Origin of the sequence: Xanthomonas sp. NCPPB 1754, from assembly GCF_041475725.2 — a bacterium.
GTDB classification, from domain to species: domain Bacteria; phylum Pseudomonadota; class Gammaproteobacteria; order Xanthomonadales; family Xanthomonadaceae; genus Xanthomonas; species Xanthomonas euvesicatoria.
The window spans coordinates 4,956,373-5,059,270 of the sequence record NZ_CM192982.1 but is presented as its reverse complement, the minus strand read 5'-3'; the positions used below and the strand labels follow the sequence as shown (position 1 = coordinate 5,059,270).

Below are 102,898 nucleotides of genomic sequence, written 5' to 3'. Positions count from 1 at the left end.
CAACGTGTGATCATCTGTTGCCGGCCGCGGGGCGCAGAAAAGCGCCGTGCTCGCAGCCCGGTAGTGAAAAGAGGATGGACCAGACTAGCACCGAGGGCAGGGTTTTCCCAGAGTTATTCACAGGGCCATCCACAGGCCGCCGCCGTCCTCCTCCGCGGTAAGGCAAGCAGGGTGTTGACCTGCGGCGCGGCAGGCCTATAGAATTGCCGGTTCTATTCGTCTCCATTCATGCAGAGGGCCCCATGGCCACCAAGCGTACTTTCCAACCCAGCAATCTCAAGCGAGCACGCGACCATGGTTTCCGCGCACGTATGGCAACCGCCGACGGCCGCAAGATCCTGGCTCGCCGCCGCGCCAAGGGCCGCAAGCGCCTGAGCGCTTGATTGCCGCGCCGCTCCCTGCGGCCGAGGCAGTCCCTACCGTGAACGCATCGAACCCGTGCAGGCGATTTCCTCGCTCTGCGCGGGTTCGTACGCGTGCGCAATATACGATCGTTTTCGATACTGCACGTCGCACCTCGGACCCACTTCTAAGCCTGCACTGGCGCACCGGCGATACACCGCCGCGCCTGGGCATGGCCGTGTCGCGCAAGGTCGATACGCGCGCGGTTGGACGTAACCGCATCAAACGTGTGCTGCGCGATGCCATGCGGCATCTATTGCCCGAGCTGGCCGGTGGTGACTACGTCATCGTGGCGCGCTCGGCGGCGGCAAAAGCGACCAATCCACAGATCCGCGATGCCTTCGTGCGTCTGCTGCGCCGTGCCGGCGCATTGCCCCTGCCTGCTGCGCCCGGCACAATGCCGCCCGCCAGGACGGTGCGCCCATCCTCCCCTTCCCCGACAGAGCCGGAACTGTAGTTCCGACTGAGCGAGTTGCTGCCCGATGAACCAGACCCGTGTTTTCCTGATTTTTGCCTGGCTGATGGTCGCGGCGTTGCTGTGGATGGAGTGGGGCAAGGACAAGGCGGCTGCCAATGCGCCGGTGGCCGCGGCGACCCAGGCGGTGCCGGCGGCGCGCGATCCGGATGCGGCAGCGCCGAGCGCGGCCAATGTGCCTTCGGCCCAGCCCATTCCGCAGGCCGGCGCGCCGGGCACGGTGCCGGCGACCAGCAGCACTGCGGCAACACCGGCTGCAGCCGGCGCTGCGCCGGTGGTGACCCTGACCTCGGATGTGCTGCGCCTGAAGCTGGACGGCCGCAGCGTGCTCGATGCCGAGCTGCTGCAATTCCCGCAGACCAAGGACGGCACCGCGCCGGTCAGCCTGCTGACCGAAGATCCGGCGCACCCGTATAACGCCACCAGCGGCTGGGCCAGCGAGCATTCGCCGGTGCCGGGTGTAGGCGGCTTCCGCGCCGAGCAGCCGGGCACGACGTTCGAAATGGCCAAGGGCCAGAACACGCTGGTGGTGCCGTTCGTCTGGAATGGCCCCGACGGCGTCTCGATCCGTCGCACCTTTACCCTGGAGCGCGGCCGCTATGCCATCTCGATCAAGGACGAGGTGATCAACAAGAGTGGCGCGCCGTGGAACGGCTACGTGTTCCGGAAGCTGAGCCGGGTGCCGACCATCCTCAGCCGCGGCATGACCAATCCGGATTCCTTCAGCTTCAATGGCGCGACCTGGTACAGCCCGCAGGAAGGCTACGAGCGGCGCGCGTTCAAGGACTACATGGACGACGGCGGCCTGAATCGCCAGATCACCGGCGGCTGGGTAGCGCTGCTGCAGCACCACTTCTTCACCGCGTGGATTCCGCAGAAGGACCAAGCCTCGCTGTACGTGCTGGCCCAGGACGGCCCGCGCGACGTGGCCGAGCTGCGCGGCCCGGCCTTCACCGTGGCACCTGGCCAGACCGCCAGCACCGAAGCGCGGCTGTGGGTAGGCCCGAAGCTGGTCAGCCTGATCGCCAAGGAAGACGTCAAGGGCCTGGACCGCGTGGTCGATTACAGCCGCTTCTCGATCATGGCCATCATCGGCCAGGGCCTGTTCTGGGTGCTGAGCCATCTGCACAGCTTCCTGCACAACTGGGGCTGGGCCATCATCGGCCTGGTGGTCCTGCTGCGCCTGGCGCTGTATCCGCTGTCGGCTGCCCAGTACAAGTCCGGTGCCAAGATGCGCCGCTTCCAGCCGCGCCTGGCGCAGCTCAAGGAGCGCTACGGCGACGATCGCGTCAAGTACCAGCAGGCGACGATGGAGCTGTTCAAGAAGGAAAAGATCAACCCGATGGGCGGCTGCCTGCCGCTGCTGATCCAGATGCCGATCTTCTTCGCGCTGTACTGGGTGCTGGTGGAGTCGGTGGAACTGCGCCAGGCGCCGTGGCTGGGCTGGATCCAGGATCTGACTGCGCGCGACCCGTACTTCATCCTGCCGCTGCTCAACATCTCGATCATGTGGGCGACGCAGAAGCTGACCCCGACCCCGGGCATGGACCCGATGCAGGCCAAGATGATGCAGTTCATGCCGCTGGTGTTCGGCGTCATGATGGCCTTCATGCCGGCCGGCCTGGTGCTGTACTGGGTGGTCAACGGCGGGCTGGGCCTGTTGATCCAGTGGTGGATGATCCGCCAGCACGGCGAGAAGCCGAGCAAGATCATCCAGGCCAACGCCAAGTAAGTACACGAAGGCCCGCCGCAAGGCGGGCTTTCTGCATATCAGCCCGCATTGAGTGCCTGTTGTCTCTTTCGCCAAGGACGCCGTCGTGACCACATCGCCGTTGCATCGCCTGTTGCTGTGCGCAAGTTGCGTCGGAGTGCTGGCACTGGCCGGCTGCGGCACGCAGGACGCCAGCGATGCTGCCGGCGCTGCGAAGCCCGCGGCTGCAACGAGCGCTGGCACGCAGGCGGACAAGACCGGGAACGCCACCGGTGCATTGATCGCGCAACTGCGCGAACAGCTGGACCGGCACCGCCGCATCATCGTGCTGCTGGCCGATGAGGACAAACAAACGCCACGCGATCGCGCCACCTCCAGCAGCGTGGGCCAGCAGTTGTTTCATGAAAACCTGGAGCAGCGCGAACGCATTGCCGCATCGTTGGACACGATTCTGGCTTCCAAGGATGCACGCCGGTTCGCGACGATTGCCGCAGTGCTGGACGAGGTGGAATCTGCGTCGGATCTGTTCGATGCCGACCGCCTGGCATTTGCCGAGGTGCTGCGCGATCTGCATGCGCGCATCGGCCGCGACTCTGCATTGCCGGCGGTGAAACTGCATCAGCGCATCGGCGAGGATCTGGAGGCGCTGGACGAGATCGAGCGCAGCTACAACAAGGAGTTGACGCAGATCTTCAGCCGTCGATCGCAGCCGCGCCATCGTGCCCAAGCGCGAGAAATGGGGCGACTACGTGGCGCAGTTGCGCACGCTCTATACGCGCGAGAACATCCTGCGCGACCATGGCGTGGTCGAGCCGTACCCGTTCGCCGCGCGCGACAGCGACAGCGAAGTGTTCGGCCGCGACCTGCCGCCCAAGACAGTGGTGCTCACCTTCGACGATGGCCCGCACAAGGCCTACACCGAAGAGATCGTGGCGATTCTCAAGCGCTACGATGTGCCCGGCGTGTTCTTCGAAGTGGGGCGCAACCTCGGCAGCCTGGATGCCAACGGCAAACCGCAACTTGCGCCGCTGTCGAAGATCAGTCATTCGCTGATGGAAGAAGGCTATGCGGTGGGGAACCACAGCCTCACCCACGCACAGTTGTCCAAGACCACCGGCGATGCACTGCGTCGCCAGGTTCTGGATACCGACACCTTGCTGCGTGCAGTGGACGACAAGCGCGCGCCGCTGTTCCGGTTTCCGTATGGCGCACGCAATGCGGAAGGCTTGCAGCTGCTGGGCGAAGCCGGCCTGAAATCGATCATGTGGAACATCGACTCGCTGGACTGGGCCGATCCGGTGCCGGAATCCATCGTGCAACGCGTGCTCGATCAAGTGAACAAGGAGCAGCGTGGCATCGTGCTGTTTCATGACATCCACGACCGCGCAGTGAAGGCGCTGCCGCAGATTCTGGATCGTCTGATCGCCGACGGTTACCAGTTCGCCGGCTGGAATGGCCGTGAGTTCTCGGTCGCGCGCGCACCCGGCGCGGCGGCCGATGCCACGGTGACCATCGGCTATGCGAAATCGTGGGCGATCGTGATCGGCATCGACGACTACGCGCATTGGCCCAAGCTGGAATATGCGGCCAACGATGCGCAAGCGATTGCCAGTACCCTGACCGGGCCGTTGGGATTTCCGTCCTCGCAAGTGATCGTGCTCAAGGACGGGCAGGCCACGCGCAACAATATCCTGGCCGCATTCCACGACCGCCTCGGCGAAGGCCGTGCACAAACCAACGACCGCGTGTTCGTGTTCTTTGCCGGGCATGGCGCCACACGACGGCTCGCTTCCGGTCGCGATCTGGGTTACATCATTCCGGTCGACTCGGACCCGCAGCATCTGCCCAGCGATGCGATCGCAATGAGCGATTTGCAGAACATCGCCGAAAGCCTGCAGGCCAAGCACGTCTTGTTCGTGATGGATGCGTGCTACAGCGGGCTGGGATTGACGCGTGGCGGGCCGACGTCCAGCGCGTATCTGCGCGAGAACGCGCGGCGCATCGCGCGCCAGATGCTCACCGCCGGCGGTGCCGATCAACAGGTGGCCGATAGCGGGCCCAATGGGCATTCGGTGTTCACCTGGGTGCTGTTGCAGGCATTGGCTGGCAAGGGCGACCTCAATGGCGATGGCTTGATCACCGGAACCGAACTGGCCGCGTACGTGGCGCCCGCGGTGTCGGCAGTCTCGGCGCAGACGCCGGCATTCGGCAGCCTGCCCGGTTCGCAAGGCGGCGAATTCGTGTTCCAGGTTCCCAGCGGCGAAGAATTTCTCACTGCGCAGACCGCGCAGCTGTCGGCTGATGCGATTGCGCTCAACTCACGCGTGGACGCAGCACGTCCTGTGCCCGCCGCAGCCGGTGTGGCAGTGGCTGCAGTGCCGGTGACGGTGAAGACACTGCAAGGTGGCCAGGCCACGCTGGTGTTGCCCACCGCAGCGAAGAGCAGCGATCGCCAACGTGCACAACTGGCCAACGAACGCGGCCTGCAGTTGTACAAGGAAAAACGCTATGCCGATGCGGCCGAGCAATTTGCCGAGGCACTGAAGCTGCGCCCGGATTTCGCGCTGGCGGCCAACAACCTGGGCTTTGTGTATTACCGTCAGGGGCGCTTTGCCGAATCGGCGCGCTGGCTGGAAAATACCTTGAAGATCGATCCCTCGCGCGCGGTGGCCTATCTCAATCTCGGCGATGCATATGCAAAGGCAGGCGATCGCGACAAGGCGCGCAAGGCCTATGCCACGTACCTGGAATTGCAGCCGCAAGGCAGTGGTGCCGAGCAGGCGCGCGCACAGCTGCAATCGTTGTGACCGGACGCGCGACACGACATGGCGTGCAGACGCCAGACAGCGCGGATGTCGTCATGGGAGGTGATTCAAAAGTGCCCGCAAATATGTGGGTCGGCGTTGTTGGCTGCGCCGTTTAAACTCCAGGTGTCCTTTTTCAATCCACGTAGAGCAGTGCCCATGTCGTCTTCCGCTTCGACCATCGTTGCCATCGCCAGTGCTGCCGGAATCGGCGGCGTGGGCATCGTGCGCCTGTCCGGGGCGCAGTCGGTGCAGATTGCAGCGCAACTGGGAATTGCGCGGATGCAGCCGCGGCATGCGCACTACGCGCGTTTTCGCGACGGGCAGGGCGCCATCATCGACGATGGCATTGCGCTGTGGTTCAACGCGCCGCACAGCTTTACCGGCGAAGACGTCGTCGAGCTGCAAGGCCATGGCAGCCCGGTGCTGTTGCGGCAACTGGTTGCCCGCTGCATCGAACTGGGCGCCCGCCAGGCACGCGCCGGTGAATTCAGTGAGCGTGCGTTCCTCAACGGCAAGCTCGATCTTGCGCAGGCCGAAGCGATTGCCGACCTGATCGCAGCCGGCGACCTGCGGGCGGCCCGCGCCGCGCGGCGCGCACTGGACGGGGTGTTTTCGCGACGGGTCGATGCGGTAGCCGACACCCTGACCCGCCTGCGTATCCACGTGGAAGCGGCCATCGACTTTGCCGACGAGCCGCTCGACACCTTGGGCGGCAACCAACTACGCGATGGTCTGGGTCAGGCGCGCAACGTGCTCGCCCAGCTGCTGCGCGATGCCGAACGCGGACGCAAGTTGCGCGACGGCCTGCATGCGGTGTTGATCGGTCCGCCCAACGCCGGCAAGAGTTCCTTGCTCAATGCGCTGGCCGGAAGCGACCGGGCGATCGTCACCGATGTCGCCGGCACCACCCGCGACACCTTGCACGAAGCCATCCAGCTCGACGGCTTCGAGTTGACCCTGGTCGATACCGCCGGCCTGCGCGATGGCGGCGATGCGATCGAACGCGAAGGCATGCGCCGTGCACGCGCCGAGCTGGAGCGCGCGGACCTGGCACTGGTGGTGCTGGATGCACGCGACCCGCAGGCCGCCCGCGATGCCATTGGCGATGCCGTCGATGCCGTGCCGCGTCAGCTGTGGATCCACAATAAATGCGATCTGCTCGGCAATGCCGCATCGCTCGATGCCAATGCGATCGCTGTCTCTGCCGTGACCGGACAAGGACTGGAGCAATTGCACATCCGCCTGCGCGCGCTTGCGCTCGGCGATGGCGTGGACAGCGTCGAGGGCGAATTCTCTGCCCGTACGCGGCATGTGCAGGCGCTGCGTCGCGCCGAACAACACGTGGACGCTGCCGATCTGGAACTGGGTTTCGAGCAGCTGGAACTGGCTGCCGAAGAACTGCGCCTGGCACATGAAGCGCTCGGCGAGATCACCGGAAAGCTCAGTGCCGATGACCTGCTCGGCAAGATCTTCTCGAGTTTTTGCATCGGCAAGTGATGCGGCGATGCCCAGCGCGATGAGGCGCGCGGGAACCGTCGGAACCGGGCCGCACCCAGACGCAGCTGCCGCCGCACATCATCTGCGTGGACGGCGATGCGGGCGCAACCTCTCGCACGTCGTCCGAGCACTGCAGGCGCATCGGCCATGCGCGTGCGGTGGACTACATCACCCCAGGCAATGCGGTCCCTAGCGCTTGGTTTTCCGCGTTGCACGCAGCCACCGAGGACACAGCCGGCTGCTTGGCCTGCGCCTGTTCGATCTCGCGGCGTGCGGCGGCCAGGTCTTTTTCGAACGCAGGATTGGCGTGCAATGCGGCGACCGTGGCAGCGCCCACCACGCGGCCCTGGGTGACATCGCTCTGCCAGTGCACGTTGCAGACCAGGCGGCTGTCGCCGAAGGCGCGGCCGCGCGCGAGCAGGGCGTCGCGGTGGGCGGGGGCGATTTCGGACAGGATCAGGCCCCAGGTCCAGCCGATGGCGGTGTGGCCGGAGGGGTAGGAACCGTTCTTGCGCAGGGCCGCGTCATCGGCCGGGGTGCACATCGGTTGCGCGTTGCGCATGAAAGGACGCGGGCGTTGATAGCGTGCCTTGGCGGCGCTGGTCGCGGTGCTGGCATCGCGCATGCTGCGTTCGAGCAGACGGATCAGATGCGGGGTGCTGGCCTGGTCGATCTGTATGCCCAGCGCGCAGCTGAAGTGCGTGGCCGCAGCCGGAAAGCTCAGCACCGCGTCCTGCGCGGCCAGCTCCCAGCGCGGTGTCCCGCGCAGGGCGAGCATGGCCTTGGCGACTGCCTCGTCGTTGGCGAGCGCAGCGCTGCCCTCCTGCGGTGGCGGTGGCACCAGCTGCACGCTGTCGGGCAGTTGTTGTTTCTCCAGGTACCCATGCGCATCGGTGGCGAGCACCGAATCTTTCGCGGCTGCCTTGTCCCGTGCACTTGCGATGCCGCTGCCGATCAACAATGCGGCGATGGCAACGCTGACCAGCGTCCGGTGAGAGTGGCAAGCAATGCGCTGCGACATGGCAACCTCAGACAACACGAATGGAAGAGCCCGCAGATTACGACGGCTCGATGACAGCTGCATGCCAACGCGACGCAGCAACGGCCAGGGATGCGAAACGGTTGTCGTTGCACTGTCATGTTTCGGTCGCATCGACGCAAGACAACTGTCGCACGCTTGCCGCCAACTTTTGACTCGTCCCCAACGCCGCTCATGCCCAAGACCCATCAGTTAAGTGCCGCCGTTCTCGCCGCGCTCGTGCTCGCGCCTGCCGCTTACGCCGCCGACCCTGAGGTGTCTGCCGATACTGGTGCGACCGTGCAGCAACTCGATGCGGTGTCGGTGATCGGCCAGGGCGAAACCCGCCAGGTGCAGCGCATCACCCCGCAGGACATTGCGGTGTTGCCGCCGGGCACCAGCATCCAGAAGCTGCTCAACCGCATGCCGGGCGTGAACGTGCAATCCAACGATGCGTTCGGTGCCAACGAAGAATCGCAGACGATCAGCCTGCGCGGCTTCAACGGCACGCGCCTGGGCTATACGCTCGACGGCCTGCCGCTGGGCGACAACGCCTATGGCAACTACAACGGCCTCAACATCAGCCGCGCATTGATTGCGGAAAACTTCGGCGGCGTGGAGCTGGCCTCGGGCATCGGTGCGTTGGGCACGGCGTCGACCAGCAACCTGGGCGGCACCATCCAGTATTACTCGGCAGATCCGTCCAGCGTATTCGGCGGGCAGGTGTCGCAGACGGTGGGCTCCGATGCCAATCGGCGTACCTTCCTGCGCGTGGATACCGGCGATTACAACGGGTTTTCGGCGTATGTGTCGGGCATCAACGCCGAAGCCGACATGTGGGCGCGCCCGGAATCGCCGACCACCACGCGGCAGTTCAATGCCAAGGGCGTGTACCAGTTCGATGGCGGCAAGCTGACCGCATTCGCCGATACCTCGCGTACTTCGCAGGCCGACTATGCGTACCTGTCCAAGAGCGGCATGGCACGCGGCCTGGGCTGGGACTGGAATCTGTACGCGCCGGACTGGAACCGCGCATTGGCTGCAGCGTATTGCGCACCGGCCACGCGCAATGCCGCGCGTTGCGGTTTCAGCGGCGGTGTCGACAACATCGACGATGCGTATTACCAGAGCCGCGCCTTGCGCGACGACGACCTGTTCTACGTGGCCGGCGATTTCCAGCCCAACGATGCGATCAGCCTGCATACGCAGGTCTATCACCACGAGAACAAGGGCCAGGGCCACTGGTGGTCGCCGGGCCAGGCGTCCAATCCGGGTACGCCGCAGGCATTGCCGATTTCCATCCGCAGCACCAATTACTGGATCAACCGCACCGGCGGCATCGCCTCGCTCGGTTGGGATCTTGGCCCGCATCATCTGGAAGCGGGCCTGTGGTACGAGCGCAATCATCACGATGTGGAGCGCAATTTCTACTGGATCGATGGTCCGGTCAGCGACGACAAGTTCCTTCAGAATCCCAATCGCCGTTTGTTCTCGCAGAACTACATCATCACCACGCGGCAGTTCTACGTGCAGGGCAATTTCAAGTTCCTGGATGAGCGTCTGAGCCTGGACCTGGGCATCAAGAGCCCAAGCACCGAAATGACCGCGCGCGAGACGCCGGGCGTGGCAGTGGAAGCGCCGGTGGCCACCGGTTCGCTCAAGGCCAGCGAATCGGTGTTGCCGCAGATCGGCGTGGGCTATCGCCTGGCCGAAGGCCAGGAAGTGTTCGCCTCGTACGCGGAAAACATCGCCGCGTTCCAGGGCGGCGGCGCCGGCGGCCCGTTGCTGGTGACCCAGGCCTCGTTCGATGCCAGCGTCGGCGCATTGGAGCCGGAGAAATCGCGCACGCTGGAAGCGGGCTATCGCTTCGTGCGCGACCGCTTCGAAGCCTCGCTGGTCGGCTACGACGTCACCTTCGATAACCGCCTGCTTTCGCTCAACCCCTGCGCCAGCATCCAGCAGGGCACCACCCCCGCATGCACCACGCGCTTCTTCAACGTGGGCTCGGTGAGCAGCCGCGGCGGCGAACTGACGGTGATCTGGAAGCCGACCAGCTACCTGCAGTGGTACAACTCGGCCTCGATCAACCGTTCGACCTACGACGACAACTACGTGCAGAACGGCGTGGTGATTCCCACCGCCGGCAAGTACACCGTCGACACGCCCAAGCGCATGTTCGCCAGCGAACTGGCCTTCAATTACGGGCCGTGGAATCTCAACCTGCGCGGCAAATACACCGGCCAGCGCTACTACACCTACACCAACGACCAGGGCTTCGGCGGCTACACCGCCTTCGATGCGGGCGGTGGTTATGACTTCGGCCAGGTTGGCGTGCTGCAGGGGCTCAAGCTTTCGCTCAATGTCACCAACCTCACCGACAAGCGTTACGCCTCCAACCTGACGGCCTTCGCCAATAGCGATCCCAACGGCCGCCAGCTGGCCTTCCATGCCAGTGCGCCGCGGCAGGTGTTCTTGACGCTGGATGCGAAGTTCTGAGGAGGGGAATCGGGATTGGGAATCATAAGAGCCGGTCTTGCGGTTGCTTACCGAATTCCGGTTTCCATCGACGCAGACAGTTTTAGGCTGGCGAACAAGACGTCGCGAGTGATGTTCCGGCGGGTGCGGACGATGCAGCGGAAGCGGGATGTACAGTCGTACCTCCCGCGCCGCCTATCGACCAGACTCGCCCGGCGGTCAGGCGTCGATTCGGTACCTGTTTTTCGTTGGAGAGATGCATGATGCAGTTCGGTCGTATCTGGTTGGTGGGAGCGATGATGGTTGGCATGAACGGCCCGGCAGTTGCCGAAGCGCCGCTGGCCAAGACGGTGCAGATCTTTGCGCACCGCGGCGCCAGTGCGCTGCGTCCGGAACACACCCTGGCCTCCTATGCCAAAGCCATTGTCGATGGCGCCGATTTTGTCGAGCCGGATCTGGTGTCCACCAAGGATGGCGTGCTGATCGCGCGGCACGAGAACGAGATCGGTGGCACCACCGATGTGGCCAGCCATCCGGAATTCGCTGCGCGCAAGACGCGCAAGACCATCGATGGCCAGGCAATGGACGGCTGGTTCACCGAGGACTTCACGCTGGCCGAATTGAAGACCTTGCGCGCACGCGAGCGCTTGCCGCAGCTGCGTGGCACGCGCTGGGATGGCCAGTTCCAGATCGTGACCTTGGACGAGATCATCGATTTCGTCGCGGCCGAATCTGCCGCGACCGGCCGCACCATCGGGCTGATTCCGGAGATCAAGCACCCCAGCTATTTCAAGGCGCTGGGCCTGCCGATGGAAGACAAGGTGCTGGCCACCTTGCAGGCGCATGCCTATACCCGGACTGCGCCGATGATCATCCAGTCGTTCGAGACCGGCAACCTGCGCTATCTGCGCGACAAGATCGGGCGCACCAGCAACATCGGCCTGCTGCAGTTGCTCGGGGGCGCGCAGATGGCGCTGCCCGATGCCGGCACGGGCGATGCGCCGAAGACCTACGGGCAGATGATCACGCCCGACGGCCTGAAGCAGGTCGCACGCTATGCCGATGCGATCGGCCCCGACATCCGCAGCATCATCCCGCTGGATGCGCAGCAACGTTTGGGCGCGCCCACCAGCCTGGTGCACGACGCACATGCGGCCGGGTTGCAGGTGCAGCCGTATACGTTCCGTCCGGAAAATTATTTTCTGGCCGCCAACAACCGCAGCGGCGGCGCGGTGACCGAGCGCAACGACGCCGGCGCGTTGGTCGAGTTGCAGGCGTATCTGGATGCGGGCATCGATGCGTTCTTTGCCGACGACCCGGGCCTGGCGCGGCGCGCATTGAGCGGGCACACCTCGCGCTAATCAGCATCTGTAGGAGCGCGCCAGAGCGCGACGGGCTCTAGCGGTACAGCCCGTCGCGCGCAGGCACGCGCCCACGCAGGGCAGCGCAGCGCGATCGACCGAGTCGTGGTTGCCTGATCCGTCTCAGGTACCCGGCGGCCGTTCGCGCGGCGGGAAATGCAGCACCACGCTCTGCGAGCCATCGTCCTGGCGCTGCCACAGCACCGGCACCTGACGCGGCGGTGGCGGTTCCAGCATCGCGTGTTCGGAGTTGCTCACCTCCCAGGCAGCGTCTTCGTCCTCGTCTTCCCAGCTGTAGCGCGGCTTGGCCTGTTGCGGGTCGCGCAGGCGCAGCAGCAGGGCGGCGATCAGGCCGGCCACCGCACCGCCCAGATGCGATTGCCAGGACACGCCGGCTTCGTGCGGCAGGATGGTCATCAGCATGCCGCCGTAGAACAGGAAGGCGATCATGCTGGTGGCGATCGCGGGGCGGTCGCGGCGCAGCAGGCCCAGCACAAACACCAGGAACATCAGCCCGTGGGTCACGCCGCTGGCGCCCAGATGCCGGCTGCCGGGTTCGCCCAGCAGCCAAGCGCCCAGGCCCGAGCCCAGCCACAACAGCGGCAGCGCCATGACGGTGGCACGCGGATACACGCTGCCGGCCAGCGTGCCCAGGATCAGCAGCGCCGCGGCGTTGGCGCCCAGGTGGGCCAGCGAACCATGCAGCAGCGGTGCGGTGAGGATGCCGCGCAGGCCGTCGGCCTGCAGCGGTGCCACCGCCCAGGCGCGCCAGTCGAACATGCCCTGGGCGGTGAACACCGCCACCAGCAGCAGCACGGCGGCAAGGCTCACATTGAAGGCGCGCAAGACCCGGGAACGATCCAGGCGAGCTTGGGCGGTGGTGTCGGCGGCGGCAACAGGATGCGGTGTCATACCTTCACGGATGGCGTCACGCGGGTTTTTTTACAAGCCTCTCAAACTCGGGATAAGCAGGCCCGGCGGCGGGATAATCCAATCCCGCCGCCGAATCCTGGCGTCGTCTGCCGCGCATGACGCAAGTGGATGAGGCGCGGCACCGCACGTGCCGCGCCATCCGCCATCTGCAAAGTCCACTTCCGGCCGATCTGCAGCTTGGCTGCAGGGCCCTTGCCCGCCCACCATCGCGGGACACGCTGCAAGTACGTCCTTGTAAGCTCTGGCGCGGCATCCATGCCGCTCAAGGTCCCGCGACGGTGGGCGGGCAAGGACCTGGCGAGATGGTCGGTGCGCATGGTTGCCAGCAGTGCAGGCTGCGCCACGATTCCCGATTCCCGATTCCCGAACCACCAATCCCGGCCCCTCAGTGCCCGGCCGGCCTGGGCGGGCGCAGCAGGCTCAGCACGATGGTGGCGACCAGGATCGCCACCACCACGCCCAGCGACACCAGCACCGGGATCTTGTAGAGATCGATGATCATCATCTTGATGCCGATGAACACCAGGATCACCGCCAGGCCGTAGGGCAGCAGGTGGAAGCGGTCGGCCATGCCGGCCAGCAGGAAGAACATCGCGCGCAGGCCCAGCACCGCGAACACGTTGGAGGTGAGCACGATGAACGGGTCGGTGGTGATCGCGAAGATCGCCGGGATGCTGTCCACCGCGAAGATCACATCGATCACCGCGATCAAAATCAGCACCACGAACAGCGGCGTAAACCAGCGCTTGCCGTCCTTGATCACGCTGAGCAGGTTGCCGTGGTACTGCGGGCTCAGGCGCAGGTGCCCGCGCATCCAGCGCAGCACCGGGTTGGCTTCCAGATCCGGCTCCTTGCCGGCGGAGAACCACATCTTGATGCCGGTCAGCAGCAGAAACGCGCCGAACACGTAGAGCAGCCAATGGAACTTGGCCAGCAGCATCGAGCCGGCAAAGATCATGATCGCGCGCAGCACGATGGCACCCAGCACGCCGATGATCAGCACGCGCTGGCGCTGTTCTTCGGGCACGCCGAAGTAGGTCATCACCATCAGGAAGACGAAGATGTTGTCGACCGCCAGGGATTTTTCCACCAGGTAGCCGGTGAGGAACTGCAGCCCGATCTGGTCGGCCTGGGCGTCGCCGACGCTGCCTTGCAGGTACCACCACAGCCCGGCATTGAAGGCCAGCGCCAGCAGCACCCAACCGATGCTCCACCAGGTGGCTTCCTTGAAGGTGACCTTGTGGGCGCCGCCGTGGCGCATCAGCACCAGATCGATCAGCAGCGCGGCGATCACCACCACCGCGAAGCCACCCCATAACCACACGTTGCCCATGGTTTGCATAAGAATCCCGAAAAAAGTGAAAGCGGCCTGGACAGCCGGCGGGCTGAGGCCTTGTGACACGGAAATCGTGGATTCCGGGTGACGGACCTTCGCCTGCGCGGCGAAGGTCTCGCTCGCAACCGGCCGGGCCGGTTGCCGTTGCACCGGAGCGCTGCACATGGCGGGCTCGTAATGACGGCGACAACGCTGGGAGCTACTCCCCTTCTGCGCCCGATTCTGCGTGCACGGCGCAGGCACGTCAATCCAGCCGGATACAATGGGCCGATGAATATTCCAGTCCCCGTCGTCCGTCTCAAGAATGCCTGGCGCTCCAGCCACCCGTGGATCTTCCAGAAGCTGGTGGAAAAGCCCGCCGCCAAGCCCAAGCCCGGCACCATCGTCGATGTGGTCGGCGTGGATGGGGAATGGATTGGCCGCGGCTTCTACAACGGCCATTCGCGCATTGCCGTGCGCATCCTGGAAACCGACCAGTCGGTACCGGTGGATGCGGGCTGGTTCTCGCGCAAGATCGCCGCGGCAGTGAGCCTGCGCCGCGACTGGCTCAAGCTCGATGGCGTGTCCGACGCCTGGCGCGTGGTGCACAGCGAGGGCGACGGCCTGTCCGGCCTGGTGGTGGACCGCTACGGCGACCTGGTGGTGGTGGAGTTCTTCGCCGCCGGCATGTTCCGTCATCGCGAATGGATCTACGAGGCGCTGCGCGAACAGTTCCCCGGCTGCCGCTTCCACAGCTTTGCCGACGAACATGTGCAGAAGCAGGAAAGCTTCGATTTCCACAGCAACACCACCACCGAAGCGGCGGTGATCACCGAGCACGGCATCAAGTTCCGCGCCGACCCGGCCGGTGCGCACAAGACCGGTTTTTTCGCCGACCAGCGCGACAACCGCCAGTGGCTGAGCGAGCAGGTCGAAGGCAAGAGCGTGCTGGACCTGTGCTGTAACACCGGCGGCTTTGCGGTGTATGCCGCCGCGCGCGGTGCGGCCGAAGTGCTGGGCGTGGACATCGACGAAGACGTGATTGCCATTGCCAAGGGCAACGCCAAGCTCAATAACGTGCGGCCCAAGTTCGTGCAGGCCGACATCTTTCCGTGGCTGCGCGATGCGGCCAACCGCGGCGAGCAGTTCGATGTGGTGATCCTTGACCCGGCCAAGATGACCCGCGACCGCGATCAGGTGATTCCGGCGCTGAAGAAGTACCTGGACATGAACAAGCTGGCCTTGGGCGTGGTCAAGCCGGGCGGCCTGTTTGCCACCTTCTCGTGCACCGGCCTGGTCGCCGAGCAGGAGTTCCTGGACATGCTGCGGCGCGCGTCGTATTTCTCCGGGCGCACCATCCAGATCCTGAAGGTGGCCGGTGCCGGTCCCGATCATCCGTTCATGGCGCACGTGCAGGAATCGCGCTATCTGAAAGCGGTGTTCTGCCGGGTGATGTAGCAGCGCGTTGCGGCGAAAGACGCCCGCTGCCGTGTGGCAGGCAGCGGGCGTCTTTCGCGGCGCGATGCCATCGCCGGCCAGCAGTAGGTCAACGCAGACATGCAACCAGGAGCCGGCAGCCGATGACCTCCAGCGACGAAGACGAACGCAAGGCCCTGCGCCGCTTGCTGCGGCAGATCGAGCGGCCCAATGCCAGCCTGCTGGCCAGCAACTGGCCGGTGTTCGGCGTCTGGCTGCTGTTTTCCGGGGCTTTCATGTATCTGTTCCAGACTGGCGACGGTTCGCCGCTGCACCCGTTGCTGCTGGCGCTGGGCTCGACCTGTCTGGGCGTGTTCGGTGCGTGGATCGTGTTCCGTTCGGTGTGGGCGCGGCAATGGCCGCATGTGCGCGAACACATCGATGTGGACAGCGTGCGCGCGCGTCTGGCAGAACTGGACGACTGAGCGATATAGCGCGCGAGGCGGTTTGCGCGCGCTGCCAGGCAGATCAAACCGATCTGCAACGACGAGCGGCCGCCCGCGCCGTGGTTGCCGGCATGGCGGCGTCGCTCGACAGCATCGCGCGTGCGCACGCCATCGGCATCGCCGCAGAACTGCGCTTGCATCGCGCGTATCGCACGCCACGCCGCGCGGATCGACCGCAGCGCTGCAGCGTCCCACGTGTGGCCGCAGTGCGTGTAGCCAGCCGCTATGATCGGCTCACCCCCACTGCCTGTGAGATCGCATGCACCTGCGTTCGCTTTGCCTGTCTGCCACGTTGTTGCTGGCCGCTGCGCTGCCCGCACATGCGCTGGAGTTTTCCAAGGCCGAACTGGCGCGCGCGACTGCCCTGCAGAAACGCCTGGTCACGCTGGATTCGCATCTGGACACGCCTGCCAATCTGGAACGCGCCGACTTCGACGTCTTGCAGGCGCATGCCGGCAACCGCCTGTCCCAGGTGGATTACCCGCGCATGGTCGAAGGCGCGCTGGATGGTGGGTTCTGGGCGGTCTACACCGGGCAGGGCGATCGCAGTGCAGCCGCGCACCTGGACGATCGCGATGCCGGTCTGCAGCGCCTGCTGAAGATCCACACATTGGTGGCCGCGCAACCGCAGCGTTTTGCACTGGCCACCACGCCGGCCGACGCCGCGCGCATCAAGGCCGCCGGCAAGCGCGTGGTGTACATCAGCATGGAAAACGCCAGCCCGCTGGTAGCCGACCCCACCTTGCTGCGCTTCTATTACGCGCAGGGGCTGCGCTTGATGAGCACCGTGCACTTTCTCAACAACGAGTTCGCCGACTCGGCCACCGACCCCAAGGGCGCGGAGTGGAACGGCCTGAGCCCGGCCGGCAAACAGCTGGTGCAACAGGCGCAGGCGTTGGGCATCGTGATCGATCAATCGCATGCCTCCGATGCGGTGTTCGACCAGTTGATCGCGCTGTCGCCGGTGCCGATCGTGCTCTCGCACAGCGGTGCGCGCGCGGTCTACAACCACCCGCGCAATATCGACGATGCGCGCCTGAAGGTGCTGGCCGCGCATGGCGGGGTGATCCAGGTCAATTCCTACGGCGGCTACCTGGTGGACAGCGGCGCCAGCCCCGAGCGCAAGGCCGCCGAGAAGGCTCTCACCGACCAATACGGCGGCTGGGAGCACGTCAAGATCGCCGACGGTACCAAGCTCAGCGCCGCGCTGAAGGAGCTGGATGCGCGCTACCCGATCAAGCGCGCCACCGAAGAAGACTTCTTCGCGCATCTTGAGCACTTATTGGCAGTGGTCGGGCCCGAGCACGTGGGCATCGGCATGGATTGGGACGGCGGTGGCGGGGTGGTGGGCCTGGAAGATGTCTCCGACCTGCCGCGCATCACCGCGTGGCTGTTGCGCAAGGGCTACACCGAGCAGCAGATCGCCGGCATCTGGGGCGGCAACCTGTTGCGGGTGATGGGCCAGGCGCAGGCGTATGCGGCCGGGAAACGGGAATCGGGAGTGGGGAGGTAGTGCTGGGGGACCAGGGATTCGGGATTCGGGAATCGGGATTCGCAAAGCCGAGGCGGTGTGTCGTGTGGGGCTGGGTGCTGGCCGCCGGCTTGGTTGTGGGTGCAGGGCTGGGGTAGAGGCAGCGTTGCTGCCGCGGGCTCTTTCGCCGGATGGGCTGGTTGGGGCGCGCGCGGAGTGCGCCGCTAGGTGTCAGCCAAGCGGTGGGTCACGGGGCGCCGTCGCTGCATCGGGGCGGCCAGCCCTGCACCAACAGCATGGTGGCTGTTGCGTTCCGAACCCGGCACACGCCGGGAGCGGTTGCAGTTGATTTGGGCATTTGCACGAAAATTTGCGCGTGTCAGCCCGCAGACAGGCAACACCCTGACGATGATTCCGGGAAAACGCTCAATCTAGAATGCGTCGACCACCTGCCTGGTGTCGGTGCTGCCGCACTGCCCACCGGCTGGCCTTCCGACTGCTGGAGCGTGCGATGACCCAAGCCACCCGGCCCCTGCCGCCCTCCGATGACATGGGTCCGACCTACCGCAAGATCCTGTGGCGGCTGATCCCGTTCCTGTTCGTCTGCTACCTGTTCAATTACCTGGACCGGGTCAACGTGGGCTTTGCCAAGCTGCAGATGCTGGGCGACCTGGGCATGAGCGAGACCGTGTACGGGCTGGGCGCGGGCATTTTCTTCATCGGTTACCTGGCCTGCGGGGTGCCGAGCAATCTGATCCTGCAGCGCATCGGTGCCCGGCGCTGGGTGGCGATCATGATGGTCAGCTGGGGCCTGCTCTCCACCTGCCTGCTGTTCGTGCGCACCCCGGCCGGGTTCTACACCCTGCGCCTGCTCACCGGTGCGGCCGAGGCGGGCTTCTTTCCCGGCATCGTGCTGTACCTGACCCGCTGGTTCCCGCGTGCCCGGCATGGCCGGGTCATGACCGTGTTCATGTCGGCGATCCCGATCTCCGGGGTGCTGGGCGGGCCGTTGTCCGGCTGGATCCTGGATCACTTCTCGGCCGGGCAGGGCGGCCTGGCCGGCTGGCAATGGATGTTCCTGTTGCAGGGCCTGCCGACCGTGTTGCTGGGCATCGGGGTGTGGTTCCTGCTCAGCGACGGCGTGCAACAGGCCAGCTGGCTCAACCCGCGGGAAAAACAGGCCTTGGCACGCGTGCTGGCCGAGGACGAAGCAGGCAAGCCGGCCGGCGCGTCCACCTCGCTGGGCGCAGTGCTGCGCAATCCGGCGGTGTGGCTGCTGGGCACGGTGTACTTCTGCATCCAGAGCGGGGTGTATGCGATCAACTTCTGGCTGCCGTCGATCATCCAGGGCAGCGGCGTCACCGACCCCACCCGGATCGGCCTGATGAGCGCCATCCCGTACCTGGCCGCGGCGGTGTTCATGGTGCTGATGGGCCGCTCGGCCGATCGCCGCTGCGAGCGCCGCTGGCACCTGGTACTCCCGTTGCTGATGGGAGCGGCCGGGCTGTGCATCGCCGCCAGCGTCACCGACAACCTGGCTCTGGCCCTGTTCGGCATGACCCTGGCCACGATGGGGGCGGTCAGCGGCTTGCCGCTGTTCTGGCCGCTGACCAACGGCTTTCTCACCGCCGCCGCCGCCGCTGGTGGGCTGGCGCTGATCAACTCCACCGGCCAGGTCGCCGGCTTCGTCAGCCCGTACCTGGTGGGCTGGATCAAGGACGCCACCCACAGCACCGAGCTGGCGCTGTATGTGCTGGCCGGGGCCATGCTGCTGGGCGCCGCGCTGGTGCTGCGGGTGCCGGCACGCGCGGTGAACCAGTGATGCGTCCGTCCCAGCGAGTGTGCCCATGAAGATCGTCATCGCCCCCGATTCCTACAAGGAAAGCCTGTCCGCGCTGGAGGTCGCCACCCAGATCGAGGCCGGCTTCCGCGAGGTGTTCCCCGATTGGCAGTACCGCAAGGTGCCGGTCGCCGATGGCGGCGAAGGCACGGTCGATGCGCTGGTGGCGGCCACCGGCGGGCGGGTGATCGACTGCACGGTCAGCGGCCCGCTCGGCACCCCGGTGCAGGCGTTCTTCGGCCTGACCGGCGACGGCCGTACCGCGGTGATCGAAATGGCCGCCGCCAGCGGCCTGGCACTGGTGCCGCCGGCCGAGCGCGCGCCGCTGCGCACCAGTACCGCGGGCGTGGGCGAGTTGATCCTGGCCGCGCTGGATGCCGGCGCGCGGCGCTTCATCATCGGCATCGGCGGCAGCGCCACCAACGACGGCGGCGCCGGCCTGGCGCAGGCGCTGGGCGTGCGGCTGCTGGATGCGCAGGGCGAGTCGATCGGCCCCGGTGGCGGCGCGCTGGCGACGCTGGCGCGGATCGATACCCAGGACCTGGACCGGCGGCTGCAGGACTGCCAGTTCGAAGTGGCCTGCGATGTGGACAACCCGCTGATCGGCCCGACCGGCGCCTCGGCGGTATTCGGCCCGCAGAAGGGTGCCACCCCCAGCATGGTGCGCCAGCTCGACAGCAACCTGCAGCGCTACGCCGATGTGCTGCAACGCGACCTGGGACTGCGCCTGCACGACCTGCCCGGCGGCGGTGCGGCCGGCGGCCTGGGCGCGGCGCTGGTGGCCTACCTGGGTGCGCAGTTGCGGCCCGGGGTGGAGATCGTCGCGCAGGCGCTCGGGCTGGATGCCCTGGTCGCCCAGGCCGATCTGGTCATCACCGGCGAAGGCCGCCTGGACAGCCAGAGCCTGCACGGCAAGACCCCGGTGGGCGTGGCGCGGGTGGCGCAACGACACAGCAAGCCGGTGATCGCCATCGCCGGTTGCCTGGGCAACGGCGCCGCGCTGCTGCATGGGCACGGCATCGACGCGATGTTTGCGGTGGTGCATCGCGCCTGCACGGTGGAGCAGGCGCTGGCCGAAGCCGCCAGCAACGTGCGCATCGCCGCCCGCAATGTGGCTGCGGCGCTGCAGCTGGGCGGGGCATTGGCACAGGTCGGGTCGGGGCGCGAGCGGGGCTGACGGCAGTGCCCGGGTGGCTCGGAGGGGCGGGGCGCCCGCGCTCGCGTTCGGGCCAGCCTCCTGGACAGGGTGCGCGCCCACTGCATGTGCGACCGATCCGCGCGAAGGCGGTCAGCGTTCTTCGCACCGATCCCGGGCATCGGCCGCAACTGCTCCCGTCACACACCTGCCGAACATCCGCGAAGCGAACATGCCACCGTGACCGCTCCTGATCGCGGCAACAGACCCCCGCCCATGCTCACGCTCGACCGCACCCTGGCGCAGTCCATTGTCGACCGCGCGATGACCATCATCGACGGCAACGTCAATGTGATGGACCACTCCGGCGTCATCATCGCCAGCGGCGAGCCGGCGCGGATCAGCCAGCTGCACGAAGGTGCGTTGCTGGTGCTGTCCCGGCAGGGCCGGGTGGAGATCGATGCCGCCCTGGCGCAGCAGCTGGATGCGGTGCGCCCCGGCGTCAACCTGCCGCTGATCGCCGAGGGCCGCATCGTCGGCTGCGTCGGGCTGACCGGCGACCCGCAGCGCATCGGGCAACAGGCCGAGCTGGTGCGCATGGCCGCCGAAGCGATGCTGGAACAGGCCGGGCTGCTGCGCCTGCTGGCACGCGACGCGCGCCTGCGCGAAGAGGTCACGCTGGGCCTGATCCGGCCCGAGGGCCCGACCCCGGCGCTGGCCGGCTGGGCCGAGCGGCTCGGGATCGCGCTGGACCTGCCGCGCGTGGCCGCGGTGATCGAAGTGGAAAGCGATAGCCTGGACCTGGACGCGATGCTGGTGGAACTGCAGCGCCTGCACACCCTGCTGTCCACGCCCGAGCGCGGCAACCTGATCGCCGCCACCGCGCTCAACGAGCTGGTGGTGCTCAAGCCGGCACTGGACCGGCGTGGCCACTGGGACGTGGCGGAGCAACGCCGTCGCGCGCACAGCCTGCTCGAGCGCATGCGCGCCAGCAGCCGGCTGCGGATCCGGCTGGCCCTGGGCCAGTATTTTCCGCAGTCCAACGGCCTGGCGTTGTCGCACCAGATCGCGCGCACCACCATGCGCATCGGCAAGGCGCGCACCCCGCACGCCGACGCCTTCTTCTACGACGATTACCGCCTGCCGGTGCTGGTGGACGACCTGCGCCAGGCCTGGCAGGCCGAGGAATTGCGCAAGCCGCTGCAGGCACTGCTGGCGCAGGACCGTCGCAGTCAGTTGCTGAAGACCTTGTCGGTCTGGTTCGGCGCCGGCATGCGCATGGCCCCCACCGCCAAGACGCTGGGCATTCATCGCAACACCCTGGATTACCGCATGCAGCGCATCCAGGAACTGTGCGCGGTGGACCTGGGCAACACCGACGACTGCATGCGCCTGTACCTGGCGCTGCAGATGCGCCACGACAGCGCCGCAACCACGCCGAACACCGACGCGCACGCCCCCGACTGAGCGGCGCCACAACCGCCGCAACGCTGCCCTGTGCAGTGGCGCACGGAACGCCGCCTTGGCTGGTATGCGCAGTCCGCTAGACTGCGCGGATTGCCCGGCCGCGAGCGCTCCGTTGAACCAGTGCGATACCGTCGTGTCATCTGCGTCTAGCGAGGCCCAGCGCCTGGCACGTCTGGCGTTGTTGCAGGTGGTCGACACTGCCGCCGAGCCGTTCTTCGACGCGCTGGCCGCTGCCGCGCAGGCGATCGCCGGTACCCCCATCGCGCTGGTCTCGCTGGTGGACGAACATCGGCAGTGGTGGAAGGCCAACATCGGCCTGCCGGGGGTTTCGGAAACCCCACGCGAGCTGGCGTTCTGCGCCTACACCATCCAGGGCGATGCGGTGATGGAAGTGCGCGACGCGCCGGCCGACCCACGCTTCCACGACAACGCCCTGGTCACCGATGCGCCCGGTATCCGTTATTACGCCGGCGCCCCCATCGTGCTGCCGGATGGTTTACGCATGGGCACGGTGTGCGTGATCGACCAGCGCCCGCGCGCGCTGGAGCCGGCGCAGTTGCAGGCCTTGCAGCAACTGGCCAGGGTGGCCGCCGAAGGCCTGGAGCAACGCCGCGTGATGCTCGAGCGCGAGGCGGCCAATGCCCAGCTGCAGCAGCGGCTGCGCGAGAGCGAAGCGTTTCTGGAGCGCACCGGCCGGGTGGCCGGGGTCGGCGGGTGGGAGGTGGACGTGGCCAGCGGCACGCTGATCTGGTCGGACCAGACCTGCCGCCTGCACGATGTTCCGCCCGGTTACCGGCCCAGCCTGACCGAGGCGATCGGCTTCTATCCGCTGGAAGCGCGCGCGGTCATCACCGAAGCGGTCGAAGCCTGCGTGCGGGACGGCACGTCCTGGGATCTGGAGCTGCCGCTGACCAGCGCCACCGGGCGACGGCTATGGGTGCACAGCACCGGCTCGGTGGAACACGTGGATGGGCGCATGCGCCTGATCGGTGCGGTCCAGGACGTGACCGACCGGCACCAGGCGGTGGACGCGCTGGCCGCCAGCGAGCGCAAGTTCCGCAAGATGTTCCAGTACAGCCTGGGCCTGATCTGCACCCACGACATGCATGGCCGGCTGGTCAGCATCAACCCGGCCGCCGCACGCTCGCTCGGCCGCAGCGTCGAGCAGATGGAAGGCCGCTCGCTGGTGGAATTCGTGCGCCCCGAGCGCCACGCCGCCTTGCGCGGGTACCTCTCGCGGATGGTGCTCGATGGCCAGGATTCGGGAGTGATCGAACTGGTGGCCGGCGACGGCAGCCTGCGCCATTGGCAGTACCACAACGTGCTGGACGTGGAATCCGACGCCACGGTGGTGCTGGCGCATGCCCAGGACATCACCAACCAGTACCGGCAGGAGAAGCAGCTGCTGGAATGGTCGTTCACCGACCCGCTGACCAACTGCTACAACCGCCGCTTCCTGGACGAACTGGACAAGCGCGACCCCAGCGTGCGCTGGGGCTGCATCGTGGTGGACCTGGACAAGTTCAAACTGGTCAACGACACCCATGGCCATCAACGCGGCGACGAGGTGTTGGTGCAGATGGCATGGTTCCTCAACCAGCCGCTGCGCACCCAGGACCGCCTGGTACGCCTGGGCGGCGACGAATTCCTGGTGTTGCTGCACCAGGCCACCCAGGCACAGCTGGATGCGTTGACGCGCGACTACATGGGGGCCATCGAGGACGCGCCGATCCGCTTCACCCTCGGCACCGCCCTGCGCCAGGACGGCGAAGCGCTGGCGGCGGTGGTCGATCGCGCCGACCACTCGCTGTACTCGCTGCGCCGCGCCCGCCGCGGCACCGGCACCAGCGACCAGCGCTGAGCTTGCGTACACCCGAAAGCTGCACCGGACCCAGGTGACCGGCGGGAACGCGTGCCGATGAATACGCGATCGCCTATCATGTAAACGTTTACAACTACATGGATTGGAATGGATACCTTCGATCGCACCCAGCTCAGCCCCAAGTGGCAATTCCGCTTCGCCTTCTTCGACCGTCACGGCGGTCCCAGGGACCCTGCCTACAAAGAGGCGCTCAAGACCCTGCCGTTCGGGGAGAAGCTCAAGGTGGGCATGAACTTCTACGCGTTGTTCTTCGGCTTCATCTATTTCTTCATCCTGGGCCTGTGGCGCAAGGCGCTGGGCCTGATCGGCGTCGGCCTGGTGGTCGGCATCGTAGCCTCGTTCCTGCCCGCATCGATCGGTAACGCGCTGAGCATTCCACTGGCCCTGCTGGCCGGCATGAGCGCCAACTACGCCTACTACCTAGACAAGGTGAAGGGCAGCACCAGCTTCAACCCGTTCGAAGGCATGCGCTGGTAAGCCACCGTCGGGCCGCGGACCCCCCACCGACGCCCTGCCGCCAAGCCCGGTCCTGTGACCGGGCTTTTTTGTGGGCCAAGCGCGCCGACCTGAGGACAAACGTGTGGGCATCCTTTGCATGCCAGATGGCAGAGGATCGCGGGAGAAGCACATCCAATCCTCGCCGTACGCGACTCATGCCGCGCAGGCACAGACGCGATCGCAGCAACGCCAGGATTTGAGAATAGGCCTCGCTGCACGGCCATGCGTGCTGGGCAGCCTCCCGCGCACGCTGCGAGCGGGGTTGTCGGCGCAGAGCACCCTCCGATCCGGCAGCGCCACGGCTGGCGCAACGGCGTTTGGCCCTGGAAATGGGTGCAGGACCAACTGCCATCCGGGCAGCGTCGGAAGTCACAGCCGGGCTCATCCGTTAGCGAAGCTGGCAAGGCGTTTGGGTCCGATACTCCAAACCATTGATCCAAAAGACGTCTCTACCTCGAAGATGCGCTTGAGCCCGCCAGGATTGTTGCGTCGCGGCGTGGTGTGGGTGCTGCCGCATGCTTAATCTTTGCCAACACATGACACACCGCCCTGCTGGTTTTAGATCGATCCAAGCGCGCCAATCGCCCGCAAGTGTTTGAAAAGACGTTGTCTTTCCGTCGCACCATTACCCTCGACGAGACGCTTGAATGACCGCTTTCCGCCATTGCCGCCACACCCGCCTGTCGCAGGCGCTGCTGTTCGCATCACTGTCGCCCCTGGCTGGCCTGGCCCAGCAGACCCCCGCTCCGCAACAGCTGGACGCGGTCACCGTCACCGGCTCGCGCATCAAGCGCGTGCAGGCCGAAGGCCCGGCGCCGGTGCAGATCATCGGCGCCGACGAGATCCGCGCCCAGGGCTTCACCACCGTCTACGACATGCTCGGCACGCTCAACCAGGCCATCGGCACGGTGGAGGCGGACGTCAGCTGGGGCTCGCATACGCCCAATGCCAGCCCGCTCAACCTGCGCAACCTCGGCCCCAACCGCAGCCTGTTGCTGGTCAACGGCCGCCGTGTGGCCGATTACCCGTTGCCGTACAACGGCCAGAGCAACGTTTCCAACTACAGCAACATCCCGGCCGCGGCGGTGGACCGGGTGGAAGTGCTCACCGGCGGCGCCTCGGCCATCTACGGCTCGGACGCGATCGCCGGCGTGGTCAACGTGATCCTCAAGCAGAACTACAGCGGCGATCAGTTCCGCATGCGCGGCGGCACCTCCACCGAGGGCGGCCGCGACACCGCCGACGTGTCCTGGGCCGGCGGGCGCACCGGCGACCACTGGAGCGTGACCTACGCGCTGCAGTACACCAGCCGCGACCCGCTGTTCGGCCGCGATCGCCCGCAGATGGACGACGCCAGCGATGCGCCCTATAGCGCCTGGACCACCGAACAGCGGCGGGTGGGGTTTCGCCCCAGCAGCGGCATTGCGCTGATCGACAATGCCACCGGCACCCGCCAGGCGCCGCCGCCCGGTGCCTGCGATCAGTTCGGCGGCGAGTACTACCTGGCCGACCGGCTGCTCTACAACCGCAATACCGGCGTCACCACCAATACCGGCCAGCTGTGCGGGCTGAGCGCCGACTACGGCCAATGGCTGCTGCGCAGCGGCGGCAAGGACCTGTCCGGGTATCTGTACGGCACCTGGGAGTTCGGCAACGGCGTACAGGCCTGGACCAACCTGGCGGTGTTCGACTCCGAAGCGCAATGGGGCACCTCGCCGCCCTATGTGCAACTGCCGGCCGAGCTGGACTATCCGGCCTTTTACGATACCGCCAGCGGCCAGCAGCTGATCGGCGTGCGCCAGTTCACCGCCAGCGAGGTCGGCAGCCAGGCCGGCCTGCGCAACCGCAATCGCGAGCGCTCCTGGGACATCAGCGCCGGGCTGCGCGGCACCCTGGCCGACGGCCGCTTCGACTGGGAAGCCTCGCTGGGGCGCTCGTACTACCGGGTACAGGAGCGCATTTCCACGGTCGATTGGCAGCGCGCCAACGACTACTTCCTGGGCCCGCAGCAGGGCACGGTGGACGGGCTGCCGGCCTACACGCTGGACCGCGCGCGCTGGTGGACCCCGCTGACGCCAGGCCAGTACGCGCAGATCGGCGCGCATTCGGTCAACCGCGCCGCGTCCTGGGTCAACCAGGGAGCGCTCAGCCTGAGCGGTCGGCTGTTCGAGGGCTGGGCCGGACCGGTCGAATTCGCCGCGGTGCTGGAAGCGGCCCAGCAAGGGTATCGGCTCAATCCGGACCCGCGTGCCAATGTCGATTACGAAGTGCAGAACGTCGACCGCGGCGGCGGCGAGCGCACCCGCTACTCGGGCGGCCTGGAGTTCGGCGTGCCGTTGACCGCCACGCTCACCGCCACCCTGGCCGGCCGCTTTGATCGCTATGGCGACTACACCGCATTCAACGACGCCGCCGATCAGTTGGACATCGGCACCCAGAAGGAATCCACCTGGAGCGCCGGCCTGCAGTGGCGGCCGATCGACAGCCTGCTGCTGCGCGGCAGCTACGCCACCAGCTTCCGCGCCCCGGACATGCATTACCTGCTAGGACAACCCAGCTCGGCGCAGGTGCGCACGCTCGACCAGTACCGCTGCATCGCCAGCGGTGCCTACCAGATCAACAACTGCACCGGCGACAACACCGCGGTGACCTATCCCTTCGCGATCAATCGCCGCGGCACCCCGGATCTGGAGTCGGAACTGGGCAATTCCTGGACGGTGGGGTTTGTCTGGGATGCGTTCGAGAACCTGTCGTTGACCGCCGACTTCTGGCGCATCCATCTGGAAGAAGAGATCCGCGACATCGATGAAACCACCATCCTGCGCGACGAGGCCGGCTGCCGCACCGGGCTGACCATCACGCCTGGGCAGGCCTGGTCCAACCCGGGCGGCGCCGATTACTGCGCCTCGATCCTGGCGCGCGTGCAGCGCAATGCGGCCGGCGCCATCACCGCCATCGAGCGCGGGCCGATCAACCTGGCCCAGCGCGATGTCAGCGGCATCGACCTGTCGGCGCGCTACCAGCTCAAGACCGGTGTCGGCGATTTCCAGATGGGGCTCGACTACACCAACCTGCGCTCGATGCGCGAGCAGACCTACCGCACCGACCCCAATCCCGAGCGTCGCGACCGCGATATCCGCAGCAAGCTGCGCGGCAGCGTGAGCTGGCTGTACGGCAACTGGAATGCCACCGTCTATGGCGATCGCGTCGGCGCGGTGCCGGGCGTGCGTTCGCACTGGGGCCTGGACCGGCTGGACAACCCCGGCGGCTGCGTGCCGTTCGCCGATGGCGACGTGCCCGACGACCGCGCCAACTGCACCGACACCGATCCGGCCAGCCCCACCTTCGGCCAGAGCACCCGCAAGTACTACGGCCGCATCGGCCCGGCGATCACCTGGAATATCAATGTCGGCTACCGCATCACGCCGGCGATGAAGCTCAACCTGTACGTCAACAACGTTTTCAACAGCACCGGCTACAACCACAAGGATCCGTACAAACTCGATTACGAGTTCTATAACAGCCGCCTGTTCAGCCCGGTCGGGCGCGAGATCGCGGCAGAATACGTGTTCGATTTTTGAAGCGCGCAATCGGCGACGCGTGCGTCGGATATGGACAGGTGGTGTTTGCGGCATCGTCCGGGCACGCAAGATGCCTGCCGATTCCGGGCACGGCCAAAACGCACGACGATGCCGGCGCCTTGGTGTCTCGTGTTGCGCGCACGTGTCGTGCGTCGGTCGCTGCGCATCGCAGCGGCGGGCACGCGCCTTCTACCTGCGGCTTTGGCCGCCCTCTCCCCCAAGGGGTTCTGCATGCTGTCAGTCGTACCGCCCAACCGTTCCACCGCGCGTGCTGCGCGCACGCCGTTCTGGCGCCGCGCCGCGGTCGGTCTGTGCCTGCTTGGCGTGGCCATGTCTGGCCCGCTGGCCGCGCAAGACCCGGCGCAGGTCAACACCTTCATCGGCAGCAAGGACGACGGCAATACCTATCCGGGCGTCTCGGCGCCATTCGGCCTGATCCAGGTCAGCCCGATCGGCGCGCACTACGCCGGCTGGCGCTATGACGACCCCAGCATTCGGGGCTTCGGCCATTCGTTCCTGTCCGGCGCCGGCTGCTGGGAGCAGGGCGGCCAGGTCTCGGTGCTGCCGGTCACCGGCCGCATCGGCCCTGGCGGCGACTTCGACACCAACGATGCCAAGGCCTTCGACCAGAAACGCTATGCCGCGCGCTACACGCACGATGGCGAAGTCGGCCAGGCCGGCTATTACAAGGTGCGGCTCACCGATTACGGCGGCATCGACGCCGAAGCCAGCGCGCTGACACGCGCCGCGACCGAGCGCTACACCTTCGCGCCGGGCGCCGACACCGGCCATGTGCTGGTCAACGTGGCGCAGGCCAACGACCGCCATGTGGTGATCGGCAGCCAGGTGCAGATCGTCGGCGACCGCGTGGTCGAGGGCAAACTGACCACGCAGAGTTTCTGCGGCGGCCACGAATACACCACCTGGTTCCGGCTGGAATTCGATCGCCCGTTCACCGCGCATGGCGTCTGGGGCGAAGAGGGCGGTGTGCCCGGCGCGCGTCACGGCATGGGCGGCGAACTCAAACCCAACGGCGCCTGGCTCAGCTTCCCGCTGGGCAAAGACAAGCGCGCGCGTGCGGTGACCGTGGTCAGCGCCATCTCGCATGTGGATGCGCAAGGCGCCCGCAGCAACCTGCGTGCTGATGGCATGCAGGGCGGCAAACTGCTGAGTCTTGAACAGATGCGCCAGCGCGCGCAGCAGGGCTGGCGCAATGCGTTGGCCAGCATGCAAGTGGAAGGCGCCAGCAACGACGAGCGTTCCGTGGCCTATACCGCGCTGTATCACGCCTTGCTGCAGCCGCTGACCGGCAGCGATGCCGATGGCCGCTATCGCGGCTACGACGATGCGATCCATCGCGCCGATGGCTGGACCTACTACGAGTATTTTTCGCTGTGGGATACCTATCGCTCGCAAAACCAGCTGCTGGCCCTGCTGCAGCCGACGCGCGCGCGCGACATCGGCCGCTCGTTGCTGGCGATCCAGCAGCAAGGCGGCTGGCTGCCGCGTTGGGGCTATGCCAACTACGACACCAACATCATGACCGGCGACCCGGTCACCCCGTTCCTGGTGGATCTGTGGCGCTTCGGCGCGTTGCAGGGCAGCGAGGCGCAGGCGTATGCAGCGCTGCGCCAGAATGCCTTCGGCCAGCCGCCGATCAATTCGCGCCACGCCGGGCGCTCGGGCAATGCCAACTATCTGGCCAACGGCTTCGTGCAATACGACCGTGCGTTTCCCTCCAAGGGCATGGACGTGGACCCGCATCACGGTGGCTCGGCCACGCTGGAATACGCGCTGGCCGATTGCGCGCTCGCACAGATGGCGCAAGCGCTGGGCCACGGCGATGACAGCGCGCAGCTGCGCAAACGCGGCGGCAACTGGCACCGCGTCTGGGATGCGGATGTGGGCGATACCGAGACCGGCTTTGCCGGCTTCCCGCGCCCGCGGCTGGAAGACGGCAGCTGGTATGCGCCATCCGACGATCGCTACAGCCCACGCTCCGAGCACGGCTTCCACGAAGGCACTGCCTGGCAATACCAGTGGCTGGTGCAGCAGGACATCCCCGGCATGCTGCAGGCCATGCATGGCCGCGAACACACCGGTAAACGCCTGGACGCCTTCTTCGCCTACGACGATCTACTGAAAGATCCGCTCACTGCCGCACGCACGCACTGGGTGGTCGGCCCGTACAGCTATTACAACCAGTACCGCTACAACCCCAACAACGAACCGGACCTGCACGCACCGTGGATGTACACGCTGATCGGGCAACCGTGGAAGACCGCCACCGTGGTGCGCGCCGCGCAGCAGTTGTTCACCAATGCGCCCAACGGCGTCACCGGGAACGACGACCTTGGCACCATGTCGGCCTGGTATCTGTTCAGCGCGCTCGGCCTGTATCCGGCAGTGCCGGGCAGCGGGCAATTCCTGCTGCATGCACCGCGTTTCAAGCGGGTCACGCTGAATCTGGGCAACGGCAAGCGCCTGCGCATCGACGCGCCCGGCGCCAACGGCCGCGCGCTGCAATACGTGGACAGCGTGCGTTGGAATGGAAAGCCGCAGCCGCAGGTGTTCCTGGATTGGGCGCAGCTGCAGCAGGGCGGCACGCTGTCGTTTGCGCTCACCCCGCAGGCGCCCACCCAAGGCTGGGGTACGCAAGCGGATGCATTGCCCACTTCATTCTGCGCCACACCTCAGGCGCAGTAACACCACGGCGGTTGAAGCCCTCTCCCTGCGGGGCGAAAAGGCACAGCTTGCGCGCTACTGGCGCGCGTGCCTTGGAGAGAGAAGGACGCTCAGCCCGCCTGATTCAACCGGCTATTGCGTCGCCCATATGCCAGGTACACCACCACGCCCAGCGCATTCCATAGCAGGAACCAGACCTGCGTCTTGCTCGGCAAACTCCAGAACAGGTACAGACAGCCGCCGATCGCCACCGGTCCCACCACCCACGCCAGCGGCGTGCGGAAGGCGCGCGCGCGGCCGGGCTCGCGCACGCGCAACACCAACAGGCAGGCCGCCACCGCGGTGAATGCGGCCAGCGTGCCGGCATTGGCCAATGCGGCGATTTCGTCCAGCCGGGCCACGCCCGCCAGTGCTGCCACCAGCACCGCGGTGAACAGCGTGATCGCCACCGGCGTGCCGGTGCGTGCATTGACCTTGGACAGGCCGCGCGGCAACAAGCCATCGCGCGACATCACGAAGAAGATGCGGCTCTGCCCGTACAAGAACGCCAGCAACACCGTCGGCAACGCAATGATCGCCACCGCACCGATCACCAGGGCCGCCTTGCCGTGGCCGAGTTCGCGCAGGATCAGCGCCAACGGCTCGGGGCTCTTGCCGAACACGGTAAAGCTCATCGCACCCACCGCCGCCAGCGCCACCAGCACATAGATCAAGGTGCAGCCGATCATCGAACCGACGATGCCGATCGACAGATCGCGTCCGGGGTTCTTGGTTTCTTCGGCGGCGGTGGAAATCGCATCGAAGCCATAGAACGCGAAGAAGATGATGGCCGCCGCTGCCATCACGCCGCGCTCCACGCCATCGGGACCCATTGCCTTGGAGAAGCCATACGGCATGAACGGCTGCAGGTTGGCGCTGTTGAAGGCCGGCAGCGCAATGGCCACGAACACGCCCAGCGCGATGATCTTCAGCACCACCAGCACCGCATTGAGCGTGGCGCTTTCCTTGGTGCCGGCCATCAACAGGCCAGCCACCAGGAAGGTGATCACCACCGCCGGCAGGTTCACGATGCCGCCGGCATGCGGCCCGGCAATGAGTTCATGCGGCAAGCCCACTCCCAGCCATTGCAGGAACCCGACGAAATAGCCCGACCAGCCGACCGCCACGGTGCTGACCACCAGCGAGTATTCCAACACCAGGCTCCAGCCCACCACCCAGGCAATGCTCTCGCCCAGCGCGGTGTAGCTGTAGGTATACGCACTGCCGGCAGCCGGCATCATCGTGGCCATCTCCGCATACGCCAGCGCCGCGCAGGCGCAGACGATGCCGGCCGCCACGAACGACAGCAGCACCGCGGGGCCGGCCTTGTCGGCGCCCACGCCGATCAGCGTGTAGATACCGGTACCGACGATGGCGCCGATGCCCAGCGCGATCAGATGCGGCCAGCTCAGGCTGCGGACCAGTTGCCGGCCAGTCTCGTGCACGGTGACCTGATCGATGGATTTGCGCCTGAGCCAAGACGACATGCGGACCTCGCAGGAATCAAAAGAATGCGCGAGTGTCGCCCAACGCAGCGCAGCAAAGCTATCGGTCCAAGGTCATGCGGTGGCTATGCCCGGGCAAGGCGGGCACGCGATGGCATCAACTCATGCGCGGCGCATCGTGCCTATCCTTGGCCAAGCACCACCATCCATCACGGCGTGCGCGATCGACGGCACGCGTTCGCCCACCACACTGCCGCTCACTCAATCGAGGCGCGATGCGGCGGGCGCGCGTTGCGATAGATCAGCTGCACCGCCCAGGCACCGGCAAGCCCGACCACACCGGCAGCGAAGTGGCTCCAGTCCAGCACCCGCGGCGCCGCGCCATTGGCGTCATGGCCCCACAGGTTGAACCACAGCAGCACCAACGCGGTGATGCCCATGCCCATCCAGAACCACAGCCGGGTTCCGCCGATCGCGTAGATCAAAAACGGCAACGCCGCTCCGATCAGAAAATGCACCGGAAAAAAATACGCCGTGCCGTAGGGGCGCATCAGGTACCAGACGATCGCTGCGAAGGTGCCCAGAAAAACGAACAGGCCAAGCGCCAGCAGGCGGGTTTGGTTGGTGGCAGTGGTCATCGGCAAGTCTCGCAAAAGCAGACCCTCACCCTACCCATGCCCAGGTCAATGCAGTGCGAGCGTGCTGCATGCATCGCTTCGGTGGTCTGGTTCGCTTCGCACAAAGGCGACATGCAGCATCACGGTGCCGTGCAGCCATGGCGCTGAAATCCGGCGCGTGTCTGCAAGTGTGCGTAATACGCCGCCACCGCAGGCAATGCCGCATGCGCGATGGGGCTGGCGACCCAGCGCTGTGTCGACACCCCCAGCACGATGTCGGCAAGCGTAAAGCATGCGCCCAGGACGAACGGACCGCCGCGCTGCAGCTGCGCATCGAGGATCGCCATGTGGCGGTTCCACTGCTCCACGCTCGCCGCAATCGCCTGCGCATCGGTATGCGCGGCGCTGCCACGCACGGTGGCCATGAATGCGTAGCGCCAGGCGGTATTGAGTTCGGTGGCCTGCCAATCCATCCATTGCTCGACCAATGCGCGCGCGGCGGGCGCGGCCGGCAGCAGATCATCGCGTTGGCTGCGCGCGGCCAGGTAGCGGCAGATCGTGTTCGATTCCCACAGCACCAGTTCACCCGCGCGGATGACCGGCACCAACGCATTGGGGTTGAGTGCGCGAAATTCCGGCGTCTGCACCGACGCAAAACCGCTGCCATAGGCATGCAGCGTGTAGTCCAGCCCCAGCTCATCGCACAACCACAACACTTTGCGCACATTGATCGAGCTCGGCTTTCCGTAGATCTCCAGCATGTGTTCCTCGGTGATGCGCGTGATGGCCGGCCGTTGGCGGTGGTGATCCGTGCTGCCTGCAACCCGCACGCGCCTTGTGCAGCGCGTGCAGCCGAGTGCATCCATGCACGCTGCGGTCAGTCGCAGAGCGGTGCATTCTCACCGCTGCACTCTTGCGCCGCTACAGCTCGATCTTGCCCGCGTATGCATCGCGCACGGTCTGGCTGATGTAGGTGCTCAGCCCGCGTCCGGCCGTGGCAAGCCGCTGCATGGTCGCGACCGCCTCGGCACCGGCGCTATCGGCGGTATACACATAGGTCTCGCCGCTACGAAAGCGCACGGCGATGGCGTCGTCGGCCAGCGCGTAGGCCACCACGCCCGAGTGGCCGTCGCGATTGCCATAGCGCTGCATGCGAACCGGGCGGGGTGCGGTCATGCCGGCAGGCTAGAACCGCCGCAGTGATGGGCGCTTCAACGAACACGGCAATAACGTGCGCTGCAGCACCGCAGGCCATGCGACATCGAAACAGGTGTGCTGGCCATTCCAGCGTCATGGCGCAGCCGTGCAGCCACCGTTTGCACGCCGGCCACGCGAGGGCCGCCGTGATGGCAAATACCGCGCGTGTGGCAGATGGCGCAGCGCATGCAGGTGTGGCGTGTGGATGATGCGCGTCTGCGCGCATCGCATCGACCGCCGGCCTTCTGTCTAACCAAGCGATCGCGCCGATCGCGCCACTGCGATCACCGCATCACCCCATACCAACCCCATCGGCCTGCAGCGGGTACAACGCCGTCAGCGCCTGGCAGCGCTGCGCAAACAGCGCATGCAATTGCCGGATCGCTGGCGAAAACTGCTTGCGGTGCGGGCACACCAGCTGCAGCGGCAGCCGATCGCCGTACTCGGGCAACAGCGCCTCCAGCCGCCCGGCCTTCACGTCTGCGCACACATCCAGCCACGACTTGTAGGCAATGCCTTCGCCGACAACTGCCCAACGCCGCACCACATCGGCGTCGTCGCACAGCATCGCTCCGCGCACCGGCACCACGTGGCGGCGGCCGTCCAGGTCGAATTGCCAACGGTCGTAGGCGCGCCCGGCCAGCACGTACAGCAGGCAGGCGTGCTCGCGCAGCGCATCCAGCGTGGCGGGGCGCCCGTGGCGCTGCAGGTAGGCGGGCGCGGCCACCAGTACGCGGCGGTTGTCCGGTGCCAGCGGCAATGCCACATGCTCTGCATCGTCGATACGGCCGAGCCGAAATGCCACATCCACCGGCGCGCGATACAGGTCGGCCACCTGATCGGACAGGTGCAGGCGCAGGGTCAGCTTCGGGTGCGCGGCGCGGAATTCGGTCAGCCACGGCAGCAGCACGTTGCGGCCCAGGTCCGACGGCGCCGTCACCTGCAGCAGCCCCTGCAGCGCACTGTCGGCGCCCCGCACATGCTCGCGCCCGTCGCGTAGCAACTCCAGCACGCCGCGCGCATAGGGCAGGTACTGCTCGCCCTCGGCGGTCAGCCGCAGGCTGCGCGTAGACCGGGCGAACAGACGCAGATCCAGCGCGCGTTCCAGCCGGGCCACCGCCGCGCTGGCCTGGCCAGGCAACAGATCGGCCTCGCGCGCTGCGCTGGAAAAACTGCCCAGCGCCGCGGTGCGCACGAACAGCGCCAGGTCGTCGAAGCGGACCATCTTCACTCCAGTGGTGAAAGTGCTTGTGCAGTTTGCCGGCTTTTCCGTGAATCCAGGTGGTTGACGATGCAACTCCCTCCCGCACGACGCCTGCCATGAAAGCCATCGCCTACCCGCAACACGGCCTGCCCATCGACGATGCGCGCGCGCTGATCGAACTCGAGCTGCCGCTGCCCACCCCCGGCCCGCGCGACCTGCGCGTGCGCATCCACGCCGTGTCGGTCAACCCGGTCGACACCAAGGTGCGCAGCAACGCGGCGGTGGATGCCCCGCGCGTGCTGGGCTGGGACGCCAGCGGCGTGGTCGATGCGGTCGGCGAGGCGGTCAGCCTGTTCCGCCCCGGCGATGCGGTGTACTACGCCGGCGCGCTGACCCGCCCGGGCACCAATGCCGAGTTCCACCTGGTCGACGAGCGCCTGGTCGGGCGCAAGCCGGCCACGCTCGACGACGCTGCGGCCGCCGCATTGCCGCTCACCGCCATCACCGCCTGGGAGCTGCTGTTCGACCGGCTCGGCATTGCCGAAGGCGGCGGCGAAGGCCAGGCATTGCTGGTGGTCGGTGCGGGCGGGGGCGTGGGCTCGATCCTGGTGCAGCTGGCGCGCACGCTGACCAAGCTGACCGTCATCGGCACCGCCTCGCGCCCGGAAACCCGGGATTGGGTGCACGCACTCGGCGCGCATCACGTGATCGACCACAGCCAGCCCCTGGGCGAGGGCCTGCAGCGGATCGGCATCGCGCAGGTGCAGCACGTCGCCAGCCTCACCCACACCGACCAGCACTTCGCCCAACTGGTCGAGGTGCTGGCCCCGCAAGGTCAGCTGGCGCTGATCGACGACCCGGCCACGCTGGACGCGCTGCCGCTCAAGCGCAAGAGCCTGTCGCTGCACTGGGAGCTGATGTTCACCCGCTCGCTGTTCGAAACCCAGGACATGATCGCCCAGCACCATCTGCTCAATCGCGTCGCCGAGCTGGTGGACACCGGCGTGCTGCGCACCACCCTGGGCGAGCACTACGGGCGCATCACCGCCGACAACCTGCGCCGCGCCCACGCCGCGCTGGAATCGCACCGCACCCGCGGCAAGCTGGTGCTGGAAGGCTTCTGAGCGCAGAGGCCTCACGCACGACAGCGCTCTGGCATGGCCGCTGTCGTGCAGCCGCACCCTGCAGCGTTGACACGCGATCGCCGCTGGCCAAGGTCTGCGACGCAGCTATTGCGACAGGCGCCGCTACACTGCGCGCATGTCATCTCAATCCCTGATCCTTCTCGGGCTGCTTGTCGTAGTCCTGGTGTTGCAGCTGCTGGCGCTGCTGCGACGTCCGTCCACCACCGCGCTGGAACATGCACTGCGCGCCGAGCAACGCGATGGCCGCGGCGAATTGCGCGAGCAACTCGAAGGCCTGGCGCGGCAGCAGGACGCCCGCCTGGAAACCTTCGCGCGCAACCTCACCGAGTTGTCCACGCGCACCGACCAACGCCTGGACCTGCTGCGCGACGCGCTCGGCGAAGATGCCCGCAAGGCGCGCGAAGAAAGCGGCCTTGCACAACAACGCACCGGCGAGCTGCTGACCCTGCGGCTCACCGAATTGCGCACCCAGCTCGAAGGCTTCGGCCAGCAACAGGAAACCCGCATCCACGTATTCGGCCAGCAACTGACCGAACTGATCGCGCGCACCGATACGCACATGGCCGCGCTGCGCGACGCGCTGGCCGAAGACGCCCGCAAGGGCCGCGCCGAAGCCGGCCAATCGCAACAACGCTTCACCGAAGCGCTGGGCCAGCGCTTGAACGAACTCACCCAGCGCAACGAACTACGCATCGGCGAGATGCGCGCCACGCTCGAGCAACAGCTGGCCAACCTGCAACACGACAACGCCAGCAAGCTCGAATTGATGCGCGCCACCGTCGATGAAAAACTGCAGACCACGCTCAACACACGCCTGGATGCCTCGTTCAAGCTGGTCTCCGAACGGCTGGAACAGGTGCAACGCGGCCTGGGCGAAATGCAGCAGCTGGCCACCGGCGTGGGCGACCTCAAGCGCGTGCTCACCAACGTCAAGGACCGCGGCGGCTGGGGCGAAGTGCAGCTGGACAACATCCTCGAGCAGACGCTGACGATGGAGCAATACGCCCGCGGCGTGCGGGTCAAGCCCGACAGTGCCGAAGCGGTGGATTTTGCGATCCGCCTGCCCGGACGCGGCGACGAGCAGGTGGTATGGCTGCCGGTGGACGCCAAGTTCCCGCGCGAGGACTACGAACGCCTGATCGACGCGCAGGAAAAGGGCGACCTCGACGCGATCAAGCAGTCGACCGTGCAACTGGAACGCGCCATCCGCATCCAGGCCAAGTCGATCAGCGACAAGTACGTCTGCCCGCCGCACACCACCGACTTCGCGGTGATGTTTTTGCCCACCGAAGGGCTGTATGCCGAAGTGATCCGCCGTGCCGGCCTGGTCGATCTGCTGCAGCGCGAACACCGCGTGGTGCTGGCCGGCCCCACCACGTTTACTGCCTTGCTCAACAGCCTGCAGATGGGCTTTCGCACGTTGGCGATCGAGAAGCGTTCCAGCGAGGTCTGGCAGGTGCTGGGCGCGGTGAAGAGCGAGTTCGGCAAGTTCGCCGGCATTCTGGAAAAGGCCGAGCGGCAGATCAGCACCGTCGGCAAGAGCCTGGGCGAAGCCAGCCGCAAGACCCGCACCATCGAACGCCGCCTGCGCGGGGTGGAAACACTGGCCGGCGAGCAATCGCAGGCGCTGCTGGACGATGGCAGCGACGACACCGGCACCAGCAGCGAAGACGACAGCACCGACGAGCAGGCGTGATTGGCTGCAGACGGCGATGCATGGCCTGCGCAGGCGACAGCACACGTAGGAGCGCACCCGGGCGCGAGCAGCTTTACCGATAACGCTTCATCGCGCCCGGGTACGCTCCTACGAATGCAGGTTTCCGGCACGTGCTTGCGCCGATCGCCAGCACATCGCGCAGACATCGCCACCGCGATGCTTGCACCCACCTGATTCAAGACGAGAGTTTCAACATGGCGACCCGATGGATCCACGCAGGGCTCTGCGCGCTGCTGCTGACTGCCTGCAGCAATGCGCCAACCGCCTCCCCTGCCTCGCCAGCCGCGCAGGCCCCTGCTGCACAAACGAGCGCCGACGCCGCTGCCTGCACCGCAAAGGGTGGCCAACTGCGGCCGGTCGGCCGCATGCAGATTCCGCGCTGCATCGTGCCGTATGCCGATGCCGGCAAGACCTGCACCGACAACAGCGATTGCAGCGGCGACTGCCTGGCCACCAACATCGTGCCGACCGGCGCGGCGGCCACCGGGACCTGTCAGCGCGACAGCGATCGTTTCGGTTGCCGCCAGGAGGTGGTCGGCGGCAAGGGCCAGGCGGCGTTGTGCATCGATTGAGGGCTTCGAAAATGGCCGAACGCGGGTCCTGGCCGGTCAGCCGTTCGGCCCGTGGGCGTCGCTGCAGACAACTGCCAGCCGCGTGAGCCAGCGGCATCGCTCGCTCCACCCTGGCCGTTTATGCTCTCGGCTCTACCTGTCCAGGACGCATCGATGAGCCAGACGCTGTACGACATTCCCGTGACCCGCATCGACGGCCAGCCCACCACCCTGGCCGACTACCGCGGCAAGGTGCTGCTGGTAGTCAACGTCGCCTCCAAGTGCGGCCTGACCCCGCAGTACGATGGCCTGGAAGCGCTGTATCGCGACAAGCGCACAGGGCCTGGAAGTGCTGGGGTTTCCGGCCAACGACTTCAACGGCCAGGAGCCGGGCAGCGAAGCGGAAATCGCGCAGTTCTGCCAGCTCACCTACGATGTCACCTTCCCGATGTTTGCCAAGATCGCCGTCACCGGCGACCAGACGCACCCGCTGTATCGCGCACTGACCAGCACGCACCCGCACACCACCGGGGACGGCCCGATGCGCGAAAAACTGGCCGGCTACGGCATCGCCCCCAACCCCGCGCCCGGGGTGGTGTGGAACTTCGAAAAATTCCTGATCGGCCGCGACGGGAAGATCATCGACCGCTTCGCTCCGGACATCCCCGCCGACGATGCGCGCCTGCGTGCGGCAGTGGATGCGGCGCTGGCCACCCACGCATAGCGCGCTGGCGGCATTGCGATGACGCGTCACGTTCTTATCGGGAGCCAGGGAACAGGCAATGACCTTCAATCACTTCTTCAGCTCTTCAATGTTCGCGTTGTCGATGGTGACTGGCTGCTCGCACATGCCCGGCACGGCGTCCACCCCTGACACGCAGGCAGCGCGGTACATCGTCGACTGTTCTCGCGACTGGGCAGAGTCTGTCGTGACAGGAGATCGGTCAAAGCGCAGGATTTACTTTGCCGACGACTTCATCGGGACTGACACCAAGGGCCGCAGATACGATAAATCCCAGGTCACTCGCGAGACTGGTCCTGCCAAACAGATCATGTCCAACACACTCGACGAGATCAACGTCAGATTCTTCGGAGAGACCGCAATCGCGCACGGGAGCGAAACGTGGACCCGTAAAGACGGGTCTACGGGCCGGTATGTCTGGACCGATATCTGGATCAAGCGGAGTGGTCGGTGGCAAATCATCGCTGCGCAGGATGCAGCGGTACCGGTACCGACACCGCCTCGCAACGACGGCACCTAGCACTGCTGTCACACCGAGGCGCTTGGCAATGCGGGCGTTCGTCGTGACGTCGCAACGGGTCCGCCTGGTGCCTAACACACAAAAAAGCCCGGGATCGCTCCCGGGCTTTTACATTCATCACTCGCCAAAACCCTAACCGCTCAACGCACCCAGTTCGGGATCGGCATGGCGTTACCCGGCACGGTGTTGTCCTTGTCGTCGCGCAGGTATTCCGGCAGCTCGTTGTTCTTTTCGCGATGGCTGCGCAAATCGCGGGTGATCTGGTAATTGCGGCGCTGCATCCACGCATCGCGGGTCAGCGCGTATTCGTCCGGCGCCTGGTCGCGCAGCGAATCCAGCGACATCAGCTGCGCGCGCGTGTCCACCAGCTGCAAGCCCTGCAGGGCGAAGCGCGTACCGCCGTCGTCCACCTGGCGAATCCACGACAGCGGAATATCGCCCGCCAGCCCGAAGGTGTCGCGCACGGTGCGCGGGCCGAACAACGGCAGTTCGAAGTAACGCGAATTGCGCCAGCCCCACGCGCCCAGCGTCTGGCCGAAGTCTTCGCTGCGCCGCGGGATGCCGGCCGCCGAGGCGGGGTCGAACAGCCCAGCCACACCCAGGGTGCTGTTCATCACAAAGCGCCCCAGCGACTGCATTGCATGGACCGGGTGGCCTTGCAGCAGCTGGTTGACCATGGTCAGCGGCGTGCCCAGGTTGTCGAAGAAGTTGGTCACGCCCAGGCGCGCCGGGCTCGGCACCACCTTGGTGTAGGCGGTCGCCAACGGACGCGCCACGCCGCGGTCCACTGCCATGTTGAAGCGGTGCATGCCGCGGTTGTAGCGCTCCCACGGGTCGTATGCCGGCGCCGCGCCCGGTTGTGCCGGCGCACCGTTGGCACCTGCTTGCGGGGTGGTCGGGCCATACAGCGCATCGAAATCGCTTTCGGCATCGGTGGGCGCGCCTGCAGCGGCGGTGCCGGTACCCGCCGCTGCAGGCGCATCGGCAGGAGCAGCAGCGCTCGCCGGCAGCGCGTCCGGGGCGGCCATCCCGGCGGCGGCCGGCTGCGCGGTCACTCCGGCATCGTCGCGTACCGGCGCCTCGGTCGCAGGCGCGATGGCGGTACCGCCCGACGGCGGTGCGGATTTGGGCGCCTGGCTGGCGCAGGCACCCAGCAGCAGGCTGGCCAACAACGGGAGAGAACGGAACTGGGTCATGGGCTGGCGCTCAGGCCTGAAAATCGAGAGTGGGGGACAACCGGTAGGCGGCGCGCAATTCGTCCAGACCGGACGCCTCGCCCACCACCGCGCCGCTGCCGGCTTGGCGTAACCGGGCAGCCAGTTCGGCCAGCATCGCCACGCCGGCACTGTCCAGGCGTTGTACACCCGACAGGTCCAGCGTGCGCGCGCCATCCAGCTGTGCGATCGCCTGCGGCCAGGCCGCGGTGACCGCCGCACGGTCGAGCACGCCGGTGATGACCAGCGTGTCGGCCGTGCGTTGCACGGTATCAGTTGCCATTGGCCGGTGCCGTACCGACCTGCAGGTTGCCGCTACGCAGCTCGGCGGCCACCTTGGCGATGCCCTTCTCGCGCAGCGGGCCGTCGAACTGGGTCTTGAAGGTCTGCACGTAGGAAATGCCTTCGATCATCACGTCGAAGATCTTCCACTGGCCGCCGGTATTGCGCATCAGGTAGTCGACCGGGGTCGGGTCGTTGCCGGCACGCAGCAGGTCGGTGGAGACCTTGACGCCGCGGTTGCCCGGCAGCGCGCTCTCGGACTTGGCGCGGAAGGTCGGCTTGCCTTCGAAATTCAGCAGCGCGGTGCCATACCGCTGCATCAGGTTGTCGGCCAGCGCATCGGCAAACAGCTTGACGTCGGCATCGGAGGCGCCACGGCCATGCACGCCCAGCACCAGGCGGGCCGAGTAGTCGCGGTCGAAGGCCTTGTTCAATTCGCCATTAATGAACTGACGCAGCGCCGCCGGATTGCTGCGGAACTCGGCACGGCGCTGGTCCAGCGTGCTCAGGATGCGGGTGCTGCTGTCGATGACGGTCTTGGTCGCCGCGCCCTGCGCAGGTGCGCTGGCAGCGGCCGGCTGCGCCAGCACGGTGGCCGGTGCGCACACCAGCAGGGTCGAGGCCAGGACGGCAGAAAGCACAGTGGTCTTCATTGGTGTGGTTCCGTAGAGGGAGGAGCGGTTTGGGCAGGCGCAGGCGCCTGGCCGTTGGCGGCGGCCGGGGCATTGCTGCCGCCACCGCCACCACTGAACATGTATTTGCCAACCAGCTGCAGCAGATCCACCGCCGGCTGGGTGAAGCCGATTTCGTCGCCCGGCTTGAGGGTGTCCGGGTCGCCGCCCGGCTGCAGCCCGATATAACTCTCGCCCAGCAAGCCGCTGGTGAAGATGCCGGCCGAGGTGTCGGCCGGCAGGTCCTTGTATTTGGTATCCAGCGACAGGGTCACGATCGAATCGAACTTGGTCGGGTCCAGGCTGATGTTGGACACCTTGCCGATGGTCACCCCGCCGATCTTTACCGGTGCCTGCGCGCGCAGCTGGCCGATCTGGCTGAAGCGGGCGGTCAGCGTGTACTGGCTGGAGCCAAAGCCCCAGCGCTGGTTGGTCGAGGCCACCGCCAGCACCAGCAGCGAGGCCAGGGTCAGCAGCAAAAAGGCGCCGACGGCGAATTCGAGTCGTGGTCCACGCATGGCCATAGTTATTCCACTCACCTAAACAACATTGCAGAAAGGACGAAGTTGAACATCAGCACCAGCAACGAGGCATTCACCACCGCGCGGGTGGTGGCGACCGAGGTGCCTTCGATGGTCGGTTCGGCATGGAAGCCCACGTAGGCGGCAACCAGTGCAGCGGTGCCGCCGAAGATTGCCGACTTGAGCATCGCCACGCCGAAGTCGTCCCAGACGTCCACGCTGTTGCTCAGCCCGGACCAGAACGTGCCGTTGTCGATGCCCAGCACGTGCACCGCTTCGAAATAGCCACCGGTGATGGCCAGCGAGCAGAACACGCCGGTGAGCAACGGCACCGTCAGCACCGCCGCCCAGAAGCGTGGCGCCACGGCCTTGGCCACCGGGTCGATGGCCATCAGCTCCAGCGCCTTGATCTGGTCGGTGGCGCGCATCAGGCCGAGCTCGGCGGCGATCGAACTGCCGGCGCGGCCAATGAACAACAAGGCGGTCAGCACCGGCGCCAGTTCGCGATACAGCGACAGGCCCAACAGGGTGGACAACGCATCGGACGCACCGTAGGTGGTGAGCGTGCGGTAGCCCTGCAAGGTCAGCACCAGGCCGACGAAGGCGCCGCCCACCGCAATGATCGGCAGCGAGCGCGCGCCGACCTTGTAGATCTCGCGGACCAGTTCGGCAATGAAATCGCGCGTGGGCAGCGAGCCGCGCAGCACCGTCAGCGAGAACAGCCCGGCGCGGCCGAAGGCGCGAATGGAATCGGCGAAGGCCATCAGGCAGCACTCCGGTCGCGGCGCGGGGCGGCATCGAAGGCGATCGGGCCGTCCGGCTGGCCGTGCAGGAATTGCTGCACCAGCGGGTCGGTACTGTCCTGCAGCTGCGCCGGCGTGCCGGCGAACACGATGCCGCCATTGGCGATCACCACCGCCTGGTCGCAGATCGGCAGCGTCTCGTGCACATGGTGGCTGACGATGATGCTGGTCAGGCCCAGGCTGTCGTTGAGGCGCTGGATCAGGCTCATGATCACGCCCGAGGCGATCGGGTCCAGTCCGGTCAGCGGCTCGTCGTAGATCATCAGCGGCGGGTCCAGCGCCAGCGCGCGCGCCAGTGCCACGCGCCGTGCCATGCCGCCGGACAACTCGCGCGGCCAGGCATCGGCTGCGGCCAGCAGGCCCACTGCATGCAACTTCATCTGCACCAGGCGCTGCAGCACCGCTGCCGGCAACCGCGTGTGGGTGCGCAGCGGCAGTGCGACGTTCTCGGCCACGCTGAGGTCGGTGAGCAGGCCATTGCCCTGCAGCAGCACGCCGACGTTGCGACGCATCTCCAGCAGCGCGCGGCTGCCGGTGGGAATGGGATTGCCGAACAACGTGACCGTGCCTGCGACCGGGCGCAGCTCGCCGGTCAGCGCCGCCAGCATGGTGGATTTGCCGCTACCGGACGGACCGAGCACGGCCGTGATGCTGCCGCGTGGCACCTCCAGCGACACATCGCGCAGGATCGTGCGCCCGCCGCGATCGATGCGGACACCGGACAACTGCACGACAGGGGAAGCGGAAGCCGTCATCGGTGCCTTTAACAAAATTACAACGCGATAGAGTAGCCCGTGCACCGCTGAACATAACCAGACTGGCGCGTGCAGTATTGTCGCATTCACCGAAGGGCGATGTGCGGGTTGCGTGTCGCTGTCTGCGTAACAGCGTGTCCTGCAACGCAACCAGGCCCACGCATGTGGTCGCGATCGGCAAACGTACGCTGCGGTAGGGACGTAAGCGACGTTGCCACAGCACGCAGTGTGTACCTTGAGACTGGCAGGTGCCCCTGGTCGTCTTGCCTGTCGCAGTTGCGCAACGATCTGCCTAGCATGTCGCGTTGTCGGCAGCGGCATCTTGTCGAACTGGCCACAAAACGTGACGATCCACGCTACTTCGTCGCTGCAGGAATCTTCCATGGAGTTGCTGACGCTTGAACACTTTGCCGGCAGCGTCAACGAGACCTTTGCCGCCGCTTTGAATGAGGGCGAGGTGCCGTTCGTGCTGGTGGAGGCGCGGCCCTTGCAGCACGCGCGCAATTCGCAACGTGCGCCGTTCTCGCTGCTGTTTCGGAATGGTTCGGCCTTTTTGTTTCCGCAGCAGACCTATCAGATGCGGCATGCGCGGCTCGGCGAGATCGGTATCTTCCTGGTGCCGGTGGCGCGCGAGCGCGACGGGTTCTTGTATCAGGCCGTATTCAATTGAATACGGCCAGCTGCACGTTCAACTGAGCAGGTGATCGTGCCGATGCCAGTGCATCTGCAGATGGGTCTGGGTGCTGTCGCCTGCAACGAATCCGAGGCGGGCATACAGGCGTTGCGCGGCGGGGTTGGCGTGCAGCACATGCAATGACAAAGCACATCCCGCATCGCGGGCGCACGCCTGCGCATGTGCAATCAACTGCGTGCCGATGCCCTTGCCATGCCAGTCCGGCAGCAGGCTGATATCGACCAGCGTGTGGTGTGCGGCGCCGCGGTGCAGATACAGCCGGCCGATCGCTAGAGCTTTGGTCTGCACGATCAGAAAGTCCGCATCGGCAAACTGCTGCCGGTAATGCGCGCGCTGCAGGGCGAACTGCTGCTGCAGGAAGGCGCGCTTGGTCGCTTCCGGCCAAGGCACCGGTGCCAGCTCCTCGCGACGCGTGCTGGCGTACAGATCCTGCAACCAGGGCAGATCCGCATCCTGCTCTTCGCGCAATGCAATGGCGTGCGCACCCGGCAACGTGGTCTGGCTTGCGCCGCCGGATGCCTTCACGACCTCGCCGGAAAGCGGGCGTGTCATGACATCAACTGAAGACAGGGTAGTCGCCGGATAGCGCGATGCAGAAGTTCACCGCCAGATACGGCTGCCGGTTCTCGTGGGCCTGGCCGTTGCCGGTGGGAATCAACATAACGGGAGAGAACTGCTTGTCGGGCGCAATTGCGTTATATGGACGTGCGCTGCTGCTACCTGGCGACGACAGCGCGGCGCCGCCGACGGGCGCACCGCTCTTCTTCGTCTGGTCCGCTAAGGAGAACGAGTTGACGCCGTGCTGGTGCATCGGCATCTCCGAGCCCGACAGATTCACCCCTGCGGAACCAAAATTGCTGCCCAGCGTGTGCGGGGTCAGGCCAGGGCCGGGGCCCTGCTGGCAGCCAGCGCGCGCGGTGAAGTTCGGCAGCTGAAACGTACTGGAGCCATTGCCGCCGTAGGCGATGCCGAGCAGCGAATACAGCGCGCTGTTCTGCGTGATCGGCAGGACGGCACCATTGCACAGGGCCCAGCCGTAAGGGTTGTAGTCGAAGCCGAACAACTGGATTTCGCCGAGATAGGGTTCGGTCATGAGCGGATTCCTCCGATGGAGCGGATGCGTGCCGCAGCCACGTCGACGCGGCGCATGGGATCAGGCTTGCTGCGGAAAGATGCCGGTGGTGGCAATGCAGTACTGCACCGTCAGTGTGGGCATGACGTTGTCGTGCGGCTGGTTACCACCGGCGAATGAGGTGCTCTGCCCCGACATCGCTTGCGCCGTGGCGCCGCCGGTGGTGGTGAGATAGAAAGTGTCGCCGCTCACCGCTGCAGGCAACAGGCCCGAGGGTGCCGTCGCTGTCGCCCCCGCGGTGGTAGCTTGCGCGACGTGCGTATGCGCCGGCATCTGCAGATCGGTCAACGTCACCGTCTCGGTACCGGCACGCTGGGCAAGCACGTAGTTGCTCAGTCCCGGCCCCTGGCCCTGGTGGACCGGCACGCGGCCGCGCAGGTCAGGCACTGCAAAGGTGCTGGTGCCATTTCCACCGTAGGCGGTGCCGAGCAGGACATATAACGGCTCGTATTCGGAGATCTGCAGCAATGAGCCATCGCACGCTTGCCAGCCCTGAGGAGTGCGGCCAAAGCCGAACAGGCGGATTTCGCCGATGAAGGGAGTACCCATGAGATTCTTCCTGGTCGATGAGGTGATCCGCGCACCAGTGCGCTGCGCACCCGAGTGCGGATGCGCCTAGCTGCGCGAAGGGAAGATGCCGGACAGCGCGATGCAGAAATTGATCGTGGTGTATGGCTGCACGTTCGGATGCGCCTGGCCGCCGCCCTCTGCGCCTACCGTGGCTTGCGAGAGCGGGACCACGCTCCCCGGCGCGGCGTACAGCGGTGTCGCCGTTCCCGACGTGGCGCCATTGTTCGCGAATAGGCGCCCGGTTGGGTTGCGGTTATTGCCGGCGGCGCTGGCGCATTCCATCAGATGGAGGTGTGCAGGCAACTGGTTTTCCACCAGCGTCATCGTCTCCGCACCAGCGGCCTGACCCATTGGCATCGCCGTCGGCTGCCATGCCGGATCCGCCGACGGCCCATAGCCCATCGGCGTGCGGCCGCGCATGTCCGGCAGCGCGAAATTGGTCTTGCCGTCGCCGCCGAACCGCGTGCTGAGCAGACTGAACAGGGCCTGGTTCTGATTGATCGGCAGCAATTGACCGTTGCATTGCGCAAAATACTTCGGCGCAAACGCGAAACCGGTCAGCATGATCTGACCGATGAAGAACTCGCTCATGCGGATCTCCCCTAGGGTGTTTGACGCCGACATCGCGCCTGGCGCTGCTCTACTTAATCACGTCTTCTGCGCAATGCAAGCATTGATAATGCTGAATCGGACAGGGGCGACGTATTTGGTGCTTTACGAATACGTAAATTTACTGTTCAAATGCTAGCGCAGCATGGTGGGGAATATGCCTTTCAAGGCCTATAACCATGCTGTCTGAGGCACCAGGAGCGTTGCCGGCGCCAGCGGGGTGGCGTGATTTTCCGGGGAAATGGAATATGTCTACGAATTGCACCAATATGGCTGCAGGCGTGCGCGTCGTTTTGCGTTGGCCGCTGGTGTTCGCGCTGCTGCTGTTGAGTACGCTGTATTCCGGCAAGGCCGCAGCAGCGGCGTCGCAATATTGTCCGACGTTGAACGCCACTGTAGTTCAGGGTGGCTCGGTGCAGATCGACGTCACCACCTGCGACGGCACTGGCGTAGACGACATCGGCGTTGGCTGGGACGGAGTGCAGCCTCCCCACGGCACTCTGACCGTTCCTAATCCAAGCGGAGCACAGGGAACGCAGATCGTCACATACACGCATAATGGCGACAGCGCCACCAGTGACACGTTTCCGCTGGAAGACGGCGCTGGCGATACCATCACAGTCAATATCACGATTACCCCCTCGCGGACCGCCAGCATCGCGGTCAGCCCGTCCGCCGCCAACGAGGACAGCGGTACCTCCTTGGTCTACACGGTGACGCTGAGCCAGACCAATACCTCGGCGACCACGGTCAACCTGACCCGCAGCGGCACTGCGACCAGCGGCACGGACTACTCCGGCGCCGTGACCAGCGTGGTGGTGCCGGCCAATACCAGCTCGGCCAGCTTCAGCGTTACCCCGATCGCCGACACCGCGGTGGAAACCGACGAAACGGTGATCTTCAGTGTCGCCAATGGCACCGGCTATTCCACCGGCAGCCCGTCCAGCGCCACCGCCACCATCGTCAACGACGACTTCCCTTCCGCGAGCATCGCCGTCTCCCCGGCCAGCGTGTCCGAGGACGGCGCCACCAATCTCCTCTACACGGTCACCCTGAACCAACCGTCGCCCACCGCGCTGTCCATCGGCTTTGGCGTGAGCGGCACGGCGACCTCGGGCACCGACTATGCGGCCGTCAGTTCGCCGCTGGTGATCGCCGCCGGCCAGACCACCGGCACCATCACCATCAATCCGACCGCCGACAGCACGGTCGAGCCCGACGAAACCGTGGTGATCAGCCTCAACACCGGCAGCGGCTACACGGTCGGTTCGCCGAACAGCGCCACCGGCACCATCCTCAACGACGACCAGCCGGCGCTGTCGATCAACGATGTCTCGGTCAACGAAGGCAATGCCGGCACCACCAACGCCACCTTCACCGTGTCGTTGAGCGCGCCGGCCGGCGCCGGCGGCGTCAGCTTCGATATCGCCACGGCCGATGGCACCGCCACTGCGGGTGTGGACTATGTCGCCTCCAGTCTGACCGGGCAGACCATCCCGGCCGGCAGCAGCAGCGCCACCTTCACCGTGCTGGTCACCGGCGACACGCTGGCCGAGCCGAACGAAACGTTCTTCGTCAACCTCAGCAACGTCACCGGCGCCAGCGTGAGTGACGGGCAGGGCCTGGGCACGATCGTCAACGACGATGCGCAGCCGGCCTTGTCGATCGACGATGTGAGCGTCAACGAAGGCAACAGCGGCACCACCACGGCCACCTTCACGGTGAGCCTGAGCGCTGCCAGCGGCCAGACCGTCACGGTCAACTACGCCACCGCCGACGGGACCGCCACCGCCGGCAGCGACTATGTCGCGCGCTCCGGCACGCTGAGCTTCGCGCCGGGCGTGACCGCGCAAGGCGTGGCCGTCACCGTCAATGGCGACACCGCGGTCGAGCCCAACGAAACCTTCAGCGTTGGCCTGTCCGGCGCCAGCAATGCGACCATCGCCCGCGCCACCGGCACCGGCACCGGCACCATCCTCAACGATGATGCGGTGGTGACGATCTCGCCGGCGTCGCTGCCCGCAGCAACCGCAGGCAGCGCGTACAGCCAGACGCTGAGCGCCAGCGGTGGCACCCCCGGCTACAGCTTCGTGATCAGTGCCGGTACGTTGCCGGCCGGAATGACCCTGAACGCCGCCGGGGTGCTGTCCGGTACGCCGACTGCCAGCGGCAGCTTCAACTTCACCGTCACCGCAACCGACAGCGGGGCACCGACCAGCGGCAGCCGCGCCTATACCCTGACCGTGGCCGGCGCCAACGTGATCTTGCCGGCTACCACCTTGCCGGCCGGCACCGCGGGCCAGGCCTATTCGAGTGCGATCACTCCGGCTGCCGGCGGCATTGCGCCCTACAGCTACGCGCTCACCGCCGGCGCGTTGCCTGCCGGCATCACGCTCAATAGCGGTAGCGGCGCATTGAGCGGCACCACCACCAGCGTGGGCAGCTTCAGCTTCACCGTCACTGCGACCGACAGTACCAGCGGCACGCCCTCGCAGGGTACGCGCGGATACACGTTGAACATCGCCGCGCCGACGATTGCAGTGGCGCCGTCCACGGTTCCCACCGCAACACGTGGCACCGCCTACAGCCAGACGCTGACCGCCAGCGGCGGCACGGCGGCCTACACCTACGCGATCACCAGCGGTGCATTGCCGGCCGGGATCACCTTGGCCAGCAACGGCACCTTGTCGGGCACGGCCACGCTGGAGGGTACGTTCAACTTCACCGTACAGGCCACCGACGCCAACAGCTTCACCGGCACGCAGGCATACAGCCTGACCGTGGCTGGCCCGAACCTGGTGTTGCCGGCGTCGACCTTGCCGGCAGGGACGGCCGGGCAGGCCTATGCGGCTGCGGTCACGCCGGCCACCGGCGGCACCGCGCCGTACAGCTATGCAGTCACTGCCGGCGCGCTGCCGGGTGGCGTGGGACTGGACGCTGCCACCGGCGGCCTCAGCGGAACGCCGACGGTGTCGGGGACCTTCACCTTCACCCTGACGGTCACCGACAGCACGCCCAGCCCCGCCGCGCAGGCCAGCCGGAGCTACTCGCTGACCATCAACGCCGCAACGCTGGTGCCGGGGCAGCCCACCTTGCCGCCGGCCGTGCGTGGCACCGCCTACAACCAGGTGCTCACCGCCAGCGGCGGCGTTGCGCCGTACCGCTACAGCATTGCCAGCGGCACGTTGCCGGCCGGATTGACGCTGGCCAGCGACGGCACGCTGTCGGGCACGCCAACGGTACAGGGCACCACGTCGTTCACCATTGCGGTGGCCGATGCGGGCAATGCCAGCGCCACGCAGGCCTACACCTTCACGGTGAACGATGCGGCGCCGGTGGCGGTGGCCGATGTTGCCGCCACCATGACCGACACCGCCGTGACCGCAGCGGTCACCGCCAACGACACCGGCAGCATCACCGCGATCGCCATTGCCAGCGCGCCCACCAACGGCACGGCCGTGGTCAACGGGCTGGAAGTGGTCTACACGCCGAACGCCGGCTTTGCCGGTACCGACGTGCTGAGCTATACCGCCAGCGGCGCAGGCGGCACCTCGGCAGCGGTGACGCTGACCATCACGGTTAACGTGCGGCCGGTGGCGGTGTCGGTGACTGCGGCGGCAGTGCCGGGCGAAGCGCAACAGGTGGACATCACCCGTAACGCCACCGGCGGGCCGTTCGTGGCGGCTGCGGTGGTTGCGGTGTTGCCGGCCTCGGCCGGTACCGCCACCATCACCCGCGTGGGCGGCACCGCCAGTGCGGCGGCGGCGCGTGCCTCCGGGCTGTCGCCAGCGGCCGCTGCAATGGCCGAGACGCCGACCTTTACCCTGACCTTTACGCCCAACCCGGCCTTCGTCGGCCAGGCCACGGTGCAGTTCACCTTGTCCAACGCATTCGCCACCTCGGCCCCGGCCAGTGTGGTGTTCAACATCGCGCCACGGCGCGACCCGAGCGTGGATGCGGAAGTGCGTGGCCTGATCGATGCGCAGTCCGAGTCCACGCGGCGTTTTGCGCGGGCGCAGATCGACAACTTCCAGCGCCGTCTGGAGGCCACCCATCGCGGCGGCGGCAGCTTCACCAACGCAGTGAGCTTCCAGCCGACCTCGCATTGCCGCCAGGCCGAGCGCGGCATCAGTGCGCAGCCGTGCAGCCCGGACACGCAGGACGTCGACAACGACTTCCGCGATGCGCCCGCGGCGACCGGCACCACCGGCAGCAGCGCGCAGACGCAGGGTGACCTGGGCCTGTGGGTGGGCGGCGCAATCCGCTCGGGCAGCCTGAACCGCCAGACCAACAGCAACGGCGTGGATTTCCAGACCGATGGGTTGAGCGTGGGTGCCGACTACCGGGTTGCCTCGTCGCTGGCGATCGGCGCGGGCCTGGGTTGGGGCCGCGACGACAGCGATGTGGGCAACAACGGCAGCCACAGCAAGGCCACCGCCTACACGATGGCGTTGTACGCCAGCTTCCATCCGGGCAAGGCGTTCTTCTTCGACACCTTGGTCGGCTACCAGCTGCTGTCTTACGACCTGCGCCGCTTCGTCACCGATGACAGTTCGCTGGCCGAGGGCAACCGCGACGGCACGCAGTGGATCGCCTCGCTGTCCACCGGTGCCGACCTGCAACGCGGCACGCTGCAGATCACCCCGTACGCGCGGGTGGATGTGGCACGCGCCACCTTGGACGGCTATGAGGAAGCGGGCGTGGCCCCGTTCGCGCTGAGCTATGCCGACATGGATGTGGCCACCACCACCGGCAATCTCGGCCTGCGTCTGGAATGGCGTCGCGAGGTTGCCTGGGGACGGCTGACCCCGCAGTTGCGCGTGGAGTACCAGCGCGACTTCCAGGGCCGTGGCGATGCGATCCTGAGCTACGCCGACCTTACCGGTGGCCCGTTCTATCGCACCGCGCAGAGCGCGTTCGACCGCAACCGCCTGATGATGGGCATCGGTGCAGCGCTGTTGACCGAACAAGGCCTGTCGACGCGGCTGGAATACCGCGGCATCACCGACGGCGACAGCAACAACGATCAGACCTGGATGATCAATCTGGAAAAGAAATACTGATCGGGTTGTAAGCCACGCGGTCATGCAACGCGATGGGCCGGGCGAACACCCCCGGCCCATTGCGTTTGTGATGTCGACGGCGTGTTGCGCGCGTGGTTGCGATGACGCTCGCGGACGCAGTGAATGGCTGCGTTGGGCGCCTCGAAGGTTGCACGTAACGACCGCAGTACATCGAATGCGGTGTGGAGCCCGATGGCAGTGGGTGACGCACGGTGTGGCGCGCCGTCGATCGGCATCTCCCGCGCAGCGCTGTTGCACGGTGCCGTGCGGCCTTGCGTCTCAGCGCGGCGACCTGGCCGCCGACACGGCGGCCAACAACGCCTCACACGCGCATCCGGCACAATGCGCCACGCATGCACGCCACTTCCGCGCCCGATTTCCGTCTTTATCCATCCAATGCGCTGGATACCCTGGCCGCCTTGCTCGCGCAGGAGTTGCGCCGGCCGATGCCGGGGCAGCCGTTGCTGCAGCCGGAGGTGGTGCTGATTCCGCAGGTGGCGATGCGGCGCTGGTTGCAGTCCACGCTTGCGGCCGAGCACGGTGTTGCGGCGAATCTGGAATTTCTCACGCCCGGCGAATTCGTCGCGCGCGCGCTGGAGCGCAACCTCGGCGCGGCCGACGACGATCTGGACATGGCCACCACGCAGTGGCGGTTGTATGCGGCCCTGCAGTCGGACCTGGGCAGCGACGCGGCCCTGGCCCCGCTGGCCGGATACCTGTCCGATGGCGATGCGCTCAAGCCGTGGGCGCTGGCCGGCGAGCTGGCCAGCGTGTTCGAGAAATACCAGGCATGGCGCCGCGACTGGTTGCTGCGCTGGGAAGCAGGCGCCGACCCGGACGACCCGCAGGCACGGTTGTGGCGCAGCATCGCCACCGGCCGGCAATACCGCGCCCGGCGCATCGGCCAGTATCTGGATCGCCATGCGCGTGCCCACGGCCCGTTGCCGCAAGGCCTGCCGCCGCGCGTATTCGCGTTCGCCATCTTGAACATCTCGCCGGACGTCCTGCGCGTGCTGGCCACGCAGGCGCGCGTGGGCACGCTGCACTTCTATTTGCCCACGCCGACGCAAGGCTACTGGGGCGACCTGCAGACCTTGTGGCAACGCCGGCGCGAAGACGGCGCCGTGCAACTGTTCGCCGAGCAGGTACAGGAAAACCCGTTGCTGCAGGCCTGGGGCGCAGCCGGGCGCGATTTCATGGCGTTGGTGGGCGATTACGAAGTGGTGCACCCGCTGGCCGAAATCGCCGCCTACGCCGACCCGCTCGAATCCGGCCGCCGCACGCTGGCCGATGGCGGGTTGGGCGACAGCCTGTTGCGGCGCATGCAGAGCGATCTGTTCCATCGCCGCGCGCCTGCGGCGGAAGCGGTATTGCCGGCGGTGAATCTGCACGACCCCAGCCTGCAGGTGCATGCCTGCCACACGCGGCTGCGCGAGTTGCAGGTGTTGCACGACCAACTGCGTGCGCTGCTCGACGATGCACGCTTCGACCCGCCCCTGCAGCCGCGCGAGATCGCGGTGCTGTCGCCCAATATCGACCCGTACGTGCCGTATCTGGATGCGGTGTTCGGCAGCCATGGCAACGACGACGCGCTGCCCTATGCGCTGGCCGATGCCAGCCCGTTGGCGAGCGAGCCGCTGGCCGAGGTGTTCCTCACCTTGCTCGGTTTGCCGATCGCGCGTTTCGGGCTGCATGAAATCCTCGACCTGCTGGCCAGCGCGCCCATCGCCGAAGCGGCCGGGCTGGACGAAGCCGGGCTGGAACGCCTGCGCAGCTGGCTGCACGCGGCCGGCGCGCGTTGGGGCCTGGACGCAGCGCACCGGCGGCAGCACCAGGCACCGGGCGACGATGCCTACACCTGGCGTTTCGCGCTGGACCGGCTGCTGCTCGGCCATGCCAGCGGCGCCGACGAGGACATCGATGGGGTGGCGCCGTGGCCGCAGCTGGAAGGCAGCGCGCTGGCCGCACTGGACACCTTGTTGCGGTTGTTGCGCGTGCTCGAACGGCATCAAGCCGCGCTGGCCGAGGCGATGACCCCGGTCGAGTGGCGCGAGCGGCTGCTGGGCCTGCTCGAGGCATTGATTCCGACCACGCCGACTGCGCCGCGCGCGCAACGCGCGCTGGATCGCTTGCGCGCGTTGATCGACCAATTCGCCCGCGACGCGATACGCGCCGAGTACGCCGGCAAGGTGCCTGCCGAGGTAGTGCGTGCGCATTTTGCGGCGGTGCTGGGCGAATCGGATACGCGCGCGCCGCTGCTTACCGGCGGCATCAGTTTCGGGCGCATGGTGCCGATGCGCTTGCTGCCGTTCCGCGTGATCTGCCTGCTCGGCATGAACGATGGCGACTTCCCGCGGCGCGACCCGGCCGCCGGGCTCAATCGCCTCACCGCGGAACTGGGCACCGAGCGTCGCCGGCACGGCGACCGCTCCACGCGCGAGGACGACCGCTTTTTGTTCCTGCAGTTGTTCGCTTCCGCGCAGGACGTGTTTTATCTGAGCTATCTCGGCGCCGATGCGCGCGATGGCAGCGTGCGCGAGCCGTCGGTGCTGGTCAGCGAATTACTGGCAAGCGCTGCGCAGTACCACGCCGCCAGCAACGCGCTCGACACGCTAGTGGTGCGACACCCGTTGCAACCCTTCGCCGCTGCCGCGTTCGGCGCGCTGGGCGACGACGGTGCCGACCCGCGCCGTTTCAGTTATCGCCGGCAGTGGCGGCCGGCGGTGGACAGCCTGGTCGGCCAGCGGCAACCGCTGGCGCCGTGGGTGGCCGGTGCATTGCCGGCCGAAGGGATCGCCTTGCCGGCCAGCATGTCCATCGACGCGCTGCGCCGCCTGTTGACCGACCCGGCCGGGCAGTTCCTGCGTCATCGATTGGGCATGCGCCTGCCCGATCCGGCCGGAGAGGACGCCGATCTGGAACCGTTGCTCGCCCCCACGCGCGGGTTGGATCAATACGGGTTGCAGCAGCAGATATTCGACGCTGCATTGGCCGGCGACACCGAGCACCTGTACGCGCGTCTGCGTGCCCGCGCGCTGCTGCCGTCCGGCCCGCTGGGGCGGCGCCAGCTCGACGAGCGCGTGGCGCAATTGCGCCCGTATGCCGATGCGTTCCGGCAGTGGCGTGGCGAATCCCCGGCCCAGTCGCGCCGGCTGCAGGTGCAGATTGACGAGATCGAACTGCACGGTCGTGTGCCGGGCTGGTACGCAAGCGGCGTGGGGCGCGTGCAGGTCGGCGCGCTCAGCGGCCGCAGCGCCATTCGCCACGGCCTGGAATGGCTGCTGCTGCGCGCCGCCGGTGAGCACGCGCCGTACGTGCGTTTCTTCGAACACGACGACGGCCTGGGCCCGCATCCCATCGACGCGCAGCCGCTGTCGCAGACACAGGCGCGCACCGCGTTGGCCGAGCTGCTGCAGCTGTATCGCCAGGGCTTGCAGATGCCGCTGGCGTTCGCGCCTTACAGCAGCTGGAAATATCACCAGGCCGCGCGCGGCGGCGACCTGGACAAGGCCATCAAGGAGGCGGCCGGGCAGTGGCAATCGGGTTTCGGCTGGAGCGAATCGCACAGCCCGGAACTGCGCCTGGTCACCCGCGGCCGCGACCCGTTTGCCGACGCGCAACGCTTCGCCGAGTTCGCCGCCACCAGCCATCGGGTGTATGCATTGCTCGAACAGGGAAACACCGGCGCGCCGCTCGAGACCGAGCGCGTGATCGACAGCTGGCGACACTGGCACGGCGCGCAGGAGGATGTCGAATGAGCGTCAGCCCCGTCACCGACCCGTACCTGCAGTTGCCGCTGCACGGCGTGCGCCTGATCGAGGCCAGCGCCGGCACCGGCAAGACCTTTACGCTGGCCACGTTGTTCACCCGGCTGGTGGTCGAGCGTGGCTTGCGCATCGGCCAGATCCTTGCGGTGACCTTCACCGAAGCGGCCACGCAGGAGCTGCGCCGCCGCATTCGCGAACGCCTGGTGCTGGCCGCAAGCCTGGTTCCCGAGGCGCCATCGCCTCTCGCAGGAGCGGTTTCGGCCGCGACCGAGTCGTCCGCAATCCAGTCGCCCGACGCCCCATCGGCTTCTGCAGGAGCGGACCTGGGCGCGACCGACCTCGCCGATGCCCCGTCGCAGCCAGGGCCGCTCCTCCATGAAGCGCCCGACGTGTTACTCACCCGCGCCATCCTCGCCACCCATCTGGGCGGCGGCAGCGAAACGCCCGTCGCCTTGCGTCGCCGCCTGCAGCAGGCGGTGGAAGAAATCGATCTGGCCGCGGTGTTCACCATCCACGGCTTTTGCGCGCGCGTGCTGCGCGAACACGCACTGGAAAGCGGCCAGGCGTTCGCCGCGCCGGAACTGCTCGCCAACGATCGCCAATTGCTTGGCGAAGTGGCGGCCGATCTGTGGCGGCAGCGCGCCGCCGATGCGGTGATGGCCGAAGATCTCATCGCCCTGTGGTCGGGCGGCCCCGAGGCCTTGGCCAGCGATCTGCGCGCGCTGGTGCGGCACCCGACGCTGTTGCCGTCAGTCGCCACAACCACCGACGATGCACCTGCCTTGCTGCAGGCCGCGCACGCGGCAGCCAACGCACTGGCCGCCGCATTCCAGACGCACGGCACCGCATTCTTCGACGCCATCATGGCGGCCATCGAGGGCGGCATCCTGAGCAAGGTCAGCTACAAACCCGAGTGGCTGGCATCGCTGTGGCACTGGTTCGAAACCTTCGCCGCTGCGCCTGCGCTCAACACCGCGCCGCATGCCAAGTTGCTCAAGTTGACCGCGGCGGAACTGGCTGCCGGCACCAACAAGAAGTTCGTCGATCGCACGCCGTCTTCGCCGATGAGCCACCAGATCGATGGCTATCTCACTGCGCTGGCGCGCGTGGAAGAATGGCGCAGCCGTCGCCGTATCGCATTGCTGCACGCGCTGCGCGACGATGCCATCGCACGGCTGGCGCTGCTCAAGCGGCAACGCCGCGTGCAGACCTACGACGACCTGGTCGATGGGGTGGCGCACGCATTGCAGGGCGCGCAGGCCGACGCCTTGGTCAAACGCCTGCGCACGCAATACGCCATCGCGCTGGTGGACGAATTCCAGGACACCGACGACCGCCAGTGGTCGATCTTTTCCAACGTGTTCGGCGAAGGCCCGCTCGCACGAGCAGCAGGGCTGGAACCGGCGCTGTTTCTGATCGGCGACCCCAAGCAGGCCATCTACGGCTTCCGTGGCGGCGATGTGCGCACCTATCTGGCCGCGGCCGTCACCGCCGAACTGGCGCCGCCGCTGAGCCACAACTTCCGCTCGCGCCCCGGCGTGCTGGCGGCCATCGACGCGCTGTACGCACAGGCCGGCTACGCCGATGCCTTCCTCACCGACGGTATCGCCTTCCACCCGGTGCGGGCCGGGACCAAGCGCGTGGATGAAGACCTGCAACGCGATGGCGTCACTGCGCCGGCACTGACGCTGTGGCGCGCGCCGGAACCGCCGCCGCCTGCGAAAGGCAAGCCCAAGCCCTGGAGCGCCGGCCGCGCACGCGAGCTGGCCACCGCCGCCTGCGTCGCAGCGATCCGCGGCTGGTTGGCCGGCGGCCGCGACGGCACGGCCACGGTGTGCGGCCGGCCGGTGCAGGCCGGCGATATCGCCGTGCTGGTGCGCAGCCACGGCGAGGCCACGCGTCTCCAGCAGGCGCTCGGCGCGGTGGGCATTCCGGCGGTGGCCGCCGGCAAGCAAAGTCTGTTCGCCACCGAACAGGCGCTGGAAGTGCTTGCCTTGCTGCAGGCCTTGCTCGATCCGGGCGACGACAGCCGCCTGCGCGCCGCCTTGGCCACGGTGTTGATCGGCGAAGACGCCATCGCCATCGCCGCACTTGAACGCGACGGCGAGCGTCACCGCCACTGGCAGCAACAGGCGCTGGACTGGCGGGAACGCTGGCAGCGCGGCGGCCCGCTCGCCCTGATCGGCGAACTCGGCGCCACCCACGGGCAACGCCTGCTTGCCCTGGTTGATGGCGAACGCCGCCTCACCAACTATCTGCAACTGGCCGAACTGCTGCAGGAAGCCGACGCGCGCGCACTCGGCCCGCATGGCCTGGTCGACTGGCTGTCGCGGCGCATCGCCAATGCCGACGACAACGACGAAGCCCAGCAGTTGCGGCTGGAATCGGACGCGCGCCGCGTGCAGATCGTCACCCTGCACAAGAGCAAGGGCCTGGAATATCCGCTGGTGTTCCTGCCGTATATCGGCATCGGCCGCAGCGACAAGGGCGCCGGCCGTCATTGCGTGGTGCATGCGCCGGACGTGGGCCGCCAGTTGCACTGGAAGACAGAGCGCGACGACCCGAGCTGGAGCGCCGCCGAAGCCGCCTGGAAACAGGAACAACGTGCCGAAGACGCGCGCCTGCTGTATGTCGGCCTGACCCGCGCCGAGCACGCGCTGTGGATCGCCAGCGGCCCGTTCCATCAGCACGAACGCACCGCGTTGTCGGCCATGCTGCGTGCGCTCGATGCGCTGCAGGGCGCGGCAGGCGAGGGCACCGTGGTGGTGGACACCAGCACGCCGCCGGCCCACCTGCCGCGGCTGCCGGCCCCGATCGAGGCGCAGGTGCCGCCCGCGCGCAGCGCGCAACGGCACATCGCCCCGGAATGGTGGGTGTATAGCTTCACCCAACTGGCCAACGCCGATGCCGGCGCGGCCACCGACCCGATGGCCAGCGCCACCGTCGTCGGCAGCGGCGGCAGCGATGAACCGTCCGGCAGCGAGGCGGTTGCCGTGGCCGTTGCTACCGACGCCGAGCCGTTCGATCCGCGCTTTGCCGGCAACCGCTTCGGCGTGGTGATGCACGATGTGTTCGAACGTTGCGACTTCGCCGCCTGGCAGGCCTGGCGACCGGGCCACCCCGCGCCCGAGGGCCAGGCCGCACCCATCCTCCAGGCCCTGCAACGCGGCGGTTACCCCCAGGACGACCTCGACGACGGCCTGCGCATGCTCACCGCGCTGATCGGCCACACGCTCACCGTGGCCTTGCCCGAAGGCACCCGCCTGGCCGACGTGCCCGAACCGCAGCGCCGCAACGAAATGGAATTCCATTTCGCCATGCGGCCCACCCGCGTCGATGCGTTGCTGGCCCTGCTGCATCGGTTCGGCGTGGTCGGCGACCGCCAGGCCTTCGGCGCGCGCCAGCGCCTGGAAGGCCTGATGACCGGCCTGATCGACCTCACCTACAGCGTGGACGGGCGCTGGTATGTGCTGGACTACAAATCCAACCGCCTGCCCAGCTACGACGCCGACGCCCTGGCGCGGGCCATGGCGCACAGCGAGTACGAACTGCAGGCGCTGATCTACACCGTGGCGCTGCACCGCTGGTTGCGCTTTCGCCTGGGCGAGGCCTACGACTACGCCCGCGACTTCGGCGGCGTGCGCTATCTGTTCTGTCGCGGCCTGGATGCCGGGCGCCCTGCGGAGGCTGCCGGGTCGGAAGCCGTTGCCGAAACCCCTGGCCATTCCATCGCGGGCCAGCGCATGTCCGCAACCGCGCGCGATTCCACGGGCGACAGACCCGATTCCGCTCCGAACGCCGGCGCCACCACCACCGGCGATGCGCGCGCGCCGCTTGGCGATCCGGCACCGGGCATCCACGCCTGGCGCTTCGAACCGGCGCTGGTGCTGGCCGTGGACGCCTTGTTCGCCGGCAAGCCCGCAGATGCGCTGTCCAATGACGCGCCAGCGCAAGGTTCCCGCAACGGCCTCGAGCCCCTCTCCCCCCGGGAGAGGGGTTGGGGCGAGGGTACGTCCGCACCAGGGACCCCCACACCATGAAGCAACGCACCACGCCACTGGCATGGCCGACCCGCACCGCGTCCAAGCCTCTCCGTGATCGCGCCGAGCAGGCACCGCCCGCGAGCCACGGGCGCCAATGCCGCTGCGCGCCCGCGAAGCAAGCCAGCGCCGCGCATGCCAGCACAGGTGCGCGGAGCATGACGGGGCGCGAGCGCGCGTGCGCCAAGGGAATGCCGACGCCATGACCCATCCAAACCTGCTCGCCGCCCTCAACCAGAGCGGCGCCCTGCGCACCCTGGATCTGGCCTTCGCGCAAAGCCTGCAACGCCTGGAGCCGGACACCGACCCACGGGTGCTGGCCGGCGCCGCGCTCGCCTCGCTGGCGGTCACCAGCGGCCACGCCGGCCTGGACCCCGCCCGCGCCGCCATGTTGCTGGACGCGCGCGACGGCCCGGCGCCCACCTTCCCGGATCCCGCCGACTGGCAACGCAGCCTGGCCGCCTCGCGCTGGGTCGACCAACCGCAGCCCGACGCCCCGGCCGCCGCCGATTGCCCGCTCGTCCTCGAACGCGGCCTGCTCTACCTGCGCCGCTACCGCGAGTACGAACGCCGCCTGGCCCTGGGCCTGCAACGCATCGCCGCGCAACCGCTGCCGCCGGTCGACGCCGCCACGCTGGCGCCGCTGTTCGCGCAGTTGTTCCCGAACGCGATCCCAACCCCTCGCACCGCGGAGCCAACCCCGCTCCCCCCGGGGCCAACCCCTCTCCCCCCGGGAGAGGGTGCCCGACGGGCGGGTGAGGGTACGGGCCTGCCCGCGCCAATCCACTACCAAGAGGGAACAACCCCCCCCACGCCATCCCACCCCGCGGACCGCCAGGCCCAGGCCGCCGCACTCGCGCTACGCCGCGCGTTACTGCTGGTCACCGGCGGCCCGGGCACCGGCAAGACCACCACCATCGCCCGCCTGCTGTTGCTGCGCATCGCCCAGGCACGGGCATCCAGCACGCCGGCCCCGCGCATCGCCCTGGCCGCGCCCACCGGCCGCGCCGCCGAGCGCATGGCCGAAAGCCTGCGCGCCGCCATCGCGCGTGCCATCGCCGACGGCATCCAGCTCCCGGCCGCCGGCTCGCTCCCCGCACCATCGGCAAGCGCCGGCCTCATCACGTCCACGCATCCGACCAACGCCGCCGCGCCCGCGTCCACCGGCGCCGGATTGGAACTGCCGCCGCAGGCCGCCTCAGAGCAGGGCGGGCCGCCCAGCTGGGAAGTGCTGCTGCCCAGCGGCGCCAGTACCCTGCATCGTCTGCTCGGCGTCATCCCGGATTCTCCGCACTTCCACCACAACGCCGACAACCCGCTGCCGTTCGACCTGATCGTCGTCGACGAAGCCTCCATGGTCGACCTGCCGCTGATGTGCAAACTGGTCGACGCCGTCGCCGATGGCACCCAGCTGATCCTGCTTGGCGATGCCGACCAGCTGCCTTCGGTGGAAGCCGGCGACGTGCTGGCCGCCATCCTGCAGGCCGCCGGCCCGGGCGATGCCCTGCAGCCCGAAGACGCCCAGGCACTGCAATCGCTGCTCGGCAGCGCGCCCGTCGAGCGTCCGCCTGCGGTCACCTCCGCCACCCGCAGCGGCGGCCTGGACGGCCACCGCGTGCACTTGCTGCGCGGCTATCGCCAGGCGCAGGATTTCGCACTGGCGCCACTGGCCGACGCCATCCGCGCCGGCGATGCCGACACCGCCCTGGCCCTGCTGCGCAGCGGCGAACTGCCCGGCGTGCACTTCCACGAAGACGGCGAAGATCCGCTGGCACTCGGCCGCGACGCGCTGCTCGCGCACTGGCGCGCGTTGGCCAACGCCCAAGACCCCGCCGCCGCCCTGCGCGATGCCGGCCGCCTGCGCCTGCTCACCGCGGTGCGTGCCGGCCCGCAAGGCGCACGCGGCCTCAACGCCCGCATCGAACAACTGCTCGCCGACACCGGCTCCGGCGCCCGCCGTCTGGGCGGCGCCTCGCCCTGGTTCCAGGGCCGCCTGCTGCTGATCACCGAAAACAGCTATCGCCACGGCCTGTTCAATGGCGATGTCGGTATCTGCCTGCGCAGCGACGCGGACCCTTCCCCCGGGCAGGGCGACGCAAGTGCCGTGACCGCGCGCGGCCACGCGGCACCGTCGTCAAGGCCGGACCACGCTGGCGACAGCGCACGCCCTGACGCCCCCGCCACCGACCGCCGTGCCCAAGGCCCCCTGGTCGCCTGGTTCGAAGGCGACGGCGACGGCCAGGTGCGCGGCTTCCACCCCGCCGCACTGCCCGCGCACGAAAGCGCCTTCGCCATGACCGTGCACAAGGCCCAGGGCAGCGAATTCGACGAGGTCTGGCTGCAACTGCCCACCCGCGACGCCCGCGTACTCAGCCGCGAACTGCTCTACACCGGCATCACCCGCGCCCGCCGCGCCCTGCACCTGGCCGGCAGCGAAGCGGTCATGCGCGCCGCACTGGCACGCCACGCCGCGCGGATCTCGGGCTTGGCGTGGCGGTTGGGTGCAAAAGACGACAAGCCACCGCCGGTTCCAGCACCCACGCCAGCGCCGCTTCCACAACCGCCGCCCAGTGCGCCTGTGCAAGGTGCGCTGTTCTGATCAATCCAGTCGGTGCCGGCGCTGTCCCGCAATGGCCGACTGCACATTGGTCACATGATCAGGCGCTTTACCGACAAGGAAGCCGAAAAGATCTGGGCTGGGTGAGCGTTCCCACCGGTTGCCTGCCGACATCCAATTGGTCGCGCGCCGCAAATTGCGCATGCTCAATGCCGCCGCGCATCTCGACGATCTGCCGATTCCGCCCGCCAACCGGCTGGAAGCGTCGAAGGGCGAGCGGCGCGGCCAGTACCGCATCCGGATCAACGATCAATGGCGCATCTGCTTCCGATGGATGGAAGGCGATGTGGTCCAGGTCGAAATCGTCGATTACCACTGAGCACGAGGCATCTGTCGATGACGGTCCCACCCAATATCCACCCTGGCGAAATTCTGCTTGAGGAGTTTCTCGAGCCTCTGGGCATCAGCCAGAACGCACTCGCACGCGCCACCGGCGTCCCGCCGCGCCGTATCAACGAAATCGTGCTGGGCAAGCGCGGCATCACTGCCGACACTGCCGTGCGTCTGGCCGCCGCGTTGGGAACCTCCAAGCGCGTCTGGCTTGGCCTGCAGGCCAACGACGAACTGGAGCAGGCGCATCGCGCGCTGGGCGACTTGCCGGCGCGGATCAAGCGGCTGGCGGCATGATCCGGGCGGCTTCCAGCACATGCTGCTAAGTCGGCATAGCGCATGCGCTGCTCGCCAACACCGGCGTCGGGTTGGGCTGATGCGGCGGCGTGCCGGCCGGTGACGCTTCGTCGCCGCACACAGGAATTCACCACGCCGCCCTGGCGCTGCGCTGGAGGTGGGTAACGTTGCGAGCCTGGCCGTCCGCTGGATCGCGTGATCGCGCCGCACGCCATTGCCGCGGCCCACGGTGGCACGCGTGAGCGCGAACAGGCGACAGTTTCGTGCAGCCTTGCGCATGCATGAGCGAGAGCACCGATTCTGTCGTGTTGCCGACGGGGGCTGCCAGCACCGCCGTTCACTGCCAGAGGTCCTCCCATGCAGCCCACCGCAATCCGTTCCACCGTCGGCTTGCCCGGCGCAGACATGACGGCTGACCTACGCGATCCTGCACCCGTCGCCGTGCCGGCACATTCCGCCGCAGACGCGGCCGCGCCGCCGCCGGGCGCCTTGCAGACCATCGTTGGCCGTCCTCCCCGCCCGGACGGACCACGGCACCGCCGCACGCAGAGCTTGCCCGCGCGATTGACGCCTGCCCAGCGCAGCATGCTGGCCGAGCTCGGCGTGGCCGACACGTCCGTGCTGACGCCCACCGAGGCGGCCGTGCTGCGGGAGCTGCGTCTGCACCGGCCGCCGTTGCCGCTCGACACGCTGCTGTTCACTGACCCGAACAAGGACCCCGACGATGTCGTGACCTACACCATCGCCAAGCAGCTGCAGGCCGAAGGCTTTTTGCGTCTGACCGACGTCGTCGTCACCCTGGGCGATGCCGACATGCGATCGCAACGCGCGCAGCTGGCCAAAGGTGTCTTCGATCGCCTGGCATTGCCGGAGGTTCGCGTCGCGCGCGGTCAGGACTATCCCATGACGTCCACGCAGGCCCGGGAGCATTCCAAGTTCCTCGCCGAGGGAGCCGCGCTGCGTGCGGCGCCGGACGCGGTGCACACCGATGGCGTCCGCGCGATGCGCGAGCGCCTGGCGACCTCGCCCCACAAGCTCGGCATGGTGGTCATCGCCGGAATGACCGACGCCAGCGCCTTGCTTGCGGAGGCGGGCGATCTGGTGCGGGAAAAGGTCGCCTCCATCACCATCATGGGGGGCATCGACCCCGCCAGGGACGCCGATGGTCTCGTGCAACCGGACACGCGCGCCTACAACAACGCCACCGACATCCACGCCGCCCGTGCGCTCTACCGCCGCGCGCAGCAACTCGGCATTCCGCTGCGCATCCTGAGCAAGGAAGCTGCCTACAGGGCCGCCGTACCGCCGGCGTTCTACGAAGGCATCGCGCGCAATGGCCACCCCGTGGGCGAGTATCTGCGCGATGTGCAGAAAAACGCCTTGAAAGGCCTGTGGGAAGGCATCCAGGCCAACCTGATCCCCGGCCTGGATACGGCGTGGTTCTTCCGTACGTTCGTCACAGCACAACCGCAGGATTCAGCGGCAGCGGATCAGCAAGGCGCCCTGAGCTTCGACGCCATCTGGCCGCAGGTGACCAAGCTCAATCTCTACGATCCGCTGACCCTGCTGGCAGCGCTGCCCGGCGCCGCGCGCCTGCTGTTCCAGCCAACCCCCATGCACCGCGAGGGAGCCAGCCCGGTAGAGCACGTGGGCCACGCCGAGGTTGTGCGTCCGGAAAAAGCCAGGCTGTTGCTGTCGGCGCTGGCCAAGGCCGCGCTCGCCCAGCAGGACGAGGGGCAACGCGGGCGCTGAGCGCTCCGCAGCTTTCGCGGAGTGGCGCCGTCGGGCGTCATCCGCGAAGCGCGAGGTTGGGCTTCCCCTCCAGTTCGTCCGCCTGCCAACAGGCCGGGCGGCTTACTTGCCCCTCTTTTCCTGCTTGGCCGCGCGCTTTTCTTTCAGCGTCTTGGTCGGCTCTTTCTTCTGGTTCTTCTTCTGGTCCATCCCCTTGCTCATGACACCCTCGTGGTTGCTGGATTGAACGGTCGGGCAGCGCCGGACCCGGCGTGCCAGCGCACTGTAAGGCTTGTGCGCCATGGAAGGGCAGAGGGTCTGGCGCAGGGGAAGACGCGACAACCGGTGGCGGCAGCCGGCGCCCATCGCCTCAGCGTGGCGCAAGCAGCTTGGCCAGGGTGTCGGGCCGCCCGGCCAGCCGCTCCAGCCGTGGGTAGCGCAGTGGTCCGGTGTACTGGATCTGCACGTCTGCACGCTGCTCGTCCTGTGCGATGCCCAACACGATGGGGCGGCGAATGCAGTCGCGCACCGCATCGCGCAACGCGTCCTGCTCGAACGGCGATCCATTGACGGTCAACACGCGCGTGCCCGGCCGCAGCCCGGCCGCGAACGCGGGGCCGTTCCAGGCCACCGTGCGCACCATGCCGTCGGCGCGTACCGTCAATCCGATCGAGTAGGTGAGATCGGCAACGCCAGCTTCCGCTTCGCTGGCACGCAACGCGGCCGTCGGCGTGTCGGTGTAGACCAGCGCCCAACCGTGTTGGGCCAGTCCGCGCGTGGTGTCCAGTTCGTCGTGGGCATCGATCCACCCGCGCAGGAAACCTGCCCAGTTCGCTGGCGCCACCGCATGCAACGTGGCGCAGATGTCCTCGAACGTATAGGTCCGCGTGGGCGCGTCCGGCGTGGCGCCGGCGAAGAAGCGCTGCGCGAAATCGTCGATGCTGCGCTTGCCGCCGCTGCGCGTGCGCAGTTCGGCATCCACGGCCAGCCACAGCATCACGCCTTCGGAGTAGTAATCGCGCCGGCGCTGCCAGTCGCGCCACGCCACCGGCTGGCGCAACATGAAAGCCGGGTAGTGCACGTCGTCGGATAAGGAGCGCCATGCCCGCCCGGGCCGCGTTGCGATCTCCGCTGCTTCCAGCGCCAGGCGGTCGCGCACCTCATCGGGCGTGAACTGGCCGGCCCGTGTCGCCAGCACGCGGCCCCAGAACTCGGTCTGTCCCTCGTACATCCACAACAGGCTTCCGGAGACCGGCACGTTCGGCGTCGGTGCCCATAAATCGGCAGGCGTCCGGTAAAAGCCGTTCCAGGCATGCACGATTTCGTGCGCAATCAGGTCGCGCGAGAGGATCTGGCCCGGCCAGTCCTGGAAATGCGACGAGGCCAAACCGTTCTCGCTGGACGCACGATGCTCGGTGCCGCCAGCCGACCCCTCGTCGCTCAGCCGCGCCAGGATGGCGTAGCGTGCAAACGGCGGCGGACCGAACACCGCGCCCAGCTGCGCAAGCAGCGAACGTAGTTCGGCCACACGTGCGGGCGGCACCTGCAGGTCGGCGGGCCGCTGCGCCACGATATCCAGCGACACCGCCCCGCTCAGCGGCAGCTGCGCGGCGTATCGGCCGGCGAGCACCGGCGCATCCAGCAGCGTTTCCAGCGATGTCGTCTTGAAGACGTAGTGCGTGCCGCGCACGCGCTCCATGTCCAAGGCACTGAACGGTCGCAGCCCGTCGGGCAGCGTCAACATGGCGGCCACGGGAATATTCCGCGCATACCAACCGGCCGGATACAGCACCAACCGCTGCCAGGGCACAGACACGATGTCGCGTGTCAGCAACTCGCCGCCGGCCACCATCTGGAACCGCACATCGAGCTGCTGCACGCCGGCCGGCACCTGCACGTGGAAGGCATGCGGCTCATAGGCATCGCGCCGCCATGCCAGGCGGCGGCCCGCTGCATTGACCTCCAGGCCGGCAAGATCGGTCACCGTCAGGCTCGGCCCGTGGCTGGCGGCCTCCCAACGTGGATACAGCAGCGTTATTACGCCGCCCGCGTCTACCGGTATCTGCTGGCGCACAGCGAAGATGCGGCGCGCTACGTCGGTGGCATCCACGTCCACGCGCATCACCCCGGCAAAGGCATGGTCTGCCGGCGGCGCAACCGTCGGCGTCGGGGCAACGTACGTCGGGCCGTGACTGGATTGCGCGAACCCTTGGCCTGCCAACAGTGCGAGCACCACCGCCAAGACCGACGCACGCGCAAAGCGAAAAGGGGGAATGTGTCTTGAATGGATGCGCATTGCACGGCCTCGAACAAGGCCGTGATCCTATACGCCTGCAACAGCATGCAGCCATCTCGAAAACAGCGCGCTGCTCCAGCTCGCTTCGGCGCATGCATCCGCATCGACGGACGCACACACGTGCCCAGATGCCGAACGCCCGCGTGCGATCGTCAAGGGCTGCACGCGGGCGCCGGTGACAGCCGTGGCCTTAGAGCGGCTAACAAAACGTAGGCAGCAGCCGTCAGGCGGGCGCGGACGGCGCGCTCAGAACCGCAGTGTATGCGTGGTACATGCCGATTCCGAGCACCGGCCGCGGCCGCCTGGCGGTTGCGCAGTCGTTCTGTCAGCTGCTCTTATTTGGCCGGTACGCGCTCGTATTGCTCACCACCGGTATTGAGATGGCCGTTGCTCTCGTCGATGGCGAAGTTCACCGTCTCGCCATCGTTGGTGACCTGCAGCGCGCCGTCCTTGTACACCGCCGGGTAGCTTTCGGTCTTGGGCTGGCGGCTGAAGAACTTCGGTGTGGTGCTGCGCACCATGAAGGTGTCGCCATTGCGCTCGATGTCCATCGTCTCGTCCTGCGACTGCAGGTTGACCCAATGCCCAACGAACTTCTCGCCTTCCACCTTGGCGCAACCGCTCATCAACACTGCCGCGGCCAGCGCGGTGCCCATCCACTTCATCATCGTGCGTTCTCCAGTTGAGGCTGCAGCGAGGATGGCGGGTGGGGGATGTATGGGAGGTCAAGGCGTATTCGCCCAGGCCTCGAATGCGAGCACTGATGAGGTTGGAAGAAGTCGACCCGACTCTTGTCCTACGTCAATTCTGCCTCTGCTCCCGCACCTTCCGCCAAGTGCGAAAACGCGTCACATGCGAACCTGTTGCGACAAAAGACCCCCTCAAATAGGCTTTTGATCTGCCTTCGCAAAAAATTACGGAGATATCGTGAAGCACATATGGAGCGCTGTGCTGGCGACAGGATGTGCCGTTGTCTCGGCCTGGGCCCAGGCCGTTGCAATCCGGTGCGACACTTGCCGAGTAGACAGCGATTTTCGTGCTGAAGCGGTGCGCAGGGGACCCGGCACCCACATCGTCTACAACGTAAGAGATAACCTGGTTCAACAGTGGTACGTTGGATCAGACGGCGACACAGTGCCCGCATCGGTGAAAGCTCCACCGACGCCAATCGTGCAGCAGCAGACGCCATCCGCTGGAGCGACTCAAGAGCTCGCCAACGCGCACACGTTTCACGTGATCGATGGGGGCACCATTCGACCTATTTACAATATCCCAATCGAGATGCTGGGATTGAATTCTCATGCACGCGAGAAAAGCGCATACGATTACGTCACCGACGCAAATCTCAGGGCCATGGTTGAATCTGCCACGGGCAGCAGCTCGCTGATACAACAGGTCACAGGCTCCGGGACCACGGCGTCGCGGGCCAACCCGCATCGGGCAAACTTGCTTTTCAGAGTTGTCTTCAAGGACGGCTCATATGTCGGCGTGATCGTTGATGTGAATCAGGCCAACGGAAAATCCGAACCCGGTAGCGAAAGAACCGCAGCGGGCCAATCGATTCCGAAGCAAGCCAGCGAACTTTCGGGTACCTGGACCAACAACGGGGGCGACAACCTGGCCCCGATGGTGGCACTCATGCAACGCCTTGGCGGCACTGTGAGCGACGCGGGGTCTGCGGGCGCAGGCGGCACAATCACTGCCATCGTGTGCGTGGCTCAGCACTGCACGGTAGCGCGTTCGGCGTCGTGATCGACCGTTGGCATGCATTCCAGGCGCTTACGACGACCGTTCGCTGGGCGGCTGGAGTGCTCGACATGACACAGGCAGCAAACCGGAAAAAACTGCGCTCAGGCTTCACCCAATGGCGCGCTGCAGGTTCGGCGCCACGCTGGAGCAGATCGATCGGCTCTCGGTGTCGTGACGCACGGCCAGTGCGCAAGGCGACATGGCGTGGCGACGGGATGCCGGAGTACCCCCTGATCGGCGGCAACCATTGGACAAGGCCACCGAAAAAGTAACCCCGGCCGCGTTTCCAGCAAACATGGCGACAACCGCCACCTGCGGGCGATCGAGCGCGCGGTCGCCCTGGCTGATCGCAGCGCTCTGGCAGCGGCCTAAATCGCCATGACTCCGCCATCGATAAACAACTCGTGCCCCGCGATGAAGCTGGACGCGTCCGAGGCCAGGAACAGTACCGCCTCGGCAATCTCTTCGGCGTCGCCCAGACGCCCGAACGGAATCATCTGCTTGAACGCGTCCTCGGCCCCTGCATTGGCTTCCAGGTAGGTCTGCATGGCCGGTGTGTGGACCATGCCGGGCGACACCACATTCACGCGGATGCCGCGGCTTTTCAGGTCGCTCGTCCAGGTGCGCGCGAACGAGCGGATGGCTGCCTTCGTGGCGCTGTAGACCGAAAGCGCGCCGATGCCCTTGCTGCCAGCCACAGAGCCGGCCAGGATCACGGCGCCGCCGCTGGCCATCAGCGGCAGCGCCTTCTGCACGGTGAAGACCGTGCCCTTGATGTTGGTCGCCAGCAGGCGTTCCAGGTGCGCAACGTCGATCTCGCCAAGCGCGGCCGACTCGGAAACCCCCGCGTTGGCAAAGACGACATCCAGCCGGCCGTGCTCCTGCTGGATGCGCGCATAGAGCCGGTCCATGTCCTCGTACACGCCGACATCGCCCTGCACGCCCACCGCGCCGCCGCCGATCTCCGCCACCGCAGCGTCCAACCGGTCCTGCCGCCGCCCCGTGACGTAGACCTGCGCGCCTTCGGCCGAAAACGCCTGCGCGGTCACCAGCCCGATGCCGTCCGTACCGCCAGTGACCACGACCACCTTGCCTTCGAATCGCTTGCCCATGGTGTTTCCCAGCAAGTGGAGGATTGCTCCACTTATTATATGGAGGTAGCCTCCACTTCCACAAGTCACGCCGGAAGAGCCCGTTGACCGCCGACACTCCCTTGCGCGCCGATGCCCAGCGAAACCGCGAGCGCCTGCTCGCCGCGGCCGAGGAGGTATTCCTGGAGCGCGGCGCCGAGGCGTCGATGGAAGACGTCGCCAAGCGCGCCGGTGTGGGCATCGGCACGCTGTATCGGCGCTTCCCCACACGCGAGTCGTTGTTTGCCGCGGCCTATAGCGGGCGCTTCCTGTCGCTGGCGGCTTCCAGTCACGCGCGCGCCAGTTCGCTCGACGCGCTGGCCGCGCTGCGCGCGTATCTGGAGGATCTGGCACTGCACACCAGTGTCTATCGTGGGCTGGCTGCGTCGCTCGGCGCCGTGCTGCAGAGCGGCACGCCAGGGTGCGAGGCCGTCAGCAAGGAAGGGCAGCAACGTTTGCGTAGCGCGCAGAACAGCGGCGTCGTCCGCTGCGATGTCTGCTTCGACGATCTCGTCGTCGTCGCCATCGCCACCTCGCTGGCCACCGAACAGCATGGCTCGCCGAAGACGCGCATCGCGCATCTGATCGGGCTGTTCGTCGACGGCATTGCAGCGCCAAGGGCGGCGTCGGCTGCATGAGGCGGCTGACACGATGACGTCCGGATTGCCCGATCGTTCGTGTCGGGTGGTGAGGGCTCGGAACCTACGCACGCGCGATCGTTGACAAGGGAGAACGATCGTTCTACCTTGGCGCCGTGGACAAGCCAACCAACGACACCCAACAGAAGATCCTGGCAACGGCTGAGGCGCTGATCTATCAGCATGGCATCCATGCCACCGGCATGGACCTGCTGGTGAAGACCTCAGGCGTGGCGCGGAAAAGCATCTACCGCCACTTCGACAACAAGGACGAGGTGGCCGCCGCTGCACTGAGCGCGCGCGACGTCCGTTGGCTCGAGTGGTTCAGGCGCGAATGCGACAAGGCCGACAGCCCCGAGGCGCGCATCCTGCGCATGTTCACGGTGGTCAAGGAATGGTTCCAGTCTGTCGGTTACCGCGGCTGTGCGTTCATCAACACCGCAGGCGAGGTCGGGGACCCCGACGATCCAATTCGCAAGATCGCCAAGCATCACAAACAGAAGTTGCTCGACTACACGCTGGAACTGACCGGGCAACTGGGTATTACGCAGCCGGCCGCACTGGCGCGCCAGCTGCTGCTTCTCATGGAAGGCGCAATCACCGTCTCGCGCGTGATGGGTGACGAAGACGCCGCAGACACCGCAAGGGATATCGCGCAGTTGTTGCTAAAGCAGGCCACCGGCTAGCGGCCTGACGCTCCGTCGCAAGCTCAAAACACCGATGTATCCACTTTGATTGGAGGCTGTGCCATGTCCAACGCTCACGCTCGCCCGCCGCTTCCCCCCTTCACCCGCGAATCGGCGATCGAAAAGGTACGACTCGCCGAAGACGGTTGGAATTCCCGCGATGCCGACAAAGTGTCGCTTGCCTATTCGCTCGACACCCAATGGCGAAACCGTACCGAGTTCACCAACGGTCGGGAAGAAGCGCGGCAGTTTCTTGCGCGCAAATGGAACAAGGAGCTTGAGTACCGCCTGATCAAGGAACTGTGGGCCGTTACCGAAAACCGTATTGCCGTGCGCTACGCCTACGAATGGCGCGACGATTCAGGCAACTGGTTCCGCTCCTACGGCAACGAGAACTGGGAATTCGGCGCCGATGGCCTGATGGAGCGCCGCTTCTCGTGCATCAACGACATGCCGATCAAGGAAAGCGACCGCAAGTTCCACTGGCCGCTGGGCCGTCGCCCGGACGATCATCCGGGGCTGTCTGATCTGGGTATGTAGAGGTTCTAGGCGACTGAGATGCAAGCCCTCGGCGGTGCTTCTGCACGGGGGCTTTTGTCTGGCCCCGGCTGCGTCATTGGCATGCAGGGGAGGTGGCAAGGAAACAGGGTCAAGTTCACTCAGAAAGTAAACCTGACTCCGTTTCCGCCCCGTTTCCGTAGTTGTACCTTATTCGGAGGACGACGCTGTGGCGGCTGCCGTCACCGACCTTCTAAAGGCAAGCAGGCGATCGACCAGCGCGTCCGCGTCATCGCCAACGCCGCTGGCCGCCTCCCACAGGCCCGGCTCCAATCTGGAAGGCTCCCACGTCGCCAACCGCAGCAGATCGTCGGCGAGCAGCTGGGTCTCATGCTCGTTCATCGGATGCGCGGCGCGATCGTGCTCCCCGGGCATCGTGACAATGTCGACCGCGCGGTTCATGCAGCCGTCTGTCATTCCCATTGCGCGGGCCCTGGAACTGATGTTGTTTCCATACGCATAAGCGTGTGCCAGGCGCTGGACGGCACTGAGCGCGCAGGTAGTGGCAACACCGGCCAGCGCGGCAATTCCGCTGTACTTTGCAAGTTGGTCTTTCTCGCTGATATAGCCCATGAATGCGACCATGGGTGGAGGAATCGAAGCGATACCAGTGAGAGCGGCGCCGATGCCGGCGACGGTCGAAACGTGGCCGGCAATCCGTTGCCCCGTCGTTCTGGTCGACGCTCTGCGCACCGGCTGTTGTGGTAGGCCTTGCAACTGTGCATCTATCCGTGCATCGGCATGTCGCGGCTCTGTGGCGCCGAGTTCGATCTCGGCACGACCTCTTTCCAGATCGATCTCTTCTCTTCTCGCCATCGGCGACAAGGACGGTAACACTGCGGGATGCATGAGACACCTCACCATGGATGGTCGAGGCCAATGTTCTCATCGAAACATCGCCGCGCCTCATCGCGCGCCGAAACGCACGCGCTTTCGACGAAGTCGCAAGAACAGAATCAGGTCCATTTAGAATTCAACCTGGACCCAGTTCCCTGGTTTGCACACTTGAACCTACCTAGCTTGCGCCGAGGACTCAGACTGAGCCAGCTAGGCCATCGATAGATACAAAACCATCATTGTAAATGCACCAGCCTGGCTGTCATGACCAAGAGGAAAGTGTCTCAACGATACGAGCAAATTCTTTTAACGTCATAATTTTAGGATACTCGACGTAGTACATCCGCTCATATATGTCGCGGCGCTCTTTCACATCAGTAAGGCGCCCCGCACTACTGGTATCGCAAAGTTTTTCCAGTTCCTCGAGATCAAACCGTTCCTTGCCGACGGCATCGGCGCGTACTAATGCTGACGCGATATCGGAAGCATGTAAGGCTTCATTGCGTTCCTTAAGCTTCTTATGGAGTTCGAGCGCCTCTGCGCCTTTCAAAGTCTTCATCGCTATTTTCCTGTCAATCAAATTAGCTCGCTATGAGCAGCTAGCGCGGCCGACCATGACTTGCCGTTATATTTTTCCAGCGCGGCTCGCGTATTCGCCGCGCGCTCGGGATCATCTATATTATTTGTCAGACGATCAATCAATTCATTGTCGATTATCTTATCAGCCAAATCACCGGTGACCGAGGCCTGCGGGGACGTTATCTTTTCATATAAATCAGCATCCTCTACACTCAACTCACCGCCCATGACGCTAGCAACCATGACCTTCTTACCATCCTCGGCTGTTCCGAATAGTCGATAGTTTCCCAAGCCCGGATCGGCGATGAACCTGTCTATCACACCCAGTCTATTGCTTCGTACGGCCACAAATCCACTTGAGACTACAGGGTAAGGAGGCCTAGGATCTTCACCTTCAGGTTTCCGTTGCAAAACTCCCGTCAAAGAATTCTCAAGGGGTGCATCGATATCGCACAATTCAACTTTTCGACCTGTTTCTTTGGCTAGTTCTATATAGCTGTCGATTTCGTACGCCCTTGCCAAGCGCTTGTCGACAACAATGCTAGCGATTGCACCGCTGCCCGTCCTTTGAGAGCGAAGCCCGTCTTCAAAATGGTCAGCAAGAAAACATGATTCGTTATGAACTTGCGCCGAGCTAAATATCTTGGCGCCGGCCTCCGACTTCGCAAGCGAACTCTTGAATACATCTGGATTGATGCAACCTTTCCCACCTGTCTTCTCCAGAGCTGCGGCGAGAGCTGGAATTTTTTTTGTGGCTATCCGCGTCTTACCCGTGGCAGTGTTTCCGCGCAACGCAAACAATGTCGGTTGGCAGCCATCGCGCTCAAGAGATTCTGCCAGGGTCAAGGCCGAAGATCGTGCTTCATCTAATAGCTTTTCGTGCAACTTACGGCGCTCCGGATGCCAGTTCTCCGGATTCGCCAGATACTCCCATCGCCCCGGACCAGAAGATGGGAGGTTGCCCAAACCATATAACTCATCGGTGCCTTTAAGCTGAGTAGCCTGTTGATGTGTCACCGCGGCGGTCGATGCACCTGCGATCGGCACCGAATGCGGCGGCGATGCATGAACATAAGCATGAGTGGTGTTGCTGCTCTTCGAACTAGCGGGTCTAGCTGGCAAATTATCAAGCTGGGTCTGGAATTTATACTCCGGCGCCGCTTGTGATGACTCAGCTTGGACGCCTTTGGATTCTGCGTCATCGAAAGGAACATGAGAAGTAAAAAGCCCGGCTGTGCCAGCAATGCCTATCTTGTCTTTCATGTTAAAAAATGTCCAGAGTCCAAGAAAATACAGTCCGACTGACTCTGCAACATTAGTCGCGATTCGAACCGCGACTCGCACACCCACGAACTACATGAGCAGCAAACGAACCTATGAAAAATGAAAAAAAACGGGGGTCAGGTTCGCTTACGAAATTCCTCTGCACCTAGGAAAATGGCTGCAACCCAGAAAGTTCTCGCCGCTGCGCCGGTTTCTTCTCTGCACGAGTGCGCTGCCGCAGCGTGGGCAGCTTGGAGTGGCAATGTTTGCAGAGGCAGTGGAATCAGCTGAACCAAAGACAGGCTCGATGCGCGCGGATATCGCCGTCGGCTGCGCTGTGGCTTGTTGCTGCACTGCTTGGATCATGTCCAACAACTGTTCGCCGCCGATCAATTCGATCGGTTTGCCTTCGGCAAAGCGCTCGGCGTCTTTCGTGTAAGTGCCGATGCAGGCGATCTTGACCGCGTGGGCCTGGTGATGGGCCAGCAGGCCGTACATTTCGCGCACGACGCTGACGCCAACCTGCTGACGCTTCCATTGTTTGCATTGCACGAGTATGCGGCGGCCGTCCTTGCGCAGAATCAGGTCGATGCCGCCGTCTGCACCGCCCAGGCCGGTTTGTTCGACGCTATAGCCTTGGCGGCGAAATGCTTCGCCTACCAATCGTTCGAATTGGCGCCAGCCGCCAGCGGCCAGGCTCTCCAGGGTGGTACGTGTGTCCAGAAAGCGTTGCCGGCTGCGTGAGCCCAGATAGGAGCACAGCGCGGCGAGCCAGCAGATGCCGAGCAGCATCCACGCCAATGGCGCGAACGCCCCACTCGACTGTTGGGCAAACCCTTGGGACAGCATCCCGCCATGGTGAGAGAACCACCAGCCGATGCCGTAGCGCACCCCAAGATACCCTACGATTCCCGCTACAAGGCCGAGCGGCCACGGCAACGCGGCCAACGCTTCAAACCCCCTCTGCTTCTTTCTGCGTCCCATGCAAGAACCCCCGTTCCAGGTTCGAACATAACCGCTGAAACGCGCGTTGTCAGTAAGGGGGCGATGCTATTGCGATCTGCACCCCATCAAGTGATTAGGATCGTGCACTTCAGCGCGGAAGGCTTACACGGGCCTCAATGCTTGAGTCCGCTAAAACTACGTCGGCAGTTGCATCGGCAGCCGCAAGCCGACTCTTGAACGGGTTGCGCGCGGATTGTTCTTGGATACGGCGATCAACATGACCAGATGCAATGCGGGCTAGTTGTCGCCAACTTGGCCATTGCTACGACGAGCGGAGTCTTTGGATCGTCGGTGGAGGCAGGTTTGAAGGTTCTCTGCCTTGAGATCAAGCGGGCAACATTCAGTTGCGGCAATTCGTTCCATCCAACCCCTTCCATTGAAGGGGAAGGGGCTGCCGGCCTGGAGTGATAGGCGAATACTTCGCCAGATCATCTCACTGCCGAAATCAGTTTGGTGGTGCAATCGTATAATCAGGCTGCTCACGGAAGAACTGAGCTGTAGATGTATAAAACATCATGTTCAGATTATCGTATTGACCTTTAACGATCCCATGCATCACTCCCGATGAGCTCACCACCGGTCCGCCGGAGTCGCCTGGACCTGTCAGGCCGCCGAAGTCCGGGGTGGCGGCATGCAGTCCTTGGAGTCCTGGGTCTGGGAAATTTGCAGGAATGCGCGCATCGGTCCAGTCGCACAACACGTCGGTGCTCATGCCGCTTGTGCAGAAGCGGTCAGTCGGAGGAGCGGGCGTGTGGCCATTGACCGCAATCGTATCGAGCCCGCCAGCGCGCGACCACAAAGAATTGCCCGCGAGAGCAGGACCTTGCCTACCGCACGCGGCTCGTAGGTCGAAACGATTGTGCAGTGAATTCCCGTTGATGGCGCTTCGCAGTGCCGGTAGTTATGCAGCACCGGTTCCACGCGAATCAATTCGAGATCTGAAACGCTCGATTTCCATGAGACATAGCCAAGATCTGCCCCATCTACGGACACTGTGCTGTTGTAGTCACCACAGTGACCTGCAGTCAGAACGAACCGGACCGCTCTCCGATAGGGCGTCAAGTTAGCAAGGACGCCTGTCTGCTTAAGCACAAGGCCGGCAGTGCAGCGGTTACCCAGGCTCATTGTCAGCACCGTACCGCCAACCACTGGCTGCCGGAGTCTGGCCTGATCGATGGCAAGCGCCGAGGCAGACGCAAGGAGCGCCAGGACACCAACGGCGATCAAAGAGCCGCGACGTGCACGTCCCATTTTCTTTTGAGACGTATCTGGACGCGCGAAGTAAATATTAATCATCTTTTCCTACGAGGTTATGGTGAAACAACTCAAGACATCGTAATTCCTCGGCAATTAACTATTTTTTTAGGGACGAAGCGCCGCCGCAGCAAACGAAGTAGATCGCTGCCGCGCTTTTGCGTGCAGCTGCGCATTGACCAAATCCGGAACTGCGCAAGATTTCAACATGCAGCTTGATCGGCTTCAGCGGTTGAGCAAGCCGTGCGCATCACAACAAGGCCAGATTCGATGACGCAGTCGCCGGCACAAAGGGGCTGGCCCTGGGAATCCTTGATCGCATGACCGAGCAGGCTTAAGCCACTCGGCCACACAATGCGCGTCCTCGCCAGGGGACGGGGACGCGCAGTTCGATTTACTTGATTTCCACCGCGCCCACATCGCACACCGCGGTATCACGCGCAACACCACGCTGGTCGATCGTGCGGCAGTTGCTGCCGAGATTGCGCACCGGGCTATTGGCCGCCGGCAATTGGGTAGGCGTGGGTCCGCCATTGGCGGCGGGTGCGCCCAGCAGCGGGTCGGTGGCGCGTGCCAGGCCGGTGGTGAGGCAGCTATGGAACAAGCCGCCCGCAGCGGAGTACTCGATCAGGTTGTTGCCGGTGCTGCTCTGGTCGCTGCAGAAGGCGCGCTCGGTCTTGGAGTAGAAGACGCTGTTGCGGATGTCGAAGCCGCTGCCGAACAACGTGGACCCGGGGGTGTTCTCGGCGAAAGTGACGTTGTTGAAGCGCACCGTGGTCTTGCCCTGGTCGCCATTGGACGGCTGCCAGCCTACATGCTGGATCGCCGCGCCCACACCTTTAGCGTAGTTGCCGTAGAAGGTGCTGTTGCTGACATTGCAGGACGGGCCGTAGCAGTCCATGTACAAGGCACCGGCATTGCTCTTTTCGGCGCGGTTGGAAATGAAGCTGGTTTCTTCGATGTTGATGATGCCCGGCGTGGTGATGGTGGTGCCGGAGTGCGTGGTGTCGCCGAAGCCCAGGCTGATGCGCGCACCGCCGGCCGGGCCGCCATAGGCGATGTTGTTGGCGAAGGTGGAGTAGCGCACGTCGATGGTGTCGGGCGCATACGCCCACAACGTGGCGCCGCCGCCGCTGTTGGCCGCGGTGTTGTTGCGCACCACCGTGCCGCACACCGAGAGCGTTGCGCCACCGGCAGCGGCGTTGAGGTAGCCGGCGAGCGAGGCGCCGTCGGTGTCGATCGCGCCGCTGTTACCGAACTGGTCGGCATCGGGGAAGCCGGCCGGCGCATTGATGGCCTGGTTACCGACAAATTCGGAATTGACGATGGTCAGACGGCTGAGCTGGGTGTAGAGCGCGCCGCCCAGCCACGAGGTGTTCCTGGAGAACGCGCTCTTGACGATGGTCACGTCGGTATCGCTGCCGGCAAAGATGGCACCGCCACCGATGCTGCTGCGGTTGCCCAGGAACTGGCTGTTGATCACTTCCAGCTTGCCGCGGTAGCTGACCTTGATCGCGCCACCGCCCCAGGTGCCGGGCGCGTACTGTGTATTGGATGCCGGCTGCACGGAGCTGCCGTTCTGCAGTTTGAGATTGCGTACCGACAGCGCATTGCCGTTCTGCACCTGGAAGATGCGCGCGGCCTGGCGGCCATCCAGGGTGATCTTGCCCTGACCATCGATCACCGTTGGCGTGCTGGCGCTGATGTTGATGGTCTGGTTGACGGCGATGCTGGCTGCACGGGTGCCGCAGTTGAAGGTGACATAGCCACCTTGCGCCACCGCAGTGGCGAGAGCGCTGGCGGTACAACTGGCGGCCGTACCGTTGCCGACCACCACGCCGGCATTGGAGTGCGCCCACGGCTGCGGCGTGGTGCATTGCGCCACCGATGGCACGGCGGCGATGGCCGCACTGGTGGTGACCAGCGCAAGAAGCCCCGCCGTCACGACGGTGGCGTGAAGTGTTGAACGCATGGTGATGTTCCTGCTTGAGAAAGGGATCGAAGGAGAGCCGGTTGCACGTACGCAACGTCAACGGATTTGATGACAGGTGTATTGCAAGCCGCAGCGTCGCGATCGAGGCGTGGCATGCGGCGCGATCACACGCATCGCGCTTCCAACCTAAGTTCCATCACACCACGCGTCGATGCGGCGCCATCGCGCGGGCGCACATCGCTTCGCGCATGCCGACTACGGCCAGTGCAGCGATCGACCGATGCTGCACTGCTGCATGCAACTGCCACGCTGCATGCAGTGCGTCGCCGCATCGCGCGTTACCATGCTGCACTCTCGATCCTGTTGCGATCCCGGCGATGCCCGATGCACCCCGTACCTACGATGGCACGCCGGCCAGCCGCTTCCAGCTGCCTGCCGGCCCGTGGGTCTCGGTCTTCGAGGCGCTGTGCGCGTGTTTTCCGGCGATCGCGGCCGAGCGTTGGCGCGACCGCTTCGCACGCGGCCTGGTGCGCGATGCCAACGACCAGGCCCTGGCGTTGTCAGCACCGTATCGCGTGGGTGCGGACGTCCGCTATTTCCGCGAGGTCGCCGATGAGCCGGTGATTCCTTATGTCGAGACCGTGGTGCATGCCGACGCGCAGTTGGTGATAGCCTGCAAGCCGCACTTCTTGCCGGTGGCACCCGCCGGTGCATACGTGCGCGAGACGCTGCTGACGCGACTGGTGCGGCGGCTGGACAATCCGGCGCTGGTGCCATTGCACCGCATCGATCGCGAAACCGCGGGGCTGGTGCTGTTCTCGGCCAACCCTGCCACGCGCGGGATCTATCAGGCCTTGTTTCGGCAACGGCGCATCCGTAAGCACTACCTGGCTGTGGCACCACCGCTGCCACAGCTGAGGTTTCCGCATGTGCACCGCAGCCTGTTGGAGCCGGGCGAGCCGTTCTTCCGCATGCACGAGGGCGTGGGCGAAGCGAACAGCGAGACGGTGATCGAGGTGGTCGCACGCAACGCAGACACCTGGACGTATCGGCTGGAGCCGGTGACCGGGCGCAAGCATCAACTGCGTGTGCACATGGCCGCGCTGGGCGCGCCGATCCTGCACGAGCGGTTTTATCCCGAGCTGGAAGCCCAGCGGCCCGATGACCCGGAACGCCCGCTGCAGCTGTTCGCGCGTACATTGGCGTTCGATGACCCGCTGACCGGTGAGCCGAGGCACTTCACCGCAACGGTGGGGCCGATGCACTCTGCCGCGGGCTGACCGAAGGAGCGGGACATGCACGTCGATCCGATGCGCGATGGTGTTGCGGTCTCCCGTAACCGGCGATCGACCAGCTTGTTGTGGGCGCTGCTCTGGCTTGCGCTGGCCGTGTTCGCCGGTGAGTTCGTGCGGCACGTGTATCTGAAGTATGCCGCAATGGATTCGCCGGCCTATGGCATGTTTCTGACTCGCCGCGGTTGGTTGTGGTGCCACCTCGGCGGTGGTGCGGTGGGCATTGCGCTTGGCACGTTGCAGTTCGCCACGCAACGCTGGCGCAGACAGGCGTGGGTGCATCGCTGGACTGGGCGGGCGTACGTCGCCGGCATGCTGGTGGCCATGCTTGGCGCCACTGGGCTGATTGCTACCTCGCCCGCGCCGACGACGATCCGCGTTGCCTTCGCAGCGACGGAAGTGGCATGGGCGGCGGTGGCATGTGTCGGCCTGCTGGCCATCGGCCGCGGGCAGCTCGACCGGCACCGGCGCTGGATGGTGCGGGCATATCTGGTGACGCTGGCGCCGGTGGTGTTTCGCATCGCGCTCTATGCAGCAGTTGGGGCCGGGGTGGTGCCTTCGCCCGGCACGATCGCCGCGCTGCTCTGGGCGAGCTGGGCGGTGCCGGTGCTGATCCACGTGGCGGCAACCCGCCGGGCACTGACCAGGCCCTGGCGCAGGCGCATCGCTGTGCCGCGCCAGGTGCCGCGGTCGTCATCGACGCGTGGCTGAAACCCGCTTCGGCACGCCTCAACGCACCTTGTACAACACCGCCGCACCCGGCCTGGGTTCGAACATCGGCACGGTCTGCTGTTTGAGCGCGGTGCCCTTGGCGTCCCACACCAGGGTGTCGGTGGGGTATTCGTCCTTGCGGGTCATGCTGTCGATCTGTTTGGCGATGACGGTGGATCCGGCTTTCACGTCCGGGTTCCAGGCGAACACGCCCAGGCGGCCGTAGAACACGGCCGGTGCTGCGGCGTCCAGGCGACGGTCGGGGCACATGACCAGGCCGCGTTCCAGCATCACGCGCAGCGCGCCGACCGGCACGGCCTTGACGGTGGGCGTGGTGCGTTCGGTGCTGTGGCCGGGGCAGACATTGGCCGAGCGGGTGAGCATGTCTTCGACCACCTGGCGGTCGGACTGGGCCAGCGCCGGCAGCGCGGCGGTGGACAGGGCAAGCATGGCAAGGGCGGATTTCCAGGGCATCTGACAACTCCTCATGAGGTGAGACTCCAACACTGCAGCCCATCCACGCGCGGGCTGCTGCCAGTGACGCGCCCGGATGCTAGCAACCGCTGCGTTAAGTGCTGCAAAGGCGGGCAGGCGCGGGCGACGCCGTGCAGGCGGTGCGCCGGCCCTGCACGCGTGCTCCATGCCGGGCCGCCGCGCCGCGCTGCATCACGCAACGGCCGCTGACGCGCCTGGCGGCTGTCAGGAGTCTCCCGATTGAGCGGCAGCAGCGGCCCGGTTAGCGTGCGCGCACGTACTCAGCTGGACAACCCATGGAACGCGCCGACCTCATCGCAGCAGTGCTTACCGGCATGCGGCGCGCCGAAGATTTTCGCGCGCAGGGCGCGCTCTACAGCACCGCGCACAGCGAGCAGATGCAGGTGGACCACGGCAAGGCGGCCGACGCCGAGCTGGTGCTGTCGATGTTTGCGTTCACCCCCGAACACCTCAAGTTGCTTGGCACCGCCGGCATCGAGAACCTGGGCGAAATCGTTTGCCACGCGTGGGCCTTGAACGGTGGCAATAACGAGGCATTGATCCGCTGGTTTCGTCAACCCATGAATGCCCTCGACGGCCAGACGCCTGCGGCGATGGTGCGTGGCGGGCGCATCCAGGTGCTGCTGCTGGTGCTGCGCCAGCAGGTGGAATGGGAATTGCCGCGCTCTGCCTGATGCCTGATGCCTGATCGACACCGCCGTGCATGCGGTCCGGCATGCGCGGTGCGGTTGCGGCGGGCGTTGCACGCGCGGGTAGCCGTGTGCAACGCGATGATCTCAGCCACTCACCGTTTCGGTCGCGCCACTGCGTACATCTCTGCGGCGATCTTCTTCATCAGCGCGTCGTTGTCGTCGCCCTCGGTGTAGAGATCGAAGTGGGTGCGGCCTTCCAGATAGCGGAAATCGCTCTTGGCGCCCAGGCCATCGAGCACCGCCTGGAATTTATGCGCCGCGCCATCCAGGTAGAACGTATCGGCGGTGCCGACGATCACATGGATCTTGCCGTCCAGGTCCGGCTTGAGCGTGGGCCATTGCGCGGCCACGCGTGCGGAAATGTCGTAGTGGGTACGCCAATAGGCCACCACGGCCGGGTCCACCTTGCCGGTGTCGCGGTCGAACATCGGCAGCGGGCGGCCGTCGGCGCCGCGCGGCGAAAAGACCCACTCGAACGAGGTGAGCTGGCCGCCGTACGGGCCGAGCACCCGTTCGAGCTTGGCGAAGGTTTCCAGATCGGCCAGCACCTTGCCGTGGTCGCGGATCAGCGGAAACTGGCTGCCGTCGGCGCGGCGGTAGACGTTGGCATTGGGCGCGTACAAATCCGGGCCGGTGAAGTCACGGAAATCGCTGGAATCCGGCGAGGTGGACCAGGTGCCGCCGAACAGTTTGGGGTAGCGCGTCTGCAACCACAGCGTGGCCCAGCCGCCGGACGAATGCCCGTTCAAGAAGCGGCCGCTGGCCTTGCCGTCCATCTTGTACTGACGCTCGAGCGCCGGAATCAGCTCTTCGGTCAGCGCGGTGCCCCACGGGCCGTTATTGACCGAATCGGCGAACTCGTGGGTACCGGTGGGCGTGGACTGATCCAGGAAGACCCAGATCATCGGCGGTATCTGCTTGGCCGCCATCAGGCTCCAGGTGGATGCAATGCTGCCGGCGAAGCGGTTGTAGTTACCGCCGAAGCCATGCGTGACATACACGGTGGGATAGCGCGTGGCGGCCTTGGCGTTGTAGTCGGGCGGCGTCAGCACACGGGCGCGCAGCGAGACCGGTCGGCCCCAGAACGCGCTGAGCGACGGACTCACCATCGAGGCATCGGCGCTATGCAGCCTGGCTTCGGGCACCGCCACGCGCACCGCCTGCGGCGCGCGTGGCGAGACCTGCCACGGATCGTCCGAGACCGGCACCTGCTTGCTCAAGGTCAGCGCCGGCAGCGGCTTGCTGTTGGCCAATGTCACGGCGGTGACCTCGCTCAGCAGATCGCCGCCATCGCGGCCGCTGTAGCCATAGCTGCCATCCGGGTCGAGCACGGCCTGGAACAGATAATCGCCGGCCGGCAGCGCAGAAAACCCGCGCGGGAAGGCGATGTTGTCCAGATCGATCTGGACGCTGCCGCCGGGTGCCAGCGCGGTGACCTCCTGCGCGGCGACCGCCACTGCGGTGGCGACGTCCCCCCAATTTTGAGTAGCACCTCAGTTTGGAGTCCAATTCCCTACCCCAAGGAGATTGGACGTGAAGAAGCGTTTTTCTGAAGAACAGATCATCGGCTTCCTGCGCGAAGCTGATGCCGGTGTGGCGATCAAGGATCTGTGCCGGCGGCATGGCTTCAGCGAGGCCTCGTATTACCTGTGGCGCAGCAAGTTCGGCGGAATGAGCGTGCCCGACGCCAAGCGGCTCAAGGATCTTGAGGCCGAGAACGCGCGGCTAAAGAAGTTGCTGGCCGAGCAGTTGTTCGAGAACGACCTGATCAAGGATGCGTTGCGAAAAAAGTGGTGAGCGCACCGGCGCGTCGTGCGCTGGTGCGCGAGTGGATCGGGCGTGGTGCCAGCGAGCGTCGCGCCTTGGCGGCGATCGGCATGAGCGCCAGCGCGCTGCGCTATTGCCCACGCCAAGACCGCAATGGCGAACTGCGCGAGCGCATTCTTGCGTTGGCGCATCGCCATCGCCGCTACGGCGTGGGGATGATCTATCTCAAGCTGCGACAGGAAGGACGCCTGGTGAACTACAAGCGCGTGGAGCGGTTGTATCGCGAGCAGCAGCTACAAGTGCGGCGCCGCAAGCGCAAGAAGGTGCCGGTTGGCGAGCGTCAGCCGCTGCTGCGGCCAGCGCAGGCCAACCAGGTGTGGTCGATGGACTTCGTGTTCGACCGCTCCGCCGACGGCCGAGTGATCAAGTGTCTGGTGATCGTGGACGACGCAACGCACGAAGCGGTCGCCATCGAGGTGGAACGCGCGATCTCCGGGCACGGCGTTGCGCGCGTGCTGGATCGGTTGGCACACAGTCGCGGTTTACCGAAGGTGATCCGCACCGACAACGGCAAGGAGTTTTGCGGCAAAGCGATGGTCGTCTGGGCACATGCCCGTGGTGTGCAACTACGGCTAATCCAACCCGGCAAGCCAAATCAAAACGCCTATGTTGAATCGTTCAACGGCCGACTACGCGACGAATGCCTCAACGAGCACTGGTTCCCGACGTTGCTGCACGCGCGCACCGAGATCGAACGCTGGCGACGCGAATACAACGAGGACCGACCGAAGAAAGCAATTGGCGGCATGACGCCGTCCGCTTATGCCCAACATCTGGCAAACACCGATATCATCAACCCCGGACTCTAAACCCGACCGCTACTCAGGGCGGGGGGACGTCGCATCCAATCCAGGTATTTTACGCGCTCAGGTTGGGGTCGCTTGCGGCGCAAGAGTGGCTAGAGTTGCATGTGTTCAAGGCGTTTGTGGTGAGGGCGGACTAGCTCAGCGCAGCTGATACAGCACAGATACCATGCAGTTAGATCGACTGTCTGAACTGCTGAGGCAACCGGATATCCAGGTCACGTCGAATTTGCGAGTGGAGCTTAAGACATCGATAGGCAAGCAGCAGACAGGCGTCAGATAAGTTATATGACGATATTTGTAGTTAGAAGTTCATGCATCGCTGCGACCCGGTAGAAAGCGACCTATGGACGCTTGTCTACTGGTAGAGTGGCGAACTGATAATTCCTACTTCTTCCCTGTGCCACTCGGTGCAGACAACGTCGTCGATGCCGGCAGTCAGCTTCCGGTGCACTTGTCCGACAGCCCAACGCTTGATCGCGTGGGCTAATTGCTGGCAATGCCGATATGACGGTCCAGACTCGTCGAGCGCTATGTTGACGGGCCCGGAGCACGTCAACAATACAAGTTGATTTTGATTATGTTTCTTGCGCTTGCAATCATATGCAACTAACCAGTTCGCCGCGCTTATCGCAATCCGAGTGCGCCATGACTTGGTTGATCTATCGAGCGTGATGCTTCCTGTGCGGGGGGCTGTACAGCTTGCTGGTTTGCGGTTTCCAGCTTCTGCAGGTTCTCTGCCAACGGCTGCTTGACGGCCTCACCTTTGTCGACATGGGTGCGCAGGAGGTCCATGTCATTTCCTGGATTCTTATAAGTTGCGAAGACATTGCCATTGGTTTGGCTTGGAACGACTTCTTGGATCTCGGGCAGAGGCGGACGATTAAGTTTTGCCTGGACAGCCAGGGCGCCGGCAATCCGCTCCTTGTCTTGCTGATTGGTGTAAACACCAGCATCTGGACCCAGCTTGTCGAGTCCAGCAAGAGCCTGTTTGAACAATGGATCATCACGCAGCCGGGCTTCTTGTTGCGGATCGAGAGGTGCTCCACCTGCACTAAAGGCACGTCCTGAATTACCTAGACCTGGTACCGCGGGCTGGACCGACTCGTCCAGCTGTCGCCCCGATGCAGGCGCCCAATGTCCTAAGACTCCGTCGTTTTTCGGTTCCTGAAGACCCACGTCCCGCAGAACGCTATCAGCGAGTGTGTTTGAGTTTTGCAGCAGGGGATCGTAGGGATATTTGTCATCCTTACTCCTGGCATTAGCGACCATGCGGCCCCACGTTCCGGACAAGTCCGCGCCATTTGCAATCTCTTCCCGATACTGCTTTTGGCCAATTGCATTCGGATTGTCCCGATGATCAGGGTTGTTTCGGTCATAGGGGAGGTTGGTCTCAACGTGCATCCGTCCGTACGGCAATCCAGGTCGCTCATCGCCAGTCCAGCCGCTAATAGTGCGCTGGTTGCCCTCCTTGTCCGTGTAGAGAAGGAACTTGTGGTGGTATTCCTTGCCGAGAGCAGCCCCGATATTCCGGTACCCGACTTCGATCTTCTCATCCATGACATGCTCCTGTGGCTTACTGATTCTTGATATGAACGGCTTCGACGTGTGTCACCTTGCCGTCGGCATCCAAAGAAAAAGTCATCACTACGGAACGTGCATCGGGATCCAACATCGCTTGTCCCTTGTTGTCCCTGACGACAATCTTGCTTTCGGTGTCTTCAACGACCTTCGAGGTTGGAGATTTACCGAAGGTCTCTAGCACCGACGCCTTTGTAGTGCCCAACGGTATGTATTTCGTAACGATATTGCTCACATCGATCTGCTCGAATCGAACGGGTTTTTGGGAAGCATAAATCTCGTCAAACATTGGGCTGGCTCCTGTCATCGAGGGGTCTTCCTGTGTCGAAGTAGTGCGCGCATTGTCCGCATTGGCGCAGGACGAAAGTGGAAGTACCGCAACCCCGACAAGTGCAAGTGTTGCGGCCAAGCCCTTCGACATGATGCGTGGCATGGCGATCTCCTGATGCGACTAATCACGTGATTCGAATATCCGCGAGATACTGTCCTTCTCGGCCAAGCTCGAAAACCGAGTAGCGTTCAGGCGGACGGCTGCCAGCTTACTACAAGCTCTCAAGAGCCGATAGTCGTTGAGCGGATTGTCAATGGGCTTTGCGCTGACGCTTCTGGGCCAAGCCCAGCATGGATCGGTGAGTAAGAGCAATCCATGAGTCATCAATAGACGCTCAGACTTCAGTAGCGGCCCTGACGTACCGAGTCGCTCACTAAGTGACGGATCCGTTCTGTCTCAGTTGTTTTCTAGCTCGATCGACCGAACCCGGTTTGCTCTCCTCTGAAAATCAAAACTGCATCACGTAACGAAATCGCTGAGACGATTTGTCGGGTTGGCATGTTGCAGAAACTCAAAATCGCTGCACCAGAAAGTAATCGATTAAACATCGATGGAGATCTGGAATTACCTTCAACGCCGTATCTAATCGTCAAAAGCGCAAGCGATTATCTGCTGTTTGAGATGTTCGCAAATGGCACTGCGTGCTCTTTCAAAGCGCAGTACATCGCACTACAAACCGTGGCCGCTGATCGTCCTTGCACCATAAACTCACACTCAGGAGTGATCAAAATGATCCAGAAAAAAAACCGTCGTTGTGCGCTTGCGGCATGCAGCCTCTCGCTTGTGGCGATGGTGCTGTGTATGAGCGCAGCTGTTGCCGCAGCGGTGCCCGGGAAGGACACCGTCACGTTGCGCCATGTCTTCGCCACGCTGCAGAACGGTCAGCAGGATCAGAAGCCCGAAGATGTTGCGGCGTGTCGCAAGCAGGTTGCCGAGCCGACGTCCAAATACCTGGGAGTGGCGGTCACCACCACCTATTCCATCGATGTGCAGTCGAAGATGATGACCGCTTCGGCGTCGCTGCCATCGCCTGTTGCCACGCAGCCGTTGATGCTCACGGTGCCGCTGTCGCCGTTGGGGTTGTCCGGCGACTATGCGTTTGGTGCATTCCGGCCGAGCGCACTGCCCAACACCTATGTGCTGTTCTCGGTCGGGCTGAATTTCAAGGACCCCAAGTCGTCCGTGCTCGTGCTCAACAGCGACAAGCGCTACAACTGCCTGGTCACCAGCGATCCGGCGCCCTTCCAGGGAGCCTTGAGCAGCCAGCTTGGAAAGGACCAGGGGCGTTGATGTTGCAGCATCCCAGTCGCCGCCGGACGGGCCAGCCGACCAGGGCTTCAGCGCGTTCGACCAATCGCTAAGCGGCCGCGTCCCCGGAGCAGGATGTGCTCAGCACAGGACGCTGGCGATGGGCGAGCGGTGGCGTTGTCCGGGACGCCGTATCCGAGCAACCAGCCCTCAGCGATACGGCCCCGGCCCACGCCAGACCGGTTCGCCCTGGCGGTAAACCTCCATCATGTTGATGACTTCGCGGGCGTCGCCGATGGACTTCAGTTCGGGCGAATCCGGCGGCAGCAGGCGGCATTTGCTGGAGCCGCGCTTGAGCGCGACATCCAGCGGGCAGATCATGCGTTGCTGGGTGCCGGGCAGGATGATGGCGATTTCCTGCATGCCTTGTTCTTTCCAGGCGCGCAGCTGGGTTTCGCTGCGCACGTCGTAATAGACCTGGAAGCCGCCGATATCCAGGCTGGGCTGGGCGTTGTTGCGGTCGTTGCGGCGGCCCTGGCTGATGGTGGGGGTGTTGGCCATGCCGTCTTCGGCGCCGTCGGCCGGTTCGTCCAGCATGCCGGGCGGCCTGCCGGTCCAGGTGTCCGGGCGGCGCTGTGCGGATGCCGCCGGCGGAGCGGGCGGTTGCGGCGGGGTGGGGCCTTGCTGGCGACGCGGCTGGCGGCGTTCGGCCAGGCTGCCTTGCGCGGTATCGCCCTGCGGCGGCACCGGATTTTTGGCCTGCTGCACCAGCGTGGACTGCACCGGCGAGGCCGCCGGTGGCGGCTGCACGGGCGTGGATGTCGGTGGCACCGGGGTGGGCGAGGGCACCGGCTGATCGGGCTGGGAGGTGTCGCCGACAAAATCCACCTTGATGCGTCCACCGCTGGCCGAGCCCTGCGGCGGGGTCATGGTGGGGGTGGAGGCCGACAGCAGGATCAGCAACATCAGCACGTGCAGCAGCGCGCTGATCAGCGCGGCAATCCACGGTTCGATGCGTTCGATCAGCGGCTCGGTGCGGGGCAGCCAGTCGCTGGCATCCAGATGGACGTGCAGCACCTGCAGGGCGCCCTCGCGCACGCGGTAGACCAGCACGTACGGGGTCTGCTTGACCACCCATTCGCGGGTGCCGGGCACGCGGCCAGCGCGGCCACGGCCGGGTTGCTCGGCCAGGGTGCGGGTGGCTTCCAGCACCTGCCGCGCCATCGCGGCAGCGGCGGTCGGGTTGAGCGCGTGGTAGTGATCCTGGGCGTGTGCAAGCTGCGTGGCGGCCGGGACGGTCCAGTCACGCCGTAACATCAACGCCCCATCTGGCGAACAGTGCGCTCACCTGTGCCGGAGCCGTCAACGCGCCCTGATCTGCAGCGGCAATGCCGTCCTGCACCGCGGCCTGGAAGCTGGCGTCGGCCACGACGCGGACCACGTCACTCCATCCAGCCGTCTCGGGCAGCGTGTCGATCAGCATGTGGGCGTCTTGCTTGATGGCGGACATGGCACGGCGGTGGGGGAGCACTGCGCAAGTCTACCCGCGCCGCTCCTGTTCGCGTGTGGCAGGCGCCGGCGTCCGCGCGCGGCGTTCACCGGGCAGGCGGCAAGCGCCTGCGCGGCAGCGGGCTGGGTGGCGCACGGCCTAACCGCATGCCCGATGCCGGCAGCGACCGGCAGTGCTGCCGCCTGCAGAAAGTGACACTTGGCACCTTGTTCGTGCCCATGGCTGGTTTCATTCTGCGCGGGTCGCTTCACTCATTCGCAAAGGACTCGCCATGCCTGCCGCTGCCATCGCACCCCTGACGCCGTATCTCTCGATGGCCGCCATCGGCTACCTCTACTACCGGCGCATCCGGCGCAGCTTCGGGCGCCAGCAATGGAAGCCGGTGGCCACGGCGGTGCGCAGCGCGGTGCTGCTGATCGCGGTGGCAGCACTGGCGTTCGCGGTGTACGGCTTGCCGCAGGTGCGGCTCGGTATTGCCGCAGGCGCGCTGGTCGGCATCGGCCTGGGTGCGCTGTCGCTGCGCTACACGCATGCCGAATGGGTGGATGGCCAAGGCTGGTACACGCCCAATCCCTGGATCGGCGGCGGCTTGATGCTGGTGTTGCTGGGGCGCCTGGCCTGGCGCTGGGCCGATGGCGCGTTCACTGCCGGTGCGGCGGCGGCTGGTTCGCAGGCCAGCCCGCTGACCCTGGGGATTGCCGCGGCACTGGTGCTGTATTCGCTGGTGCACGTGGGCGGGTTGTGGTGGCGGCTGCGCCAGCTGCGCCTGCAGGCGGCACGCTGACCCGCCGCGATTGGCCCTGCGCGATCACACCTGCGAGCGGAACGGGAACACCAGTTTCTCGCCAAGCCTCTGCCGCAACGGCCGCGCGCGCCAGCGCTCCAGCGAATACTGCTCGGCACGTTGCAGATCGCGTTCGAATACCTCGGTCATGCGTGCGGCCAGCGTGCGGTCGTAGACATTCAGGCTGGCCTCGTCGTTGAGGCGGAACGAGCGGATGTCGAAATTGGTGGAGCCCACCGACACCAACAGGCCGTCGATGATCAGCAGCTTGGTATGCAGCATGGTGGGCTGGTATTCGTGGATCTCGATGCCGGCCTGCAGCAGCGGCTCCCAGCTGGCCTTGGAGGCCAGCCGCACCGAGACGGCATCGATATGCTTGCCGGGCAGCAGCACCCGGATGCGCACGCCGCGCGTACGTGCTTCGAGCAGCGAGCGGGTGATCAAGGCATCGGGTACGAAATACGCCGCAGCCAGGTCGATGCTGCTGCGTGCGGCGGCGATGGCGATCAGGTACATCAGGTGCATGCTTTCGCTGCCGCCGGCCGGCGAGGCCACGAACAACTGCGCATCGCTGTCGCCGGCAGCCTCCAACGCCGGGTAATACTGCGCGCCGTTGACCACACGGCCGGTGGTCTTGATCCAGTTGTCGTTGAAGGCGGTCTGCACCTGCGCCACCACCGGCCCCTCGATGCGGTAGTGGGTGTCGCGCCAATGCTCAGGGTCCTGCGCGTCGCCCATCCATTGGTCGGCCACGCCGACCCCACCGGTGAAGCCGATGCGGCCATCGATCACCAGCAACTTGCGGTGGGTGCGGTTGTTGATGCGGTGCAGGTTGTACCAGGCCAGCGGGCGGTAGCGATGCACCTCCACGCCGGCCTCAGTCATGGTGTCCACCAGCGCATGGTCCATCTTCAGGCTGCCACCCCAGTCGATGGTGACCCGCACATCCACCCCGGCACGCGCGCGCCCGGACAAGGCGTCGCTGAACTCGCGGCCGATCTCGCCCGACCAATAGATATAGGTTTCGAACGTGATGGTGTGCTGCGCGCTGCCGATGGCCTCCAGCATGGCCGGAAAGATCTCGCGGCCGTTATTGAGCACGTCGATCCTGTTGCCCGGCAGGATGGCCGGTCCCAGCAACACCGACATCTCGCGTTTGAATTGCGGATCGGCAACGTCGTACAGGTGCTTGGGGATGTGCTCGAGCTTTTTCTCCGGCGTGGCGAAGTTGAGCAGCAGCAGCCCCACCAGCAAGGTGACCGCCACGGCGGCCACGATGATCCATGTCATGCATCCCACTCCGATGTCCCGCCACTGCGGGCGCAAGCGGCCGGCATTTTGGCAAGGCCGGTGGCATGGGGTTTGTGAAGGGGCAGCAGCAGGTGGTGGCATGCACGCGATGTGCTGCCTGCCTCACTCCACCAGATGCAGGTAGTTCGGCGGTACATGCCGCGTCAGCCAGACGCCGTTGTCGGCCTGGTAAAAAACATGGCCGTCCTCGTGCATCTGCAGGCTGTGCACGCGTAGCACACTAGGTGTGCCGTGTCGTGCGCCGACCGTGGTGGCGGTCTTGGGATCAGCGGACAGATGCACATGAGGGCGTTGCCCGGGCTGCAGGCCTTGGGCAAGGATCGCCTCGAGAAAGCGGGTCGCGGTGCCGTGGTACAGCATCGATGGCGGTGTGCGCGGCACATGCACCAGAGCGACGGTCGCTGTGGAGTGGCCTTGGACTGCGCGGATTTGCCGACCATCGGCAGACAGCGCAAAGCGCTGCTTGTCGTTGCTGGAGACCACTGCACGGATCAGGTCTGCATCCAGCGCCCTTCCAGCGGCAGTGGCGGCAGCGATCAGGGCATCGATGTCTGCCCATCCTTCGCGATCCAGTGTCAGCCCGATGGACTGCGGTGCATGGCGAAGGACATAGCTGAGGAACTTGCTGGTCTCGGTGTGCAGCGAGCGCATGTGCAGTGCTGGGGTGTGGTGCGTGGATGCGAGTCTACCGCCGCGCGCTGCGCAGACCCCACGCACTGCACGATGCGCGGCATGCAGCGCGTGTCTGCGTGCGGCGTCGCGCAGGCACATCGACATCCACTTCCGTGTCTGCGTCTGCGTCTGCCGCATCACGGTGGCGGGCTGTCGGTCGACAGGGCAATGCCGCGTTGCGCCTCGAGTTCGGCCAAGCGGGCGCCCAGGGCCTGCCGGATGGAATGGTAGGCGCTGGCACCCATCACCAGACGCCGCGGTGGCGGGGCGTGTTCGGTGCTGGCGATCATCGCCTCGACCATGCGTTGCGGGTCGCCCGCGATGACCCAGCTGCCATCGTCCAGTGCGCGGCTGAGCGCCCCGACCGGCGTGTCGGCGTAGTCGGCAGGAATGTGGGTGCGCACCAAGGCGGCGCCGAAATTGGTACGGGCCGGGCCGGGTTCGGCCAGGGTGAAGTGGATGCCGAAGCCGGCCACTTCCTGCTGCACGGCCTCGACGAAGCCTTCGATGCCCCACTTGCTGGCGTGGTACAGGCTGAAGCCGGGATAGGCGATCTGCCCACCTTCCGATGACACCTGCACCACGTGCCCGCCGCCCTGCTGGCGCAGCCGCGGCAACACTGCCTGGATCACTGCGATGGAGCCGATGAGGTTGGTGTCGATGATCGCGCGGACCTGCGCCTCGGTGGCGGCCTCGGCCGCGCCCAGCGTGCCGTATCCGGCATTGCTGACCACCACATCGATGCGACCCAGCGCTGCGAATGCCTGCGCCACCGCTGCGTGCACGGCCGCAGTCTCGCGCACATCCAGCTGCAGCACCGTCGCTGCATCGCCATACCGGGCCTGCAGATTGGCCAGCGCCTGTGGTTTGCGGACGGTGGCGACGATCCGGTCGCCGCGCGCCAGCACGGTCTCTGCCAGGAGGCGGCCGAAGCCGGACGATGCGCCTGTGATGAGCCAGGTCTTGGACATGGGAGTGGCCTTGTTCGCTGGAGAAGGCGTCACTCTAGGAAACGGGAATTGTTGGGTCTATGCCATAAAATTCGAATGACTTGATGCGGTTTTGCCACCAATGTCCAAGCCCAGCTTCAACGATCTGGTCGCCTTCACTGCGGTGGCCACGCACCGCAGCTTTCGGCGTGCCGCCGCTGAGGTGGGCTTGGCGCCGTCCTCGCTCAGCCATGTGATCAGCGCACTGGAGCGCAATCTCGGCGTGCGCCTGTTACACCGGACCACCCGTAGCGTGTCGTTGACCGAAGCCGGCGAGCGCCTGTACGCAAGGCTGGTGCCGGCGCTGCAGGAGGTGGACCACGCGTTGCTGGCGCTGGACGATTTCCGTGGCGGGCCCACCGGCACGGTACGCATCAACGCACCGGAAGTGGTGGTGCAGGTCTTGCTGCAGCAGGTTGTGCCGCAAGTGCTGGCGCGCCACCCGGCGCTATCGGTGGATCTGGTGAGCGAAGGCCGGCTGGTGGATATCGTGGCTGCAGGATGCGATGCCGGCATTCGCTTCAGCGAGTCGGTGCCGCAGGACATGGTGGCGGTACCGTTCGGTGGGCCTACGCGTTTCCTCGCCGTCGCGGCGCCCGCCTATCTTGCGCGCGCCGGGATTCCATCAACGCCCGATGCCTTGCACCGGCATGCCTGCATCCGTCATCGCATGCCCAGCGGCCGGCTGTACCACTGGGAGTTCGAGCGCCGTGGCGAGGAGGTGGTGATCGATGTGCCCGGGCGGCTCACCCTGGACCAGATCGCGCCGATGCGCGAGGCGGCCGAAGCCGGCCTTGGCATCGCCTACGTGCCCGAGTACGCGGTCAGCGCCGCCCTGCAACGCGGCACGTTGGTGCCTGTGCTGGACGCATGGTGTCCCACCATTCCGGGGCTGGTGCTGTACTACCCGGGGCATCGGCATCTGCCGCCGGGTCTGCGCGCCTTTATCGAGACGCTCAAGGAGCTGCTGCCGCAGCACGGCTGAAGCGCACCTCACGGCTCCGACCATGGCGCTGCCTGCACGATCACGCGTGCGCCAATGCGCGGCAGCAACAGCAGAACCCGGCGGTGTGCGGTGCTATGGTTCGCGCCATGCGTCCGGCCGCCGCCATCCGGTTCACTGCCACCTTGCTGCAACCGGCAACGCCGGCCGATGCCAGCTGGCTGTTTCTGCTGCTGCCTGCAGCGGCGAGCAACGCGTTGCCCACGCGCAGCATGGTGAGCGTCACCGGGACGGTGGCCGGGCACCCACTGCAGGCGACGCTGCAGCCGGACGGGCGGGGCGGGCATTGGCTGACGATCGAACGCGCCCTGCAGCAGGCAGCCGGTGTGTGCGCTGGACAGACGGTGGCGCTCGCGCTGACGCCCGTGGCCGAAGAGCCCGAGCCGCTGGTGCCGGACGATCTGCATGCAGCGCTGGCCGCGCATCCGGCCGCGCGTGCGACCTGGGACGACATCACCGCCGTGGCGCGGCGCGATTGGATCTTCTGGGTGGTGTCCGGCAAGAAGGCCCAAACGCGGGGCAAGCGCATCGCTACCGCATGCGCCATGCTGGCCTCGGGCAAGCGGCGTGCGTGCTGTTTCGATCGCTCCGGCAAGTACAGCCACGCGCTGGCGGCACCCACGCCAAAAGCGGGCTGAAGCAGGCGGTCCGGTGTGCGAGTTGCCGCCATCTATAAGCCAAAATGCTTACATGCGTCACACAAGCGCGCACCTATACTCCGGGGCTGTCCCACCGAAGAGGTTCTGACCGCATGAGCGCACCCCCATCGTCTCCGATCGCTGCCGGTTCTGGCACAGCTGCCGGCAGCCTTCGCCGCTCGGTGTCCAACACGCTCAAGGGCTCGGCCGGCAACCTCGTCGAGTGGTACGACGTCTACGTCTATTCGGTGTTCGCCACCTACTTCGAGTCGCAGTTCTTTTCCAAGGAAGACAAGAACGCCACCATGTTCGTGTGGGCGATCTTTGCGATGACGTTCCTGATGCGCCCGATCGGCGCATGGTATTTCGGCCGCTTCGCCGACCGTTATGGCCGCCGCCTGGCGTTGACCATTTCGGTATCGGTGATGGCGCTGTGCTCGTTCGTGATTGCGATCACGCCCACGGTGGCCACGATCGGCATCGCTGCGCCGATCATCTTGCTGGTGGCGCGCCTGCTGCAGGGCTTTGCGACCGGCGGCGAATACGGCACCAGCGCCACGTACATGTCCGAAGCGGCGATTCCCGGCCGGCGCGGCTTCCTGTCGTCGTTCCATTACGTGACGCTGGTGGGCGGGCACGTACTGGCACAGACTACCTTGCTGATCATGTTGCATTTCTTCGATGCGTCGCAGGTCTCCGAATGGGGCTGGCGCGTGGCGTTCGGGCTGGGCGGCATCGGCGCGTTGGTGGTGTTCTGGCTGCGCCGCACGATGGATGAGTCGCTGAGCTCCGAATCCATCGCCGATTCGCGTACCGGCAAGGCCAAGGCCTCCGGCTCGATGCGCGAATTGCTCGTCAATCAGTGGCGTCCGCTGCTGTTGTGCTTTTTGATCACCGCCGGCGGCACGATCGCGTTCTACACCTATTCGGTCACCGGGCCGAAGATGATCCAGACCGCGTTCGCCGGTGGCGACGTGATGGCCGGCACCATCATCAATCTGGTGGCGCTGACCGTGCTGATGCTGATGCAGCCGGTGGGCGGCTGGTTGTCGGACATCGTGGGGCGCAAGACCTTGCTGGTGTTCTTCGGCATCGGCGGCGTGCTCTACACCTGGTTCCTGGTGATGGAACTGCCCAAGCAGACCGACTGGTTGACCGCGTTCGCAATCCTCACCGTGGGCTTTGTGATCCTGACCGGCTACACCTCGATCAATGCCGTGGTGAAGGCGGAATTGTTCCCCACCCACGTGCGCGCGCTGGGTGTCGGTCTTGGCTACGCGCTGGCCAATTCGGCCTTCGGCGGAACCGCGCCGTTGCTGTATCAGGCCTCGCTGAAGACCAACCACGTGACCGAGTTCGTGATCTATGCGACGGCGGTGATTGCGGTGTCGTTGGTGGTCTACATGTTCTTCCTGACCAACAAGGGCAGCAACTGGCTGGACGACGAAGCGGCGATGCATCAGCGCAAGCGGTGATGCATGCGCGCGGGCAGAGCCCTGCCCTTCTCCCTGCGGGACATTGTCCCCCTTCATGGGCGAGAAGGTGCCCGAAGGGCGGATGAGGGGCGCCTCAGGTGATTGGCATACCGAGCGTGGTAAACGCGTCGCCACGCGCAGCCAAGGTGAAGCTTCGATGCTGCGGTCGTGCATTGGTAGCCAAACCCTCAGCTCAACCCCCGCTCCGCGTCCCGGCCTGCACTAGCAGCGCGGCCGCTGCAAGACATGCGCGCCAGTGGAGCGCAAGCAGTGCCTTATCGTCCTGGCGGGAGAGGGGCTAACGCGGGCTGCTGTTCTGCGCCGTCCTGATGCTGCGCTGTTGTCTTAGCAAACACGCTGTAACGCAAACCAATCAACCCCAACAACGCTTCATCACGCTGCGCGCCTGCCGGCACCTTGCCCACGCGCGTCAGCGACATATCCAGACGATCACGCAAAGAGTCAGGACCCGGCAACGGACGCTTCCCTGCAACCTGCCGCCGGTAGTGCGCAGCCACGTCGCGCAACATCGCGTCCACCGCATCGCGACTGGACGCCGGCAAGCCATGCCGAGCGCGGCGCAGCTGCAGGATGTTCAAGCCTACGCGCACTTCGTTGAGCATATCCACCGAGGCCAGGTCGCTACCTTCCGGCGTCAACGCCAGCCGTGGCGCAAGCAGACCAAGCAGATCCAGCATGCGTGCGGCAAAGTGCTGGCGATCCTGCGCGCCATGTCCGTCGGCGGCATCGGCCAGCGTGCGCCAGCCCTGGCGCACCAGTCGGCGCGCGCTCCATTCCGCACCGACCGAACGAAACAGACGCGTCAGCACCACCGCAAACCCGATCCCCAGCACCATCGCCACCGCCGCGTTGACGAAGCTCTGCAGGTTGGCGCTGTAGGTGTTCTGCAGGCTCAGCAGCGCGGTGAGGTTCACCACCAGCGGCAAGGCGATCAGCATGCTCCTGGGGCGATGCAGCAGTGCGCCCAATGGCAGGAAGACCGCCGCCAGCACCACCACCAGCATCGGGAAATCGTGGATGGCCGGGAAGATGCCGAACTGATAGATGCCGGCAACCACGCTGGCCACCACCGCCCAGGTCAGGAACGACAGCATGCTCGGCGCGGGGTCGTCCTGCGCGGCGAAAAACGCAGCAGTCACTGCGGCCATCATCGCGCCGTTGCCGCCGCCTTCCCAGCCGATGCCGATCCACAACACGCAGTACGCCATCAGCGCAAAGCCGGCGCTCAGCGCGGAAAATGCGGCCATGCCCAAATCGATGTGGCGCGTGGCGTGTGCCGCAACCGGAGTGTCAGCGATCTCTGCAGAGGGCTGGCCCGATGGCTGCCACGCTGCCGCACGCGTTGACGAGCGCAGCGCCGCGTCGTCCTGCGTGGGCACGGCCGGCTGCGCCGCGAGACGGCGCGAGAAGCCCAGGCGCTGCAGCAACGCCCCGGGCGCCGCGGCATCACGCGCTGCAGGGTCGGCTTGTAGGGATGCAGCAGGTGCCGGCGCCGGCGGCACACGCAGCGCAACGGGCGCGGTGCCCTGCACCAGCGCCTGCTGCAACGCGCGGCAGTCCTGCCACAGGTCGAGCAGCTCCTTCAGGCGCAGCAGCACACTGTCCAGCAGCAGGTGATCGATGTCCTGATCCACCACCGGGCGCAGTGCCTCGATGCGCGCACGCAGTGCATCAGCCTGTCGGGCGGCATCGGCATCGGCATCGGCACTGCCGGTGTCGGCGACATGAGCCACCCACGCAGCAACAGCCTCCAGCAATGTCGCCAACTCCGGCCCGTGCCCAGCGTCGTCGCGCTGCAAGGCCTCCAGGCGGTCGGCAATCGACGACAGCACCGGCAACAGCATCAGCATGCGTGCGCGCAACTGTTCCAGCGCAGGCGCGGCGCCGGCATGGCGTGGGTCGTCATGGCGCACGAAGGCGATCAGGGCCTCGAACTGCACCAGATCGGCCGCCAGCCGATTGCGCGGCGCCTGCGACGGGCCGCGCTGCAGCACCTGGCGGCACCATTGCGCGGCGTCCTGCATCCAGTTGCCGATCCGCGCGGTGAGCATCGGCTTGACCGAGGCTGGGAACAACAGCGACGCGAACAGCACCGCCATCACCGTGCCCAGGATGATCTCTTCGCTGCGGGCCACCACGGTGTCGAAGATGCCTTCCGGCGAGGTGACCGCCGGAAAGCCGATGAAGGCGGTGGTGTAGCCGGCCAGCAGGAATGCATAGCCGCGCGGGCCGCGATTGAGCAGCGCCAGGAACAGGCAGGCCGAGAGCCACAGCGCCATCGCCGCGCTCAGCAGCAACGGCGTTTCCACCAGATTCGGCAGCATCACCAAGGTGGCCACGCCGGCCAGCAAGGTGCCGAGCACGCGGTACACGCCCTTGGCACGGGTGGGGCCGAGCAGCGGTTGCGAGACGATGTAGACCGTGGCCATGGCCCAGTACGGTCGCGACAGATTGCCGGCCAGTGCGACATACAGCGCCGCGATCGAGGCGGCAAAGGTCTTGGCCGAAAACAGCCAGGCCTGGCGATCGCGCAACAACGGGCTCATCGTGCAGCCGTGGTGGTGTTGCGCCCGGCGCCGGCATCCCAACCGCCGCCCAGCGCCAGAAACAGCTGGATCTGGTCCTGCGACACCTGCGCCTGTGCGTTGGCCAGGGTCATCTCGGCGCTGGCCAGGGTGCGCTCGGCGTCCAGGCTGGACAGGTACGGCGTGCGTCCGCCCTGATACAGGCGCCGGTTTTGCGCCGACGCCAGCTCGGCCTGTTGCTGCGCCTGTTCCAGCAGATGCAGGCGGTCCAGGTCCTGCGCATAGCGCGACAAGCTGGTCTGCACCTCGCGCAAGGCCTGCAGCACGGTGTTGTCGAACTGCGCCAGCGCCGCGTCGGCGCCGGCTTCGGTGGCGCGCACCCGCGCACGCGCACCGCTGGAGGGCAGCGTCCAGGAAATCAGCGGGCCCAACGACCATGCGTGTGTGGCCGGCTCGCCGAAATCCGCCAGCAGGCCGGTGGCGCCGATCGAACCGCCCAGGCGGATGTCCGGATACAACGCGGCAGTGGCCACGCCGATGCGCGCGGTGGCGGCGGCGAGCCGGCGCTCGGCCTGGCGCACGTCTGGGCGGCGCGCCAGCAGCGCGCGGCCATCGCCGATCGGGATCGGCTGCTGCACTGCAGGCGCGTGCGCGCAGCTGTCCACGCCGGGCGGCAACTCGCCGGGCGTCTTGCCGAGCAGCGCGGCCAATTGGTAACCGGCGGCCTGGCGGCGTGCGCGCAACGGCGGCAGCGCCGCTTCCAGCATCGCCACCTGTGCGGTGGCGCGCGCCAGATCGGGCGGCGTGCCGCGACCGGCCGCGATCAGGCGCTGGGTGATCTGGCGGCTGTGTTGCTGCAACTGCAGCGAATGCGCGGCCACCTGCAGCTCATGGTTGGCGTGGCAAATCTCCACATAGCTGCCGGCCACCTGCGCGGCCACGCTGACGCGCGCCAGATCGATCGCCGCCTGCGCCACCTGGGTGTCGGCGTGCGCGGCTTCGGCGCCGCGTTGCAGCTTGCCGAACAGATCGAACTGGTACGACACGCCGAACTTGCCATCGGCCAGGTTGAATACCGGCAGCTTTTCTTCCTGCAAAAATGCTTCGGCCGAGACCTGCGCGCGGCTGACGCCGGCTTCCACGTCGTAATCGAACCCGCCGGCATCCATGGCCTGTTCGTACACCGCGGCAGCGCGGCGCAGGTTGGCACCGGCCACCTTCAATTCGACGTTGTCGCGCAGGGCCTGCTCGATCAGGCCATCCAGCATCGGGTCCTGATACAGCGCCCACCAGCGCGCCGGCAGCGCGGCGCCGGGCTGCACCTGCGCGTTGCCGGTGTCCAGGAACGCGGCATTGGCGGCCGGGCGCTGGTAGGCCGACTCGGCCGGCACCGCGTAGTTCGGGCCGACCGTGCTGCAGGCACTGAGCATGCTCAGCAGTGCGGCCACTCCCAGCGGACGCAACATCGCGCGGTTCATGGCGCCGCCTTGGCCTGCACATGGGCAGGCGCGGTCGCCGGGGTTGGGTGCGCTGTGTCGGGCAGAATGCTCACCGTGGCAGTACGCCCTGCGATCAACTGCACATGCGCAGGCACGCGATCCAGCACGATGCGCACCGGGATGCGTTGCGCCAGCCGGACCCAGTCGAACGCCGGCGTGACATTAGGCAGTGCGCCGGCGCTGCCGCTGCGGTAGCGGTCTTCGATCCCGGCGGCGATGCTCTGCACATGCCCCTGCAGCGTGACCGGCTCGCCCATCAGCTGCACGTCCACGCGCTGGCCGGGGTGCACGCCCTGCAGGCGGGTTTCTTCGAAGTAGCCATCGACGCGGAACGAGCCGGTGTCCAGCACCGCCACCACCGGACGCCCGGCGTTGACGTAGTCGCCGACCCGCACGGTGCGGTCGCTGACGCGACCGTCGGCCGGGCTGCGCACCTGGGTGCGGTCCAGGTTGAGCTGGGCCAGATCCACCGCCGATTGCGCGGTGGCCACTGCGGCCTGCGCCTTCTGTACGTTGGAGCGGCGCACTTCGGCATCTTCGGCGGCGACCAGATCCTGCAGGCTGCGGTCGCGCGCGATCTCGCGGCGCAACTGGGTCAGCGTAGCCTGGCGTTCGGCCAGCGCGGCGCGCGCCTGTTCCAGCGCGATCGCATAGCGCGCGCGGTCCACCACGAACAGCAATTGCCCGCGCGTCACCGGTTGGTTGTCGGCCACGGCGACCGATTCCACCAACCCGGAGACGTCCGGCGCCACCTGCATCACATCGGCGCCCACGTGCGCATCGCGCGTCCACGGCGCCTGCATGTAATAACGCCACAGGTGCTGCAACACCCACGCGGCCAGCACCGCCATCGCCAGGGTCAGCAGTGCCGGCCCCGCGGTCTTGATCAGCTTTTTCACGATTGCATCCAACGGGTAAGGAAGAACAGGCCGCCCAGCAGTGCGATGTACAACGCCAGGTTGAACAGCGCCGGGTGCCAGATGTACGGTAGGCGCCAGCGCGGGTCAGCAGCGCGGCGATGCCGCTGTTGAGCAGGTAGGCCAGCGTCATCAACGCCAGCAAGGTGGGTACGAACACACCGTAGAGACTGAATTCGCCGTACATCGGGAACATCCTGGAAAAAGAACCACAACGCCCGGCGCAGCGCGCCGGGGCATCGGAAAGGGCACAACGGGCGTCGCGCGCGACGCCGACAGCCGACTCAGTCGGCCTGGCTCAGCCGCGCATGCGCCTGCGCGATCTGCTCCCACAAGGTCAGCACCACCTGCACGTCGGCGTCGCTGAGTGCGCCCAACACCTGCGCACGCAGTGCATCCAGGCGGATCTCGATCTGGCCGACCAGTGCCTGGCCTGCATCGGTGAGCCACAGCTGGTTGGCGCGGCGGTCGCTGCTGTCGGCCTCGCGGCGCAGCAGGCCCTGCGCGGCCAACTTGTCCAGCAAACGCACCAACGAGGGGCCTTCCATGCCCAGTTGCTGGGCCAGCGCCACCTGGCGGATGCCGCCGCCGGAGCGCCCGATCATCAGCAATGGTCCGGTGCAGGCGCTGGACAGGTCGAACTCGGCAAACGCCTGATCGGCCAAGCGTTGCCACTGACGGGCAGCCACCAGCAGGCCGGAACTGAGCTGGGCGCGTGGAGAAAGAGCAGGTCTCATAATAGATAGGATGCTATCAATTCATAAATGAATCAATAGTCACTGAACATTTGCAAGCTGGCGCAACCGCCGCTGGGGCGGCCGGGCCGTCCTCGGGTACCATGCACGCCCCCTTTGGGTGCACCTGCGCATGAGCCAGTCCAACCAGCCCGATTCCTCCGTCACCCAGACCCAGGCCGAAGAGGCCGTGCGCACCCTGTTGCGCTGGGCGGGCGAAGATCCCACGCGCGAGGGCCTGCTGGACACCCCGCGCCGGGTGGCTGAAGCCTACGGCGACTGGTTCAGCGGCTATCGCGAAGAACCGCGCGAATACCTGGAACGCACGTTCGAGGAAGTGGCCGGCTACGACGAGTTGATCGTGCTGCGCGACATTTCCTACGAAAGCCATTGCGAGCACCACATGGCGCCGATCATCGGCAAGGTGCACGTGGGCTATCTGCCGCGTGGCAAGGTCGTCGGCATCAGCAAGCTGGCCCGCGTGGTGGAAAGCTACGCGCGCCGCTTCCAGGTGCAGGAAAAGATGACCGCGCAGATCGCCCAATGCATCCAGGACGTGCTGCAGCCGCTTGGCGTGGGCGTGGTGGTGGAAGGCGCGCACGAGTGCATGACCACCCGCGGCATCCACAAGCGCGGCGTCAGCATGGTGACCTCCAAGATGCTGGGCACCTTCCGCGAAGATGCGCGCACCCGCGCCGAATTCCTGCAGTTCATCGAAGTGGGCGGCAAGCGTTGAGGCAGTCGCGGCAGCGCCCATGAAGCACCAGGCACGTATCGCCGGTTATCGGCAACTGCGCGAGCAGCCGGTATGGAAACTGCTCGCCGCCGACCACGCACCCGAACTGATCGGCCTGCTGCAGACGGTGCTGATGGATGGCGAACGCCGCCTGCCTTCGGCCGTGTTGCACGAACGTTTGCAGCGCCAGCTCGACGCCTTGCGCGCCGACGAGCTCTCGCGCGAACTGCCGCGCACCGCACAGGCATATCTGGCGCATTGGTTGGCACAGGGCTGGCTGGAACGCCGCCTGCCTGAAGGCGCAGCCGAAGAAGAATACGAACTCTCGCGTGCCGCGACCCAGGCCATCCGCTTCATCGCCGGCCTGCGCGAAAGCAGCAGCAGCGCCACCGAAAGCCGCCTGTCGCTGGTGATCCAGCAACTGGTGC

The 102,898-nt window shown here is 65.9% G+C and carries 83 protein-coding genes, 2 other RNA genes and 6 pseudogenes (1 of these 91 cut by a window edge); 46 read left to right on the top strand and 45 right to left on the bottom strand.

Annotated elements, in window-relative coordinates; all coding sequences use genetic code 11:
• Positions 1-242 precede the first annotated feature (242 nt).
• The 5 genes and pseudogenes from rpmH to mnmE all read left to right on the top strand — a co-directional run bounded on the left by rpmH (position 243) and on the right by mnmE (position 6,892).
• Positions 243-383 (top strand): 50S ribosomal protein L34, encoded by a 141-nt coding sequence (gene rpmH, locus ACCQ15_RS21660; RefSeq protein ID WP_002805908.1) that lies wholly within the window; start codon positions 243-245, stop codon positions 381-383.
• 38 nt (positions 384-421) lie between these two features.
• Positions 422-859: a ribonuclease P protein component gene (gene rnpA / locus ACCQ15_RS21655; RefSeq protein ID WP_007968218.1), complete on the top strand. Its 438-nt coding sequence runs from the start codon at positions 422-424 to the stop codon at positions 857-859.
• A 25-nt stretch (positions 860-884) separates the two neighbouring features.
• Positions 885-2,609 carry a membrane protein insertase YidC gene (yidC, locus tag ACCQ15_RS21650; RefSeq protein WP_008573001.1) on the top strand — a complete coding sequence of 575 codons (1,725 nt, stop codon included), beginning with the start codon at positions 885-887 and terminating at the stop codon, positions 2,607-2,609.
• A gap of 85 nt (positions 2,610-2,694) precedes the next feature.
• A pseudogene (locus ACCQ15_RS21645) lies at positions 2,695-5,395 on the top strand (polysaccharide deacetylase family protein).
• Between the two features lie 156 nt (positions 5,396-5,551).
• Positions 5,552-6,892, top strand: coding sequence for a tRNA uridine-5-carboxymethylaminomethyl(34) synthesis GTPase MnmE (mnmE, locus tag ACCQ15_RS21640; RefSeq protein WP_136733103.1), 1,341 nt, complete (start codon positions 5,552-5,554; stop codon positions 6,890-6,892).
• 163 nt (positions 6,893-7,055) lie between these two features.
• Here the strand turns inward: mnmE and ACCQ15_RS21635 are convergent, their stop codons facing one another.
• Complete coding sequence (locus tag ACCQ15_RS21635) at positions 7,056-7,913, bottom strand: acid phosphatase (protein WP_029820541.1); 858 nt, start codon at positions 7,911-7,913, stop codon at positions 7,056-7,058.
• Between the two features lie 192 nt (positions 7,914-8,105).
• Here ACCQ15_RS21635 and ACCQ15_RS21630 point away from each other — a divergent pair, with 192 nt between their 5' ends.
• Positions 8,106-10,406, top strand: a complete 2,301-nt coding sequence (locus tag ACCQ15_RS21630; protein ID WP_031425274.1) for a TonB-dependent receptor — start codon at positions 8,106-8,108, stop codon at positions 10,404-10,406.
• 89 nt (positions 10,407-10,495) lie between these two features.
• On the opposite strand, the gene ACCQ15_RS21625 is transcribed toward ACCQ15_RS21630, so the two are convergent.
• A non-coding RNA gene (locus ACCQ15_RS21625) (sX9 sRNA) lies at positions 10,496-10,570 on the bottom strand.
• 75 nt (positions 10,571-10,645) lie between these two features.
• Between ACCQ15_RS21625 and ACCQ15_RS21620 the strand changes: the two genes are divergently transcribed.
• Positions 10,646-11,746, top strand: coding sequence for a glycerophosphodiester phosphodiesterase (locus tag ACCQ15_RS21620; protein WP_372381066.1), 1,101 nt, complete (start codon positions 10,646-10,648; stop codon positions 11,744-11,746).
• 123 nt (positions 11,747-11,869) lie between these two features.
• Here ACCQ15_RS21620 and ACCQ15_RS21615 read toward each other — a convergent pair whose 3' ends face one another.
• Both ACCQ15_RS21615 and ACCQ15_RS21610 read right to left on the bottom strand, forming a co-directional pair.
• Positions 11,870-12,658: a rhomboid family intramembrane serine protease gene (locus ACCQ15_RS21615; protein ID WP_372356591.1), complete on the bottom strand. Its 789-nt coding sequence runs from the start codon at positions 12,656-12,658 to the stop codon at positions 11,870-11,872.
• Between the two features lie 406 nt (positions 12,659-13,064).
• Entirely contained in the window at positions 13,065-14,021 is a 957-nt protein-coding gene (locus ACCQ15_RS21610) for a TerC family protein (RefSeq protein WP_372381065.1), read from the bottom strand.
• A gap of 264 nt (positions 14,022-14,285) precedes the next feature.
• On the opposite strand from ACCQ15_RS21610, the gene ACCQ15_RS21605 reads away from it, so the two are divergent.
• From ACCQ15_RS21605 to ACCQ15_RS21560, 10 genes are all read left to right on the top strand, one after another.
• Positions 14,286-15,452, top strand: a complete 1,167-nt coding sequence (locus tag ACCQ15_RS21605; protein ID WP_008573115.1) for a class I SAM-dependent rRNA methyltransferase — start codon at positions 14,286-14,288, stop codon at positions 15,450-15,452.
• A 122-nt stretch (positions 15,453-15,574) separates the two neighbouring features.
• Positions 15,575-15,895 carry a hypothetical protein gene (locus ACCQ15_RS21600; protein WP_003482258.1) on the top strand — a complete coding sequence of 107 codons (321 nt, stop codon included), beginning with the start codon at positions 15,575-15,577 and terminating at the stop codon, positions 15,893-15,895.
• Positions 15,896-16,175: 280 nt separating this feature from the next.
• Positions 16,176-17,429 (top strand): dipeptidase, encoded by a 1,254-nt coding sequence (locus tag ACCQ15_RS21595; protein ID WP_008573114.1) that lies wholly within the window; start codon positions 16,176-16,178, stop codon positions 17,427-17,429.
• Between the two features lie 469 nt (positions 17,430-17,898).
• Entirely contained in the window at positions 17,899-19,209 is a 1,311-nt protein-coding gene (locus ACCQ15_RS21590; RefSeq protein WP_372381064.1) for an MFS transporter, read from the top strand.
• 25 nt (positions 19,210-19,234) lie between these two features.
• Entirely contained in the window at positions 19,235-20,404 is a 1,170-nt protein-coding gene (locus tag ACCQ15_RS21585) for a glycerate kinase (RefSeq protein ID WP_031425264.1), read from the top strand.
• A 234-nt stretch (positions 20,405-20,638) separates the two neighbouring features.
• Complete coding sequence (locus tag ACCQ15_RS21580) at positions 20,639-21,829, top strand: sugar diacid recognition domain-containing protein (protein ID WP_372381063.1); 1,191 nt, start codon at positions 20,639-20,641, stop codon at positions 21,827-21,829.
• A 112-nt stretch (positions 21,830-21,941) separates the two neighbouring features.
• On the top strand, positions 21,942-23,690 hold the full coding sequence (locus tag ACCQ15_RS21575; protein ID WP_029820551.1) for a sensor domain-containing diguanylate cyclase: 1,749 nt from the start codon (positions 21,942-21,944) through the stop codon (positions 23,688-23,690).
• 108 nt (positions 23,691-23,798) lie between these two features.
• Complete coding sequence (locus tag ACCQ15_RS21570) at positions 23,799-24,188, top strand: DUF2628 domain-containing protein (protein ID WP_008573104.1); 390 nt, start codon at positions 23,799-23,801, stop codon at positions 24,186-24,188.
• Between the two features lie 668 nt (positions 24,189-24,856).
• Positions 24,857-27,790: a TonB-dependent receptor domain-containing protein gene (locus ACCQ15_RS21565; protein ID WP_372381062.1), complete on the top strand. Its 2,934-nt coding sequence runs from the start codon at positions 24,857-24,859 to the stop codon at positions 27,788-27,790.
• 231 nt (positions 27,791-28,021) lie between these two features.
• Positions 28,022-30,496, top strand: a complete 2,475-nt coding sequence (locus ACCQ15_RS21560) for a GH92 family glycosyl hydrolase (protein ID WP_372381061.1) — start codon at positions 28,022-28,024, stop codon at positions 30,494-30,496.
• An 89-nt stretch (positions 30,497-30,585) separates the two neighbouring features.
• Here ACCQ15_RS21560 and ACCQ15_RS21555 read toward each other — a convergent pair whose 3' ends face one another.
• From ACCQ15_RS21555 to ACCQ15_RS21535, 5 genes are all read right to left on the bottom strand, one after another.
• The gene (locus ACCQ15_RS21555) at positions 30,586-32,001 is read right to left on the bottom strand and encodes an amino acid permease (RefSeq protein WP_011349201.1); all 1,416 of its coding nucleotides are present in this window, start codon (positions 31,999-32,001) and stop codon (positions 30,586-30,588) included.
• Positions 32,002-32,216: 215 nt separating this feature from the next.
• Complete coding sequence (locus ACCQ15_RS21550) at positions 32,217-32,597, bottom strand: hypothetical protein (protein ID WP_008573095.1); 381 nt, start codon at positions 32,595-32,597, stop codon at positions 32,217-32,219.
• Between the two features lie 119 nt (positions 32,598-32,716).
• Positions 32,717-33,337: a glutathione S-transferase family protein gene (locus ACCQ15_RS21545; protein ID WP_042774040.1), complete on the bottom strand. Its 621-nt coding sequence runs from the start codon at positions 33,335-33,337 to the stop codon at positions 32,717-32,719.
• A 160-nt stretch (positions 33,338-33,497) separates the two neighbouring features.
• A complete protein-coding gene (locus ACCQ15_RS21540) occupies positions 33,498-33,728 on the bottom strand; it encodes a hypothetical protein (RefSeq protein WP_008573091.1) in 231 nt (76 codons plus the stop codon).
• A 337-nt stretch (positions 33,729-34,065) separates the two neighbouring features.
• Positions 34,066-34,998, bottom strand: coding sequence for a LysR family transcriptional regulator (locus ACCQ15_RS21535; RefSeq protein ID WP_372381060.1), 933 nt, complete (start codon positions 34,996-34,998; stop codon positions 34,066-34,068).
• 95 nt (positions 34,999-35,093) lie between these two features.
• Between ACCQ15_RS21535 and ACCQ15_RS21530 the strand changes: the two genes are divergently transcribed.
• The 5 genes and pseudogenes from ACCQ15_RS21530 to ACCQ15_RS21510 all read left to right on the top strand — a co-directional run bounded on the left by ACCQ15_RS21530 (position 35,094) and on the right by ACCQ15_RS21510 (position 39,652).
• The gene (locus ACCQ15_RS21530) at positions 35,094-36,101 is read left to right on the top strand and encodes a zinc-binding alcohol dehydrogenase family protein (RefSeq protein ID WP_014091564.1); all 1,008 of its coding nucleotides are present in this window, start codon (positions 35,094-35,096) and stop codon (positions 36,099-36,101) included.
• A gap of 184 nt (positions 36,102-36,285) precedes the next feature.
• Positions 36,286-37,818 carry a DNA recombination protein RmuC gene (locus tag ACCQ15_RS21525; RefSeq protein ID WP_186379751.1) on the top strand — a complete coding sequence of 511 codons (1,533 nt, stop codon included), beginning with the start codon at positions 36,286-36,288 and terminating at the stop codon, positions 37,816-37,818.
• Positions 37,819-38,009: 191 nt separating this feature from the next.
• Positions 38,010-38,411 carry a hypothetical protein gene (locus tag ACCQ15_RS21520; protein ID WP_029820560.1) on the top strand — a complete coding sequence of 134 codons (402 nt, stop codon included), beginning with the start codon at positions 38,010-38,012 and terminating at the stop codon, positions 38,409-38,411.
• A gap of 153 nt (positions 38,412-38,564) precedes the next feature.
• Positions 38,565-39,114: pseudogene (locus ACCQ15_RS21515) on the top strand (glutathione peroxidase).
• 58 nt (positions 39,115-39,172) lie between these two features.
• Positions 39,173-39,652: a nuclear transport factor 2 family protein gene (locus tag ACCQ15_RS21510; protein ID WP_029820562.1), complete on the top strand. Its 480-nt coding sequence runs from the start codon at positions 39,173-39,175 to the stop codon at positions 39,650-39,652.
• Between the two features lie 140 nt (positions 39,653-39,792).
• Here the strand turns inward: ACCQ15_RS21510 and ACCQ15_RS21505 are convergent, their stop codons facing one another.
• From ACCQ15_RS21505 to ACCQ15_RS21480, 6 genes are read right to left on the bottom strand one after another with little or no spacing between them, the layout of a single operon-like run.
• Positions 39,793-40,848: an MlaA family lipoprotein gene (locus ACCQ15_RS21505; protein WP_014091559.1), complete on the bottom strand. Its 1,056-nt coding sequence runs from the start codon at positions 40,846-40,848 to the stop codon at positions 39,793-39,795.
• A 10-nt stretch (positions 40,849-40,858) separates the two neighbouring features.
• Positions 40,859-41,149, bottom strand: coding sequence for an STAS domain-containing protein (locus tag ACCQ15_RS21500; protein WP_031425238.1), 291 nt, complete (start codon positions 41,147-41,149; stop codon positions 40,859-40,861).
• A complete protein-coding gene (locus ACCQ15_RS21495; protein WP_011349189.1) occupies positions 41,139-41,801 on the bottom strand; it encodes an MlaC/ttg2D family ABC transporter substrate-binding protein in 663 nt (220 codons plus the stop codon). Before ACCQ15_RS21495 ends, ACCQ15_RS21500 begins: the two co-directional genes overlap by 11 nt.
• Complete coding sequence (gene mlaD, locus ACCQ15_RS21490; RefSeq protein ID WP_008575276.1) at positions 41,798-42,343, bottom strand: outer membrane lipid asymmetry maintenance protein MlaD; 546 nt, start codon at positions 42,341-42,343, stop codon at positions 41,798-41,800. The genes ACCQ15_RS21495 and mlaD overlap by 4 nt, the downstream gene beginning before the upstream one ends.
• 11 nt (positions 42,344-42,354) lie before the next feature.
• Complete coding sequence (locus tag ACCQ15_RS21485; RefSeq protein ID WP_011349188.1) at positions 42,355-43,104, bottom strand: MlaE family lipid ABC transporter permease subunit; 750 nt, start codon at positions 43,102-43,104, stop codon at positions 42,355-42,357.
• Positions 43,104-43,898, bottom strand: coding sequence for an ABC transporter ATP-binding protein (locus ACCQ15_RS21480; RefSeq protein WP_011349187.1), 795 nt, complete (start codon positions 43,896-43,898; stop codon positions 43,104-43,106). Before ACCQ15_RS21480 ends, ACCQ15_RS21485 begins: the two co-directional genes overlap by 1 nt.
• Before the next feature lie 382 nt (positions 43,899-44,280).
• On the opposite strand from ACCQ15_RS21480, the gene ACCQ15_RS21475 reads away from it, so the two are divergent.
• Complete coding sequence (locus ACCQ15_RS21475; RefSeq protein ID WP_011257259.1) at positions 44,281-44,568, top strand: DUF6916 family protein; 288 nt, start codon at positions 44,281-44,283, stop codon at positions 44,566-44,568.
• Positions 44,569-44,586: 18 nt separating this feature from the next.
• On the opposite strand, the gene ACCQ15_RS21470 is transcribed toward ACCQ15_RS21475, so the two are convergent.
• The 4 genes from ACCQ15_RS21470 to ACCQ15_RS21455 all read right to left on the bottom strand — a co-directional run bounded on the left by ACCQ15_RS21470 (position 44,587) and on the right by ACCQ15_RS21455 (position 46,885).
• Positions 44,587-45,144, bottom strand: a complete 558-nt coding sequence (locus ACCQ15_RS21470) for a GNAT family N-acetyltransferase (RefSeq protein ID WP_014091557.1) — start codon at positions 45,142-45,144, stop codon at positions 44,587-44,589.
• Between the two features lie 4 nt (positions 45,145-45,148).
• Complete coding sequence (locus ACCQ15_RS21465; RefSeq protein WP_011349185.1) at positions 45,149-45,685, bottom strand: phage tail protein; 537 nt, start codon at positions 45,683-45,685, stop codon at positions 45,149-45,151.
• Between the two features lie 60 nt (positions 45,686-45,745).
• Positions 45,746-46,273 carry a phage tail protein gene (locus ACCQ15_RS21460; protein WP_008575266.1) on the bottom strand — a complete coding sequence of 176 codons (528 nt, stop codon included), beginning with the start codon at positions 46,271-46,273 and terminating at the stop codon, positions 45,746-45,748.
• A gap of 66 nt (positions 46,274-46,339) precedes the next feature.
• Entirely contained in the window at positions 46,340-46,885 is a 546-nt protein-coding gene (locus tag ACCQ15_RS21455; protein ID WP_071118195.1) for a phage tail protein, read from the bottom strand.
• 266 nt (positions 46,886-47,151) lie between these two features.
• Between ACCQ15_RS21455 and ACCQ15_RS21450 the strand changes: the two genes are divergently transcribed.
• From ACCQ15_RS21450 to xopQ, 8 genes and pseudogenes are all read left to right on the top strand, one after another.
• Entirely contained in the window at positions 47,152-51,966 is a 4,815-nt protein-coding gene (locus ACCQ15_RS21450; protein WP_372381059.1) for a putative Ig domain-containing protein, read from the top strand.
• A gap of 353 nt (positions 51,967-52,319) precedes the next feature.
• Positions 52,320-55,724 carry an exodeoxyribonuclease V subunit gamma gene (gene recC, locus ACCQ15_RS21445; protein WP_372381058.1) on the top strand — a complete coding sequence of 1,135 codons (3,405 nt, stop codon included), beginning with the start codon at positions 52,320-52,322 and terminating at the stop codon, positions 55,722-55,724.
• Positions 55,721-59,773 carry an exodeoxyribonuclease V subunit beta gene (gene recB, locus ACCQ15_RS21440; protein ID WP_372381057.1) on the top strand — a complete coding sequence of 1,351 codons (4,053 nt, stop codon included), beginning with the start codon at positions 55,721-55,723 and terminating at the stop codon, positions 59,771-59,773. The genes recC and recB overlap by 4 nt, the downstream gene beginning before the upstream one ends.
• A 202-nt stretch (positions 59,774-59,975) precedes the next feature.
• A pseudogene (locus ACCQ15_RS21435) lies at positions 59,976-61,848 on the top strand (AAA family ATPase); the annotation flags it as partial.
• Positions 61,849-62,066: 218 nt separating this feature from the next.
• Complete coding sequence (locus ACCQ15_RS21430; protein WP_372163425.1) at positions 62,067-62,372, top strand: ATP-binding domain-containing protein; 306 nt, start codon at positions 62,067-62,069, stop codon at positions 62,370-62,372.
• A 54-nt stretch (positions 62,373-62,426) separates the two neighbouring features.
• Positions 62,427-62,709 (top strand): annotated as a pseudogene (locus ACCQ15_RS21425) (type II toxin-antitoxin system RelE/ParE family toxin).
• Between the two features lie 17 nt (positions 62,710-62,726).
• Positions 62,727-63,017 (top strand): HigA family addiction module antitoxin, encoded by a 291-nt coding sequence (locus ACCQ15_RS21420; protein ID WP_372381056.1) that lies wholly within the window; start codon positions 62,727-62,729, stop codon positions 63,015-63,017.
• A 357-nt stretch (positions 63,018-63,374) separates the two neighbouring features.
• Positions 63,375-64,769 carry a type III secretion system effector XopQ gene (gene xopQ, locus ACCQ15_RS21415; RefSeq protein ID WP_277574223.1) on the top strand — a complete coding sequence of 465 codons (1,395 nt, stop codon included), beginning with the start codon at positions 63,375-63,377 and terminating at the stop codon, positions 64,767-64,769.
• A gap of 102 nt (positions 64,770-64,871) precedes the next feature.
• Here xopQ and ACCQ15_RS21410 read toward each other — a convergent pair whose 3' ends face one another.
• From ACCQ15_RS21410 to ACCQ15_RS21395, 4 genes are all read right to left on the bottom strand, one after another.
• Positions 64,872-65,051 (bottom strand): hypothetical protein, encoded by a 180-nt coding sequence (locus tag ACCQ15_RS21410; RefSeq protein WP_003482327.1) that lies wholly within the window; start codon positions 65,049-65,051, stop codon positions 64,872-64,874.
• A gap of 67 nt (positions 65,052-65,118) precedes the next feature.
• On the bottom strand, positions 65,119-67,044 hold the full coding sequence (locus ACCQ15_RS21405) for a M61 family metallopeptidase (RefSeq protein WP_372173163.1): 1,926 nt from the start codon (positions 67,042-67,044) through the stop codon (positions 65,119-65,121).
• Between the two features lie 197 nt (positions 67,045-67,241).
• Positions 67,242-67,318: non-coding RNA, sX9 sRNA (locus ACCQ15_RS21400), on the bottom strand.
• Between the two features lie 61 nt (positions 67,319-67,379).
• Positions 67,380-67,712 carry a hypothetical protein gene (locus tag ACCQ15_RS21395; protein ID WP_303401140.1) on the bottom strand — a complete coding sequence of 111 codons (333 nt, stop codon included), beginning with the start codon at positions 67,710-67,712 and terminating at the stop codon, positions 67,380-67,382.
• A 565-nt stretch (positions 67,713-68,277) separates the two neighbouring features.
• Here ACCQ15_RS21395 and ACCQ15_RS21390 point away from each other — a divergent pair.
• Positions 68,278-68,796: a hypothetical protein gene (locus ACCQ15_RS21390; protein ID WP_029820574.1), complete on the top strand. Its 519-nt coding sequence runs from the start codon at positions 68,278-68,280 to the stop codon at positions 68,794-68,796.
• 365 nt (positions 68,797-69,161) lie between these two features.
• Here ACCQ15_RS21390 and ACCQ15_RS21385 read toward each other — a convergent pair whose 3' ends face one another.
• The gene (locus ACCQ15_RS21385) at positions 69,162-69,905 is read right to left on the bottom strand and encodes a glucose 1-dehydrogenase (protein WP_041469931.1); all 744 of its coding nucleotides are present in this window, start codon (positions 69,903-69,905) and stop codon (positions 69,162-69,164) included.
• Positions 69,906-69,988: 83 nt separating this feature from the next.
• On the opposite strand from ACCQ15_RS21385, the gene ACCQ15_RS21380 reads away from it, so the two are divergent.
• The 3 genes from ACCQ15_RS21380 (at position 69,989) to ACCQ15_RS21370 (ending at position 71,787) form a co-directional block, all read left to right on the top strand.
• Positions 69,989-70,561 (top strand): TetR/AcrR family transcriptional regulator, encoded by a 573-nt coding sequence (locus ACCQ15_RS21380; protein ID WP_041469930.1) that lies wholly within the window; start codon positions 69,989-69,991, stop codon positions 70,559-70,561.
• Positions 70,562-70,677: 116 nt separating this feature from the next.
• Positions 70,678-71,247, top strand: a complete 570-nt coding sequence (locus ACCQ15_RS21375) for a TetR/AcrR family transcriptional regulator (protein ID WP_372381055.1) — start codon at positions 70,678-70,680, stop codon at positions 71,245-71,247.
• Positions 71,248-71,310: 63 nt separating this feature from the next.
• Positions 71,311-71,787, top strand: coding sequence for a nuclear transport factor 2 family protein (locus ACCQ15_RS21370; protein WP_031425210.1), 477 nt, complete (start codon positions 71,311-71,313; stop codon positions 71,785-71,787).
• 168 nt (positions 71,788-71,955) lie between these two features.
• Here ACCQ15_RS21370 and xopAV read toward each other — a convergent pair whose 3' ends face one another.
• From xopAV to ACCQ15_RS21335, 7 genes are all read right to left on the bottom strand, one after another.
• A complete protein-coding gene (xopAV, locus tag ACCQ15_RS21365; protein ID WP_372363640.1) occupies positions 71,956-72,654 on the bottom strand; it encodes a type III secretion system effector XopAV in 699 nt (232 codons plus the stop codon).
• A gap of 250 nt (positions 72,655-72,904) precedes the next feature.
• Positions 72,905-73,201, bottom strand: a complete 297-nt coding sequence (locus ACCQ15_RS21360) for a hypothetical protein (RefSeq protein ID WP_071117661.1) — start codon at positions 73,199-73,201, stop codon at positions 72,905-72,907.
• Positions 73,202-73,218: 17 nt separating this feature from the next.
• Entirely contained in the window at positions 73,219-74,571 is a 1,353-nt protein-coding gene (xopAJ, locus tag ACCQ15_RS21355; RefSeq protein ID WP_372381054.1) for a zeta toxin family type III secretion system effector XopAJ/AvrRxo1, read from the bottom strand.
• 60 nt (positions 74,572-74,631) lie between these two features.
• A complete protein-coding gene (locus tag ACCQ15_RS21350) occupies positions 74,632-75,468 on the bottom strand; it encodes a restriction endonuclease (protein ID WP_029820580.1) in 837 nt (278 codons plus the stop codon).
• Between the two features lie 466 nt (positions 75,469-75,934).
• Entirely contained in the window at positions 75,935-76,201 is a 267-nt protein-coding gene (locus ACCQ15_RS21345) for a hypothetical protein (RefSeq protein ID WP_011349164.1), read from the bottom strand.
• Positions 76,198-76,785, bottom strand: a complete 588-nt coding sequence (locus tag ACCQ15_RS21340) for a chymotrypsin family serine protease (RefSeq protein ID WP_372381053.1) — start codon at positions 76,783-76,785, stop codon at positions 76,198-76,200. Before ACCQ15_RS21340 ends, ACCQ15_RS21345 begins: the two co-directional genes overlap by 4 nt.
• A gap of 352 nt (positions 76,786-77,137) precedes the next feature.
• Positions 77,138-78,688 carry a choice-of-anchor Q domain-containing protein gene (locus ACCQ15_RS21335; protein ID WP_218533005.1) on the bottom strand — a complete coding sequence of 517 codons (1,551 nt, stop codon included), beginning with the start codon at positions 78,686-78,688 and terminating at the stop codon, positions 77,138-77,140.
• A gap of 365 nt (positions 78,689-79,053) precedes the next feature.
• Between ACCQ15_RS21335 and ACCQ15_RS21330 the strand changes: the two genes are divergently transcribed.
• A complete protein-coding gene (locus ACCQ15_RS21330) occupies positions 79,054-79,956 on the top strand; it encodes a pseudouridine synthase (RefSeq protein WP_372381052.1) in 903 nt (300 codons plus the stop codon).
• Between the two features lie 30 nt (positions 79,957-79,986).
• Positions 79,987-80,679: a DUF2306 domain-containing protein gene (locus ACCQ15_RS21325; RefSeq protein ID WP_051370158.1), complete on the top strand. Its 693-nt coding sequence runs from the start codon at positions 79,987-79,989 to the stop codon at positions 80,677-80,679.
• An 18-nt stretch (positions 80,680-80,697) separates the two neighbouring features.
• On the opposite strand, the gene ACCQ15_RS21320 is transcribed toward ACCQ15_RS21325, so the two are convergent.
• The gene (locus ACCQ15_RS21320; RefSeq protein WP_029820583.1) at positions 80,698-81,129 is read right to left on the bottom strand and encodes a hypothetical protein; all 432 of its coding nucleotides are present in this window, start codon (positions 81,127-81,129) and stop codon (positions 80,698-80,700) included.
• Between the two features lie 320 nt (positions 81,130-81,449).
• On the opposite strand from ACCQ15_RS21320, the gene ACCQ15_RS21315 reads away from it, so the two are divergent.
• Entirely contained in the window at positions 81,450-81,848 is a 399-nt protein-coding gene (locus ACCQ15_RS21315; protein ID WP_008574610.1) for an antitoxin Xre/MbcA/ParS toxin-binding domain-containing protein, read from the top strand.
• 110 nt (positions 81,849-81,958) lie between these two features.
• Here the strand turns inward: ACCQ15_RS21315 and ACCQ15_RS21310 are convergent.
• Positions 81,959-83,329 (bottom strand): annotated as a pseudogene (locus tag ACCQ15_RS21310) (alpha/beta hydrolase); the annotation flags it as partial.
• A 70-nt stretch (positions 83,330-83,399) separates the two neighbouring features.
• On the opposite strand from ACCQ15_RS21310, the gene ACCQ15_RS21305 reads away from it, so the two are divergent.
• A protein-coding gene (locus ACCQ15_RS21305; RefSeq protein ID WP_372166127.1) for an IS3 family transposase occupies positions 83,400-84,502 on the top strand; the annotation gives its coding sequence in 2 pieces (ribosomal slippage) (positions 83,400-83,658 and positions 83,658-84,502; 1,104 coding nt in all).
• 621 nt (positions 84,503-85,123) lie between these two features.
• Here ACCQ15_RS21305 and ACCQ15_RS21300 read toward each other — a convergent pair.
• Together ACCQ15_RS21300 and ACCQ15_RS21295 are read right to left on the bottom strand one after the other, a co-directional pair.
• The gene (locus ACCQ15_RS21300; protein ID WP_011349157.1) at positions 85,124-86,056 is read right to left on the bottom strand and encodes an XVIPCD domain-containing protein; all 933 of its coding nucleotides are present in this window, start codon (positions 86,054-86,056) and stop codon (positions 85,124-85,126) included.
• A gap of 16 nt (positions 86,057-86,072) precedes the next feature.
• A complete protein-coding gene (locus ACCQ15_RS21295) occupies positions 86,073-86,510 on the bottom strand; it encodes a DUF6393 family protein (RefSeq protein ID WP_228729415.1) in 438 nt (145 codons plus the stop codon).
• A 627-nt stretch (positions 86,511-87,137) separates the two neighbouring features.
• Here ACCQ15_RS21295 and ACCQ15_RS21290 point away from each other — a divergent pair.
• Positions 87,138-87,698 carry a hypothetical protein gene (locus ACCQ15_RS21290; RefSeq protein WP_372381596.1) on the top strand — a complete coding sequence of 187 codons (561 nt, stop codon included), beginning with the start codon at positions 87,138-87,140 and terminating at the stop codon, positions 87,696-87,698.
• Positions 87,699-87,866: 168 nt separating this feature from the next.
• On the opposite strand, the gene ACCQ15_RS21285 is transcribed toward ACCQ15_RS21290, so the two are convergent.
• Both ACCQ15_RS21285 and ACCQ15_RS21280 read right to left on the bottom strand, forming a co-directional pair.
• Positions 87,867-88,973, bottom strand: a complete 1,107-nt coding sequence (locus ACCQ15_RS21285) for a type II toxin-antitoxin system RelE/ParE family toxin (RefSeq protein ID WP_372173950.1) — start codon at positions 88,971-88,973, stop codon at positions 87,867-87,869.
• On the bottom strand, positions 88,960-89,166 hold the full coding sequence (locus tag ACCQ15_RS21280; RefSeq protein ID WP_029820588.1) for a hypothetical protein: 207 nt from the start codon (positions 89,164-89,166) through the stop codon (positions 88,960-88,962). The genes ACCQ15_RS21285 and ACCQ15_RS21280 overlap by 14 nt, the downstream gene beginning before the upstream one ends.
• A gap of 271 nt (positions 89,167-89,437) precedes the next feature.
• Between ACCQ15_RS21280 and ACCQ15_RS21275 the strand changes: the two genes are divergently transcribed.
• Positions 89,438-89,950 carry a CcdC protein domain-containing protein gene (locus tag ACCQ15_RS21275; protein ID WP_122272092.1) on the top strand — a complete coding sequence of 171 codons (513 nt, stop codon included), beginning with the start codon at positions 89,438-89,440 and terminating at the stop codon, positions 89,948-89,950.
• Between the two features lie 24 nt (positions 89,951-89,974).
• On the opposite strand, the gene ACCQ15_RS21270 is transcribed toward ACCQ15_RS21275, so the two are convergent.
• From ACCQ15_RS21270 to ACCQ15_RS21260, 3 genes are all read right to left on the bottom strand, one after another.
• Complete coding sequence (locus tag ACCQ15_RS21270) at positions 89,975-91,240, bottom strand: phospholipase D-like domain-containing protein (RefSeq protein WP_372381051.1); 1,266 nt, start codon at positions 91,238-91,240, stop codon at positions 89,975-89,977.
• A 123-nt stretch (positions 91,241-91,363) separates the two neighbouring features.
• Entirely contained in the window at positions 91,364-91,912 is a 549-nt protein-coding gene (locus ACCQ15_RS21265) for an RNA 2'-phosphotransferase (RefSeq protein WP_014091529.1), read from the bottom strand.
• Positions 91,913-92,070: 158 nt separating this feature from the next.
• On the bottom strand, positions 92,071-92,904 hold the full coding sequence (locus tag ACCQ15_RS21260) for an SDR family oxidoreductase (protein WP_122272094.1): 834 nt from the start codon (positions 92,902-92,904) through the stop codon (positions 92,071-92,073).
• A gap of 100 nt (positions 92,905-93,004) precedes the next feature.
• Between ACCQ15_RS21260 and ACCQ15_RS21255 the strand changes: the two genes are divergently transcribed.
• The 3 genes from ACCQ15_RS21255 (at position 93,005) to ACCQ15_RS21245 (ending at position 96,038) form a co-directional block, all read left to right on the top strand.
• A complete protein-coding gene (locus ACCQ15_RS21255; RefSeq protein ID WP_031425175.1) occupies positions 93,005-93,907 on the top strand; it encodes a LysR family transcriptional regulator in 903 nt (300 codons plus the stop codon).
• A 107-nt stretch (positions 93,908-94,014) separates the two neighbouring features.
• The gene (locus ACCQ15_RS21250) at positions 94,015-94,563 is read left to right on the top strand and encodes a YdeI/OmpD-associated family protein (RefSeq protein ID WP_029820594.1); all 549 of its coding nucleotides are present in this window, start codon (positions 94,015-94,017) and stop codon (positions 94,561-94,563) included.
• A gap of 113 nt (positions 94,564-94,676) precedes the next feature.
• Positions 94,677-96,038 carry an MFS transporter gene (locus tag ACCQ15_RS21245; RefSeq protein ID WP_127166367.1) on the top strand — a complete coding sequence of 454 codons (1,362 nt, stop codon included), beginning with the start codon at positions 94,677-94,679 and terminating at the stop codon, positions 96,036-96,038.
• A 275-nt stretch (positions 96,039-96,313) separates the two neighbouring features.
• On the opposite strand, the gene ACCQ15_RS21240 is transcribed toward ACCQ15_RS21245, so the two are convergent.
• From ACCQ15_RS21240 to ACCQ15_RS21220, 5 genes and pseudogenes are all read right to left on the bottom strand, one after another.
• Entirely contained in the window at positions 96,314-98,605 is a 2,292-nt protein-coding gene (locus ACCQ15_RS21240; protein WP_372381050.1) for an FUSC family protein, read from the bottom strand.
• Positions 98,602-100,062, bottom strand: a complete 1,461-nt coding sequence (locus tag ACCQ15_RS21235) for an efflux transporter outer membrane subunit (protein WP_372381049.1) — start codon at positions 100,060-100,062, stop codon at positions 98,602-98,604. The genes ACCQ15_RS21240 and ACCQ15_RS21235 overlap by 4 nt, the downstream gene beginning before the upstream one ends.
• The gene (locus tag ACCQ15_RS21230) at positions 100,059-100,982 is read right to left on the bottom strand and encodes an efflux RND transporter periplasmic adaptor subunit (RefSeq protein WP_372381048.1); all 924 of its coding nucleotides are present in this window, start codon (positions 100,980-100,982) and stop codon (positions 100,059-100,061) included. The genes ACCQ15_RS21235 and ACCQ15_RS21230 overlap by 4 nt, the downstream gene beginning before the upstream one ends.
• Positions 100,979-101,196: pseudogene (locus ACCQ15_RS21225) on the bottom strand (DUF1656 domain-containing protein). The gene ACCQ15_RS21230 and the pseudogene ACCQ15_RS21225 overlap by 4 nt, the downstream one beginning before the upstream one ends.
• Before the next feature lie 88 nt (positions 101,197-101,284).
• A complete protein-coding gene (locus tag ACCQ15_RS21220) occupies positions 101,285-101,737 on the bottom strand; it encodes a MarR family winged helix-turn-helix transcriptional regulator (RefSeq protein WP_372177638.1) in 453 nt (150 codons plus the stop codon).
• 130 nt (positions 101,738-101,867) lie between these two features.
• Here ACCQ15_RS21220 and folE point away from each other — a divergent pair, with 130 nt between their 5' ends.
• Positions 101,868-102,470 (top strand): GTP cyclohydrolase I FolE, encoded by a 603-nt coding sequence (gene folE / locus ACCQ15_RS21215; RefSeq protein WP_008574657.1) that lies wholly within the window; start codon positions 101,868-101,870, stop codon positions 102,468-102,470.
• A gap of 19 nt (positions 102,471-102,489) precedes the next feature.
• Positions 102,490-102,898, top strand: the 5' portion of a protein-coding gene (locus ACCQ15_RS21210; RefSeq protein WP_029820599.1) for a DUF3375 domain-containing protein. 1,061 nt of this gene lie beyond the right edge of the window; only the first 409 of its 1,470 coding nucleotides appear in the window; the start codon lies at positions 102,490-102,492; its stop codon lies beyond the right edge, outside the window.

What these genes read in the sequence shown, in the direction of transcription:
- ACCQ15_RS21405 (WP_372173163.1), bottom strand. Translation starts at nt 67,044, where the DNA reads ATGCGCATCCATTCAAGACACATTCCCCCTTTTCGCTTTGCGCGTGCG.
- ACCQ15_RS21420 (WP_372381056.1), top strand. Translation starts at nt 62,727, where the DNA reads ATGACGGTCCCACCCAATATCCACCCTGGCGAAATTCTGCTTGAGGAG.
- ACCQ15_RS21430 (WP_372163425.1), top strand. Translation starts at nt 62,067, where the DNA reads ATGACCGTGCACAAGGCCCAGGGCAGCGAATTCGACGAGGTCTGGCTG.
- ACCQ15_RS21345 (WP_011349164.1), bottom strand. Translation starts at nt 76,201, where the DNA reads ATGAGCACCGACGTGTTGTGCGACTGGACCGATGCGCGCATTCCTGCA.
- ACCQ15_RS21555 (WP_011349201.1), bottom strand. Translation starts at nt 32,001, where the DNA reads ATGTCGTCTTGGCTCAGGCGCAAATCCATCGATCAGGTCACCGTGCAC.
- ACCQ15_RS21315 (WP_008574610.1), top strand. Translation starts at nt 81,450, where the DNA reads ATGGAACGCGCCGACCTCATCGCAGCAGTGCTTACCGGCATGCGGCGC.
- ACCQ15_RS21505 (WP_014091559.1), bottom strand. Translation starts at nt 40,848, where the DNA reads ATGACCCAGTTCCGTTCTCTCCCGTTGTTGGCCAGCCTGCTGCTGGGT.
- recC (WP_372381058.1), top strand. Translation starts at nt 52,320, where the DNA reads ATGCACGCCACTTCCGCGCCCGATTTCCGTCTTTATCCATCCAATGCG.
- ACCQ15_RS21540 (WP_008573091.1), bottom strand. Translation starts at nt 33,728, where the DNA reads ATGCAGCGCTATGGCAATCGCGACGGCCACTCGGGCGTGGTGGCCTAC.
- ACCQ15_RS21565 (WP_372381062.1), top strand. Translation starts at nt 24,857, where the DNA reads ATGACCGCTTTCCGCCATTGCCGCCACACCCGCCTGTCGCAGGCGCTG.
- rpmH (WP_002805908.1), top strand. Translation starts at nt 243, where the DNA reads ATGGCCACCAAGCGTACTTTCCAACCCAGCAATCTCAAGCGAGCACGC.
- ACCQ15_RS21510 (WP_029820562.1), top strand. Translation starts at nt 39,173, where the DNA reads ATGACCTTCAATCACTTCTTCAGCTCTTCAATGTTCGCGTTGTCGATG.
- ACCQ15_RS21275 (WP_122272092.1), top strand. Translation starts at nt 89,438, where the DNA reads ATGCCTGCCGCTGCCATCGCACCCCTGACGCCGTATCTCTCGATGGCC.
- ACCQ15_RS21270 (WP_372381051.1), bottom strand. Translation starts at nt 91,240, where the DNA reads ATGACATGGATCATCGTGGCCGCCGTGGCGGTCACCTTGCTGGTGGGG.
- ACCQ15_RS21460 (WP_008575266.1), bottom strand. Translation starts at nt 46,273, where the DNA reads ATGGGTACTCCCTTCATCGGCGAAATCCGCCTGTTCGGCTTTGGCCGC.
- ACCQ15_RS21560 (WP_372381061.1), top strand. Translation starts at nt 28,022, where the DNA reads ATGCTGTCAGTCGTACCGCCCAACCGTTCCACCGCGCGTGCTGCGCGC.
- ACCQ15_RS21500 (WP_031425238.1), bottom strand. Translation starts at nt 41,149, where the DNA reads ATGGCAACTGATACCGTGCAACGCACGGCCGACACGCTGGTCATCACC.
- ACCQ15_RS21350 (WP_029820580.1), bottom strand. Translation starts at nt 75,468, where the DNA reads ATGGGACGCAGAAAGAAGCAGAGGGGGTTTGAAGCGTTGGCCGCGTTG.
- ACCQ15_RS21285 (WP_372173950.1), bottom strand. Translation starts at nt 88,973, where the DNA reads ATGTTACGGCGTGACTGGACCGTCCCGGCCGCCACGCAGCTTGCACAC.
- ACCQ15_RS21320 (WP_029820583.1), bottom strand. Translation starts at nt 81,129, where the DNA reads ATGCTTGCCCTGTCCACCGCCGCGCTGCCGGCGCTGGCCCAGTCCGAC.
- ACCQ15_RS21600 (WP_003482258.1), top strand. Translation starts at nt 15,575, where the DNA reads ATGACCTCCAGCGACGAAGACGAACGCAAGGCCCTGCGCCGCTTGCTG.
- ACCQ15_RS21480 (WP_011349187.1), bottom strand. Translation starts at nt 43,898, where the DNA reads ATGACGGCTTCCGCTTCCCCTGTCGTGCAGTTGTCCGGTGTCCGCATC.
- ACCQ15_RS21220 (WP_372177638.1), bottom strand. Translation starts at nt 101,737, where the DNA reads ATGAGACCTGCTCTTTCTCCACGCGCCCAGCTCAGTTCCGGCCTGCTG.
- ACCQ15_RS21240 (WP_372381050.1), bottom strand. Translation starts at nt 98,605, where the DNA reads ATGAGCCCGTTGTTGCGCGATCGCCAGGCCTGGCTGTTTTCGGCCAAG.
- ACCQ15_RS21370 (WP_031425210.1), top strand. Translation starts at nt 71,311, where the DNA reads ATGTCCAACGCTCACGCTCGCCCGCCGCTTCCCCCCTTCACCCGCGAA.
- xopAV (WP_372363640.1), bottom strand. Translation starts at nt 72,654, where the DNA reads ATGCATCCCGCAGTGTTACCGTCCTTGTCGCCGATGGCGAGAAGAGAA.
- ACCQ15_RS21280 (WP_029820588.1), bottom strand. Translation starts at nt 89,166, where the DNA reads ATGTCCGCCATCAAGCAAGACGCCCACATGCTGATCGACACGCTGCCC.
- ACCQ15_RS21610 (WP_372381065.1), bottom strand. Translation starts at nt 14,021, where the DNA reads ATGCAAACCATGGGCAACGTGTGGTTATGGGGTGGCTTCGCGGTGGTG.
- ACCQ15_RS21455 (WP_071118195.1), bottom strand. Translation starts at nt 46,885, where the DNA reads ATGAGCGAGTTCTTCATCGGTCAGATCATGCTGACCGGTTTCGCGTTT.
- ACCQ15_RS21590 (WP_372381064.1), top strand. Translation starts at nt 17,899, where the DNA reads ATGACCCAAGCCACCCGGCCCCTGCCGCCCTCCGATGACATGGGTCCG.
- ACCQ15_RS21495 (WP_011349189.1), bottom strand. Translation starts at nt 41,801, where the DNA reads ATGAAGACCACTGTGCTTTCTGCCGTCCTGGCCTCGACCCTGCTGGTG.
- ACCQ15_RS21585 (WP_031425264.1), top strand. Translation starts at nt 19,235, where the DNA reads ATGAAGATCGTCATCGCCCCCGATTCCTACAAGGAAAGCCTGTCCGCG.
- ACCQ15_RS21630 (WP_031425274.1), top strand. Translation starts at nt 8,106, where the DNA reads ATGCCCAAGACCCATCAGTTAAGTGCCGCCGTTCTCGCCGCGCTCGTG.
- ACCQ15_RS21265 (WP_014091529.1), bottom strand. Translation starts at nt 91,912, where the DNA reads ATGCGCTCGCTGCACACCGAGACCAGCAAGTTCCTCAGCTATGTCCTT.
- ACCQ15_RS21385 (WP_041469931.1), bottom strand. Translation starts at nt 69,905, where the DNA reads ATGGGCAAGCGATTCGAAGGCAAGGTGGTCGTGGTCACTGGCGGTACG.
- ACCQ15_RS21255 (WP_031425175.1), top strand. Translation starts at nt 93,005, where the DNA reads ATGTCCAAGCCCAGCTTCAACGATCTGGTCGCCTTCACTGCGGTGGCC.
- yidC (WP_008573001.1), top strand. Translation starts at nt 885, where the DNA reads ATGAACCAGACCCGTGTTTTCCTGATTTTTGCCTGGCTGATGGTCGCG.
- ACCQ15_RS21340 (WP_372381053.1), bottom strand. Translation starts at nt 76,785, where the DNA reads ATGATTAATATTTACTTCGCGCGTCCAGATACGTCTCAAAAGAAAATG.
- mnmE (WP_136733103.1), top strand. Translation starts at nt 5,552, where the DNA reads ATGTCGTCTTCCGCTTCGACCATCGTTGCCATCGCCAGTGCTGCCGGA.
- ACCQ15_RS21485 (WP_011349188.1), bottom strand. Translation starts at nt 43,104, where the DNA reads ATGGCCTTCGCCGATTCCATTCGCGCCTTCGGCCGCGCCGGGCTGTTC.
- recB (WP_372381057.1), top strand. Translation starts at nt 55,721, where the DNA reads ATGAGCGTCAGCCCCGTCACCGACCCGTACCTGCAGTTGCCGCTGCAC.
- ACCQ15_RS21260 (WP_122272094.1), bottom strand. Translation starts at nt 92,904, where the DNA reads ATGTCCAAGACCTGGCTCATCACAGGCGCATCGTCCGGCTTCGGCCGC.
- folE (WP_008574657.1), top strand. Translation starts at nt 101,868, where the DNA reads ATGAGCCAGTCCAACCAGCCCGATTCCTCCGTCACCCAGACCCAGGCC.
- ACCQ15_RS21470 (WP_014091557.1), bottom strand. Translation starts at nt 45,144, where the DNA reads ATGACACGCCCGCTTTCCGGCGAGGTCGTGAAGGCATCCGGCGGCGCA.
- ACCQ15_RS21300 (WP_011349157.1), bottom strand. Translation starts at nt 86,056, where the DNA reads ATGGATGAGAAGATCGAAGTCGGGTACCGGAATATCGGGGCTGCTCTC.
- ACCQ15_RS21535 (WP_372381060.1), bottom strand. Translation starts at nt 34,998, where the DNA reads ATGGTCCGCTTCGACGACCTGGCGCTGTTCGTGCGCACCGCGGCGCTG.
- ACCQ15_RS21450 (WP_372381059.1), top strand. Translation starts at nt 47,152, where the DNA reads ATGTCTACGAATTGCACCAATATGGCTGCAGGCGTGCGCGTCGTTTTG.
- xopQ (WP_277574223.1), top strand. Translation starts at nt 63,375, where the DNA reads ATGCAGCCCACCGCAATCCGTTCCACCGTCGGCTTGCCCGGCGCAGAC.
- ACCQ15_RS21545 (WP_042774040.1), bottom strand. Translation starts at nt 33,337, where the DNA reads ATGCTGGAGATCTACGGAAAGCCGAGCTCGATCAATGTGCGCAAAGTG.
- ACCQ15_RS21605 (WP_008573115.1), top strand. Translation starts at nt 14,286, where the DNA reads ATGAATATTCCAGTCCCCGTCGTCCGTCTCAAGAATGCCTGGCGCTCC.
- ACCQ15_RS21410 (WP_003482327.1), bottom strand. Translation starts at nt 65,051, where the DNA reads ATGGCGCACAAGCCTTACAGTGCGCTGGCACGCCGGGTCCGGCGCTGC.
- ACCQ15_RS21245 (WP_127166367.1), top strand. Translation starts at nt 94,677, where the DNA reads ATGAGCGCACCCCCATCGTCTCCGATCGCTGCCGGTTCTGGCACAGCT.
- ACCQ15_RS21615 (WP_372356591.1), bottom strand. Translation starts at nt 12,658, where the DNA reads ATGACACCGCATCCTGTTGCCGCCGCCGACACCACCGCCCAAGCTCGC.
- ACCQ15_RS21250 (WP_029820594.1), top strand. Translation starts at nt 94,015, where the DNA reads ATGCGTCCGGCCGCCGCCATCCGGTTCACTGCCACCTTGCTGCAACCG.
- ACCQ15_RS21295 (WP_228729415.1), bottom strand. Translation starts at nt 86,510, where the DNA reads ATGCCACGCATCATGTCGAAGGGCTTGGCCGCAACACTTGCACTTGTC.
- ACCQ15_RS21635 (WP_029820541.1), bottom strand. Translation starts at nt 7,913, where the DNA reads ATGTCGCAGCGCATTGCTTGCCACTCTCACCGGACGCTGGTCAGCGTT.
- ACCQ15_RS21360 (WP_071117661.1), bottom strand. Translation starts at nt 73,201, where the DNA reads ATGAAGACTTTGAAAGGCGCAGAGGCGCTCGAACTCCATAAGAAGCTT.
- ACCQ15_RS21595 (WP_008573114.1), top strand. Translation starts at nt 16,176, where the DNA reads ATGCACCTGCGTTCGCTTTGCCTGTCTGCCACGTTGTTGCTGGCCGCT.
- mlaD (WP_008575276.1), bottom strand. Translation starts at nt 42,343, where the DNA reads ATGGCCATGCGTGGACCACGACTCGAATTCGCCGTCGGCGCCTTTTTG.
- ACCQ15_RS21330 (WP_372381052.1), top strand. Translation starts at nt 79,054, where the DNA reads ATGCCCGATGCACCCCGTACCTACGATGGCACGCCGGCCAGCCGCTTC.
- ACCQ15_RS21325 (WP_051370158.1), top strand. Translation starts at nt 79,987, where the DNA reads ATGCGCGATGGTGTTGCGGTCTCCCGTAACCGGCGATCGACCAGCTTG.
- ACCQ15_RS21530 (WP_014091564.1), top strand. Translation starts at nt 35,094, where the DNA reads ATGAAAGCCATCGCCTACCCGCAACACGGCCTGCCCATCGACGATGCG.
- ACCQ15_RS21550 (WP_008573095.1), bottom strand. Translation starts at nt 32,597, where the DNA reads ATGACCACTGCCACCAACCAAACCCGCCTGCTGGCGCTTGGCCTGTTC.
- ACCQ15_RS21620 (WP_372381066.1), top strand. Translation starts at nt 10,646, where the DNA reads ATGATGCAGTTCGGTCGTATCTGGTTGGTGGGAGCGATGATGGTTGGC.
- ACCQ15_RS21580 (WP_372381063.1), top strand. Translation starts at nt 20,639, where the DNA reads ATGCTCACGCTCGACCGCACCCTGGCGCAGTCCATTGTCGACCGCGCG.
- ACCQ15_RS21395 (WP_303401140.1), bottom strand. Translation starts at nt 67,712, where the DNA reads ATGATGAAGTGGATGGGCACCGCGCTGGCCGCGGCAGTGTTGATGAGC.
- ACCQ15_RS21290 (WP_372381596.1), top strand. Translation starts at nt 87,138, where the DNA reads ATGATCCAGAAAAAAAACCGTCGTTGTGCGCTTGCGGCATGCAGCCTC.
- ACCQ15_RS21475 (WP_011257259.1), top strand. Translation starts at nt 44,281, where the DNA reads ATGGAGTTGCTGACGCTTGAACACTTTGCCGGCAGCGTCAACGAGACC.
- ACCQ15_RS21235 (WP_372381049.1), bottom strand. Translation starts at nt 100,062, where the DNA reads ATGAACCGCGCGATGTTGCGTCCGCTGGGAGTGGCCGCACTGCTGAGC.
- ACCQ15_RS21570 (WP_008573104.1), top strand. Translation starts at nt 23,799, where the DNA reads ATGGATACCTTCGATCGCACCCAGCTCAGCCCCAAGTGGCAATTCCGC.
- ACCQ15_RS21465 (WP_011349185.1), bottom strand. Translation starts at nt 45,685, where the DNA reads ATGACCGAACCCTATCTCGGCGAAATCCAGTTGTTCGGCTTCGACTAC.